Consider the following 115,343-nt stretch of genomic DNA (forward strand, 5'->3'; position numbering starts at 1 on the left):
GCTGGCACACGGAATTCATAACGCACAAGCACAGAATGGCCAGCCGAAACCGTGTTGTCGTAAGCCACCGAATGAATCGTCCACACCTTATGGTTGTCGACGAATGTACCACTGGTGTTCACGGGACGATTCGTGAAGCTGTGCGCCGATTCGTCCAGCGATCCATCTGGCTTGAGATAACCGCTGTGATAAATCACCTTGCCGGTGGAGGCGTCTTTAGCTTCAAACTCCATCCATGATTCAAAAAGATCGCGCACCTCAGGAATGAGTGAGTGGCCAATGTTCTTGTTCTGAACAACGACATAAGCTTCCACCACATCATTCGGTTTCACGTTGAAGCTTTGTTCACCTAACGGCGCCACAAGATTCTTGCTACCGTTGATCTTCACGCCGAACAGGTCGACATTGAGAAAGGTGCCGCGCTTTAAGAATGCGATGGTCTTGTCGATCTGCTCATCAAAACCGTAATACGTTGGCACGGCTGTGTTTCCGGCGGCCCAACGATGCGAAAGCTGCCATGCTTGGCTCCTGGCTCGGGAAGAGCAGCATCGAAACGCTCCATGTGGCAGCCCTGACAAGGAAGATAGTTACCTTTGTAAAAGGTAAGTGGATTCTGCTCTGAAAACTTGGAGTTCTGCCACTCGTCGTACGTAGTGAAGGCACGAATCCATTTGTACTCATTCAACGAGTCAGGCAAATTCGCCTTATGGCACGAAGCACAGAACTCCGACTGCTTCATCAGAGGACGCATCACAGCAGCAGCATGAAGATCCGGGTGTGCCAGAATCTCCTTGTACGGCACCTGCCCCGGTATGCGATTGCCTTGTGCGTCTGTCATGACGGAGGGCACATTCATCACATAACTGCCATTGCCCAACGTGGACTGCACCTTGCCAATGGAGTGGCATGTCATGCAGGTAACGCCGTCCTGATCAAAGCGTCGATCCACCATCGAGTTCTTCGTTAGCGCACCGGAAAGTACTGCAATGGGATTGTGACAGCTATCACAATGTCGCGAAAACTGTATACCTTTCGTATTGATCACGATGTTGACGCTGGTGCGATAGAACGGCGTGCGGAAGGAATTGGAGTGCAGCGACTGACGCCATTCGGCAAAGGCTTCTTTGTGGCAGTACCCACAATACTGCGCTGTGGGAAATGCCCCAGGCTGGATAAAGTCGCCGCCTTCCACCTGCGCATTCCCCGGTAGCGAGATATTGTCCGATATCACACCGAAGTCATAGCTACGGCGAATCATGTCAGCCCACTTCTTCCGCTCTGGATTAAGTTCTGCATGAGCAGGAATCGTTGCAGGAGCATAGACCGGTGCGGTGTACTGCTGTGGTGTCGCGGTGTTTTCCTTCGTGTTCTGTTGTCCCGCAAACGTTTTCCCGATAGGCAGTAAAGCGCACACAAGCAGAGCCGGCATCCCGAATCCAAGAAGGAGGCGGCCTGTGGTTTGCGGATGGAGACGAAGTCTCATAGCCATAGCGTTTGTACTTCCGCCTACTTTTTCAAAACAGTATGCCCTGGCGCTGGAGTATCGTACATTCCGGCAATCACTCCGCGCCCCTGTTCAATGGTGTAAAAGCGATCTGTTGAGGGCAACTTGAGTTTTTCAATACTGCCGTCTGTCCAGTGAATCTCCACACCTTCAATACTGTTCGCGCTACCAAGCCCGAAGTGAACGCGTGGGTCATTATTCGATTCGTAACTTCCGCCGCTTAGCACATCGCCACGTTGCCGAAGACCTCCCACCGCCAGATACACCGTCGTTCCCGTGGCATCTTTTGGTGTCTTCCCTACGCCAATAAGTTGTAGCCCGATCCAGTGATTCGTATTCGCGTCAACATTCCGGAGCAGTGACGGCGCTTGATCCAGGTTGTTAATCACCACATCAATCCGACCATCGTTAAATAGATCGCCAAACGCGGCCCCGCGGCCCGGAATAACTTCAGCAAGCCCCGAACCCATAACCGGCGGCATCATAACGAATTTCGTTCCCTGATTCGTGTTGTGGAACAATAGCGGCCTTTGCTTGAAGGAAGTTCCCCAATCTGAATGGTCAGCCTGCGGATACACGTGGCCATTCACCAGAAAGATGTCCTTCCACCCATCGTTATCGAAATCGATAAACCCAGTGGCCCACGTCAGGAATGGATAGGTCGGCGCCGCAATTCCCATCTCTGGTGTGATCTCAGAAAAGTTCAGATCACCTTCGTTGCGAAACAGCGGCTTGTAATCGTCAGAGAAAGTGCCCGTGTACAGGTCCAGCAATCCGTTGTTGCGATAGTCGCCAATCGCCAGTCCCATGTTGGCTTGATCGCGTCCCTGCTGATTCAACGCGAAGCCGGAGATCAAGCTCACATCTTCAAATGTGCCATCACCTTTATTGCGATAAAGGTAGTTTGGCGAAGAGTCATCCGTAACAAGCAAATCCTGTTTGCCGTCGCCGTCCATGTCCACAAAGCTGGAACTGAAACCGTAATTGCCTTTCTTATCTGCGACTCCCGCTTTTTCACTTACGTCGGTAAATGTGCCATCACCGTTGTTATGAAACAGATGATCAGGCTCACCCCGAAGCCCTTTCGGGCCGCACATGGTGTGTGTTCCGCGGAACGAGCAGTTCAGGTATCCCACTTCCGCAGAGCCCGACAGCGGCAGATGGTTCATATCAAAATGAACGTAGCCGGGCACGAAAAGGTCCAGATGTCCGTCGCCATCGTAGTCACCAAAGGTAGCGCCGGTGGACCAATTGCCGAGTGTCACACCGGCCTTCTCTGCAACATCCGTAAAAGTACCGTCATGGTTGTTGTGATACAACCGGTTCTTGCCGTAATTCGAGACGTAAAGATCGGGCCAGCCATCATTGTCGTAATCTCCCACTGCCGCGCCAAAACCCCAGCGATCATTCGCAACACCAGCTTTTGCCGTCACATCCGTGAAGGTGCCGTCATGATTGTTATGGAACAGCGCCGCATGAGGCGCGCGTGCTTTCCCTTTCTCTGCGTCCCAGGTGGAACCGTTTACGAAGTAGAGATCCAGCCAACCATCGCGGTCATAATCGATCATCGCGACACCAGAACCGGTTGTTTCCAGGATCAGAGATTTCTCTGGAGTGCCCATGGTGTGGTGCCAGCTCGTTAGACCTGCGGCCGACGCATCTTCTTTAAAAACAATGGGACCCGACTTAACGAAACCACTTTCGGTAATCGGCTTGTGATCCTCACCATAGACAGGCGCAGCTGGTGGTCCGCTGGACGATCCTCCCTGTGCGTGGCACTTGGCCACAAGCAATGACGACAACATCAGGCAACACAAAAAGCGCAGTCTCAAAGGAAGACACCCGGCCCTGAAATGCCTGCAGATCAGAAATTGCAATAGCGATGTGCAGACGAGCATAGAACCTATCATGGTCCCGATACGCGCCACAACGGGCAAATAGGTTCAGACTTGTCCGGTTATAGTGGATGCGATATGAACATGCGCGAGATCGCACGACGAGCGGGAGTTTCCAGTGCAACGGTTTCACGCGTCATCAATGGCTCCACAATCGTCCGCGAAGACACCGCTCAACGCGTCCGCAAAGTTTTGGAAGAAGTCCAGTTCATCCCCAACCCCAGCGCCACCACGTTGAAGTACGGACGAAGCAAAACCTACGGTCTCATCGTTCCGGATATGCTGAATCCATTCTTCGCGGAGTTCTTCGGAGCCTTTGAGGATCTGCTGGTTGAGATTGACCACGAAGTACTGCTGACCAGCGCACAAACTCCGGAGAAACTGCTGAAGTCCATCCGCCGGATGCTGATGCGGCAGGTGGACGGCGCGGTACTGATGGCTTCGGAGTTCGATACGAAATCGGTCGAACCATTGCTGCGACGTCGCGTTCCCCTAACCACGGTCGATCGCAGAACGGTTTACGCGGGCTGCAGCGATGTTTCCATTGATTATGAACTCGGTTTCGCTGAGGCTGTGCGTCACCTGATTTCGCTTGGACACACCCGAATTGGCTATATCGGCGGTATGAAGGGGCCGCACACGACGGAAGTTCGTGCGAACGCTTTCAAACTGGCGATTCGTGGTGCGGGAGTGACTCTGCATCCCGAATTAATGCGTCACGGCAACTACCGCGTCTCTGGCGGAGAACGCGAGGTGACAACTTTGATGAACAGCACAGAGCCTCCCACCGCAATTCTTACGGCAAATGATTTGACCGCTCTTGGAGCTGTCCAAGGATTGCACCGGCACGGCCTGTCAGCACCACACGATCTCTCCGTCATCGGTCTGGATGACATTCTTCTCAGCGACGTCTGCCAGCCTCCGTTGTCGACCATTCGTACACCACGTCAACGACTTGCAAAGGTCTGCCTTGAAGCACTTGATTTCTCAAAAGCGAATATCGAAAGCCTGGGCATTCAGCTTTCCGTACCAACAGAACTGATCGTGCGCGAGACAACAGCACCACCACGGCGCAAAGAACGGACCAGCAAATCATCGCGCCGGAAATCATGATCAGCGGCGTTTCCCGGTTCGGCCGAGGCGTCTGGTTTCTTCCGGCATATGGTCTCATTACCATGCTGATCGGCTGGAAATCGCGCAGGCGATTTGCCACAGCAGCCGACTACCTGAACGCTTCGCACGCGTTACCGTTGCCGATCGTCATCATCGCGTATCTCGCATCCAATTGCGGCGCACTTGAGATTGTCGGTCTCAGCGCCATGGCTGCACATTACGGCGCGCTTGCGTTTCACTTCTACCTGATTGGCGCTATTCCCGGCATGATTTTTCTTGCGCTGTGGATGATGCCCGTCTATCTGCACAACGGCATTACCAGCGTTCCCGAATACCTGATGGTGCGTTACGGTCCGCGCATGCGACTGTTGAACGCGTGTGTCACCGCATGCATGATGCTTCTGCTGTCCGGCATCAGCCTGTACGCGATGGCGCAAGTGCTCACTGTCACCGTCGGCATAACGTTTGAGTGGGGCATTCTTTGCTGTGCATCCATCGTGATCGTCTATGTCTTCCTCGGCGGCATCCGCGCCACCATCTACAACGAACTCTTTCAGTTCTTTGTGATCGTTGCGGGCCTGCTGCCATTGGCATTGCGCAGCTTCCACTTTCTGCACTTTCATGAGCCATCCGACGTGTCACAGAATTTGCATCTGTGGCATGGCATGCAAGCCTTTGCGCCGCAGGCACGCATGGACGGTTTCGGTGTGGTTGCCGGCCTTGGTTTCGTTCTTGGTTTTGGATATTGGTGCACAGACTTTGTGATGATGCAGCGCGCTTTTGCCGCACGAACTGAGACCGACGCACGGCAGGTTCCACTATGGGCAGGCTTCGGTAAATTGCTCTTTTCCTTGCTGGTCGTTATTCCGGGGCTTGCAGCGGCGCATGTTCTGCCACAGACTGTAGAGCAATACGACCGCACCCTGCCTCGCATGATGACGGCTTTGTATTCACCGTGGTTACAGGGCTTGGGCTTGACTGCGCTTGCAGCAAGTCTCATGTCTAGCCTGGCCTCGAATGTCTCCGCTTTCGCTGCACTCTGGACGGAAGACATTTATCGCACCACCCTCTGCAGGAACCGCGATGATCGCCACTATCTTCGCATGGGACACTTCGCAGTACTGGCCGCGATGCTGTTGAGTTTGTCTGCGTCCTACCTGAATTTTCTATTCCGCGATCTCATGGAACATATCCAGTTGATCTTCTCTGTGTTCGCGGCACCGTTTTGGGCAGTGTTTCTACTGGGAATGTTGACTCGCAGAACAAGTGAATGCGGAGCCATCTTTGGCTTTCTTCTGGGCTCCAGCTTTTCGTTTGCGCACTCGGTAGCCGTATCGCGTCAATGGCTGCACTACGGAAGCACCATGAACGCCAATTTCCATTCTGCAATGTACGCCTTCACCATCGCTGCAATTGCAGCGTGGCTTCTGAGTCCACGAGAACACGTCGCTGCGGCAGGTCGTCTGCAATGGAGCATCGTCACTGTCTCCCGCACAAATGTTTACTTGACCTTGCTTGCAGTACTGCTGCTCATCGCATGTGTCTGGTTCAACGTCTGGTGGTTTTAACGATCTGAGTTCACCGATACACGCATTCATGATTGGTCTGACCGCCAATCATGAATGCGTATACAATTCTCAAAATTGCGGTGTTCCCATGGCCCTGTCAGTTCTTCGCGCGTCTGCCTTCGTCGTTTCTGTGTTTGCTTTCTTTCCTGCAGCTTCGCGCCACGCCCCAGCGCAGCATATGTCCGTCCATACCTTCTCTGTCTCCGGACGGAATTTTTTAATGGATGACAAGCCTTACCAAATCATCTCCGGCGAGATGCATTATCCGCGCATTCCACGGGAATACTGGCGTGATCGACTACAGAAAGCAAAGGCCATGGGACTGAACACCATCACCACGTATGCCTTCTGGAACCTGCATGAACCACGCCCTGGAGTCTACGACTTCAAGGGACAGAATGACCTTGCAGCATTCATGCGCGACGCACAGGCTGAAGGTCTGAATGTGATCCTGCGGCCTGGGCCGTACGTCTGTGCCGAATGGGAGCTTGGCGGCTATCCTTCCTGGCTGCTGAAAGATCGCACTCTTACCTTGCGCTCCACCAATCCTGCATATCATGCGGCTGTACAGCGCTGGTTCCGGAGGCTGGCCGCAGAGGTGAAACCGTTGCTGTTGAAGAACGGTGGCCCCATCATCGCCGTTCAAGTCGAGAACGAATATGGAGCCTTTGGCGACGACCTGAACTATCTGCATCAGGTGAAGGATGACATGGTACATGCAGGTCTTGGTGACGGCCTGCTCTTCACATCAAACCAAGCCTCAGACTTGGCGAAAGGCTCACTTCCGAATCTTCCGGCTGCCGTCAACTTCGGCTCAGGCAATGCAGAGTCTTCAACAGCCATGCTGGAGAAGTTTCGTCCCAATGGCCCGCGTATGGTGGGCGAATACTGGGCCGGATGGTTCGACAAATGGGGCGAAGAACATCACGAAACAGACGGCCGCAAGGAGGCGCAGGAATTCCAGTGGATGTTGGAGCACGGTTACTCCGTCTCCATGTACATGTTTCACGGAGGCAGTAGTTTTGGATGGATGAATGGTGCCGACTCGCACACCGGCAAGGACTATCATCCAGACACGAGCAGCTACGACTACGACGCTCCACTGGATGAATCCGGTTCACCGCGCTACAAGTACGCGTTGCTGCAGCAAGCCATTGCGACTGCAACGCATACCAAGCCGATGCCTGTACCGAAAGCCTCAGAACGTCGCGTCTTCCCCATTGCAACGATAAAGGAATCGGCATCACTCTGGGCAAATCTACCCAAGCCCGTACATGCTGAAACACCGTTGACTTTCGAAGATTTGGATCAAAACTTCGGCTATGTGCTCTATCGCTCCAAGCTACCTGCACATGCTGGAAACACGCTTATCATTAACGGCCTGCACGACTACGCAATGGTGTACGTGAATCGAAAACAGATCGGTACACTCGATCGCCGGCTGGATCAATCCACACTGACACTGCCTTCCGGCCTTCGTGATGACTCGGTGCTCGACATCTTGGTAGAGAACACTGGTCGCATCAACTACTCCCACGCCATCCTGACGGAACGAACCGGAATCACGGGAACGGTGCTGCTGGGTAGCACGGAAGTAAAGGGATGGGAGATGTTTTCACTCCCCATGCAGGACCTCTCACATTTACAGTTCCGTTCCAGTGCCTGCACTGGCCCCTGTTTCTTCCGCACGTCAATGTCCGTCAACAACGCTGCAGACACATTCCTCGACACACGCGGACTTCACAAAGGACAGCTTTGGCTCGGGACGCACAACCTGGGGCATTTCTGGTCGATTGGCCCGCAATTTACGCTGTACACGCCGGGCCCGTGGCTCCATTCTGGCGCAAACCGCATCACATGGTTCGACCTTGAGGGCGACAGCAAAAACGAGACGCTGACCTCAGTACACGACCCTGTCTACGGTACCGTAACGCACAACCGCGAATCACAATAACTCACGCATCACTGCAAGACCGCCGCGGCACTCCCTATTCGGGCGTGCCGCGCTTTCGTAGCTGGCAAAGCTGCTAACGGGAGCGCAGTGAGGGATATCCAGCCTTTGAGACGACTCAAAATAATCTGCTTGACACTCTATCTTTTGACTGGGTAGTTTCTCTGGCCACGTAGATGTATACGGATTCAGCGGCTCTGAATCACTCTCTTGTATACGAATTCAGAGGCTCTGCATCACTTCTTGTTCCTCTTAACGTTTTGAGGTCAATTTCGCATGAAAGCAAGCAGGGATTACACAGAAACACATTGCAGAAGCAGGCAATGGATGTGGGTCGTTCTTTTGGCATCACTCCTCCTCACGCTTCCCACCCTCCATGCCCAGGTAGATCAGGGCACAATCACCGGAACCGTAACTGACCCATCGGGCGCCGTGGTTCCCAATGCCGCAGTCACGATTACGAACGTGGATACGGGCTTCACCGAATCCGATAAGACCGACGCGGGAGGTATTTATACCTTTTCGCCTCTGAAGATCGGGCGCTACAGCGTGAAGGTGGCTGCCCCCGGCTTCATTACGAAGCAGCAGGACAACATACAGCTGCACGTAGGTGAACGTACCGGCGTGAACATTGGACTTGCCATCGGTTCCGAGGAAACAGTCCAGGTAACCACAGAACCTCCTCTCCTGCAGACCGAAGACGGCTCAACGGGACAGGTAGTGGATGCGCAGACGATCGTGGACACGCCATTGAATGGCCGCAACTACGTCTTCATCGCGCAGCTTGCCGCTGGCATTGCACCGGGCAATGGTTCGCGCGGTTCCGGCAAGGGCGACTTCTCCGCCAACGGCATGCGCTCTGAACAAAACAACTTCCTGCTTGACGGCGTCGATAACAACGTTAACGTGGTGGACTTCTTCAACGGTGCTTCTTACAGCGTGAAGCCGCCACCGGAAGCACTGGCAGAGTTCAAGGTACAAACCGGCTCCTACAGCGCGGAGTACGGCCACTCCGCAGGTGCAGTTGTTAACGTTTCAGTGAAGTCCGGCACCAATCGCATTCATGGTTCGGCATGGGAATACATCCGTAACGACGCGTTTGATATCCACGAGTGGGCGTCGTTCGGCAACCGCGTTGTTCCCAAGTATCGCCAGAACCAGTTCGGCGGAACGATCGGCTTCCCCATCATCAAGGACAAGCTCTTCCTCTTTGGCGATGCAGAAGCAAACCGCATCATCTTTGGCGAGAGCGGAAATTACACCGTTCCCACCGCGCTGATGCGGCAGGGTGATTTCTCTGAACTGCTCAATACAAACCTGACCGGTGCAACGCCTGTACAGCTTGTACAGCCCAACTCTGGCAACATTGCAACTCCGCTTTCATGCAATGGCAGGCTCAACGTACTTTGCCCGGGTCAGATCAACCAGACCGCTCTGAACATCCTCAAGATGTATCCTGCTCCCAACCAGAGCGTGAACGGCCTGATTACCAACAACTACTTCAGCAACCGGAATGCCGTAGATAACACCACGCAATTCGACATCCGTATGGATTACAACGCCTCTCAGAAGGACCAGGCGTTTGTTCGCACAAGCTACTCCAACACACCCGGTACACGTACTCCCGTGTTCGGCAACATACTTGATGGCGGCGGCTTCGGCGACACAGGTACAATCATCAACCTGTCCGAAGCGCTGGCAGCAAGTGAAACGCATATATTTAATCCGAACTTCGTAAATGAAATCCGGTTCGGTTATAACTACGGAAATTTCGGCTTCAATCCCCCGAACACCTTTACGAGCGGCGTTGCAGCCGGCATCGGCCTGGGCGGCATTCCTGGAGGTGCAGGCAACGGTGGCCTGCCAAACGTCGCTGTCACTGGCATCTCAAATTTCGGTTCCCCAACTTGGGCAGCCACAAATGAGTACCAGAACGTCTATCAGATCCTGGACAACGTAACAAAGATCGTTCGAAACCACAGTATGCGTATGGGTGTTAACTTTCAGCGCATCCGCTTCTCTACTCTGCAGCCGATTGAACCTCGCGGCGCTTACAACTTCACCGGCAAATTTACAGCAGCACAAGGCTCACCTACTGTAGGCGGCACTGCATACAGTGGCTCAGGAGTTGCCGACTTCCTCACCGACAACATGGACACAGCGTATGTCACCAATGTTGCCACGACGGACGATGTTCGCTGGATTCGTGCTTTCTACTTCCAGGATGACTGGAAGGTCACGCCAAACTTCACGCTCAACCTGGGACTGCGCTATGAGTATGCGCAACCTTATCTGGAACGCCATGATCACCAGGCAGCCTTCATTGCGAACAGTATTGGAGCCAGTTCTGGTACCGGCACCTATCTCTTACCTAGTTCGCAAGCCGGAACGTACTTAGCGCCCAGCTTCACGAATACGCTGGCTGCCAACCGCATCAGCATTCAATACACCGGCAACCGCTTCCTGGTGCAACCGCAAAAGACGAACTTCGCGCCACGTGTCGGCTTTGCCTACAAGGTTACAGATCGACTCGTGATGCGCTCAGGTTACGGCATCTTCTTTGGTGGCCTTGAAAGCGCGGGATACTACCCAAATCTTGGTCTCAATTATCCATTCGAGTTTGAGTCCGGATACAACTCCACCACCCTTCACGGAGCTTGTACCACGACGAATTGCCAGAACAACGGCATTACGTTGGAGAGAGGCTTCACGGATGCGATCAATGCGGGGCTGCAGAACTCCGTATCGAATCCGACTCTTCGCGGTTCGGATGCACAGGTGAAGACGCCGTACAGTCAGCAGTTCAACCTTGCATTCGAGTACTCAGTGTCACGCACGCTTGCTGCAAGCGTGTCCTATGTAGGATCGAACTCACGTCACTTGATCGTCTTCCCCGACAAGAATGGTCCCGTAGTTCTTCTCGCACCGGGAGTCGACGTAACTCCCTATCGTCCGTTCCCGACGATTGGTGGCACGTCATACAGTTCGTATGCTGGCTCCTCAAACTACAACTCAATCCAGGCAAAACTGGATAAGCGCATGAGCAATGGTCTTAGTTTCCTGGCGAGCTACACCTATGCACACGCACTCGATGACTCACCCACACCGCTAGGCAGCACCGGCGATGCGGGTTATCGCAACCCGAACCTGATCGGAATCGGCTCGGATTACAGCAACTCTCCGATTGATGTTCGTCAACGTTTCACCATCAATGGTTCCTATGCCATTCCGTATGGAGTGGGACGTCAGTACGGCAACCATCCCGGCTTTATGAACCTTGTGTTCGGAGGTTGGACCAACAGCCTGACGTTCATCGCACAGACGGGAAATCCCTTCAGCATGAATAGCAGTGTTACCACGCAAGCCGGTGCAACGACGCATCCGTACCTTATCAGCGATCCGTTTAAGGGAGGCGGATCACCGGACGCAAGCCGTACTGATCTGGCAGGGTTCACCTGCCCCACACAGACGCGGACTCCAAAACACTGGTACAACCCCTGCGCCTTCGTCAACCCTCCGGCCGTTCCTGCGGGCTCGCAAATCGGTGGACTTGCCGCCCTACGCTACCTCGGATCACCGCGTAACTCGGTGTACGGTCCGGGCTACCAGCGCATCAATGGCTCGCTATTCAAGAACTTCACCATCTGGCGTGAAACTTCTCTGCAACTGCGCGCCGACTACTTCAACCTGTTCAACACGCCCGCCTACGGTAATCCCGATGCAAATATTGGAACCGGCGGTGGACAGATTACCTCAGCCCGCAGTCTGGGACAGTTCTATCCTGACTCGCGATTCTGGCAGTTCGCCGCGAAGGTCAACTTCTAAGCGTCTGCTCTACTTACACTGGAATGCAGCCGGGAGACCGGCTGCATTTCCTGCTTAGGAAATAACTCTTCTTGCTCGGAAGGTTCGTGCGTCGCATCCTACTCATCACTTCGATTGCACTCACGCTCACTGGCGTGCAGACTGCTGCGCAGAGTTCCTCTACAAAGAGCAACGTTACTCATCCCGGCGCAACATCATGCGCGGCCAAGGCCATGACGCTGGAAGATGCAGCGAAGGAACGCAAAGCGCTTGCAAGTCTTGATGCCAACGACGTTGCATCTGCGCAGCTGGATCTTATTGCCCTTGCAAAGAAATACCCATGTCGATTCGAGCTTCAAGCGGCCGCAGGCATGGCGCTTGCTGAAGTCGACAACATCAACGATGCCCTTCCGTATCTTCGCCACGCCCACGCACTTCGTCCAACGGATGACGCAATTGCGTTCAATCTCGCACTGGCGGAAGTGAAAACTGGTAATGCAGATGCTGCAATGCCACTGCTTCAAAAGGTCGCATTGCAAAGCCCCAATCGAGCCGATGTGCAGTTAGCCCTGGCTGCGGCATTCATGCTGAGCAAACGCCCTGCGGATGCAGCCGCAGCCTTCCACAAAGCGAGTACGAATCTCACGGCCGCTGGACAAGCTATGCCGCTGGAACTGCGAATGGACTGGGCATTGGCACTCTTGCAAAGCCATCACGCATCTGAGGCGCGCGATGTACTGCGTTCAGCAGATGGCCTGCAACAGTCTGCTACAGCCTTGGCACTGCTTGGCGAAGCAGCCGAAGCAGTCGGCGATTACGAAGAAGCTGCGCGCTCTTTTGAAAGCGCTGCTCGGCTTGATCCGTCTGAACAGATGATCGTCGCCTACGGAAATGAGCTGTTGCAGCATCGCACCTTTGGTCCGGCAATCGAAGTCCTGAAGTACGGCACAGAAAAATACCCCGAGAGCCAACGAATGCATCTGGCACTGGGCGCTGCCTATTTCAACAATGCGATGTATTCTTTGGCCGCCCCAGAGTTCTACACCATGCTGATGCGCTCGCCCAACGATACATTAGCCGCGGACATGCTGGGCCGCAGCTGTGCCGATACAACGGCAGCGTCATTACATGAGTGCACCGCACTGGAAGGATTCGCAAAAGAGCATCCTGAAAACGCTGTCGCCGCAACCTATGCAGCCACAGCCATTCTTCAACGTCCAACAGAAATACGCGACACACAGACAGCGGAGCGTTTACTGCAAAGTGCGCTACATGCTGATCCCAAGCTTGCAGACGCCTGGTATCAAATGGGTGTCCTGCAGCAATCGCGCAATCTGTGGAACGAGAGCGCAACATCACTGGAACATGCCATCACACTACAACCGGATTTTGCCGACGCACACTATCGCCTATCGCGTGCGTATAGCCGCATGGGACGCCGTGACGAAGCAGTGGCACAGGTACAGCTTGAGATGAAGTATCGCCAGGAAAACAAGGACGCAAACAGCCTGAGGATGCAGAAGATTGTCCGCATTCTCACCGTGGATAAACAACCATAGCCGCCGATGGAAAGGATAGTTCTCGATGATTCAGTTCTCTGCCGTGCAACGCTTGACTCTGCGGTTCATAATCGCGGCTACATGTTGCACCATTAACTCGGCGGGCCATGCTCAAACATCGCAGTCGCCGCATATGATGGAGCGCAACGGGCATCATGCACTGTTTGTCGACGGAGCTCCATACCTTGTATTGGGAGCCCAAATTAACAACTCCAGCACATGGAATTCGACGCTACCTAAAGTGTGGCCCGCTCTGCAACGCATGCATGCCAACACCATCGAAGCACCTATCTATTGGGAACAGCTTGAACCACATCCCGGACAGTTCGATTTCTCTTCGGTCGATCAGCTTGTGAAAGGCAGCCGCGAGCACAATCTTCGTCTTGTCGTGCTTTGGTTTGGAACATGGAAGAACGGCAACATGCACTATGTGCCGGAATGGATTAAGACGAATCCGCAGAAGTATCCGCGCGTGCTAAACCGCAATGGCGATCTCATCGACGTGCTTTCCGCGCAGTCTCAGACAAATCTTGATGCCGACAAGAATGCCTTCGAAGCTCTGATGGGCCATCTTGCGGAGATCGATGCGCGCGATCACACTGTCATTCTTGTACAGGTGGAGAATGAGTCTGGCATCATCGGATCTCCACGCGATTTTTCTGCTGCATCCAATCACGCGTTTGCCGGTGCTGTACCAGCAGACCTTACGCGTGCTCTGCATACGAAGTCCGGCAGTTGGAGCGAAGTCTTTGGCGGAGAAGCTGATGAAACTTTCCAGGCCTATCACCAGGCAAAGTACATCAACGAAATCGCAGCGGCAGGCAAAGCAAAGTTCAATATTCCCATGTATTGCAATGTGTGGCTCTCGTATCCCATAGCAGAGCTTCCAGAACGGCAGGTGCGCAATCCGGGTATTCAATATCCATCCGGCGGTCCAACGCAGTGGATGCTTCCATTGTGGAAGGCTCTCGCGCCATCCATTGATGCGATTGGTCCAGATATCTACTCTTCTGATCCGGCGTTCTACAGCAAGGTGTTGGAGACGTACGCAAGACCGGACAACGCTCTGTGGGTTCCAGAGACTGGTAACGGAGACGATTATGCACCATACTTCTTCCTGGCGCTTGGCCACGGCGCCATAGGCTTCTCACCCTTTGGCGTGGACGACACAGGATGGACATTCAAAGAAGGTGAAGGTCCAGTAGCACACACGCGGAATTATGCGCTACTGAATCCTATGGCACGCGAGATTGCTCTACTGAACTTCCAGGGTGCCTTGAAAACTGCGATCGAACTGCCGGGGCAGCCGGAGAAGGAACTCGACTTCGGCAAATGGAAAGCCTCCGTTCGCTTTGGCTTTCCGCAACACGACGGACAGCGTGTTCCCGGTACGGCAAATCATGAAGGACGCGCGCTTGTGACACAGATTGGACCTGACGAATTCCTCGTAACAGGGATCGAGAGCAGCGTCGCCTTTCACACAGAAGGTAAGTTACCCGGCATCCGAATGCAGATTCTTTCCGCGGAAGAAGGTAGCTACGAAAATGGCACATGGAAACCCATGCGCTTGTGGAACGGCGACCAAACGGACCGCGGTTTGAACTTCCATCGCGGTGCTGACGCAGTTGTAAAGATACGGCTCGGAACCTTTTAGGTTGCAGGTACTTCGTGCAAAGTATGAGCTAGCATCAGACGTACTTTGCGCGAAGTGCCTGCGAGATAGTAAGCGGACGATTGGAGATTGTGTTCGGTTTCGTGCCGGCACTGATCAACACTGCACGCGAACTCCCCTCAGCCCACGCCAATGTGGTGAGGCGTCCCGGTGCGGTAATCCGCTTCATCGCAATCCAGTTATAGAACGCATTCATCTCCGCATCCACCAGTGAACCCTCTGGATCAGGCGTCATAGAATCTGGTTCTTCCACCATCTCGTTCAATCCACGGTGCCGTTGGCGCGGGCCATAACGTAACAGCAGTGTAGTGGGTTGCGCGCGACGCGCCAGTTCCCTTCCAGCCCACTGTACAAACGATGTGCTGAAAATCTGTGTTCCCGACCCCTCAGTGAACAGTTCCGTATAGAAGCGTTGTAGAACAGGATCAGGATTGACGCGTGCGCTAATGGAACCTTGCGTTGGCATTTCGGAAAGACGTGTTCGCATCTGCTCCGCGCCAGACTGACCGCTCTGCAAAATCGATTTCATCTTTGCCAACACGTATCTGCGTAGTGGTGCGAGCTGTTCATAGCTCGTGCTCACAACAGGATCAAAGGAAGCGGGGACATCCCATGCAGTACCGCCATCCATGTACCAGTGTGCATAGGATGCAGGCATCCGTTTTGCGCGATCGGATACTTCCGCCATTATCTGTGTTTTCGCGCTGGCCGCGTCAATTCCTTCAAGCCGAATTCCCTGTCGCGCAAGTTTACGCATCAGTGACGGCCGAGAGACATTCGCCCCTTGTCCCAGCACAATCAACAGCAATCTGTCGGTCGTATCCGTCCGTTCTGGAATGGCTTCAAAGAGAGCTTTCGAGGCCGTATGGAAAGCGTTGATCTGTCCAGAGGACCAGAGCGAGGCAGTAAGCTGCTCGACAAACACACCGGGTGATCGGACCCAGTTCGTTCGTTTAAGTTCTTCTGGCAAAGCAATAGCTTGCAGAGGATTCAGTAATGACGCACGACGTTGCGCCTCCATCGACTCAAGCGAAGCGCATTGCCATTCCAGCGTCTCCCGTTCCACAGGAAAGCGAGTATCGAACGCGATGATCTGCACCAGGAACGATGGACACACGCTCATCGGCAATTCACGCAGCAATGCCAGATGCTTAATAGCGAATGCTTGCGCAAGAGCAGGATATGTTGCAAAGCTCGCAGGCTGCAGATCCGCAGGCGTCATCGCAGTTCCTCAATACAGCGTCCCGGTGTGTCCGTACTGAATCCAAGACGGCATCCAACCGTCGGCACCAGGTCAATCGATTCAATCGGACGCTCCACGACAACGTTCTGCCGAATGTGCGGCCCCATCGCCAATAGCCATGTTGTCCGCGCCATATCGCTGCCGGTACGGTGATGCTGAAATCCATTGCCGGATGGATCATCATCCGCATCGCGTCCAAAGTCCGGCATGATGTACACAGTCGTGCGGTCGCGATATTCAGGGTGCGTTTGCACTGCCTGCCACAACTCCGCGCAGAGACGGTCTGCACGGCGAATAGCATCGATGTAAAGCGAATACGCTCCAGAGTGCGCCACATCCATATCATGCAACGTCAGCATCATCAACGATGGCGCCTGCTGGTCCATCAACCGGCGCGTAATGAATAACGAGAGTTCATCGGCACTGTCGAGCGTCTGCGCATGCTTTACAAAATCCGCTACAGAAAGGCGCAGCGTCGACTCCAACGCCTCCAGGTGCAGCTCTCGATCCTGCGATGTCGACAACACCTGGTACTCCGGCATCTCGTAGTTATCCTGCAACAGATGCTGTAAGTCTGCTCCCGGCGATGTGTTTTGCATGGCAGTACTGAGAAGCCGCTTGGGAAGAATTACACCTGCACCGTACTGTGGTCCAAAGCGCGCATTACTGCTACCGCCGATCTTCTGAAAGCCATTGCTCGGTGCAATCACCCACGTATCCGTAACCGGCCGCTTCAATGCGCGGCGATAGTACTCAAACAAAGTGGGGTTCGGCGGCGGCTGCGCAATGAAGTTGTTAAAGCGCTCGTATACGCCGGTGACGATGCTTGCCGTAGCAACATAGTGCCCAAGGATGCCACCGTTGCGTACCTGAGTAAAAAATGTGCCCTGGGGTAGCAGCCTATGCAGAAGGTTAGGAATGTTCTCCTGCCCTTCTTCCGCAAACGTCTCTTCGTCGCGTGCCCCGCCGCCAAAGGTCACAACGATGGTTTTCTGTGATGGCTGTACAGCAGCTGATAGAGGAGCAGCAAAGCCGCTGCATACAGTACTTGCAGAAAGCGAGCCAATGGCACCGCGCAGGAACTCTCTCCGTGAGGCAGCAATTTGTTGCGGCAGGATCGATCGGCGAAACATGGTCGCAGATAGTATGCTCCGTGAACAGTAGCTTTGCGAAGCCTTTCCTCAATGAGTTTCTACAAGGTAATCAACCATCATCTAATTCAACGAAATTCCAGTTGGCGCGCCCCTCCTCATGCCACGAAAACAAAGAGGGCATATTCAAAAAGCGAAATTGAAGTCTTGCATTTGTCTTTTGCAAAGTCTTCAATGGCTGCAACATCGAGGGGTGCGATGAACCGACAACAGCAGCTTGCCGTAACTGCCTTCGCTCTTGGACTTATGGGCCTTGGCGTTCTCGCCCTCATTTATGGAGACTTTGCCCTTGTCTGGCAGCCCGTTCCGAACTCACTTCCAGGCAGGTCTGCTCTTGCTTACGCATCCGGCCTGCTGATGCTCTTTGGCGGCATTGGCCTGCTCTTCCGAGCCACTGCCGTGTGGTCGGCCCGCATCCTCTTCCCATACCTTTTCATCTGGATGCTTCTCAAAGTTCCTGCTCTGGTCGTGGCTCCCAAGATGGAAGCCGTTTGGCTAGGTTTTGGCGAGATCGCCGTTCTTTTCGCAGGAGGTTGGGTTTTATTCGCCACGCTTGCCGAAACAAACTCTTCGCGTCTCTTCACCTTCGTCTCTGGTGAAAGTGGCATCCGCCTCGCAACAATACTCTTCGGTATCTCATTGATCCCGATCGGACTTTCTCACATCATCTATACCAAGCAGACCGTTGATCTCATCCCGTCGTGGCTGCCCTTCAGAACCGGTTTGGCCTACCTCACCGGCGCAGGACAGATTTGTTGTGGTGTGGGTGTCCTCTTCGCGATTGTCCCACGCTTCGCCGCGATGGTTGAGGGCGGAATGGTGAGCCTATTTGCCATTCTCGTTTGGGCTCCCGCTATTCTCGCCTCACCTAAAACCCGGCTCCCATGGACCGCATTTTTTATTACCTGGTTCTTTGCCTCAAGCGCATGGGTTGTGGCCACACAAGCTCGGTTCAAAGATCGCGCTCACAGTAACGGCATAGTCAGGTAGCTCCCCTGCATCGTCACAACCAAGAACAAATCGTAGATGTCCTGGCTTGGCTACAACAACTTCGTTCACATCCAGCTCGGAAGATTTCATGCTTGATCAGCTTTCTTTCTTCCGGGCTCAGCGTGTTGATCGCCTTTTCAGTTGCCGTAGACGCCGCACACATTAGCGACAAAGCACATGAAATTGATCGAAGCGCCATCGTTCCAAATCCCCGTCTCAAAAGCAGTGCAGATTCTACCCACATGGCTGCAATTGAAGAAAGTCGAAAATATCGATATCCGCTATTGCTTTTCTCGATAAAAGGCATGGCATGTTTTTGCGGCCGAACGGAGTCCAATGCGTCGCAGAGTTGCCCGCGGAGCCAATCGTTGCAAGAATTGGTGTGATTTAGTGACGAACTCTAAAACCATTTGAAAAACGGTTCAGCGGTGGTGATGCTTGGCAACCCCACTATGCCACCACCTTAAAGGAACACCTCATGAAACTATTTCGACCTCTTGAAGCCCTGTCGCTCGTTCTGCCGCTCGCCATGTCCGCCGTTGCGCATGCGGGCGAGGTCAAACCGAAAGAGGCACTGAAGCACATCGTCATCATCTTTCAAGAAAACATCTCTTTCGATCACTACTTCGCAACCTATCCCGTTGCTCTGAATCCCGCGGACGAACCGAAGTTCACAGCTCTTCCAAACACGCCGAAGGTCAACGGCCTCAGCGGCGACCTGCTGACGAAGAACCCCAATTTCCTGAATGAAGCCAATGGAGCAGGCAGGGCGAATCCCTTCCGCCTGCGTCGCGATCAAGCCGCTACCGCGGATCAAAGCCACAGCTATCAACCCGAGCAGCTTGCCTTCAATCACGGCAAAATGGACCTCTTCCCCAAATCCGTTGGGCACCCGGACGGTCCACGCGTTCCCGGTGAGCATCAGGGCATCCCCTCCACCACCGGCCTCACTATGGGCTACTTTGACGGCAACACCGTCACCGCCTATTGGAACTATGCACAGCACTTTGCCATGAGTGATAACAGCTTTGGCGTGCAGTTTGGCCCCTCCACCCCCGGCGCCATCAACCTCATCTCCGGCACCACCAACGGCGTCGTCAACGATCAGAACGCAGGTGGCGACATCATCCCCGACGGCGGTGGTGGGTTCACCATGGTCGAGGATCCGCTGCCCTTCGGCGATGCATGCGCCAGCACGAACGATGCACTCGTCCACATGACCGGTCGTAACATCGGCGACATGCTCAATGAGCGCGGTATCTCATGGGGCTTCTTTCAGGGCGGTTTCGATCTTACCGCGGTGAACGCCAACGGCTCCACTGGCTGCCGCCGCAGCAACACCAGCGCAGCCAAACTGCTCAAGCGTGATTATCTGCCGCACCACGAGCCCTTCCAGTACTACAAGTCCACAGCCAACCCGGATCACGTTCGTCCCACCAGCCTCGCCACCATCGGCAAGCAGGAAGACGGCAAGGCCAACCACCAGTACGACTCGCACGACTTCTTCGACGCCATCAAGTCCGGCAACTTCCCCGCCGTCAGCTTCATCAAGGCGCCTGCCTATCAGGATGGTCACGCAGGCTACAGCAGCCCGCTCGATGAACAGAAGTTCGTCGTCAGCGTTATCAATGCTATTCAGCAATTGCCGGAGTGGAAGAACACGGCCATCATCATTGCGTATGACGACTCTGACGGCTGGTATGACCATGTCAAAGGCCCCACGCGTTACGGCTCCGCCACACCGCTGGACAACCTGGATGGCACCGGAAAATGCGGCGATCCCGAAACAGCGCTGCCCGGCGTGAACTCCAACACCAAGCACGCCTACGGACGCTGCGGATACGGGCCACGGCTTCCTCTGCTCGTTATCTCACCATGGGCCAAGGCCAACTTCGTGGACCACACGCTCACCGATCAGGCATCCATCATGCACCTCATCGAAGACACCTTCCTTGACGGTAAGCGCCTCGGTGGCGGCTCGTATGACGCAACCTCCGGCTCGCTGAACAACATGTTCGACTTCCGCAAGAAGAAGCCGCAGAATCATCGCCAGGTATTGCTCAACGAAGATACAGGCGAAGTTACCTCGATCAATAAGTTGAAGTAAGCATTGTGAACTGGACACGCAGACGATTTCTCAACTCCGCCGCGCTCTCAACGGGTGCGCTGGTGTCGTCGCGTGCCCTCACGCAGATGCAGATGAAGCATGAAGTGGTTCACGGCGTTCACACTATCGACGCCACAAAGCTCACGCCCTTCATCGATCCACTACCGCTGCCGATCCTACAAACACCGCAGGGCACGCGCACATCCGCACAGCACAACGCGACAGACGCACCGTACTACAAAGTCTCAGTACATGCGATCACGGACAAGCTCCACCGTGACCTTCCGCCGACACAACTTTGGAGTTACAACGGCACATCGTCTGCGCCTATCCTCTTCGACGTGCGCAGCCATCAAGGCGTACTCATTGACTGGGTCAACAGCCTTCCCGCGCAACACATCCTCAACATCCATACCAAGAGTATGGATATGCATGACCTGCACGATACTCCCGAAACGCGCATCTCCACGCATGTCCACGGCGCGCGCGTTCCATCCATCAGCGACGGCTATCCCGACGACTGGTTCGGCCCCGGCAAACACCGACTTAACTACTATCCCAACGGGCAGGACGCTACCGCGCTCTGGTTTCACGACCACGCCATGGGCAATTCGCGTTTCAACATCTTCGCTGGACTCATGGGCCACTACATCATCCGGGACGAAGTAGAAAACAAACTCAATCTGCCATCCGGTAAATATGAGTTGCCACTGCTCCTCTACGATCGCAGCTTCACCCCACAGGGCCAGCTCTACTATCCCAATCCACCCGACGAAGGCGCATGGGCGCAGGAATATCTCGGCGATGCAATGCTCGTCAACGGAAAGGTCACGCCCTTCCACGAAGTCGAGCCGCGCAAGTATCGCCTGCGCATCGTCAACTCCGCCAACTCGCGCTTCTTCGCCATCACCTTCTCAAACGAACAGAGCTTCCACGTCATCGGCTCAGATCAGGGCCTGCTCGCAGCGCCCGTCGAACGCACACGCGTCGTTATCGCACCGTCAGAACGTACAGACATCGTCGTTGACTTCACCAATGCACGCGGGCAGAACATTCAGATGATGAGCGACCGCATCCCGCTCATGCAGTTCCGCATCAGCAGCGCCAAAGTAGAAGATACCAGCAGCCTCCCAGCAACGCTGCGTCCTGCGCCACGCGTGCCCGAAGGCGATTCCATCCGCACACGCGAGATGACGCTCAACCAGTTCGACAGCGACACCGGCGAAGCCATGGTCATGCTGCTCAATCGCAAGCACTGGGCTGATCCTGTCACTGAAATCGTCAAGCTCGACACCACGGAGGTCTGGTCACTCATCAACCTCACAGAAGACGCGCACCCCATTCATCTACATCTGGTGCGCTTCCAGGTCCTCGACCGCCAAAGCCTAGCCCAATACGAATATCTGGCCAACGATAAAATCCTGCCCACTGGCCCACGCACACTACCAGACCCGCACGAGCTCGGCTGGAAAGACGTGGTGCAGTGCCCGCCCTACAGCATCACCCGGATCATCGTCCCCTTCTACGGCTACACTGGCCGCTACGTCTGGCACTGTCACATCCTCGAACACGAAGCAAACGACATGATGCGGCCCTACCAGGTCATAGCGTAAGTTAGGCGACAGAAAAGTACGCTTAGCGCACCAAACAGTGTTCTTGGTCCTTTAAGACAATGACGGTCGTGAGAACAGAGCGCACTTAGAGCGCAGCGCGCTCTGTCTTTACACTCACATCAAATAACACTTGGCCCCACTGCGTTCCCCACACGCTGCAGTGCGGCTTGCTCCTCTGACCCCGACTCAGTCCACGTCATCAATCGCAAAGCGTTCCACGGCACTGCGCTTTGTACGCACAATAAGTTCTCAAGGTTCATCCCCAGCACTTCCGTGCGCAGCAGTTCCGTCCCTCCTTGCAATGGCAGCATCGTTCGAATCCGAGGCTCCTTCATCTTGACGGGCCATCCCCACGTCGATGGCAACGAGTAGGTCTAGGCTGTGCTGATCTGCACGAGCATGGGCACTCCGCAATGGCCTTGGCAACATGAGCCGCAACCTTCGATTGGTAGCAAGTTGGGTCCGTGCAGGAATCGGGCTTGCCGCCGATATCCGAAGCAGAAGCTTGTTGCGCTTGGGGTCATCGCAACATCCACTCGTATGCATAACAAACTAATTCAGTTACTAGAAGCCTTACCGTAAAACACTGTGTCACACCATGCGACAAACGCAAAAAACACGTATCAAGGCTCGTCACTGTTGCACCGGATAAAAAGGTTTCGAGATATCTCGTGAGCAAGGGTTCAACCGCTACTTTCCGCTCGACAAATCAGCAGCAGGGACACTTGAGCGGACGAAAGCTCCGCATGAGCAACAACGCGTTTTCTTTGGAGGCAGTAATGATTCGCTACAAAATGGCAAAGGCTCCCTTTGGCATAATGCTCGCACTGACGTCCTCAGTGCTCTCACACTCTCTGTCGGCCCAGGCTGTGACCGCGACTCTCGTGGGAACTGTCGTCGATCAGAACGGCGCAAGAGTACCGGGGGCCAAGATTGTTGCTACCGCGGTTGCCACCGGACAGACGCGCAATGTGACCAGCAACGAAAGTGGTAACTACAGTATTCCGGACATCACGCCAGGGTCGTACACGGTCGCCATTGAGGCCACCGGCTTCGTCCGGCAATCCCGCACAGGCGTGGACGTCATTGTGGATACCACCTCCCGAGTCGACTTTCAATTGGCGATTGGCGATGTCTCCCAGGAGATCACCGTAACCACGGCGCCTCCATTGCTTCAGACCGACCGGGGCGATGTGTCAACGAAGCTGGAAGCCGAGAAATTCGAAAATCTGCCGATGGGGAACAACCGGAACTTTCAGGTTCTCTTAAACCTGATCCCGGGCACGACGCCCGCAGTCGTGAACAATTCGGCGTTTTTCAATGCCGCAGGAACCCTACAGACCAACGTCAACGGAACGCCGATTATGGGCAACGTGTACCAGATCGAAGGCGTTGACGACGAACAGCGGACCGGGACCAACCAGATTCTGATTCCACCTGCCGACGCGATTGCGACAGTGGATGTCGCGACAAACAATTACGAAGCCGAACTCGGACGCGCCATAGGGGCTGTGACCAACGTCACGCTGAAATCGGGATCTAACCGTTTTCACGGAAGCGCCTCAGAGTACCTTCAGAACAGCTTCTTCAATGCGAAGAGTTACTTCAACACTACGGGGCCAGTCGCGCATGTCGCTTACAACTACTTCGGTGGGACGATAGGCGGACCGATCATCCGCGACAAGCTCTTCTTTTTCTTCGACTACTTTCGCACGTCCGATCACGAAGCCAATTCGAATACGGTCACAATTCCCTTCAAGAGCGCCTCCACATGCGTGAACGGCTTCATCGACCTGAGCGCAGGACTGGTGGCGCCTGCGACCGGTGGAATGTACGGGAAGGGTCAGATTTTCGATCCTACAACCGGAAATCCATCAACTGGAGCTGGTCGTACACCGTTCGCCAACAACCGGATTCCATGCAACCGGGTGAATCCGGTGGCACTCAATATCCTGAATCTTCTCCCTGCTCCCAATCAAAACCTGAACACCACTGCGGCGCCCACAAACAACTACTTCGCAACGCTTCCTTTTCAAAAGACAGCCGACACATACGACGGAAAGGTCGACTACCAGTTCTCGCCAAAGGATCACTTCTCGTATCGATATGAGCTTCAGCACGATACTGTGTTTCAACAACCTATCTTTGGAGCGGCTGGAGGCGGCGCAGCGAATGGAGCCTTCGCAGGCACCGGCATCCAGAACGCCTACTCGACTGGCCTGAACTACGACCGTGCATTTTCAGCAAATCTTCTGACCGAGGTGCGCGTCGGCGTTGCTCACAACCGCAATGTCGCGAATCCATCGGATTACGGAACGTCAGATGCGACGGCGCTGGGGGTACCCGGAGTAAACATCGCAGGCAATCCATTTACGAGTGGACAGGTCGGAATCGCACTTGGCGGCTTCAGTTCGCCTCTGATTGGTTACTCGGCGTCGATGCCTTGGGTCCGCGGAGAAACGAACATCGACCTCGTAAACCACTGGACACTGATTCGAGGGAATCACACCTTCAAAGCTGGCGCTGATGTCCGGCGTGTGCGCGATGCCCTTCTCCAGGGACAAACGTTCAGCCCGCGCGGAGTTTACAACTTCGGGGAAAATCAGACCTCCACAGTCGGAGCAACCACGAACTTTTCGAACGACCTCGCCTCACTCCTGCTTGATACACCGTCTTCCGCTGGACGTGACCTTTTCACGTACAGTCCGCAATACAGACAATGGTGGATATTCTCTTTTATCGGCGACAAATGGCAGGCGAGCAAGAAGTTGACGCTCGACTATGGCGTCAGGTGGGAGCTGTACCCGCCCGCAACCCCGGCAGTAAATGGTGGACTCTCAAACTACGATCCGGTTCACCATCAACTTGTGATTGCCGGGATTGGTGGTAATCCCTACAACCTTGGATTGCAAAACCGCTTCAACTACTTCGCGCCCAGAACGGGCTTCGCCTATCGTTTCTCTGAAGGAACCGTTTTCCGTGGAGGCTATGGCATCAGCTATACGCCGGTTCCGGACAATAACTTTGCCTATAACTATCCAATCCGAGCAAACAATTCCTATAACACCCCGGGAAATAACTCGACTTATGGAACTGCTGTGCTGGCGGACGGCATAACCGCTGCCACCTTCCAGGCAGGGTTTCCAGCACCGGTAGCGGTACCTGTGCCGTCGAATGGAATTATCCCGGTGACAGCCGGCTCGACTCTTTCGTCCTCCGCGTTTTCGTACATTCCGTCGAACTACCACAACCCTTACATTCATACCTTCAACTTGGCCATTCAACAGGCGCTCCCGCAGAACTTCTCGCTGACGATCGCATTTGTTGGTAATCATGGCTCTCGCATTTCAACGGGTCAGAACATTAACCTGCCCTCCGTGTTCGGCGGCGGCAACGCAAGCCTGCCTGACTACACGGCCGTTGATGTCACCACCGGCGCGCAGTACAAGAGGACGGCCGCGACGACTCAGTATTATCTTGGCAATTCAACCAACTACGAAGCTCTTCAGGCCCAGTTAAACCGACGCCTTACCAAGGGCTTTTCCTCAACGTCGGCATTCACCTGGGGCAAGGGTCTGGGCTATCAAAGCTCGAATGACGGTGGTCTGACGTTCTGGATCCAAAAGCGCAGGAACTACGCTCCGAATGATTTTGATCGCCGGCTCAACTTTGAACAATCCTTCACCTATGAATTACCGATCGGTCCGGGGAAAGCATTTCTCTCTCATGGTGTTATCGGTCGCGCCATCGGCGGTTTCAAAGTCTCCGGCGTTGTCTCGATCGTTTCCGGAACTCCGTTCACTGTGACCGCCAACAATAATCTCAACACGCCTGGAGAAACTCAGACAGCAAATCTGGTTGGACCCTATCGCGTTCTTCATGGCACTGGCGCAAACAATCAATGGTTTGACCCAGCGGCATTCGGACAGCCCACGGGTTGCACGACAATTTGCACGCCTGTGGTCGGGGCCAACGTCGGGAACACGGGTCGCAACGCATACTATGGCCCAGGATATGTACAGAACAATGTCTCCGTATTCAAGACGTATCCGATCGTAGAGGGATCTTCTCTGGAGATTCGCGCTGACGTTCTTCAGTTGAGCAATACTCCGCAGTTCGCGAACCCTTCTGCGAGCATCACGAGTTCCACATTCGGGAAGATCACAAGCGTTATCGGGAGCGGAACCGGAGTCAATGGGACCGGAGGAGGCCGCTCCATGCAACTCGCCGCGATCTTCAGGTTCTGATCACAAAAGATAGACTGCTCACATAGCAAATCAGCCCGTGGTCGATGACTTCGACCACGGGCTGATTTGCATTCATCGTGCCGGAATACGTTCAGATCTGCACGTTTCTTGCGCAGCGGATATCATGAAGGAATAGCGGGGTCACTACAAGGCTAGGATAAAAATCGATCGTCGAGGTGTCGACGTTTCATTACTTCCTTTCCAGGCGTGTCCCGTGGCAAGGATCCAATCCAGGTCAGCTTGAGGCGACGATGTTGTATTCGCCGCGCACCGTGTGGGAGTCGCCCTCAGCCATGGCTGCGCTTCCTCGTAGATCCGAACCTGAAACGAGAATGTTGCTTGACGATGTCGCATTGAGAAGTGCCCGCGAACCACTCGCAGCTTTCGCCTGTGAGATCCATGCTCCGTTCACGTTCTTGAGGTGCAGCATCGGTTCTCCCTTGCTGGCCAGAGTTGATTGCACGCCGTCGCATCGAAGATCCTGCACATCGTCAAACATCAGAGTGGGCCGCCACTCATCTGCGGGTGCGGAAAACGCGACGTCGCGCATGGATAATCCGTGCACATGCCGAACATACAAGCCGCTGGCAGGCAGCCATCCAAACATTCGCGATTGCGGATACGCTGCGGGAACTTCAGGCACCGGATCGGCTACCCATTCCGGCTTTCCAGACATGACAGTCGCGATCCGAATATCCGAAAGCCGAACGTCCTCAACCGGCATACCGGGCAGCCCAGTAATCGAACTGGTAACGGTGGCGTCAGTGGCATGCACCCCTTCGACCAAAACTCCCCGTAGGCCGTTCTGAGGTGTGACATTGTCTGTATGTCGCGTGCCTCGACGGATACAGATAGGCGCGCGAACGCGGCGCATCTGGATGCCGCTGATGACCACGCCATCTACCCAGCCGCCATCAACTGCGCTCAACTGAATGCCGGCAATGACACGGGACGCTAAGGGAACATCGTCGTTATAAATAACGGAGTTGGAGAACGTAATGTTTTCAAACCCACCGAACGTAGTTGTTCCGAATTTGAAACCGTTGCAGCAGCCGGTGAGAATGCAGTTGGTGACGACAATGTTCCTGGATAAACGAGCCGGAGTGCCGTTGAGCGGTTCGCTCTTAAGGCAGATCGCATCGTCTCCCGTTTCAATAATGCAGTCCGAAATCACGAGGTCCTGACATCCGGTGGGATCAATGCCATCGGTATTCGGACCGAAAACCGGGTTCTTGATGACTATGCCGCGAACCTGCACGCGATCACAGTTGAACGGTCGGAGAGTCCATGCAGGAGCGTTGCAGAGAAAAACATCAGAGATGTGGACGTCCGTGCAACTCTCGAACTCCACCATAGGCGATGGATGAGTTGGTGTGTGCGTCCAGTCCAGATGGATCGCATCGCTCCAAAGTTTGTCCTCGGCAACGGGCGGTCGATTGGTACGCACCCAGAACGCAGGGCCGTTGCCGTCGATGGTCCCGGGGCCGGCGAGTCCGACGTTCTTCGCCCCAGAAGCAAAGATAAGATGGTGAGGCTGATAATCAGCCATGTTGCCGCTACCCAGGATCGTGGCACCTGCCTCGAGATATAGGGTCACGTTGGATTTGAGCACGACAGTGCCGCAGAGATACGTCCCCGGGCCCAGATACACAATGCCACCGCCGGCTGAAGTGCAGGCATCAATGGCGCGCTGAAGCGATAGCGTGTCTTTCGTGCGGCCATCGCCGGTAGCACCGAACGTCCGCGGATCGAAGATCGCGGGACGTGTTCCATCAACTCGTGGTGCGTATGTGCTGGCCCGTCCGAGCGTCGAAATTCCGAGGCTCGCCACGGCGGCAATCATTTCTCTGCGATCCATACGAAAGTGTTTCCTTAGAAGCGAGTAGTTGCAATTGGCGGAGACTGCGAGGTGGAGAAATCTTTAATGCTACAGAGTCTCGAGAAAAATATCGCGGTGCGGACCCTTCTCACAGACAAGAGCGGCCGCACCGCGTGGCCAACTGGATCATCCACTACGGTCTAATAACAAAGGTGGATTACCAGCTAATGACGTCCCTTGATATGCCTTTCAAACCACCGCTGAGAATGTGTGACACAGTGTCTTTACCGTAAGGGGAGGGCTAATTCACTCATTTCAATGGAGAAGCACGGCTTCTACGTGAACCCGCGTGCGGCGTATAATTCGGGCGTGTTACCACACCCCATGCATGCTGGAGCCAGCGATCCGCCTCTCACAGATTGGGAGGAAGATGCCATATCTGCTGATGCGATTCAGGCGGAGGTGCGCCGAATCCTCGCGAGCCGTCACTTCCGTACGAGCCGCCGCGGAAAAGAGTTCCTGAAGTATGTCGTAGACGAGACGCTGGACGGAAATGGTCATCTGCTGAAGGAACGCCTGATCGGCACCAATCTGTTCGGCAGGAAGCCTGACTACGGGACCGGCGAAGATCCGGTCGTGCGTGTACAAGCGGGCGACGTCCGTCGACGACTGGAGAGCTACAACTCCGAAGCCGACGCAGATTCCGAAGTCATGATTCGAATCCCCGTTGGGTCATATGCTCCTGAGTTTCTCAGGCGGAAGGTAATTCCTACTCCGAAGACTGAACTGGAAGGCTCGGATCCAGTAACGTCTGCAACCGGTGAACCTTCGGAAGCCAGTTCGGGTAGTTCAGATCACCACTTAGCTGAGATAGACATTGCCCCCGGATCGACGATTCCTACACAACAGGAAGAGGAGGCCAAGGTCGGTCCCGCGTCGGAGGATTGGCGGGCACGCCACACGGGACGAGCAATGTATGCCTGGTTCGCAGTCGCCGTCCTTGCTGTCGCCACCGTCCTGGCGTTTCTTATCACAGCGCATATTCGACAGTCTCCAGAGGGAATGGCTCGAGCTTTTTGGGCACCTGCAGCTTCGCCGAAACCTGTGCTGATATGTCTGCCGCGGCCAATCGTATATAGACCATCCGCGAAGCTGTACGACGAGTATGCCGCAAACCATCCCGGCACCTTCCTTACGCGAGAATCACGTCGCGACCAGGTGTTGCCCCTCACTCCGACGGATCAGATTCGATGGGGCGATATGCAACCCGTACGCAACTCAGGGCCAGGTATCGGTGCCGTAGTTGCGGCAGTGAAGATCGGCAAGTTGCTGTCCGAGCAAGGCATTCGGTTCGAGCTGCGCTTTGGAGAGGAAGCAACATACGCCGATATGCGTGACTCCCCCGTTGTTCTGGTGGGCGGCATCAATACGGAGTGGGCAACACAGCTAACCTCAGGAGCTGCCTTCATCTTTGACGAGTCACTCAGCTCGCCCAGCATCCACGAGACGGCGGGACTGAAGCGGGTCTGGAAGATGGAGAGCAGCAACGGCACGATTACACGCGACTTCGGTGTGATCACGCGGCAGTCATCGGGAAAGACTGGTCAGTTTCTGGTCCAAGTTGCCGGCTTGTCCCACTTCGGCACGCAGGCGGCTAGCGAATTTTTGGCCAACAAGAAAGAATTCTCCGCCGCGCTGCATAGCCGAGCCATGTCTCTACAAGAAAAGAATCTGCAGATTGTTGTCTCCACCGAGATAACAGCAGGCCGGGCTGGTCCGCCGCATGTTGAAGCGGCGAAATCCTGGTGACGTTGCATGCTTCTGAGAAACAACGGGGTAATGACAGGTCTTACCGTAAGACACGGTGTGACACTTGCCAGTGATTCACTCGAGCCCGTATCAGGGATTCGTTGACGCTGAAGACTTACGCTCGGGCGTGTTCAGCTGAGGAACCTTGACGGTTATGTGGGATGTGGCGCTACTTGCGGCCGCTTTTCGAGTATCAGGAGTGGCGGCATGACGGATCCAGGAAGCACTACAGACAAACGGCGCAGAGAGTTCCTGAAGCTTTCGCCCATCGCGATTGCGAGCGCCGCAGCGATTGGGCACAACGCCTCCGCCCAGTCTCAGCGATCGAGCGAAGCAGTGGCATTTAACGTGCGGACCTACGGAGCGGTGGGCGACGGCAAGACCGTCGACACGCCTGCGATCAACAATGCCATCGAAGCCGTCGCAGCCGCAGGCGGCGGCACGCTACATTTCCCTGCTGGCACATACGTGTGCTTCACCATTCATCTGCGCAGCAAGGTGGATCTGTATCTGTCACAAGGCTGCACAATCCTCGCAGCCGACTCACCGAAAATCGGCGACACAACCGGCTACAACGGTGGTGTTTACGACGCTGCCGAGCCTAATGCCTGGGACGCGTTTCAAGACTATGGCCATAGCCACTGGCAGAACTCGCTTCTCGTCGGCATAGGTATTTCGGAATTTTCGATCTCCGGTCCCGGACTCATCCATGGCAAAGGACTCTCACGCGGCAGCGCTCCCGGACAAGTCGTGGCCGGTTATAGCTACTTCGTTGCTGAGCAAGCGGGCGTGGGCAACAAAGCAATCGCACTAAAAAATTGCCGCAACGTCACCCTGCGGGATTTCTCCGTCCTGAAGGGTGGACACTTTGCATTGCTGGCCACGGGCGTCGATAACCTCACGATCGACAATCTTCGCATCGACACCGATCGCGATGGCCTGGATATCGATTGCTGCCGCAATGTGCGGGTTTCCAATTGCACGGTGAACTCTCCGTGGGATGACGCGATCTGTCCGAAGTCGAGCTACGCGCTGGGCTATGCCCGGGCCACAGAGAACGTAACCATCGCAGACTGTTTTGTGACGGGAGCCTACCAACTTGGCAGCGTCATTGCCGGTACATGGAACAAGTTCGCAGAACGTGCGGCGCCGCATAATGGCCGCATCAAGTGCGGCACGGAATCCAATGGCGGTTTCCGTAACATCACCATCGCGAACTGCGTCATTGAGGGCTCGAAGGGCATTGCGCTGGAGAGTGCTGATGGAGCCATCATCGAAGACATTGCTATCTCGAATATCACCATGCGTGACATCGTCGACGCGCCGTTGTTCCTGCGGCTAAGTCGTCGCAACCGCGGACCGAAAGAGATCATGCGCGCGGGAAGTTTTAAGCGCGTTCTCATCTCGAACATAGCTTCCAGTAATGCAAGAGCGTTGACGGCCTCGGTCCTCGCGGGCATCCCGGAGGGCGCGATTAACGATATTAAGATCGCTGACTGCTACCTCCAACATCGCGGGTTGGAACCATCCTCAGATCCCTCTAAGCCTTCACCAGACTGGCGCACAAGGCAGGTGCCGGAACTGGAAGAAGCGTATCCTGACCTGAATCGATTCGGCCAGACATCGTCGCATGGCTTCTTCATCCGTCATTTGAAACAACTGGAGATGTCCCATGTTGAAATCGCACCGCTTCATCCCGATCCGCGGCCTGCTTTCTGGCTGGAAGATGTTCAGCGTGCAGACTTCTTCGCCATTACTGCTCCGCAACAGCCCAACTTCGCACTTCGCAATGTAAGTGACCTCCGCATTCTCTGGTCGCGCGCTGCCAGGGACTTGAGCGTTCAGCATGTCGCGGAGCAAACCATCTAGACTGTGCGACTAACTTGTTGCCGTTGTATCAATGTGTCATCAGCAATCGAAAGATCTGCCAACTAATTACCGAGTGAAAGAGGACTCTTTTGTTTTCATCGCGCCACGCAGCTTCATCAGCCAGATCTCTTTTATTGGCAGGCTTTGTTGCCTTTGGCCTGTTCACAGTTGCTGCATCCGCGCAGAGTGCGAACGGTAAGTGGGTCGGGACGCAGCGCCTTCTTGATAATGGGGAGCCCGTCAGGGTCTATCTGGATCTCCATCAGACCGGGACGGTCCTAAGTGGGACAATCACCACAATCGGTCACGTTTATGAGGTCAAGGGAACGCTGACTGGTTCGCACTTCGAGTTATTCTCTTCGCCGCAGGATAAAAAGCCGCGCGTGAAGGGCGACGTTGCTGGCAACGAATTGCACCTGATTCGAGACGACTTTCCGTTTGTCGCTGTTCCGGCAAAGCCGGGCGACGAGTATCCGCCATATGAACACATCACGCCTCCAGCACTGCACGACGTGCCATCAAATGGCATGGCCAAGACGCCACCCATGGGATGGAATAGCTGGAATCTGTTCCAGTCAAACATCGACGACAAAACCGTGCGCGAGATGGCAGATGCGATGGTCACCAGCGGCATGCGTGATGCAGGATACGTTTACGTGAACATCGATGACACCTGGCAAGGTGTTCGCGACGCGCAAGGGAACCTTCACGCCAATAAGAAGTTCCCCGATATGAAGGCGCTCGCCGAGTATGTCCACTCGAAAGGCCTGAAGTTCGGAATCTACTCGTCACCGGGACCGCGTACGTGCGCGGAATACCCGGGAAGTTATGGTCACGAAGAGCAAGACGCAAAGACCTTCGCGGCATGGGGCGTCGATTACCTGAAGTATGACTGGTGCGGCGCGCGCATGATCTACACCCATGACGATCTGCAGGCTGTCTACCAGAAAATGGGCGATGCCCTGCTTCACAGCGGAAGGCCCATCCTATACAGCCTTTGCGAGTACGGCAGCGGCAATGTGGAGCGTTGGGGTGCCAAGGTAGGCGGCAATCTTTGGCGCACCACTGGCGATATCAGCGATACCTGGACCAGCATGACAGCCAACATTCAGAAGCAGATTCCTACCGCGCCTTATGCGGGTCCGGGTCATTGGAACGATCCCGACATGCTTGAGATTGGCAACGGACACATGAACGACGAAGAGTACAAGACCCACATGAGCCTATGGGCACTCACGGCGGCTCCTCTGCTCGCAGGCAATGACATCCGAAATATGAGCCAGGTAATCAAGGACATTCTTCTGAACCGCGAGGTGCTTGCCGTGGATCAGGATCCGCTGGGTAAGCAGGCGTCCCCGGTGAAACATGGTGATCTTCAAACGTGGGTGAAGCCGCTCGCCGACGGCTCCGTTGCAGTAGGTGTGGTGAACATGGGCGATGCAGCGACGACGGGAACCGTAAACATCAGCGAACTAGGTATCGGCGCGAAGGTCACATCGGCACGAGACCTTTGGCGGCATACTGCCGTGACGTTCCGCGATGGAGCTTACACGGCGAGCATTCCATCACACGGCGTTCTCATGCTTCGCGTGAAGTGATTCTCCTAAGTCGTCAGAACTTTGATAAGTGCACTGCCGCCTCCTTGTAAATGGAAGCGGCAGTGCACGTTTATGCCCTCGTGAATCTTGCAACTGACGCAATGCTTCGGATCGGACGTAGCATCGCCTGATTGCTTACGGTAAGAAACTGTGTCACACCTTACAAGCTCTGGACAAAGCGGCGTATCACGGGCTCGACAGAGAATCCTGTCCTCTCGAAGTTCTGGGGTAAAGGTCACCTGTCACGCCAGAAATCCATGCGATCGACTTCTATTCCCCGCTTAAACAACCCGCGAACGATGTATCTGAAAGGCGAGGTCATGCAAACGCCCGTTCCCCCCATAGAAACCACATCGAAATCACACCCCTTTCGTCTATCGGCCAACGCTTCTCAGCACAGACTAGCGAGAATCATTCGGTCAATCCTTCTCGCAGTCTTGGCCTCTGCCGCCTTGCTTGGGATACAGCAAGCGCATGCAACCGCGACCTATATGCTTGCGTATCCTGCTGCACCTTATGACGGTGCCAGTGGCACCTACACGTTGAAGGCCGATAGCACCACAATCCCGGTTACTGCCTACTATGGCGGTCGCTACAGTTTCGGTCATCTGGCCTTCGAGGGCACCACCACCTTCGTTCTGAGCACAAGGAACGGAGCAGCTATCACTAGTTACAACATCAGCCCGCATGATTTCGGTATCACCGGCAGCGTCAGCGGATCTCATCTCACTTTTTCAGTGACACAAGGCAAGTCCACCTACCTCATCATCAGCGTCAGCACGGCCGCCGGAGCTCTGGAACCGATGGTGATTGCTGGCGATCCGAAGGAGACGGATGCACCGACGATTGGGGGCACCGTCCACGACATTACGGCGGCTCCGTATAACGCGGACAGCACTGGCAACACCCTCTTGAACACCACAATTCAAAACGCAATCAATTCCGTCAGCGCAAGCGGAGGCGGCACGTTGTACTTTCCCGCGGGCGTTTACAAGATTTCAAACAACATCAAGCTGGCCAGCAACATCACCATCTATCTCGCTCCCGGAGCCTTCATTCGCGGCTCTTCCAATCGGGACGACTACACATGGAACACCAGCGGCACATTGAAGAATGGTGAACCACAACAAGGACCGCAGAATTTCGTCATCAATGGTGCCGTAAATAATGTGGCATTCACAGGCAGAGGTGTGATCGATGCTAATTCCACCGTGCTGGTGAAAGCGATTGATGAGGGAGGCCCGATCGACGGGTTCGCAAATTATCGCAAAGGCATCATCGCAAGCAGCGCCGATAGCAATAACAACCGGCCCAATGGCTTAAAGATCATCGGCATCACCGTCAAAGATGCAACCACATGGACGTTCGACATCCAGGACGAACAGAACGTCACGATCCAGAACGTGAAAATGCTGGACGACTTTAAGTGGATTCACAGCGATGGCTACGATATAGTTTCCACCTCCAATGCGACAGTGGACAACTGCCTGGGCGTAACGGGCGACGACACCTTTGATGCGAAGGCCGGCGACAGCAATCCTCTCACCAACATCATCTACAGCAACAATGTGGGCTATAGCTGGGGTGGAACGGGCACGAAAGTTGGTGTCCAGGCGAAGGGCACCGCAAGCAACATTGTCTTCAGCAATATCCAGGTCGTCGCAGGTCAACGCGCGGTCAGCGTCTCTCATGACGAAGGAAGCAGTGCCTACAGCGATATCCACTTCAACGACATCCACATGGAAAATCTGGAAGGATCGGCCAGCACAGGAGAATTCCGTGTCGCGCCGATTGTGATTTGGACATACAGCGGCGGAGACGGTCCAGTTAGCAATGTGAGCCTGTCGCGTGTCACCGTGGATGACAGCAGAGGTTACATGAGCCAGATAAAAGGCAACAGTTCTTCGGGCCCCATCTCCGATGTCACCCTGCAGGATGTGTCCATCGATGGAACGACCATCAAGAGCAGCAACGTTGCGTCGAAAATCACGGTCGGTTCAAATGTCACTGACCTGAAGTATGGCCTTGTGTCAGGTGGCATCTATAGCCTTGTCAGTGTGCACAATAACCTGGCGTTAGACAACGGGAACACGACCACCAACAACACACCAGTGATTCAATGGCCGGTAAATCTTCCCGAGACAGCATCACAGCAATGGAAGGTGACCTCAGTCAGTGGTAGCAACTACACCATTGTGAGTCAGAAGAGCGGAGACGCCTTGGACCAGGCTAATTCGACGATGGCTGGCTTCGGTCTGTTGCAGTACACCCTGAGCGGACAGACTCACCAGCAATGGACTATCTCTGGTTTAGGCGGTGGCCTATACAAAGTCACGAGTGTGAAGAGCGGCTACGCTCTGGACGACGACAACATACCCGCCGGTACCCAGAGCACCAATACACAAGTCACACAGGACATACCGAACGGCAATGACACGCAGCTATGGAAGCTGACGAAACAGTAGCTTCGCCAGTTCGCGCGACACGATATGGCCTCCGATGGAATCGTCGGAGGCCACATCATTTACGGTGAGTTTTTCTAGAAGCCGGAGCGCTGTGCCGGAGCATTTTTTGAGCCAAGATAGCGGCTGGCGAAAAGAATGTAAGTAGGCCAGTTGGGTACTGGCGTATGTCCGCCCGCGTGCTGTCGGAAACCAAGGTCTCCATCGATCAGCGGAGTTTCGATCGGCGGAAGTGTGTCTGTTCCAAGACCACGTTTCCCTAGCAACACATAGACAGGACTGGCCGCGACCTCGGCCATGAACATCCCCTTGGAGTCTGCCCAACCATCTCCGTTGGTTGCTCCGCCGCCGATGAAAAGAGGGCGCGGCGCGGAGAGCGCGATGAGTTCATGGGAATCGACAGGAAGATCATTCCAACCGAGCGGCCCAGCATATTTGAGGAAGTTTCCGGCCATCCAGTGATACTCGCGCGCAGCAGCCAGATTCTCTACAACCTCTCCCCAGTTTCTTCGGTGGAGCTTTGCTCCTCCTTCGCCGGAAGAACTGATGTATCCGATGGCAAAGCGCTGATCGTATGCCATCGTCAGAAGCGCCGCCTTTCCCCAGCGTGAATGCCCGTCAATGCTCACCTGTTTCGCATTCACAGCGAGATCAGTCTGCAGATAATCAAGTGCCCGGCTGGCGCCCCACGCCCATGCCCGAAGCGCTCCCCAGTCGTCCAGCTTGCGCGGCTGGCCTTTGTTACAAAGACCGATAATGCCCGAGGTCAACCCCTCACCATTGTCAGCCTGAATGCTGGTAGGACTGAGTAGTGCGTAGCCCCATCCCTTGGCCAGCACCTGCTCCTGCCATGACGGAGTTGCAGCGGCCGTTGTCTTAGCTGGCGCAGCTCCTGCCTTCGGCGGGTTGATGGAACCGAACTCCATAAAGACCGGCACAGGGCCAGCAACGTGCTCGGGGACCGCTAACTTCATTTCGATATTCACATCGATGAGTGGGTACATCGAATTGTCCACATGCCCGGAGAGGTTCCTGGAGAGCACGGCAATGCCGCCCACTGTAATGTGATCGGTAGACGTAACGGTCCAGGTTACGTGCGGCGTGCTTGCCGGAACGCGACCGTAGATCTCTCGATCGAACAACTCCACAATCTCCGGCCTTCGCTTGGTCCACCAGAGTTTCGCCGTCGTGACCTTCTTGCCATCGGCCATCCTCAACAGATCGGGAAGGTGTGGGTACAGGTTCGCCTTGGATTCATCGTAGTTGGCGGCGTTCGGCGAGGCAGCATTCCCTTCGCGCGGTGCCCGGATCGCCTTGATGCCAAGCAGATCCATCATGCGTTGATGATCCTGCTCCGCAGTGAGATGAACGACGGGAGGGTATGCCGCCTGCTGGCCGGGCGAGAGCACCGGCAGAAAGACGAACGAGAGCACGGCAGCGATCTTGAGATTCGTGACGAACAAACGTGATTGCATGTGATGAGGAACGATACATCGGAACGAAGTCCGATACCACGCATCAGAAGCCGTCAACGCTTAATGACGCTGCCTTTCCATCATCGGTGAGAAGCTGACGTAACGTTCGAGTCACTCTTCAGGTTGATTGCGTAGAGATTGCCACTTGAAACTTCCACATGCATCAGCGGAACACCATCCGGCATGATTCCTGAGAAGTCTGCGAGGGTGATGGTGCCAGCGTTGAAGTTACTCAAGTCGGCAACTTCTTCCAATCGCCCATCGGGAACGCTGATGCGATAAATAGGTTTCTTGTCCACCGCGCGTGCACGAAACACAATCGACTTGCTATCGTTCGACCACACTGGGTGGTCCGCCGGCATGTCTAACAACGTCTTCCACGTGGACGTGGCGGTGTCGTACAACATCAGGGTCTTGCTCTTCTGGGTCAGGGCCGCGATGAATCGGCCATCCGGCGACCACTTGGGACTGTAGAGCCCCTGACTATGTTCCATGGTCGTTACGTGGCGCGTCGCCAGTTCCATAATTCTTATGGGATTCGAAGCGTCCGTATCGCCCATGAGTTCAGGAACGATGCCCATGGTGATGTACTTGCCGTCGGCGGAGTACGATGGGTCACCAAAATTGCGATTCTCCTGTGTGACCTGCATGGGCGTACCGCCATCTGCGGGGATAGTAAAGATTTGCCAAGGCTGTTTTGGGCCGCGCGCCATGAAGGCAATCTGTGTGTCATCGGGTGACCAGCTCTCCATGAAGACTTGCATGGATGGTGGGGTTAATACAACCCTCTCCGCTCCGTCGCTTCGAGCTCTCCATAGACGGCTCGTAGAATCCGTCCATGCAACCCATCGACCATCCCGGGAGTAAGTCACATGGTCTGCCGTAGCAAGAAAACCTTCTACGGGCAGGAAATGCTTCTGTGCAGCATCATAGCGTTCTAAGCGTGAACGTATGTCCTGCCCAACGAAGAAGATTTCTGCTCCAGTGCGACCGGCAACGGGTGCTTTGAAGTTCAATGGGCCATTCGTGATCCGAATGGGGTCGGAGCCGAGCGAGGAACCCATCTTCCACAAATCTGCGGTACCGTCACGCGTTGCTTCAAAGACAAATGCCGTTCCATCTGCCGTCCAGACGCCACAGCACTCGGCTCCAGAGCCATCCCACGACTTAAGGAGGTTGTGTGCGGTACTTTCTCCTTTGGCTAATTGCCACAGTGAGGAGGTGTGATGAACAGCATCGATCATCGTGAAGCGCAACAACTTGCCGTCGCGCGACCACCGTGGCCAGAAGGCCCGTCCGGGTACCGTTGCCAGTAGAGTCGAGCGCCCCGTATCCAGAGACACAACGGAAATGCGATCGCCCGAGGTGTAAAGAACATTTCTACCGTCAGGCATCCATGTTGCCGCTTGGGCGATTACATCGGACACCTTGAAGGCAGATCCTCCATCGATTGGAACGATCCAGAGCGGTTGTTGCGACGCCGCGCCAAGATTGCTGCGTAACAGAAGCTGGGTTCCAGCAGGGGAGATATCTTCCACCTCCGGCACACCGATTTCGCTCGGCAACGGTACGACCTGCCGTGCTCCGGTGGAGAGAGAGATCTGGCTCAGAACGATCCTTCCGTCCTCGTTTGCCGGTGTGAACAAATGCGAGCCGTCCGTTGCCACCGCAGATAAAGTCCCTAACAGTAGAACCTTTGGCGAATAGATTGTCCCATCCTGAGTCACTTGGGCAATTCGTGGGAGCGCTTCGATGTGCCGTCGCCCCACAATGGCCCAGAGCGTTGCGCCAGCGACTAGACCACACAGGAGCATCAGCAGACGGTCTGCGATCTTGTGTGCTGTTGGAGTGCCCGGCCGGGTGAGCGCGCCATTCGTTTGGACGTCTTCTATTGGACCGTCCACGGAAACAGGAACCGCATCGACAGTCGCAGCCATTACTGGCAAAACGGGGTCTTGATCCGGTAAAGCCGCCACTGCTCGAACTGGAGCGATAAAGCGGAAACCACGACGGGACAACGTTTCAATGAAGCGAGGATTGTCGGCGCTGTCTCCTAAAGCTTCTCGCAGCTTCTTAATCGCGTTGGACAGCGCGTGTTCAAAGTCCACGACGACATCCGGTCCCCAAACCTCGATATGAAGTTGCTCCCGGCTAACGACCTCTCCAGGTCGCTTCAACAGGGCGGCCAGAACTTTGAACGGCAGAGCTTGAACTTTGATACGGTGCCCTGCTCTCCAGAGTTCTCCCGCGGCAAGGTCGGCCTCGAACAAGCCAAATGCGAAGCGCAGTTGGGTTCGACTTTCCGGGAGCGTCGGCATGGTGGGTTTCAGCATACAGGGCTTAACCATGAAACCGCCACGGATAACTTATAGCGGCCCGAAATTCGTTCCAAGCAATCGAATGGCTGGATATATGTCCATCCAAATAATTGCAAATGAATAGCTTAACTGGATACCAAAAGGTCTGGCGGAAATTAGGGCTGGAGGATTGCCATTGGTATCTTCTCGCGTCCAGATTCCTCTCGCAGGCGAATAAGCAGCAACGCGTGCAGTCAAAGTCTTTACCCGCAACTGTCACAGACCAATCGACATACTTTCAAGCGTGCGATATAGAGACACGCTCCACCGATTCATTTTTTGGAGAGAAGCCTCAATGAGGATGCCAGTCACTGCAAATTACAAACTAGGTTTTGGAGAAAGGAGGGCGCTAAGATTATGGGCTGCTCGGCCTCTTTGGGGCGCCGCTTGCCTAATCCTTCCTTTATCAATTCTGTCCGGTAGTGCTGCCGCCCAGGGCGTACAGCAATTTGTAGGTCATGTAGTCGACTCGGAGGGTGCGGCCGTTCCTGGGGCTGCTGTACTCATTCACAACGAAGCAACCGGCGTGAATGTTACCGCGAAAACAACGGGGGCTGGCGACTACACCGTTCCCTACCTGAAGCCGGGAGTCTATTCCATCACGGTGAATCTGGCGGGCTTCAAAGAAGTCTCCAAGACACACATCCACCTGGACGTGGACCAAACCTCGAAAATGGATTTTGTGTTGCCTGTTGGCAACGTCAACGAAACGGTCACGGTGAACTCGGATGCTGTCCAGATCGAATTGGCCAAGGCTGATCGTGGCGAGATTATCGAGAACGAACGCATTCAGGAGATGCCGAGCAACGGCCGCCAGGTTCTAAACCTATTTGCGCTTAGCCCGGGAGCAATCCAGGCAAATAATCCGCAATACACCCGCCAGCAGGATAACGTCAGCCAGAACCTTCAGGCGAACGGCGTGACGATCAACGCGGTGGCCCAGAACATTGACGGCGCCACCAATGACAACGCGGGCAACTATATGGGGTACAACCCGCCTCTGGACTCCGTCGGATCATTCAAGGTAGTTACAAACGCCTACGATGCGTCGTACGGCCGTTCAGCCGGCGCAGCAGTCGACATCTCATTGAAGTCGGGCGCGAACAGCTTCCATGGAGACATATATTACTTCGGCAGAAAGCCCTTCCTTGATACGAACCTTTGGAGCACCAATTATTCTCTTGCCACTTACAAACAAAATCCGGTTGGTGCCGCTCCTCTGAATGTGAAGCACAATCGTGACCAGTTCGGAGCCGAACTGGATGGTCCTCTGTCGATCCCCTTCCTCTACAACGGCAAGGATAAGACATTCTTTCTGCTGCAATGGGAACAGTCATACGAGTCGACCCCGGGATCGTCGCCGACCATCAGTTCGATTCCAAATCCGCAGTGGCTTTCTGGAAACTTTCAGGGCGCAACCTATTACGACAACACAGCGCACGCCATCAAGCCATTGATCATCTACGACCCGCTTTCGCCGCTGGTGAGCTTTGTGGACGCCGACGGCAAGACCAAGCTGGGTCATACTCCATTCCCAGGCAACATCATTCCGAAGACATGCACACCGGCTGCGGGTGCCGTGGCCTGCAGTCACATCGACCCCGTCGGCCAGGCGATCGCGCAATATTACTCAGGCATTCCAACGAACTTTAACCCCGGTGTTGGCTACGCTCCCTACCAAAACAACCTGTATCACATTCAGGTGCAGACTTTTGTGACTCGCAACGGCACCGTCAAGCTCGATCAGAACTTCGGTCAGCATGACCGCGCTACCCTGCGGTGGGGCGGCTATGAAGCCTATAACGTGACCGATCCGAATGGTGTTCCAAGCACCAACCCGGGTAATCAGCTCACGTCACAGGTCCAACCCAGCGAGTTACAGTTTGCGTTAGAAGAGATTCACACCTTCTCTCCGAATCTCATCCTCGATAACAAGGTCATCGTATCGACCTACAAGCAGGGACTGTCATTCGGATCACGCGGAAACTTCCTTGGGCCACTCGGCTTCTCTCAGCATCTGATCAACAACTCGGTCACGCCAAATCTGTTCCCCTATATCCAAGCCAGTAGCAACCTTGGTGGCAACTCATTCGTGAACCTCGGCAACCCTCAGCCAGCGCGGAGAAATATTTCTCACGAACTGGGGTACCAGCCCAGCGTGACCTACGTACACGGGCACCATACGTTCCGGGCAGGACTTGACTTGCGTTTGTTGCAGTACACGACGACCGTTCCGGCTAATAACCAGAACAACGCATTCAGCTTCACCAATGGGTGGACCAGCGTCTTCTCCGGGACCACGACGACGCCCATCGTTGGAACCACGTCAGGCATGTCGATCGCGAGCCTCTTGCTTGGCGATCCCAGCTCTGGAAGCACGGCGCAACCGAACGCTCCGTTCTACTCCCAGCACTACGCAGCCCCATGGTTCCAGGATGACTGGAAGGTAACGCCGAAGCTCACCTTGAATTTCGGCATCCGGTACGACCTGCTCGGTGCACGGACCGAACGCCATAATCAGTTGCTCGGTGCCTTCGATACGACTTCATTAAGCCCCATCAATGCGCAGTTGAAAACTACGACAGGTCTTCTCGGTCCCTTGCTCGGCGGAGCTACCTACGCTGGTGTCAATGGGCAACCAAGGGGAGCGTATGGGATGAATCTGCTTAACATCCAACCCCGTTTTGGAGCGGCTTACGCCTTCAGCACCAAGACGTCGTTGCGTGCAGGCTTCGGCGAGTTCTTCGTAAACGACGAGTCTGTGAATGGCAGCACGGGCTTCACATCGGTAACCAACTACACAAATTCACTGGATGGTGGCGCTACGCCTTACGGCCACCTCTCGGATCCCTTCCCGGCATTCGTGAGCCCGACTGGATCGAGCCTGGGACTCGCCACAGGCGCGGGCGGTAGTTTGAGCTTTGTAAACCCCAATCTTGTGATTCCGTCGGTGTGGATCTCCAGCGTCTCCGTGCAGCAGCAACTGTCAAAGCGGGACATGCTGGATATCAGTTACTCCTCCTCGCGCGCGTATAACCTGCCGGGAAGCGATGACATCAACCACGTGTCGTCCTCGTACTACGCGCAGTGCGACGTGGAACGTGGCGCACCTGCCGGTGCCCGCACAAAGTACTGCGATGGTACGACCGCTCCTGCTAAGGTGGCCAGCCCGTTCTATCAGGTGGGGGCTTTCAACGGAACCGGCTACTACACAAGCACCACGATCTCGGCGGGTGCCCTTACCCGGCCGTTCCCGCAATATACATCCATTACAGAGAACAACCTGCCGCTGGTGCACAGTTGGTACAACTCACTGCAGTTAGTGGCTTCACACAATGCATCGCGCGACCTTACCCTGCACTACGCTTTGACCTGGTCCAAGAACATGCAGGCAGGCAATATCATCGACACGGTCAACCGGGTATATGGTCGCAACCTGATGAGCAATGACGTTCCCATCGCCATGAGCTTCTCTGGTGTTTACTACCTTCCATTTGGCAGAGGTAGAACCTTCCTCGGACATACAAACCGCATTGTGGATGCTGCCGTTGGCGGATGGGAGATCGCTCCGTACTACGTCTACACTCAGGGCGTTCCCTTTTCCTGGGGTCCGGGTTCTGGCACCAACAACAACTTCCATGTACTGGGGTCGTTGAAGGTTAATCAACACGATCTTCCAATCGATGCAAATCACAACTACAAACGCCTGCAGGGTGTTACTCCGTGCGTAGGCTACGAAGATCCAGACACTCCGGGCCTGATCAATCCTGGCCCAAGTTACGCTCAAGGCAACTGCTCTGGCTACGCGATTGTTCGCTCTGCATCTGCTTACTCAGTTGCTCAAAACGTTGTCTACACGGGCGTCCGTCTTCCAAACAACCACCAATTTGATGCGAGTGTCTCCAAGCGGTTCGCCTATAACGAACGTGTCAATCTCCAGCTCCGTCTTGACGCATTCAATCTCCTCAACCATCCCAACTGGAGTCAGGTAGGTGGAACCGGGGCCAACAACTACGGCACCGATCCAACGAAGGATTCGTGGGGCACGATCACCAAAGGCCCAACCGGACCAGAGAATTTCTCGCGTGAGCTTCAGCTCTCCGGAAAGATCACCTTCTAATACAAAGCCACTTACTCAACACGTATCTCCCGGCCGCGAAAGCGTCCGGGAGATATACGTGTGAGTGATTAGTTTTCCTATGCCCACACCCTCAGATAGGGTAGGACTGCCGTAGATCGGCACGAACCTGCCCAACACACTCTGTTTGTTGCATTCGTCCGGTAAGCGCGAAAGATGACCCGCAGCAATCACGCCCGAATAGGAAACTGGAGATAAGACGGATGTTCGCCGCCAGTATGGATGACGTGCTCGCCACGATTGGCACCGATGTATTCTTCGATTCCGGGCATCATGGTGCCCATAAGATTTCTTGAGCTGATGACAAAACGTAGTTGCTCGCCGGCGTAGAAAACGAGGCCGATTGGAAGTAGGTCGATCTCAATTTCGACAATTTCGCCCGGCGATAACTTCTCGATGCGGTCAAAGCTGTGAGCGGGCACCTCGTCGGTGGTCAGAGTCTCATCAAGGTGGCGTGCCGATACGCGCAACCGGCCATCCGAGCCTTTGTAGCGAAGGATAGTTGCGCCATGGTCGGTGAGATCGTGGTTCACGGCACTATGATTTGGGACGGTGAACTGCTGGAGAGGAGTTCCGTAGGCGTCCAGCTTCTGCATCAGGACGAACAAATCCATGTCATCCGCATCACGCGCCTCTACCCAAAGCCGAGCCTTTGGATAGCCGACCATCACGGTCTCCCGGTCGAAGCGAGCGAGGAAAGAAATCGCGTTCGGGTTGGACTTCACCGCATAGGAGGCCGCTACCTCATCTAGTGGTTTATCAGTAGTTAGTGTTCGCCCGCGACCATCGAGATAGAACTTTGTCAGAGTAGCGTCGCTCGGTGGGAAGTGGTCCGCCGCCACGTTCACCCTGTCGCCCCCTTGGAAGTCGTGAAGCGAGTAGCGAACGCGCGGCGTAGATTCCCACCCGTTCTCTTCGTTCTTGAGAAAGTGATCAAAGAATCGACGGAGGTCCTCGCGGTTCTTCTCGTCGTAATAATCAGGCCATTCCTGACCGTTATGAATGCGCAGCCACTTTTGATTCGAGGCGATTCTACGCCACGCTCGAAACGTACCAGCCGTGTGCAATGTATTTGAATAGCTGGCCACGACATAGGCTGGCACTTTGATCCGCTCGAATGCGGGGATTTTGTTCTCCCACAGATCGTTCATGAGCGGGTAGCGCTCAACCTCCGCCAGAATGTCTTCCTTCCGGTTCTTACCGAAGAAGCTACCTTCTTGAAGTTGCCGGGCAAACCCGATGTCGGGCATGCCACCACGCATCACCAGATCGCGATAGACATCACTGACACCCTCCCACGGGTTGATCGCGACAAGGTGTGGAGGCTCTTCTGCAGCGGTGAACCATTGCGAAACTGCAAGATAGGACGTCCCACTCATGCCAATCTTTCCGGAGCACCACTCTTGCGCGGCGAGCCACTCAATCAGGTCATAGCAGTCGCGGCCTTCCTGGCGATCCCACAATACGCTGTCGCCTTCGGAGTTGACGACGCCCCGGACATCTGGATTGCAGATGGCGTACCCGCGGGCGCACCAATAGGCAGGGTCGGGGCCCTCAAACTTCTCCAATCCAGAGACAATCTCATTGGACAGACCGACCAGGCCGAAAACCCCCATGACACTCACTGAAGTTCCCTGCCCTTTGCCGTATGGGCTCCACGCAATGATAGTGGGCACCTTTGCGGCATCCACTGGACGAAATACATCTACGTAGATCGTGGTGCCGTCACGCAGTTTGACTGCGACGTCCTTTTCGAAAACGATGTCCACAGGTAATGGGCAGAACGGAGGAGCGGCCCTGAAACCGGCCTCCAGGGTTCGCGTACCTGGACGGAACTCCGTGAACGCTCCCGATCTCGGGCCTGGCAGCGGCCGAGAATCTACGTAGATCTTCTTGTCCTCGCTCATTCAAAGCTCCTTGGTCCGATGCCAGTTTCAGCCTATGCTTTTGGCTTGTATGTGAGCGTAAACGCACTCGTTCTTCGTAGGTTTGGAGATCGTCATCCTGAATGAGCCGTGGTCCTGGCACAAGGCCAGGACCACGGACTCTTCCTTCAGCAACCGCACTGCTCTGGCTATCTGAAGAAGGATCAAGGTTGGAATAGTGGGAGCGATTAGTGAGCAATCAATTTGAACGATTGATTGCTACTGCCGTTGCCAAACCATTGATCCAACTGCGTACCGACTCCGGGCGAGCCACCGGGAACTTCCAGCGCCTGGAGGCTATTAAGACTGTAGAACGAGTAAGTGCCATCCGAATTCTTTATTGGAAGCCATTGATCATTGCCCGGGTTAACCACTTGCGGGGTGTACTGAATGATCAGTGCGCCGCTTTTAGCATTCTGCGCATTGCTTCCGGTTACATTCATTGCTAGGCCGCTGGCGTTATTAATGATCTGGTAATAACCACCGCTGGTCGCTTTGAATGTCCAGTATTGATGTGGACCGCCGGTAGAGGGTTCCTCAACCACAGCCGCCTTTGTTGCATCCGATCCGTCGAGAATGGTGACCGCTAGGCCAGTCTTAGCACTGTCTATCTCCCACGTACCCGAAAGGTCGAGTGCCGGAGGCGGGAGATGGAAACCAATAGCTGCTGCGCTGGCGGTTACATTCGCGTCGTAGCTTGTGGAAGGAGTTTTTTGTGTCCACGTGTTCCAAGTCAGGTTCAGGTTGTTGCGTTCATTCCAAGCCGCGTTGGCGTTGTTCTGCAGCCAGGTTTGATAGGTTGGCCATAAATTGTTATCCGTAGCAAAATGACTCAACCCCCTGGTGAACCAGTATTGCCACTCGTTGTTCTTGGAATTGTTCGTACTGGAGATGATCGGATCCGCGTTTACGATGTGGTTCGTTGCGTTGTATGCCTCGTTGTAATACGTTTGGTTTCCCGTGATGCGATAGAGCGCATTAGCGGCCTCCACGAAGGTTCCACTGTTGTAAACCTCGTTGGAGACTTGAAGGGAGCCATCGCCGTTTTCGCAGCCATTTTCCTGACCGGTGCTCAAGACATAAAGGTGCGTCCTTACCCAGTCGTAAATCTGCTCTGCCTTTGTCAAATAGGAAGAGTCTCCCGTGGCCTGGTATAGATCCACGCCCTCGATAATGAACGGATTATTACTAAGCGCGCACTTCGTTGTACCGTCTTGTTTTTCCAGGATGCCTCCGCCGAGGTTAGTCGTCCAACCTTTGCTCCACGCGGTGTTGAATCCGGCTTCGGCTTGCGTCAGATAATCGGCGTGACCGGTGAGTTTATAACCGCGCATAAACGCAACCGCCATCCACGCCAGATTGTCGTCCCAGCCGTCGGTCTGCCAGTCCGACCATTTCGACTCGAGGTTATCCAGCAGAGCAATAACAAGGGCTCTGTCGGTCGCGTTGCGGGTGTACTCATAGGCATCTTCCGCGACATAGATATCGACCGCCTGAGCCCATTCCCAATCGGGGTTTGTGGCTTGGGTCGTCAAGGTGTCAGCATAGTATGCCTTGCCATCCGATTGCACGAGATAGGCGCTGTTATAAGCATTGAATGCTGCCTGCGCGTTTTGAGCATAGGCCGTCGGCGCCATGGTTAGTCCAGCTAGGACAACCGAGATAGTTGCTAGGCCACCCGATAGCATTTTTTTGATCTGAATCATGAAAGACATCTCCTGTGAAGTGTTACGAGGTCAAGGAACCTGCCGCTCGCTCTCTCGAAACGAACGTTAAGGCGATCAAGATTGGGCGTCCGCATGCGTGACCTAGTTAGTCGGGAGAAGTATCATGCGGTTTGGAACAACAATCTTCGCGTTATGGACATTCCTGAGGTGAAGCACGCGTCGCTTCCCTCGAAACGATGCGGTTGCAAAACCCTGGCCAGACTCAGTGGACAGGCGAACATTGATTCACGTAGGACTTGTCACCGCAAAAATGATGACGAGCCTTGGTAGTCAAAATCACAATTCGCGCACAAGTGTGACACGGTGTCTAACTGTAAGAAATGCGCCATTAAGTCTGTGAGATTAGTGCTTTAGCCATGCGACAAAACATGATCACGGACATCTTCCGCACGGCTTCCGACACCCAACCGGAGGGCGGATGCCAGAGTTAGGCGAAGTTCGCAGGAGCACAGGCAGGACGGCGAGTGGAAATGGACGCAACTTCCGTGACATTCACAAGGAGAACTTGACGGACATCGAGTTCTGGACAATTTCTTGTTGTCTTCGCTAAGTAACTTCTATGAGCGCAATCAAGCTTTGTCTTTACTGTGAACGAGCTGTCCCGCAGTCGTCGCGCTGTCTCAATCCTTTATCACCATCACGATAAGTTAGCTTGAGCGGGTCACCTTCGGACCACTACAAATGAGACGCAACCTTGGCAGCGTGGATGGGAAAGCGCGTCGCAATCATTGACACGTGCAAAGAGCGCGTCCGTTTTTCCGGCGATTTCGCCGACGCGTTCTATAAGGACGATGCAATCCGCCATCTGAAAAGATTCCTGGCTCAAAGATGGTCGTCTCGTTCGACGAACAGGCTGTCAACACATATCAGACAGACCGGCTCAAGGAAGGCACTGCGCCCAAAACGATAAATGAAGAGACTGGGATGCTGCTTCGCATTTTCGGAGAGCCCGGAGATGTGTTACGTGTGCGGCTCAAGAAGCTCAAGAAGCGCAAGAAGAGCAAGAAGCTGAAGCTGATCACCGAAACCTACATCGGAAAGGCATACGAGAATCCTGAGAAAGACAGGATGTTCGTAGCGACAAATGAATCCCGAACGCCGGTGATCTATATGGCACTCATACTTGCTCAGAATGCGGGTTTCGCGACGGTGAGCTCCGAAAAGATTCATCTGCTCCGGATCAATCTTCGGAAGCGCTACATTCAGGTTGGAACGGCGAAGACACGGGCGGGCATGGGACGCATCGTGCCGCTCAACACCGAAACCTATGATGCCCTTCTCAACTACCTGTCCTGGCACGGGAGCGATTGGAGAACCACAGCCGGAGTGGTATCTCTTCCCTTCGGAAGCCCGACACCGCAAGACCACTCGTCCTGTGACATCGTTCAAGACAGCCTGCCGAAACGTGCGCAAGAAAGCGACGGTAAAGGGCCGCTGGCATGAGAACCGCCACACTCTGATTACGGACCTTGCAGAGAGTGGCGCGGGCGATCAAACGATCATGGACATCGCTGGCCATGTCTCACGCGAGATGCTGAAGCACTACAGCCACATTCGTATGGAAGCAAAGCGTCGCGCCGTCGAGGGCATTGTGGAACGCTGCAAAGAACATGCTGAGGCAGACGCAGAGACTCCTTCGATTTGGAACTGCTTCTGGCTTCCGGACTAAGTCAGGAAGGCTCCAGAATTACTCAGCAATGGTCAGGGTTCTGAAGGAGCAAGGGCACAAAAATGGGCACATCGACCTCAAAGGGCCAACATCGTGGAACCATTCGCTCTCGTAAGTTGTTGAGGAGTGATGGCTCCGCAGGTAGGACTCGAACCTACAACCCTTCGGTTAACAGCCGAATGCTCTGCCATTGAGCTACTGCGGATCAGCATGAACGAGGTGCCGGAGGGCGGGCTCCGGCTCAACTCGCATTCCCTTTATAACAAACAAGAGCGCTGAGGTCAAAGGCCCGCCTCCCTTTTCAAGCAGTTCAGGGATACAACACAACAGCAATGTTGTAAGTAGCAAAACTGGACTTACTTTGCAGGTCACATGCGCCAACTGCGGCGCTGGAGAATCCGCCCTGCGCAATGCGTGTGGTCAACTGTGCCGGTAAGCGATTGAGATCCGTGGAGGTAAAGCGCATCACGAAAGCTGGCCGATCTCCCTTATAGCCGGAAGACTGCCTGCAGGTAGCGCGCGCTGCTTCACTGGACGTTACATTCGAGGCTCCAGCAGCCGATATAAGCTGTGCCACCTGCGTCTCCTGCTGGCGATAGGATAGCGGCTGCACATCGCGCGCAAAATCTTCCACGCCCCACATCTGTCGCCCGGAAACCACCACGGAAATACCAATGGAATTCACAGTCGGATCAAGAATGTTGTCACGATGGCGCGGGGAGTTCATCAACGCCGTGTGCATCTCCACAACCGAAGTGCTGGTGGCAACGTTTTCTGCAACACGAGAGAATCGCGATCCAGAGGCAGCCGCTCGTTCAGCCAATCCAGACTCACCCTGAAACTGATGCGAGATCGCCTGTGCAGACCGCATGCGTAAAGCATGCTCCTGCGCCGCATGCGTCAGCGTTGGATTCCATGTAACTGCCGGCAGACCTGCAGCAGTACGTTCTGCGTTGATGGCTTGAAACAAGTACTGTTCTGCAACTGTGTGTTGTGCCGTGGCCATACGGCACAACATCACAAACATCCACAGCAGAACCGTTTTAACCCGCCAATTCACCTCGCACAGCCTCCCACGTACGCCGAATCCCCTCTTCCAGTTCAACGCGGTGTTTCCATCCAAGACTGTGAATCAGTGAAACGTCCATCAGCTTGCGCGGTGTGCCGTCTGGCTTCGTGGGGTCGAAGCGCAACACCCCTTTGAACCCCAAGACACGCGCAACAGTTTCGGCCAGTTCGCGGATTGTCACATCCTCGCCTGTGCCAATGTTGATCAACGGCGGTGTATCTTCACGCAGCAGCTTCGCATATTCATCCGCCGGAAGATTCAGCAGATAAACGCATGCTTCGGCCAGATCATCGGAATACAGCAGTTCGCGCTTCGGAGTACCGCTGCCCCACACTTCCACTGCTTCCGCGCCGTCTTTAATGGCTTGCGCCGTCTTGCGAATCAACGCAGGCAGTACATGCGAATTCTTCAGGTCAAAGTTGTCATTCGGCCCGTAGAGATTCGTCGGCATGGCTGCCAGATACTTCGTGCCAAACTGCCGGTTGTACGACCAGCACATCTCAATGCCCGCAATCTTCGCCAACGCGTAAGGACGGTTCGTCGGCTCCAAAGGCCCCGTCAACAGGCAGGTTTCCGGCATCGGTTGCGGCGCCATCTTGGGGTAAATGCAGCTTGACCCCAGGAACAGCAGGCGATCCACGCCCGTGGCATAGCAGGCTTCAATCACGCTGTTCTGAATCTTCAGATTGTCGTGAATGAAGTCCGCGGGATAGGTGTTGTTGGCAAGAATGCCACCCACCTTCGCCGCCGCCAACACTACAAACTGCGGCTTCGTCTCCTGAAAGAAACGTAGAACTGCCTCAGCATCCTGCAGGTCAAGTTCTGCGCGTGAACGCGTTAAAACGTGTGTGTGGCCTAGCCGTTTCAGTTCGCGCACAATCGCCGAACCCACCAGGCCGCGATGCCCTGCAACAAAGATGGGCGCATCCTTCGGCATGTAGGCCATCCCTAGGTCTCCCGTACGTTGAAGGGCTTGTAGCCGTGTTCCATCACCAACGCATCACGCTTGGCGGCGGAGTAATCAGCTTCAATCATCTCGCGCACCAGCTCATCGAAGCTTATACGCGGTTCCCATCCCAGTTCACGCTTTGCCTTCGACGGATCGCCGAGCAGCGTCTCCACTTCCGTCGGACGGAAGTAGCGAGGATCGACAGCCACAATCGTCTTGCCCGTGGTCTTGTCGACAGCCTTCTCATCCACACCGCTACCAGACCATTCCAGGTCCATCTCCAGCAGTTCTGCACAACGCTTAACGAAATCGCGCACGCTGTATTGGACGCCAGTGGCAATCACAAAATCCTGCGGCTTCTCCTGCTGCAGCATCAGCCACTGCATCTCGATGTAGTCGCGTGCGTGTCCCCAGTCGCGCTTGGCATCCATGTTGCCTAGAAACAGCGTGTCCTGCAGGCCAGCCTTGATACGCGCCATACCGCGTGTAATCTTGCGCGTTACAAATGTCTCACCACGCATCGGCGATTCATGATTGAACAGAATGCCGTTGCACGCATAGATGCCATAAGCTTCGCGATAATTCACCACGATCCAGTAGCCATACATCTTGGCTACTGCGTAGGGCGAACGCGGATAGAACGGCGTCGTTTCTTTCTGCGGAATCTCCTGCACCAGGCCGTACAGTTCGCTGGTGCTGGCCTGATAGAACTTCGTCTTCTTCTCGAGGCCCAGAATGCGAATAGCTTCCAGCAAACGCAGAACACCCAGCGCGTCCGAGTTCGCCGTGTACTCCGGCTCCTCAAACGAAACCGCCACATGCGACTGCGCTGCCAGGTTATAAATCTCGTCCGGCTGAACCTTCTGCACAATGTGGATCAGCGACGACGAGTCCGTCATATCGCCATAGTGCAGGATGAAGTTGCGATGCTGCTGGTGCGGATCTTCGTAAATGTGATCGATACGCGCAGTGTTGAAAAGTGACGTGCGACGCTTTATGCCGTGCACTTCATAGCCCTTCTTCAGCAGAAACTCTGCAAGATAGGCGCCATCCTGTCCGGTTACACCAGTGATAAGAGCTTTCTTCAACGTCATCCCTTAAGGTTGCAGTGGTTTTGGCGGCCTCTACGTGGACCGCTTTTTGTTCAGTCTACTCTGCCGGAACGGGAGGAACCGGTGGCCGCCTGCGACGACGGCGGTCCACCAGTGCAAAGCGGAACGGAGTCTGCGGACGTTCAAACGGAAGTCCACGGTATTCCGCAACAGCGGATTGCAGATCGCGTTCAAACTGTTCCAGAACCTGTTCGCGCCCCAGATTGCGTACAGCATACTCGCGAGCATTCAGCCCCATACGATTCCGCTGTGTCGGATTCTCTGCCAGCATGCGGACAGCATCCACCATCGCATCCACATTTTCTGGTGGAATCACAACGCCGCAAGGCGAGCTACCGTCCACACCGCCTGAGATCACGGTGCCAAGCTGTGTATCCGCGGGAGAGGACGCAATCGTGGCGCGTCCGCTGGACAACATGCCAGTCAGTTTCGATGGCATCACCAGGTCCGCTGCATCCGCGCGCTGTGGAAGCAGATGTACGTCGGCACAGTTCAGCAACTCATTCAACGATTCCAATGGCTGCAGTGGGAGCAACGTTACGTTTGGCAACCCCTGCACCATCTCTTCCAACTGCGCGCGAAATGCCCCTTCACCGCACAGAAGAAAGTGAATCGACGCATCGTCACGCAGTGCTGCAGCAGCCTTCGGCAACAACTCAAGCCCTTGCTTATTGCCCATGTTGCCGCTATAGAGAAACACCGTCTTCCCTTGCAGCCCAAGCTCAGAACGGAACCGATTGGGTGCATCTGGATCCTGTGGCTTCACCAAGTCCACATCTACCCAGTTTGGAAAAAGCACAATGCGTTCCGGTCTTACATCTTTTGTGAGAGACCGCTCCACCATACGCACAGAGATGCTGGACACGCGCTGAAATGCCTTTGAGAATGTCTTCTCCAGCAGCATGGCAAACGTATGGATCGGGCCTTTCTTCGGCAACATACCCAAATCAAATGCCGCGTCCACTTCAAAGTCCTGAACGTGTAACCACGCGGGCGTATGGGCTAACCGCGACGCCAGCAGCGCAAAGGGCGCGCAGAAAAACGTTGGTTCCACTGTCCAGATGATGTCCGGTGCACCCGCACGCGACGCCATCACCTCGCGCATCAGCATGGGAAAAGAACTCAGAGCAAAGGAGAACAAGTGACGCACCCGCTTGAGCCCAGTGACCTTCTCAGGAACATATAACGGACAACGAAATACCAGTGGCTCTCCGTATCCATCGCCAGCGGGTCCGCCACCTTCACGGATATATCCACGTCCGCGATAGTCGTCCGCAATTTTCCATGCAGGATAGTACGGAGGCGCCGTCACCACACGTACTCTGTGCCCGCGTGCAGCAAGCCAGGCAGCCATCTCGCCGGTGTATTTTCCAATGCCCGTCAATTCCGGGGCATAGTTCAGCCCGTAAATCAGGATGTCCAGATGGGGGCTCCTTCGCAGCCTGTCAGATAGAGATATCGCCTCTCATCATAGCGTCCGGGCGCGTCTTTCTTCGTCACAGTCTCGGGAAATTCTTGCCCACAGTCACAGGAAAATTTACGCTAAGCCGTTTTCCATCATGGCATTTCAGCCACCAGATGACCGGAGATGCTCTGCGCACGTACGATAACTTCATGCGTTCTCCCATCGCCCTGACGGCCATCGCGTTGCTGCTTCTCTTCGCGATCGCAGCCCTGTTGGCGCCGTGGGCTGCCCCTTACGATCCAGCCGGATTGCATCTTCAGCAACGCCTTTTATCTCCAGGTCATCACTTCCTGCTGGGCACCGACGAACTGGGGCGCGACATCTTCTCCCGCATTCTTTTCGGCGCGCGCCTCTCTCTTGCAGTCGCCGTCACCGTCGTAAGCCTGTCGCTTCTACTTGGCCTCATCATTGGCTCCATCGCCGGCTACTACGGCGGTTGGCGCGACACCATCTTGAACGTCTACGTGATGAATGCCTTCATGGCCATGCCCGGCATTCTTCTGGCCATTGCCTTCGTCGCCTTCCTGGGTCCAGGACTGCGCAACGTGATTCTCGCCCTCACCCTCTCCGGTTGGGTGAACTACGCGCGACTGGTCCGCGCGCAAGTCATGGCCGCGCGGGAACGAGAGTTTGTAGAAGCAGCGCGCTCCCTTGGCGCAGGCGACCTCCGTATCCTGCTCCGACACATCCTGCCCAATATCGTCCAGCCAGTCATCGTGCAGGCCGCTATTGGTATGGCAGGTGCCGTGCTTGCGGAAGCCACGTTAAGCTTCCTGGGCCTCGGAGTGCCACCGCCAGCCGCAAGCTGGGGTTCCATGCTCAATGACGCCCGAGCGCATCTGTTCGATGCCCCACACATGGTCATTGCCCCGGCTGTCGCCGTAATGCTCTGCGTTCTGGCTTTTTCATTTCTCGGAGACGCTCTGCGCGACTGGGCTGATCCCCGTACGCGTTGACCTCATCACAATTTCCACACCAATTAAGAACGCCCGGATCTCGTAAGAGATCGACGGGCGTCCGCAGACTAACCCTCCCCCAGGGTTGTCCACGAAATCAAAAATAGCACCTGAATCCAGTGAGTGCGTTGCACTAAAGTAACAAAAAAGTAACCTGATATATTTGGTTACATCAAATCGCGGAATATTTTTGTTCCGACGATTTCGGCTTTTATTCCGCTTTCACTGAGAATCTTGCCGACCACGTCTTTCGCAGCTTCCTCATGCCCGGATTCGAGAATCAACAGCACCGATGGGCCTGCACCGGAAAGCGCCACACCCAGTACCCCATGACTGCCCGCAACAGGTAGTAGCAGCGGCAACAGAGGGCATGCTGGAGAGCGATACGGCTGGTGCATCCTGTCTTCCATGGCACGCGCCAGCAGGTCCCCACGCCCTTGTGCAAAGGCAGCAGTCAGCATCGCCACACGCTGCACATTGGCAATCGTATCGGCCTTGGAATAGCTCTCCGGCAGCATGGCACGCGCCTTCTTCGTGGAAAGCGAACTGTCGGGCATTACTACCAGCAATGGCCAATCCACCGGCGGCTGGATGGACAACGCATCCACCTCGCCTTCAGTCGTCATCAGCGAGACGGTAAGCCCACCCAGAACACAGGCCGCCACGTTATCAGGATGCCCCTCACGCAGCGAAGCTTCAGTCAGCACTTTGTGCTTCGACCATCCCAGATTTCCGAAGTGCGAGGCGAGCATGACTCCCGCGACCAAGGCCGCAGCCGAGGAGCCACACCCCATCCCCAGCGGGATCTCATTATGCAGATCCAGATGCAAGGGAACCGCATCGATTCCCTGCCCGTCCAGCACGCTCCGGTAGGTCTCCAGCACCAATGAATCGTCCACATCGCCAGTTTGTGCGGTGTTACGTCCTGTTGATGTGATGAAAAAACGATCTGACTCCCGCGCCTCAATTTCCAGCGCGAAATCCATTGCCAAACCCAGTGCATCGAACCCCGGTCCAAGGTTCGCCGAGGTCGCAGGAAGCCGCAGTTTCAACACATCGGCCATGCCTACAGAGAACCTGCCATCTCAGCTTCCAAAGCGCGCATCACGGACGACTCGTTCGCATCCAGTACCAATGGAGGCCTGCGATACGGTGCTGCTTCCGCTACATCCGTTGCCAGCAGGTCCTTGTGAAAGTCGATGGTGTACTCAGGATCCTTCAGCGTATGTCCGGTAAGTAACAGAACCACGCGCTCACCCGTCTGCACATGGCCTGACTTCAACAGCTTCTTTAAGCCAGCCAGCGTCACTGCCGAAGCCGGTTCGCAGCCAATGCCTTCGGCACCAATCTGCGCCTTGGCAATGGCGATCTCGTTCTCGTCAGCCTGTTCGCACCATCCGCCCGTAGCTTCAATCACGCGAGCAGCCTTACGCCAGCTTGCAGGATTGCCAATGCGAATCGCCGTAGCGCGCGTATCCGCGGTTACAGGATGCAGTTGCTTCTCCGCGTTCGTGAACCACTGAAACAGCGGATTTGCGCCCGCCGCCTGAATCACGCTGATCTTCGGCACGCGGTCAATGAAGCCGAGGTGCTTCAACTCCGTGAATCCCTTGCCCAGAGCCGATCCATTTGCCAGATTGCCGCCCGGAACGATCACATGATCCGGAACCTGCCAATCCAATTGCTCGCAAATCTCAATCGCGGGTGTCTTCTGTCCTTCCAGACGATACGGATTGACCGAGTTCAACAGATAGATCGGATTCTCGCGGACAATCTTCGTCAGCAGCTTCACACATCCATCGAAATCTGTCTTCAACTGCACCGTCAGCGCGCCATAGTCCATGGATTGCGACAACTTGCCCCATGCGATCTTGCCTTCGGGAATGAACACAATCGCGCGCAGTCCAGCGCGAGCCGCATACGCAGCCATCGCAGCGGACGTGTTGCCCGTCGACGCGCACGCCACCCACTTGAAGCCGCGTTCTGCTGCAACAGACAACGCCGTGGTCATGCCCGTGTCCTTAAATGAACCCGTCGGATTCATGCCCTGGTGCTTGGCCAGCAGAAAATCCAGCCCCAACAGCTTGGCCGTACGCGGCAGGTCGTACAGGGGCGTATTGCCCTCGCGCAGTGTTACTGCGTTATTTTCGTCCTGCAGAATAGGCAACAGATCGCGGTAACGCCACACGCCGCTGGCATCAATGGGCAACGTGGAGTCGCGTCGCTCCGCCCACAAATGGCGTAGCGCCTGCGCATTGGGCCGTGGTGAGGCGGCATCGCCACGCGTTTCGCTCCACGGATACTCCACCTCGTAGAGTTCGCCGGTAGCCGGGTCGCGGAAATCGCTGCTAACAGCATCGGGAGCAATCCGCTCGCCACTTCCAATGCATCGAAGCTGATGTGAGACAAATGACATGGATGTATCTAGGGTATCGCACCGTGCATCGACTTCGCCTTTTCGCCGTAGGTATCTTCGCTGCCGTCCTCTGCTGCACCATTTCTTTTCACGCGCAAGACAAGACCGCGCCGAAGGAAGTCATCGTGTCAGCCGCCGCCGATATGGAACCTGTGCTGACAGCTTATACACCGCTGTTTGAAAGCCAGACAGGGCTAAAGCTCAAAATCAGCTATGCCGCATCAGCCGCACTGCTGCAACAGATTCAGAACGGTTCCCCCGCGGACATTTTCTTCTCTGCCGACTTCTTCTTTGCAGAACAGGCCGTGGCTTCCGGCCTGACCATGCAGAAGTCCCCCACTCCCTATGCCAAGGGCATGCTGGGCCTGTGGACGCGCAATGATTCGCGCTTCAAACCGTTTACCATTGACGTCCTCTCGCGCAAAGACCTTGGCTCCGTGGCGGTCGCCAATCCCGACCGGGCACCCTACGGCCGCGCCGCAATCGCTGCGTTGAAACATATGAACGTCTACGCCAACGTAGCCCCGCACATCGTGCAGGCAGACAGCGTTGCGCAGGCCGGGCAGTTTGCTCTCAGCGGCAATGCCGAAGTGGCCTTCATCTCGCGCACCATGGCCGTCTCACCCAAGTACAAGGACTCCGGACGATTCATATTGATCCCACTCGGCCAATACCCCGAAATCATCCAGACCGCCGTCATTCTGAAAAACGGCGCGAATCACGAAGGAGCACACCTGCTGCTGAACTTCATGCTCAGCGACAAGGTGCAATCCGACCTGCAAACGAAAGGTTTGAATAGCGTGAAGTAGCCGTCAGTTCTCTGTCGGCACAGTCACATGGTCAATGACCATCGTCTGAATCGTCACGCGCCGGCGCGTTAGCTTCAGTCCCAGTTCGCCCTCAAAGGTCATGCGCAACACTGACGTTGGATCGGCATGAATATCCGCCGCCTGGTCCACATACGGATGAAAGTCGAGGCTGAAATCGTACTTTCCGGGCAGATGCGTTTCATCCACCATCGGAGCACCCAGCGGATCAGAGACGTACGTCACAAAATCCTGCATCGTCCAATCTTTCGCCACCATGCCCATCGCCGAGTTCTGGTGCCACGCATCACCATCCTGCGCGGCAGGCTTCATCTTCTTCAATCCCTGCGGCCCCACCGTTACAACGTAAGCAGACGTCTCTTTTGTTCCCGGATGAAACTTCAACCCGAACCGCTCTGCCAGCAATGCCTGCAACAGCACGCGCATGCGATCTTCCGTAGCAGATGGGTCGGTCTTCGCAGTGATGTCGTAGTGCTGCTTGTCCATGCCGTCCATCTCTACGATCTGCGCCCGCTGCACGTGGTATGCCCACTTAATGCAGGTAATCAAAGTGACGTCATGCATACGCAGCGTGCCGTGCGAGATTTCCGTCTCACCATCGCGCTCAAACTTCACACTCTGGTTACTGGGCCGAATGGTGGCCACATCAAAGCTCTCCTGCGCCGAAGCACAAGTGCCGAAAAGAAAGAGCGCAATCACCATCAGCCGTGTCATACGCAACTCATACGCAGGGCCGCCCCTTCTGGTTCCATGAGAACGGTACACTCAAACGCGTGGACACCGCCGACCTGCTCCTGACGTTGGAACTGGCAGCCGTAACAACGGCGGTATTGCTGCTTATCGCCATTCCGCTGGCCGGCTGGATCACTTTCGCGCACACCCGTCTGCGCTACCTCGCAGAGGCTATCGTCGCGCTGCCACTGATTCTTCCGCCTACAGTGCTTGGTTTTTATCTCCTCGTAGGTCTGGGCCCAACAACGGCCTTAGGACGCGCAATTACCAGCCTCCTCGGCCACACGCTCGCCTTCTCTTTTAGCGGTCTTGTCGTCGGCTCCATACTGTACAGCCTGCCTTTTGCTGTGCAACCTGTCGTTGCAGGACTACGCGCCATCGACCCTGCATATCTTGAAGCCGCTGCAACACTCGGTGCCTCTCCACAGCGCACCTTCACACGCATCGCACTCCCATTGGCAAAGAGTTCTCTGCTCACCGCTGCAGTCCTCACCTTCACACATACCGTTGGAGAATTTGGTGTAGTCCTGATGCTGGGTGGCAGCATTCCCGGACGCACACGCACCCTATCCATCGCGCTCTACAACCTGGTAGAAAACGGCGACTTCAACACCGCCAATATACTCGCACTGTTGCTGCTCAGCTTCTCCACCTTGGCGTTACTGCTGCTTTACGCATTGCCACTATTCCGGAGGCAGCAACGTGCCTGATACTCCGCGGCTTCAAGTGCAATGCAACGCCCCCATCGGCTCCCTGCGCATTGATGCAGAGTTCACCACAACACATCCGTGGACAGTTCTCTTTGGTCCCTCTGGTTCAGGAAAATCCTCTTTGCTACGCTTCGTCGCAGGCCTATGGCAACCGAAGGAAAGCCGCGTTCTGCTCGATGCAAACGACATCACAGCGACACCTGCATACAAGCGAAAAATCGCACTCGTGGCACAACAACCAGCACTGTTTCCGCACATGACCGTGCGCCAGAACATTGCCTTCGGAGGCGAACGAAACAATACAGAGGCCATGGGACAAGCGCTCGAACTGTTCGCACTCAACGCTCTCGCTGATGCAAATCCCGCAACACTTTCCGGAGGAGAACGTCAGCGAGTTGCCATCGGGCGCGCACTCGCATCGAATCCGCGCCTCCTACTACTCGATGAAGTCTTCACCGGAATGCACCGTGCGCAACGCGACACTCTCATGCAGCAGATTCGTACGCATTGCGCTGCACGTAACATCGCTGTACTAGCCGTAACGCACGACTTGCCTGAAGCACTCGACGCCGATGAAGTTATTCGCATCGAAGCTGGGCTCATCACATCACAAGGAACACCCCATGAGGTTCTTGCAGAAGAACGCAGCGCTTGGCTGCGAAGCGTTATTTCAATGACGGAGAAGCTGTAGCCGCAGAAGAATCTGGGAGAACATAAGGCCGTCCCTGCCTCCATCCAATCTCCACTTTTGACAGATGATAGGTTTTGCCTCCATCGTCATTGCCCTGAAAAAACAGGAACGTGCGATTGCCGACCTGCAACACACCGGGATGTCCTGACTCCGAACTATTCCAGCTTCCCTTCGCTCCATTCGCCAGCAAAGGCTCATCGCTTAAGCGCGTAAAATGAATTCCGTCACGACTGCGCGCCACACCAATCTGTTGCGGTTCGTTGTTCCATCCACCTGCATAAAACATGTAGTAGAAGCCGTCATGCTCCACCACGGATGGCGCTTCCGTGCAGATGTGTTCCCAAGGCAGCTCCGGCGTCAGTGTGGGTGCATCCACGCTCACATCCGTCCAGTCACCACGTGTCAGCTTCGCATGTCTTGGAGCCGAAGCCGCGCCGATGATTTGCTTGTGCATCTGAGGATCGCGCGTCGCGAAATACATCATGATGCGATCTGGCATCACTGTCACTTCCGCATCAATGGCACGCCCTACACTCCACGGCATCTTCGTCGGGTGATAGACGGGATTCGCGGCATCTTTCACAAAATGGACGCCATCCACTGACGTCGCGTGACAGATGCTATCCTTCGCTCCTTGCCCATAGGTCTGGTAGAAGAGGTGGACCACGCCGCCGATAACGCGTGCGCCCGGCGCAGCAATGCCATTCTTCTCGACTGCCTGTGTCAGTGGTAATTCACCTACCTTCACCCAGTGCAGCAAGTCTTTACTTTCAGCAATGCCACGCCCCATCCCTTCACTTCTGCCGCATTCGGCGACTGATCCGGCGCACCTCCAGGGACTGAGTAATACATCAGGAAGTGGCCCTTGAACTCAATGACCGAAGGGTCTTTCGCAAATGGATGGCCGAGACGCGTGCTGTCGGAGTAGTCCATTCGTGATTGCGCATGGATGGAAACGAAACCCAAAAGTAGGACGGCAAGAATCCTGATTCGCATGTGCAGCGAAGTATAGCGACCTGCTCAGTCAAAGTCAGCCAACGCTGACCGGTTCCTGTTCCAACTCAATCCCGAACTTAAGCCGCACCGTCGCGATAATTTCTTCACGCAACGCGATGATGTCTGCAGCCATAGCATCGCCACGATTGATCACGGCCAACGTATGTCGCGACGAGATACCCGCACGCCCCATGGCATATCCACGCACAAAGCCAGCCTGCTCCAGGAGCCACGCCGCTGGCAGTTTGATGAAGCCATCACCCGCAGGCCAGTGCGGCACCGCATCCACGCCAATCCCCGCTGCCTCTGAAACCTTCAGAAGAATCTCTTTCGCCACAATCGGATTACGAAAGAACGATCCCGCTGAACGCGAATTCGGATCACCGGCATCCACCACCATGCCCTTGCCGCGTCGAATCACGCGCACAGCACCCGCAACTTCTGCAAGCGATGGTTGAGGTGTCCCCTCAAAGTGCTTACGAAGATCGGCGTACTTCAAACACGGCACGCCTCCCTCACGCAATCGGAAATCCACCCGCGTCACAATGTAGCGGTTGCGCTCTGACGTATTGAAGCGGCTGGTGCGATACGCAAATCCGCACGCCTCGTTGCTCAAATCGACATACTGACCAGCAACCGTATCGAAGCAACGAACAGAAACTATCGTCTCGCTGACCTCCTGCCCATACGCACCCACATTCTGCACCGGCGTCCCGCCCACAGTCCCGGGGATGCCCGCCAGGCACTCAATGCCCTGCAGCCCCAAATCCACTGTCTGCTGCACAAAATCGTCCCATACGACGCCAGCACCCACGCGCAGCACGTCGCCATCGCGCTCCACTCCCGAGATGGCCATCTGCAGCACCAATCCTGGGAAGCCTTCATCGGAAACCAGCAGATTGCTACCGCCGCCCAGCACAAACAGCGGCAAACCCTCGTTGCGCGCAAAGTCGCTCAGAATTGGAACTTCCCACTCGTTTTGACAGCGATAAAACCGTGCCGCGGGCCCACCAACCCCCAGCGTAGTCAGCGGCGCAAGCGGGATTTCCTTCTGAATATCAATCTGCATCGGCATCCCTTTGAGGCTACCAGCCTGCGAATCTCTGCAGCCCCCACCAGCATCCAGTTAGAATCAATACAGACACGGCCGCGGACCTTCACCCCGCCTTGGCCTGGAGGAAACACACATGTACCCAGAGATTATGGTGATCCCGATGCGCGAAGAACTGACCCGCGCGGGCATTCAGGAAGCGCGCACCGGCGCAGAAGTGGATCAGGCGCTGGCACAGCCCGGAACCACCATGGTTGTTGTGAACAGCATCTGCGGATGCGCCGCAGGCAAGATGCGCCCCGGCGTTCGTATGGCCATGCAGCACGCTAACCTCCCGGATCACAGCATCACCGTATTCGCCGGTCAGGACCGTGAAGCCACGGAAAAGGCGCGCGGCTACTTCGGCGGCCATCCGCCCACATCGCCCGCTATCGCCATCCTGCGCGACGGCCAGTTGGTGTACCTGATGCAGCGTTCCGCCATTGAATCGGCCAACGCACCTGCCATTGCGCAGGAGCTGGCACGCGCATTCGACGTGCACTGCGCCAAGGCCACTGCGTAAGTTCTGCAACAGCAAGTAGTTCGAAAACGGAAGGGCTTTGGCCCTTCCGTTTTTTGTCTCATCTTCCCGCCGCTGCGGACGATAAAGCAAGTGTGAGCCCGCCCCCGCTTCACCCCGTGCCCACACCTGCCGTTCCAGATCGCATTGACCTGCGTTCCTGGCGGCTCGACCAGGTCGTACGCGGACACGTACTTGCCGTACTGCACCGCTGCGATGGAAACAAGCTGCGAGCGGCCGAGGTGCTTGGCATCAGCCGCTCTACGCTTTACCGCATGTTGGACTCATTCTCCGTAATGGTGTCCACCTGAGGTCAAATCAGGGCCGCAGTGTCAGCGCAGAATCCGCTACACTGCGGCTCATGCGCTTTCTTCTTCCCCTTACAGCCGCAGCCCTTTCCGTAACCCTGCCGATGCAGTCCATTGCACAGGCTCCGCGTACCGCCGCCACCGCCAGCGTGGCCGAGCGTTCCCGCGCGTTGAACCGGCTGTTTGATGACTACTGGCAATGGACTCTGAAGCAGTCGCCGGAAACCGCCACATCCGTCGGCGACACCCGTTACAACGACCGCTGGAGCGATTACAGCGCCGCCGTCTTCAACTCCAACCTGCAGCACGAAGCCGAACTCATCGCGCAGCTCGGCGCCATCGACACCACGGGCCTTCCTGAGCAGGAACAGCTATCCGCCACGCTGCTGATGAAACAGTTCGTTGACGATCAGGAAGGTGCACGCTTCAAACCGTGGGAAATGCCCGTAAATCAGTTCGGCGGCCCACAGCTGACCTTCCTGCAAATCATCAACATGATGCCCTTCGCTACTGTGAAGGACTATGACGACTACATTGCCCGCCTGAACGCTATCCCGGCCGTCTTTATGCAGGTGCAGGAATCCATGGACGCGGGCGTGCAGGACAGCCGCACCGTGCCGCAGATGCTGATGGAAAAGGCACAGGCCCAGATCCAGAAGATCGCCGCTGCCAAGCCGGAAGAGAGCCCCTTCGCTGGTCCGCTGGCCAAGATGCCAGCCTCCATCTCTGCCGCAGACCAGAAGCGCATCCGCAAGGAAGCAATGGACGCCATCACGCAGAAGGTGCTGCCCAGCTACGACCGCTTCGGCCGTTACCTGAAGGCACAGTACATCCCCAAGTGCCGCACCACGCTGGGCGCATCAGCATTGCCAGACGGCAAGGCCTATTACGATTTCCAGATCCGCACCCTCACCACCACGAGCCGCACCGCCGACCAGATTCACCAGCTCGGCCTGGATGAGGTGAAGCGCGACGAAACCGAAATGCTCGCGATTGCGAAGAAGTACGGCTTCAATGATCTGAAGAACTTCAATGACCATCTGAAGAACGATCCAAAGCAGCATCCCACTTCTGCCGAGCAGCTACTCGATGCCTACAAGAGGCCGCTTGCGGCCATGCAGGCAAAGCTGCCGGAACTCTTCGGTCGCCTGCCCAAGGCTCCGCTTGAAGTAAAGCCCACACCGGACTTCCGCGCCGCCAATTCCGCCCCTGCCGACTATGAGCAGGGCACGCCCGACGGCAAGCGTCCCGGTGTCTTCAACGCCAACACCTACAACTTTGCCAACCGGACCTTCTTCACCACGGAAGCCATCGCGTATCACGAGGGCATCCCCGGCCATCACCTGCAGATCTCCATCTCACAGGAACTTACCGGCATCCCTGAATTCCGCAAGGAAGGCGGCTACACCGCATACGTAGAAGGATGGGGTCTGTACGCCGAACATCTGGGCAAGGATGCAGGCTTCTATCAGGACCCGCTCAGCGACTACGGCCGTCTGCAGGCTGACATCTGGCGCGCCATCCGCCTCGTCGTCGATACCGGCGTACACAGCAAGGGATGGACTCGTCAGCAGATGGTTGACTATTTCCACGAGCACTCCGCCGTGGACGAGCCATCGGTCCAGGCTGAAGTCGACCGTTACATCGCATGGCCCGCACAAGCGCTCGCCTACAAGAGCGGCCAGCTGAAAATTCTGGAACTGCGCGAACGTGCCAAGCAGAAGCTGGGAGCGAAGTTCGATATCCGTAACTTCCACGACGAAGTCCTCGACTCCGGCGCGCTACCGCTCGACATCCTGGAGAAGCGTGTAGACACATGGATCGCCGCAGGCGGCCCACCACAGCCAAAGTCGTAGCCGTTATCGCAATACTGCACTCCGTCGAGTTCTGACGGAGTGCAGTATTGCCATTAGTTGCGGGGATGAATTTGCACGAGGACAGTCAGCATGAAGCTCGGAATCATTAACAGCGCATTCAATCAGGTAGGCATGGATACAGCCACGGGCCTGGAGCACATTGCGCGCATCGGCTTCGACTGTGTCGACATCTTCACCGAGGCAATGACCATAACGCCGGAAGAAAGGCGTCTGATTGCCGATACATGTCAACGCCGCGACCTTCCGATTGTCTCGCTGCCAGTCGTCGCAACAGGTTTGATCGACTTCAACGATCCCGTGCGCGGTTTCCATCTGGAGCGGTGCAAGAAGTTTCTGCAGCTTGCCTCTGACTTCCAGGCAAGAAATATCGTTCTGGTCTTAGGCGAATACATCTGGCAACGCGAAGTGATCCCCCCGGAAGACCAATGGCGATGGGCAATTGAGACGTGTCGCATATTGGGTGACGATGCTGGGGCGAAAGGATTGGATATAGCGCTGGAACTGGAGCCTTTCCGATTGAGCCTGCTCAACAACGTAAGCGAAATGGCTAGGTTTCTTGCCGAATGCAATCATCCGCACGTTCGCGCCAACATCGACATCAGCCATCTCGTTCTTTCGGACTGTGGCCCGGATTCACTTTCACAATTGCGGGGAAAAGCGGTTCACGTTCACATCAGCGATTGCAATGGCATGGTGCACGGAGATCTGCCTCCGGGACGCGGCGTGGTGAAATTTCATCCCTACCTGCAAGCAATCAAGGAGCAAGCCATCGATGGTGCGGTATCCATCGAACTTGAGTACTCACCCGATCCTGCAAATATTGTTGCGTGGGTGGAAGAAGCGTATCGCGAAACCGATCGCCTGATGCAGTTGTGTGACTTGCGCTCATAGGTAGCGTAAGCCACAGGGTTCCGGCTCACCCGGACTTGATGGAAAAGCTAGCGTCCCAGATGAGAGCCGAACCACGCATATTGCCAGCCGCCGCTGATGGTGCTGAAGTTCGAACCAATCGTTCCACTCACCCCATTGCTATAGGCAATCTTGAAGGAATTTCCCCTCGATAAGGGCAACGATGCGGTCACACCCAGCCGCGAGTTATTCTGGCGCTCCTGCGGCGGGCCGTTGCTGACAGTAACTCGACCACCGCCATACCAGGTTGAGTCCACAGCAAGCCAAAACCCGCGGCGAACGGTATAGCTGACGTGTGCCTGAACGGTCGTAAGAGGAGTCTGAGTCCGAGTAGCGTGCCCGGTATAGAAGCTGTTGTTCGCGGTAAAGAACCAGGCGCCAGCGTACAGATCCAGATCTAGTTTCTTGACGGGCAGAGAGACACCGATCTCAGGCTTGAATGCCCATCGGTTGCTCCCGATATTGATCAGCTTCGTGTTGTCATATTGGCCGGATGGCGCAACAAAGGCCAGACTGGTACCAACAATGACGCCATGGCCTCCGCGCTGCACAAACTCGCGCGGAGTCAACGCCGGACTCCCCTTAAAGGTTGATGGAAAAGCGTCCCCTCACATCTGCCAAACCGGAGCGATGGACACTCTGCAGACCATTGCCCACAACACCGGAAGCGTCACCCCACGCATACGGCAACGCCGCGGTTAAGAGTGCCTGCCTGCCCAAAAGACCGAAGGTGTGCCCCAGACCAAGCGCAAGTGAATACAGGGTCGCCTTTGCATCCTGAATCGGGAGGCTAGGGTCAAAAGCAATGCCACCATTTGACCTCCCAAACCCCACTCCCACAAAGGAAAGGCCAACTGGCGATGCTGAATAAGCTCGCGGTTCCAGATCCTGCGCTTTGGCAGATATTCCTGCGAATAGCAGCAACGCAACAGGCAGAAAATGCACGACGCCACGCGTTCTCGTCACAATTGATCGAAAACATTGCGCGGGCAGGATCATTCCGTTGCCAGTGTATGCGCAAACCTCCGTCCCGTATGGACCCGACTCAAATTTCAAACACTACGTTACAACGTCGCCAACACCCGAGCACTCTTCAACCGCTCTTCCAGATGTCGCTCCAGCGTACTCACAGCAAAACGCCGCAACTGCTGCAACGCACCGCGTGACAACTCGCCTTCCTCAATCAACTGGGGCAAAGGTTCACGAAAGATGCGCGCCGCCGCTGCAATCGCCTCAGCAGGCAACATCACCGAGCCCTGTGGCCGCTTCGCTTCGCTGAACACACCATCCCGCAATGGCGAGTAATACACCGGCTTATTCCGCAGCGATTCCCCGCTCAACGCACAGCGACCAAGGTCAGGCATCCACCCCAGCAAACGCGTAATCCAGAGCGCAAAATATGTTGCAGAAACCGCTGTTGTCCCTCGCCGAAGCATTGGCGCAACCGACGCCGCCAGGCGAAACACGTCATCCTCCGGCGCATGATCCGGCAACGCACCCTCCAGAATCTCCGCCAGGAACGCCAGCCCCGCGGCGCGCGTGTAATCCACCGGCTCCTTCAGCGGCGACCACACAATCTCCAACCGCTCCAACCGCACCACATCCTGCTTTGGCCGTTCCACCCAGGCAGCCTGCACCTGCGTCATGGGCTCCAGCGCCCCGCCAAACCGCCGCCGCGACTTCATGGCATGCCGCGCCACGCCACGCACCACGCCCTGCTCGCGTGTGAAGAACGCAACCATCAGGTCTGCCTCAGCAAACGGCCATGTGCGAAGAACGATCGCCTCGGATTGATGTGCGGTAGGCACTCATTTCATTGTGCCAAATGCAAAGACGCGCAGCCGAAGCTGCGCGTCTTGAAACCATTTGCAATGAAAGCTTAGCGACCGTAGTGGTCAGCAGCCTTCTGTGCGAAGTCCACCCACTTGTCGGGCAGATCGTCCGCTGCGTAAATTGCGCTCACCGGGCAAACCGGAACGCATGCGCCGCAATCGATGCACTCTACCGGATCGATGAAGAGCTGTTCGTTGCCGTCGTAGCCATCCTCGCCCTTCTTGGGGTGAATGCAATCTACCGGGCAGGCATCGGCGCAGGCCGTGTCCTTTGTGCCGATGCAGGGTTCTGCGATGACGTATGCCATGGTGGGTGAATCCTTTCCAAACTACGAAAATGTGGCCCGACACTGTTCCCTCAAACAGGTTTAATGGGCTTCGAAAAGATAATAACAGTTGTGGAAATCGGACTTTTGCGGACGGATATCCGTCTGCGCTACCGTTCCGCCGCTGCAGCCTCATCCCGACGCTTCTTAAACTCTTCTGGCGTAGGAATTGGCGACACATTGCGCCCCGCGAACATGTCCGCAAATAACGTACGCATCTCCTTGCCGATCTTGCCGTTCGTGGCCAACACCTCGTGCGAATCCAGCAGAAACGGCGATCCGTCAAACCGCGTAATCTCGCCGCCTGCTTCTGTCACCAGCAACGAACCCGCCGCGGTATCCCATGGGTTCAAATTGAACTCCCAGAAGCCTTCCAGTCGGCCGCAAGCCACGTACGCCAGATCCACCGCAGCAGCGCCTGCGCGCCGCACGCCATGGGACCGCAACGTGAACTCCTGATAGAAGTGGATGTTCGGGCTCTCATGCCGCTTGCGCGAAGGAAAGCCCGTCGCAATCAGCGACTCCTGCAGCATCGCCGTTGGAGCAACATGAATCTGGCGCCCATTCAGATACGCGCCCTTACCCTTCTCGGCAATAAACAACTCATCGCGCAGCGGCTCGTAGATCACACCGGCCACAATCACGCCGTCAGCATCCACCGGCGTTCCAGCAGGCCGATGCTCCAGCCCCATCGACACGCAGAAGTACGGAAACCCATGCGCAAAATTCGTGGTGCCATCCAGCGGGTCAATGTACCAGCGGTACTCGCTATCCAGCTGCTGCCGCGTTCCCTCTTCGCCAAACACACCATGCTGCGGGAACACAACACGCAGACGCTCGCCAATCAGCTTTTCGCTGGCGCGATCCGCCTCTGTGACAATGTCCACATCGCCTTTGAACTCGGCTGTCACACCACGTTCGTAATAGCTCTTGAGCAATGCTCCGGCTTCGCGGGCAATGGCGGCAGCGGGAACGGCAAACGGAAACTGGCTGGCATCAAGTTCTGGCATCGCCACCAGTCTACGCGTCAGCGAGCGTCTGCGTAGTAGCCGGTCTTGCTACGCACGCTCAACGTCTGCGCGGCGGTTGGATCATTCAGCGTCACGCTGATCCTGCGAAGGCTGGAATCGTTACCCCGTTTCGGCGAGTAATACCCAATCAAGTACTGATTTCGTAGATCATCCGACAAATGCGCAAAGGCTGTCTTCAGGTCTTCCTTCTCTGTCACGTAGAAGTACTTGCCGCCCGTATCCTCAGCCATCTGGATCAGCGCATGCTCTCCAGCAACGTTCCGTCCGGCATCCGAAAGAATCGGCATGATGATGATGGGATAGATCGCAGCACCAGCCCGCTGCGCTTCTGCAACAGCCTTCTGATAGCCAATTTCCTTGCGGATGGAGTTGTCACCACCATCCGTAATCAGCACCAGCACACGCCTGCGCGTGGCATCCGGCTTCGCTTCGGTCAGCCGCTCACTCGCAACATAGATGGCGTCGTACAGCGCCGTATCTTCACCCTTGTTGAGCCGCTTCAGGCCGTCGTCAATTCGTCGCCAGTCATTCGTATACGACACCACTTCCGTCGCGTCATACGCGAACGCGATCAGGTCCATCTCATCTTCCGGTCGAAGCAATGTCTTCGCAAACGTCTTCGCCGCATCACGCTCCGTACGAAACTGCGAAAGCACGGAACCCGACGTATCCACCGCCATCACAATCGACAGCGGCGTACTCGCCTCGCGCTCAAAGATGGCAATCTTCTGCGTGCGCCCATCTTCCTTCACGGTGAAGTCATCCTGCGTCAGCCCGGAGACAGGCGCGCCATGCGCATCGGCTACATTCACCGGCACATTCACCAGCCGCGTCTCCACGCGGATCACCGGCGCAGCATCCTGCGCAAACACAGGCAATCCCAGGAGAAAAAAGACAGGCAGGCAATAGCGAAGACGCTTCACGAAAGAGAAAACTCCAAGGGCAACCATACACCCTGCCTCATTGGACTGAGACGTTGGCGTGCGGGATAGCGGCTACACCCAATGTTGACTCGCAAGACTAATGTTCGCTCGAAGGTTGAAGTGCTCGCTCTTGAACCTTACCTCGGATTTCGAATCGCGACCCAGTCCACGAATATCGGGTAATAACGACTCCGTCAGAACAACAATCACCAATCGCCTTCTTCGGGTCGAAAAGCTCCACTACAAATTGGCCATCCTCCGCATAGGCTTCGTATAAACCCGAGTGAGCCCGACTTCCGGTGTGGCAGTAAGCCAAAAGTTTGGGCTGTCCATGATCCACCTGAAAGACATACACATAGTTAGTAGTTTGAGTACCACCCGTGGAGTACCTCAGATTTACGATGGCTTCTTCCTCACCGTCGCCGGTTACATCGCCATAGTGGACAGACTCCAGTGTGAAGCCCTTGGTTTCAACTTCAGTCGTGACCATATCGCGACCTCCAACGAGATGGATAGGCCGCCGTGGGCTCATCCCGTTCTCTGGTCCAAGCCACTGCATATTTCCATGACCGAGCAGCACTCCGCTTAGGGGATAAGTGTGGTTCTTAAAATCGATCTTCTGTATGGACTGCCCCGACAGAACACCAGGCATGAGCACAAACGGTAAGAAGAACACTAAACGAAGCATTCACGCAGCCTAACACTGATGGCCCGTGACAGTGCGATCAAGTTCCCGGCACAATCTCTGCCGGAAACGGTTCACCATCCACCCAAACCGCACCATCCACAAAGTGCTCTTTCTTCCAGATAGGAACCTGCTTCTTGATGGTGTCAATCAGCCATCGACAAGCCTCAAACGCAGCGCCACGATGCGCGGAAGCAACAGCAATCAGGATGCTCGTCTCACCCACTTCAAGCCGTCCCAGACGATGCACCACCGCCACATCACGGACACCAAACTTCGCAATCGCCTCAGCCGCAAGCTGCTGCATTTGCTTCAAGGCCATCTCTTCATAGGCGGAGTAATCCAGAAACAGCGTCCGCCGCCCACGCGTGTTGTTCCGCACAATGCCATCGAAGACAGTGACAGCGCCGTCCTCGCCCGTCTTCAGCGCATCTGTGATCTTCTTTGCATCAATCACATCATGCGTGAGTTCAATTCGCAGAGGTGCGCCACCACTCACCGGCGGCAACAGCGCCACTTCATCGTGTTCCGATAATTCCTGAGAAGCCGATGCATACTGCTGATTCACCGCCACCGCAATCTTCTCCCACAGCTCGCCCAGTTCAGGCGACAGTACGCGATAGTAGCGCACCAGGTCGCCAACATTCGCGCCGGGAAACTGCTCCAGCACTTCTTCCGGGCCAAAGTGATCACGAAGCACGCCGAAAAACAAAACACGTAACTGCATGTCTCTACGATAAGACGGATCGCATCCTGACGTAGACTGTGCTCACAATGGACTGCTCATCCCTGTTTCTTCGCTGCTCTTTCATCAGCCTGGCGACTCTTTCCATGTACGCGCAACCTACAGGGTCTGTTCACGGTACTGTAGTTTATGGCGACACGGGAAAGCCTGCCAGCAAGGCCAACATCTGGCTGGAACCGGCAAACAGGCAACATGCAGGACCGCAGATCGATCCCATAACCGGCGAATACGAACTCCGCGATTCCGATATACAGCAACAGAGATTTCCCGCAACAATCGCGGAAGATGGCGTATTCAACGCGACGAGCATCCCTGCAGGCGATTACGTAGTTCACGTGTATGCTCCGCCCTATCTGTCTCCGGATGACAGCGTCTATCCCATCTCCAAAACAACTCATGTTGCCACCGGTTCACAGGCCTCTCCCAAAGCTGTCCATGTACAGGTTGTCGCAGGGGAAACCGCGAACATAAGCATCCGTCTTCAGCGAGGAGGCATAATCGAAGGCACGCTACGGCGGACCGACGGAGCGCCAGTCGCTTCTGATCCAACGCCACCCTTTGGAGCGGCCATGAATGCGATGCGTAAGACGGGCGACCGCGAGTATGCCCGCAGCGGCGGATCAGCCCATCCTGATGCCAGGGGGCACTACCGACTGGAAGGCCTCGGCCCCGGAGACTATGTAGTTTTTGCGGGCTTACCGGGTCCCATGGTGTCAACAGCCACCGGAATGATTGGCAGCTCTGGTCTGGCGATTTATGCTCCCGGCACAGCCAGTCCCAGTCAGGCTGCGATTATCCACATCTCCGGCACAGAGACGAAATATGCAGACGTGACCTTGCCTTCTCCGGCGTCACTCCACCGTGTAGAGGGCACGGTAATCCTCGATGATCGGAATGCACTGCGAGGCGTGGTGATACGACTGTATCCCAAAGACGAAGGTGCACTCACCGCTGGCACGCCCATGCGGACTGATGGAGGATTTTCTTTTGAGAATGTTCCGGATGGCGAGTACACAATCACCATCGATTTCCCGCCTAAGGTTGAAGTCGTAAGTGCAGATCCTGCTAACGGCAAGGTTCGTATGCGCATGAAGCCTGCTCTCTACGCTCCACTCCAGCAAAACGTCACACTGGCGGGCCAGGATGTCACCGGAATCCTGCTGCATCCGCTGCTTGTCTCTTCAAAGTCGGATCACCCCTAAGCGTTCTTTGCAGAGCTTTTCTTACCATCTGCTTTCTCTATTGATTTGCGGGCTTTCTTCGCAGCGGACTTCTTCGCAACATGATATTGCGCCAGCAGACGCCGTCCCTCCGCAGCCAGCATGTGCGCCTCATGCAGCGTCTTCGGCAACTTCTCACCCCATGCCTGCGCACTTAGCGCCAACCGCGTTGGCCTTCCCTTCGCATCCTGCATTGGCCCACGTGGATTAGTGAACATGCGAACCAGGAACGAGCCTTTGCGGCGCATCTTCTCCGGCGTATCGGCAGGGCCTCTTACTCCCGGCTTCAGCTTCGCGCCAGACGTTGCCGCATACCAGGCGCGCCCAGCGTCCGTTAGGCCACCTTTAGGATCGCGCCCCTCCTTAGGCATTGATCGCGGTACAGACTTCTTCCTCGCACTTGCTTTCTTTGCAGCTGCTTTCGCCATAGACACTCCGTTCTCAAACATAAGAGCATTTACGACACATTTGGGTTGATTCACAAAAACGCACAAAAGAAAACGCGCGACCATTTCGATCGCGCGTCCTCCGTTGTAGTTGCAATGCAGTTTTACGCTGCCTGGTGCACCAGCTCCTCGCGCACGTCCTTGTCCTTCTTCAGCTCGCTCATGGTGTGCGGCAAAGCGACCGCCAACACATCCTCAATGCGCGAAGCGTAGTGAATCGTGATGCCTTCCGTCTGGTCGTCCGTCAGGTCTTCCTCAACGTTCGGCTTCACATCAACCGGCAGAATCACGTCCTTCACACCAGCACGTTTTGCAGCAAGAAACTTCTCCTTGATGCCGCCCACCGGCAACACATTGCCACTGAGCGTGATCTCGCCCGTCATCGCCAGCAACGGACGCACCGGCATATCGGTAAGCAAGCTAACAATCGCCGTAGCCATCGTCACGCCTGCGCTTGGGCCGTCCTTCGGGATCGCTCCCGCAGGCACATGCAGATGAAGATCAATGTCCTTCAACACATCTTCATCCAGTCCCAGCGTGGTCGCGTTGGACCGCACCCACGTCAGCGCTGCCTGCATGCTCTCCTTCATCACGTCGCCAATCTGGCCCGTGATCTGGAAGCTGCCCTTGCCCTTCATCTTGTTGGCTTCAATGAACAACACATCGCCGCCCACAGGAGTCCATGCAAGCCCAACCGCAACACCAGCACGCTTCGTACGCTCTGCAATTTCCGTATCCACGCGAACCTTGTAACCACCCAGGAACTCGCGAATCACCTCGGGCGTCACGGTCAGCGTCTCCGTCTTGCCTTCCGCAACGCGGCGCGCCTGCTTGCGGCAGACCGTACCAATCAACTGCTCCAACCGACGCACGCCAGCTTCACGCGTGTAATGCCGCGCAATAATGCCCAACGATTCACGCGGGAAGATGATCTTCGGTTCAGCCGTTTGCTTCGGCAATTGTGATTCCGGAACCTCCGGGCTGCTCTCCTCAGTGGAATGCGCCACTGCCGCATCGCCACTCAAAAGATCGCCACGATCATCGGAAACAGCCGCCACCGGCGTACCATTCTCTGCTTCGTGCCCCTTTACTTCAGGCTCGTTGCCGTCGATGCCGTTTTCCTTGATCTGCCGCGGAGCCAGATACCGTTCCGCAATGCTGATCTTCTCCTCCTCGGTATAGCCGGTGAGTTCGATGATCTCCATACGGTCCAGCAGCGGTGCCGGAATCGGATCAAGCTGATTCGCCGTGCAGATAAACAACACCTTGCTCAGATCAAACGGCTGATCCAGGTAGTTATCGCGAAACGTGCCATTCTGCGCGGGGTCCAGTGTCTCCAGCAGCGCGCTCGCCGGATCGCCACGGAAATCGCGGCCCAGCTTGTCGATTTCGTCCAGCATGAACACCGGATCATTCGTCTCCACACGCTTCAGGTTCTGGATGATCTGTCCCGGCATCGCGCCAATGTATGTGCGGCGATGTCCGCGGATCTCCGCTTCGTCGTGCATACCGCCCAGCGAAATACGCGCAAACTTACGTCCCAGCGCGCGCGCAATGCTCTTGCCCAGCGACGTCTTACCCACGCCCGGAGGTCCGACAAAGCACAGGATCGGCCCCTTCATGTCCGGCTTCAAACGCCGCACACTCAGATAGTCCAGAATGCGATCCTTCACCTTCTGCAAACCGTAGTGATCTTCGTCCAGGAATGCAGCAGCCTGCGGAATATCCACCTGCTTACCGCTGGACTTGGCCCACGGCAGCACCGCCAGCCACTCAATGTAGCTGCGCGTCATGCTGTAATCCGGCTGCGCGGGGTTCATCCGCTGAAGACGATTCAGCTCCTTCAGAGCCTCCTTCTTCGTGTCCTCCGGCATGCCCGCGCCTTCAATCTTGGCGCGCAGTTCCTCAATGGCCTTGTTCGTCTCGTCGGTTTCGCCCAGTTCCTTGCTGATGGCCTTCTGCTGCTCGCGCAGGTAGTACTCACGCTGCGACTGCTGCACAGCATCTTGCACCTCGTTCTGGATCTTTGAACGAAGCTGCTGCACCTCAAGCTCCTTCACCAGATGCTTGTTCAGGCGCTCCATGCGAGCTTCCACATCCGTAGTTTCCAGCAATTCCTGCTTGTCCGCCGTGGTCAGGAAAGGCAGTGACGAACCAATAAAGTCCGCCAACCGGCCCGGCTCCTCGATATTCAACGCGATCGTCTGCAGATCATCCGACAGCGTCGGCGATGCCGCCACAATCTGCTGGAACTGCGAAACTACATTGCGCTGCAACGCCTCCAACTCCGGCGTCTTCTCCGCATCGTTGTCCGGAATCAGATCGTAGCTCGCTGTCAGAAACGGCGTGCGCTGCTCAAATTCGCCCAGACGGATGCGCTCCGTGCCTTCTGTGAACACAAAAAGGCTCTGGTTCGGCATCTTCACCACTTTATGGATGGTGGCTAGAGTACCGGTCAGGTGCAGTTCGCTGGCGTCAGGCGTGTCTTGCCGGGCATCACGCTGCGCCACCACCAGGATGGTCTTTTCGTCGCCCAGGGACTGGATGAGCTGGATTGAACTGTCACGCCCCACGGTCAGAGGCAGAACCGCATGCGGGAACAGCACGGTATCGCGAACGGGAAGGACGGGGAGAGCGCGCGCACTGCGCTTGCGGTCCGGGTCCGAAGCCGTCGGCTGGATCACGCTGACAAAATCATTCGACATAGTTGAGTGTCCTTCCATCAGATATTCGCATATCTGATGCATCAAGTCACGACCGGATTCATCCCGGTCTCACAAATCCACAAAAACAACCCGGCCCGCCCTCACAGGGCCGCTTTTGTCGAGATTGTGGGTCTCAACTGCCTATCGGCAAAATTCGCCGTCTTCAGAATGGATGCTGCGGCACAATTCTTCGCCGCTCGGTACCGCATATTTCGCCGCAAATTGCTGGCTGAATCGAGCGCAGCGGAAGTTTACTCCTGCGGAAGCCCCGCTGCCTCGTATCGGCCCAATTCCACGACTTCCCGGCACGATTGGCGCAATCCCGCCACAATCGCATCCGCCGCTTCTGCCGACGGAATCCGCAAGTCCACGAAAAATGTGTACTCCCAGGGGCGTCCCGGCACCGGTCGCGAATCAATCCGGGTCAGGTCTGCTCCTGCCGCCACCAGTTCCTTCAGCGCTTCCAGCAATGAACCCGGCCGATGCGGCAGGTCAAACGCCAGCGACAGCTTGTTCACCAACGCCCCCGCCGGACGCATCGCTTCCGCATCTTCCGCCCGTGTTAGCAGGAAAAAGCGCGTGAAGTTCTTCGGATCGTCCTCCAGGCCGCTGCGCAGAATCGTCGCCCCATATACCTCTGCGGCAAATGGAGCAGCGATCGCTGCTTCATCCGTTATGTGGTCTGCCATCAGATGTTTGATCGCGCCGGCCGTGTCATAAAACGGCACAGCTTCCAACGCCGGATGTTCCATGAAGAACTTGCGGCACTGCGATAGTGCCACCGGGTGCGACAACACACGTTTCACCTGCTGCTCAGCCACGCCCGGAACAGCCATCAAAGCGTGCCGAATGCGAAGCGAGCACTCCGCCACAATCTGCACGCCATAACGCAGCAACAGATCGGAATGGTCCGCCACCGCACCATGCAAACTGTTCTCCACCGGCAATACGGCGGCATCGGCATCGTGAGAACGCGTCAGTTTTTCCAGTACTTCCACGGATAGTGCACACGGTAGTAATTCCACTTCGCCCAGCAGTTGGCGTGTTGCCAGGTGACTGTTCGAACCCGGCTCTCCCTGGATGGCAATCTTCTTCAACTCACTCTTCTCCTGAGCATGTCCGCGCGAAAACAGATATTTGTTTTCGCAAAAGACAACTCGCCAAGTTTACCCGGCAACTATGTTGGTGTGGCTGCAAACGTCGTGTGCTGCATGACGTTGGTACACACTAATTCCCCGCCCCGGCCCGGCTGGCCAGGGCATCTGGAGAGTCGACGATGCTTTGGACAATTACTGTAATTCTGCTTGTGCTGTGGCTGTTGGGCTTAGTCAGCGGCTATACCGTCGGTGGCTGGATCCACATTCTGATCGTGCTCGCAATCATCTCGCTGATCTTCAATCTTCTGGCAGGACGTCGTTCACTTTAGAATCTGCAAAAATCAACGCACCATTTTGAAGCTCATGAAAGGCCATCGCATCCATGCGGTGGCCTTTCCCGTTGCAGGCTGCATCATACCCCTCGTTCGCGTAAGAACGCAGCGTAGCTGCGAAGGAGGGACGACACGATGAACACCGATCAGATCAAGGGCAAGATGCAGAATGCATTCGGCAAGGCAGAAGAAGCAGTGGGCGAAGCGGTAGGCAATCGCAACCTGTCCAATGCGGGCGCAGAAGATCGCGTGAAGGGCGCCGCCAAGGAAACCTGGGGCAATGCCAAGGAAACAGTGCACGAGGTGCACAAAACAGCCAAGACGCAGGCGGACGTAGCTACCGGAGAACCTGTAACGGCACGTGACAAGTTCGCCAGCGGCGTGGAGCGTATCAAGGACTCGGTCAACACCAAGATGGACGAGGTGAAGACACGCGAACAGATCAAGCGTGACGAACTTCGCCGCAGCGCATAGTTGTTTGCACCGAAGCGGCGAGAAGCTAAACTTCTCGCCGCTTCTTTTTATTGCTGCAAATTACTTCGCATATCGAGCAAGTGCGCGCTCCACAACAGGAGCCAGCAACTCATAACCGCGATCATTCGGATGTACTCCATCCACCGTCAGTTCAGCGCGCATCTTCCCATTTGCATCCGCGAGCGGTGTATTGAAATCCAGAACATTCCAGTGTTTTTTCTGCGCCATCGCCAGCAACAAATCATTCAGATGATGGATGTTTTCTACCGTCCGCAGCCCCGTCAGCGGACGCACGCAGTCACACACAGGCGTCATCTGCGCGACAAACACCTTCAATCCATTTGCCTGCGCAAGCTCACCCATCGAGAGAAGGTTGTCGCGAATCTCCTCCGGTGAAAATCCCAGACGCATGTCATTGCTACCGCCTTCCAGCACAACCGCTTGCGGGTGAAGTTCCAACACATCATGCCGCTCGCGCAGTAGAAGCTGTTGTGTGGTTTGTCCGCCAATGCCGCGATTGATCCAACCTGCATAGGGGAACCACTTGCCGTTGTGGCTGCCCCAATAATCAGTGATCGAATCTCCCAGGAACACTACGCGAGCTTTCACGTTCGCATTGGCATCGTGATAGCGACGGCTCTGCGAGAAGTCTGCATCAGCGGAGTTTGCAGGAAGCGCTGTCTGCTCCCATCCGCTAGCAGACAAGACAAACATCATGACCCACACGGCAGAACGCATCGCCTCTCCTGACGGCCGCCATTGCTTCCAAAGGCCAAAGGAAGGTTAAACGATGCACTTCCCCAAAAGCGATGGAATCTATCGGCTTTGCAGATTCCGCACGGCAATATCAGCGGCCACGGAAATAAAGAACACGACAGAGATGATTCCGTTCAGCGTGAAGAAAGCAGCATTCATACGACTGATGTCTTTAGGCGAAACGAGGCTGTGCTCGTACAACAGCAATCCAGCCACCAGTACAACGCCGACAATCGCAATCGGCCCCAGGTGAAACAGCACCACCAGCCAAGCCAGCAATCCCAACATCAGAATGTGCATCAATCGTGCCAGCAGAAATGCCCCCTGCATGCCAAACGCCTGCGGCACACTATTCAATCCATGCGTGCGATCATGCTCAAAATCCTGGCACGCATATAACACATCAAAACCCGCAACCCACAGCAGCACCGCACCGGTCAGCACAATGATGCGTGGATCAAGCGTGCCCCGCACTGCAATCCACGCAGCCGAAGGTGCAATGCCCAGCGCCAGCCCAAGCACCAGGTGCGACCAGCGTGTCAGCCGTTTCATGTAGCTGTACGAAAGCACCACAATAATCGCAATCGGGCTCAGTAGCAACGTCAGATGATTCAACATGGCCGCGGCAAACAGAAAGATCGCCAACGAAACAATGGTGAACATCGCGACAAATCCCTTGGACAACAGCCCCGCGGGAATAGCGCGCGTCTTGGTGCGTGGGTTCAGGCTGTCAATCTCGGCATCGGCCCAGCGGTTAAACGCCATCGCCGCAGTACGCAGTGACACCATGCACACCACAATCCAAAGCAATGTCACCGCATGCGGCCATCCGCCCGCGGCCAGAACCGCACCGGTCAAAGCAAAAGGGAGCGCGAAGATCGAGTGTTCCCACTTGATCATCTCCAGCGTAATGCGCGTGCTGCGCCATGTGTGTGCAAGCGAAACGGCCATACACCTCTTAGTGTATGGCCGCATGCCTGCTGCGATCTACTGTCTAGTTTTCGCTCGACGCCTGATTCGCCACCTGCAGGTTATTTGTGACCTTGAACGCGCCCGGAACACCGTTCGCCCGGATACCCGCAGCATCCTTATCCGACTGACGATCCACCACGCCGGTCAGCGTAATATCGCCGTTCACCACCGTAATGCGAATGGGCTTCGCCGGATCCATCGCATACCGCTGCAGCGACGGGAAGCCGTAGATCGCCCGCGCCGCAGCCAACCGGATACGGTCATCGTTCGGCGAAAGCGGCGCCACTTCAATGTCGTCCACCACGTCCTTCACACCGGGGTAGTGCGACACCAGCGAAATCGCCGAATCCTTATCCGAAGGACCGTACGCAACGCCACCCAACGTCACCACACCACCTTGTACGCTGATGGTGAAGCTGTTGAAGGCCGTCGTGCCATAGCCCACGCGGTCATACGCCAGTTTTTCCGCGAGTTTGTCGCGCAGCTGCACATCCGACAATTCGCTGCTGCCCTGCACCTGGATCAGGTTCTGTACCGCAACAACGCCCTTCTTGTGATGGATCTTGTGTTCCGCATCTTCCTTGGTGGCATACAGATCCACATTGCCGGTCAACGTCACCATGCCATTCTTCACGGTGCTGTGTACATCGCTGAACCGCTTGTTATCCAGCGACTTCTGCACATCTGACTGAATCTGCGTATCCGGCACCTTCGCCTGGGCACGCAGAGCGAGCGTAGGCGTCATCATGGCCGCCAGCGCCAATACCATTCCCGCATTCGTTCTGATCTTCATGTCATCCACCAAAAGCAAGAACCCGGATTCCTCTGCAAAGTTGCTCTAACGATACCGCTTGCGAATCTTGTACACCATCGAGAACACGCCATTTTCGTCGCGTGTCACCACGATGGCTTTGTTATCGCTCAACTGGTACTGCAACTGAATCAACTGCTGCGCCGACGTGTTGATGCTGGTCGCAAACGTCACCGTGATCTGCCGCGTTACCTGCTGCTCAACCGTGATGCGCGCAGAAGAAGCACCAATTGTTCCCACATACGCAGGATCAATCTTCACTTTGCCGCTACCGCCGAACAGCTTGTTCACACGATTGGAAACCGTCGCATTCAACGCGCCGCCCAGCAACGCATTCGTCGTTGGATCCTGCCCCTGCTGTTGCAGTTGCTGCGTATTAATCGCGGCTTCTTCCTGCGTGCGTCCCAACGCCAACAGGTTGAAGATATCCGCCTGAGACAACGGTGGCTCCGACCGGTACGTCAGCTTGAAGTTCTTTGACGTTCCGTGGACACCGATGGTCACGTCGTAGTTCTCCACGCGTGCCGTCGCATCCAGGTCAATCAAAGGATCAATGCGGATCGGATTGTTGAAGTAGATCTGACCACGTTGCAATTGATACTTCGTTCCTGAGAACGTCGCAGAGCCATCGTTGATGGTCACCTTGCCCAACACCGCAGGAACGGCCGCAGTGCCGCGCAAGGACAGGTCCACAGTACCCGCGATACGTGCGTAGCTGTTCTGGAAATCCAACGCGGGCGACGACTGCACGTGAACATTCAGAATGATCTTGTTCAGCAACGAATCTGGATCAGGCGGAGCAGAAACATCACCTGCAGCGCCCGCAACAGAAGCGAAGTCAAACGTTTCTGCAAGACCAAAACGCGTGATGAGGATGTTGCCTGAAAGTGAAGCGCCATCGCCCGATCCCTGCAACCGAAGCGACGCGTTCATCGTTGCAGACACGCCGTAGTAGCGCACACGCACGGCAGTTGCGGTTGCCGTCATGTCTGCAAACAAACCGCCACGGAACTGCACAAACCCCGTCAGCTTAATGCGTCCGCCACCGCTCGTCGCCGTGACGTTGTCCATCACCAACCGATCGTCGGTAAACGTTGCGGTTCCGGTAATGTTCGAAAGGCCATTCGGAATCGTGTCGTAGGCAACGTTCGTATTGCTAAACGTCATCTTGCCGCCGAGATTCGGCTTGGATGTCGTTCCGCTGGCCGTCACATTGAAGCTGATCATGCCAGACGCAATCACTTGTGGCTTCAAACGATGCGCCAAAGCAACATTTAAGCTGCCATTCGCCTGCGCATTGATCGCGCCTCCCTGTGCAGGCAACGGCTTTCCATCAGGAGAAAATAGCTGCACAGAACCAGAAGCATGCACGTCCGTCTCAGGTCCGGTGACATGAAGTTCATCCAGCCGCACCGTTCCGTTAGTCAATGAAGCATGCACCGGAGCCGCGGAGGCAAACGTTAATCCCTGCGTAGTCACTTGCAGCGGATTCACCGTCAGCGTTCCGTTCAGCGATTCAGGTTTCTTCGCCGGTCCGCTCACATTCAGTTCGCCGTTGATCACCGAACTCGCTTCAAACGACGAATCCATCAACTTCAACACTGGCGCTACATCGAGATTGCTGAAGGTGGCATGCGCCTGCATGGGATAGTCACCCACCAACTGCAACTGACCATTCGCATCCAGCTTCGCAGTCAACAGATCGCTGTGCGCCTTCAGGTAGACCATGTTGCCGCTGCTGTTCACGTCAGCAGTCAACTGCCCCAGCGCTTGCTTTTGATACGTCGCGTTTGCCAGTTGCAGATGCGCATTCAATCCCGGTGCTTCCAGCGTTCCATCCGCATCGGCTCGGAAGGTCAACATGCCATCCACTGGCGTACCGGCCTTGCGAATCGCAAGCAGATTCGACAGCCGAACATCATTCGCCTGCAGATGCGCACGAACATGCTTCGACGTCAGGTTGTAGCTGCCGTTGCCGGTCACCTCAGCGCCCTGCGCCTTCACATCCAACGTGGACGCAGAGATCTCCTGCCCACGAACCGCCACCTTCGCCGTTACCGAATCGTAAGGCTGGTCATACGCCACACCATTGCGTAACGACAGTGTTCCATCGCCCACAAGATTGCCGAACGTACCATCCACGTTGGCATTCACGGCAACAACGCCAGTAACAGGCAATGCTCCCTGGCCTGCAATCTCAAGCACGTCGTGAATCTGCGCATCGGCAAGCTGCAGCTTTGCCTGCACCTGCGTCTGATCGTCAAAGTCGTACGACACCACGCGACGCTTCACCACACGATGTGGCTTCACCGAGCCCGACGCATTCAAAACCGCCGTGCCACGATGAATCGTAGAACTCGCAACCGTCACACCAGACGGTGAATACTCCGCATCTGCAACCAGTGAATCGATCGCAACATCACCCGCGCTGCCCAGATGCGCCGTGAGTTCGTTTGCCTGCAGATGTCCCTTGATATCGAGCCCTGCAATCGGCCCGGATGCAACTCCCTGGAAGTGCGCATCACCATGCAACGCCACAGGCAGCGCAGCGCTTCCCTTCTTGCCATTGCTCTCGAAGCCGATGGTGTTCAACACTGAATCGAACTCGGACAGATCGCGAAAATCTGCAATCAGATTCAAACTCGTCAGTGGATCGCCATTCCCCACACCCAACGTTCCCGTCGCCTGAATCGTCGATGCCGGTGTATGTGCCTCCACCTGCTGAATCGCAACAGTTTCGTTGGAACCGTGATACGTGGCCTTCACTACGCCCGTCAGCGGAATGTTCTGCGCGGCGCCGCGACGACGAAGATTCTGTGGCGCCAGCTTTAGATCCGCGCTCACAATCACCGAGCTCGGAAGATCCTTCACCGCTCCGCCCCACTCCACATGCACAGGACCATTCACGGCGGTATCAATGCCCAGGTCCGAGTAATGACGCGGTTCGGTAACCTCATTAATCGTTCGCAGCGAGATGCCCGCCAGCTTCACATCAATGTAAGCGTGCGCACGTTCCACCGGCGTAATTGCGAGTGGCCCCGTTGCAGGCGGCTTGGCATTCGCAATCTTCGCAGTTGCATTTGCAGTCTTCTGACCCGCCACAATCGTGGGAGATTGTGCAGGAGTCTCTGGCGGCACCTCTCCCAGCCAGTTATGGATGCGCATGTCACCGGCAACCGTGCCACCGCCGGGAAGATTCAGCACAATCGCATTGAACAGCAGTTCCGCAGGCGTTACCTTCAGCGACGCGCCACCGTTTACACCGTTCACGATCACATATTCATCGTGATAACCAACAGAGTGAAGCTTCGCATCACCCACCAGAAGGTATCCCTTTTCGCATTCAGGAGAAGGAGGCAACACCTTCGTGTTGGCGGGATTCGTATTCGGATTATGACGTTGCCAGAAGCGCGGCTTCTTCTGCGCTTCCTGCGGTGCAACCGCGCAGGAATGTCCTGCCAGATTCAAATCAACCGTACCCGCCGTCAGTCCCGGAAAACCACTCAATACCGAGATCTGCGGAACCTCTACATTGCCCTTCACCGTGACATTCCAGATAGGATTGTCGAAATTCTCCACACGCGCAGTCGCATCCAGATGCGATGTTTTACCCGTATCAAAGCTCAGTTGCTGAATGCTGATGAGCTTCCGCCCAATCTCCGCTTTTACCTTCAGCCGAGACTGCGCCTCCGGCATTTGATCCATGCGTGTACGAATGTCGCTCACGCCGATATCGATGCCGTAGTGGTCAGTGCGTGAAATGTAATGCACATTCACGCCAAGATCGCGTGCGGCCAAATCAAATGGAATCGCGCGATCGTTCAGCAGTGCAACACCATTCGCCAGTTCCACTTTCGAAGCCTGCAAGTCCAGCAGCGTATCCATCACCGGCTCGTTACTGGTGCTCTTCGTCTTCGGCACAGGCTGATTCGTGCTGCCATCCTTATTCACGATCAGGTGGATCTGCGGCTTATCCACATGCAACAGCGACAGCGTGATGTACTTCATCGCGCCCTTGGAATCCGTCGCATGCGAAAACAGGCTCTTCAACGTAATGCGAACAAGGATGCGATCCGCCGAAAGATACGGTGCTTCACCCGGTCCTTCGAGTCCATGAATTACCAGACCATCCGCTTCTACTGCCAGATGCATCAAGCTGAACTGCACCTTCGCCAGATCCACCTTGCCGCCCGTGGCATCTTCCAGCGTGGCAATCAACTGCGTGCGAACACGGTTCTGAAAGTCATCCGTCGTCGTGTAGAAACCCAATCCCACAACGAGCAGAATCACCAACAGCATCACCGAGCCCGCAATCCACGCAGTGATACGCCACGCGCGCGACTTCTTCGGCGTGGGTACGTTGTCGTTTGGTGGAGGAGTCTGTGCGTCCAGCAATGCCATCAGGGCGCCTCCTGGTTCGGTTGCATCATGCGAACGTGCCCGGAGTCACGCAACGTCTTCAGCCATGCATCCAGCAGCGTGCTTACCTGCTCCTGCAAAAGAATCTCTCCAATACGGTCGCGGATGGAATCCAGTGGCGGTGCAGTTGCCTTTTGCTTTGCATACTGCGGCAGCAGCGTGTTGTTGTAGTAATCCTCAATCTGCTGGTCGCCGATGCGTATTCCGCTGCGGAAGCGTTGCTCAATGAAGTGCACCACCTGCGCTCGCAATTTCATACGAGCGCGCAATTCGTCTTCCGTGAATCCAGCCTTCTGCAGAAAATTCTTCCAACCCGCATCACTGGTGCAATCCGCATGTGCGCAAGCAGGCAGATCTTTGCGCAGATCTGCCTCCTGCTTATTCACTTCGTCATCGGAAATGGCCACCGGCGGGAAACCACCAAGTTGCTGCAGCAGAAGCGTGCGATCAATTAAACGTGTGATCGCTTGTTCACGCTCCGGCTTTGTTTCATCTTCCTCGTACGGATACAGCTTCGAAAAGCGCTCCTCTTCCTCCACATCGCTTTCCAGAATCAGATCGCCATTCACAATGACGGCAATGCGATCAATCACGTCGCCACGCTCGGCTGGCAACTTATGCGCATCGGCGCGAGCCTGCTCTTTAGTCTGCGGCTTACCTTCTTCAACAGACTTCGGCGCAGGCTTTTGAGCCACCAGCGAAGCAGCCGTGAACGCGACTCCGACGGCCAACAGGCAGTTCGCGAGATCGAAACGGAATGGAGAAAAGCGCATCATTAGAAGCTCTGACCGATCGAGAAGAAGAACTGGAAGTGGCTTGACTGCCCCACATGGTGCGTGGGCACGGACTGAGTGTAGTCATCAATGATGGGATAAATCGGCGGATTCAAGTTGTAAGCCGCGTCCAGACGAATCGGACCAATAGGCGTGTTGTAACGCGCACCCAAACCCACCGCATGTGAGAAGTAAGCAAAGTCGCAAGTGCCCACCGTAACAAAGCCCGACACCTGGCGGCAGGTATCGCGGTTCGGCTGATGGAAACGCGCAATCGACGGGAACACATCGCCTACATGCAGAAACGCATTGCCCATATCGTGGAAGAGCACAAACGAAACACTCTCACCCACAAGCGGCAGCACGGGCGCCGGCATACGCAACTCCAGCGTATTGATCAACACTGCCGATCCACCAACCGGATATCCCGTCGTCAAATCGCGCGGACCAGCCTGATTGATACCAAAGCCACGATGCGATGTCGCACCGCCCGCATACAGTCGCTCTGGCAGCGGAACCGAGTTGCACGACGCATTCGTGTTCAGCAAATTACCCTGGCAACCCTCAATGCCCGCATTCGGATTTGTGCCAGAGGTCGTCTCCACACCAAAGCGTGTGTTACGCGCAAACGTATACTTCCGCTTCTTACCCCATGTGTAATACGTGGAATAAGTCACATCCACCTTGTTAAAGTCCGTCTGCGATCCGAAGATGCCGTTCGCCAGGAAATCCGTAAACGACAGATACATGCCCTTCTGTGCATCAAGCTGCAGAGGTGCACGCGTGTCGTGATACCAGGTAAATGCCGGACCACCCACGCGCACCGGCTGCGACAGCAGTGGAATCAGGTTTGCCGTAACCTGCAGGCTGTTCTGATCCACCGACACACGCCGATAGGTGAAGTCATAGATGAACGTGTCGGCCTTCGGAACCTTTTGCGTTAAGCGGAACAGTCCTTGCAGCGTGCTGGCCTTAAACGTGGAGATGTTCTGCACGTTGGAATAACCACCGCTCACCTGCGTGGAGAAATTCGGACGCCCAAGGAACTTGGGCGTATTCCATGTAGCCGTCGCAATCCGCTCAAGCAAGCCATACGTCACGTGGAATGCCAGCGACTGATCCGTACCAAACAGATTGATACGCGCCACATCCGCAGATACACGGAACGACGCGCCTGCCTTGCCTTCCGGCGAACACGTTGTATTGCCGATCGACTGCTGTGCGCGGCAGTTCGGTTGCGGCGTGGAAAGCTGAGCTTCAAAACCCGCGCCATACGTCACATCCCAGCGCTTCGCTTCCGTCAACTGCACCAGCACATTTTTACGATCAGCCAGGCCTTCCGGATTCTGCACTGCAACATTGGCCTCGTTGAATACAGCAAGATCGTAATAACGACGCTGCATCTCCACGATGGCGCTTTCATCCAGCGGATCACCCGGCTTCAGCAGCAACTGGTCATTCACTAACTTCTGCCGCACATGATGCACACCAGAGATCAGCACACGGTCCACGTTCACCTGCTCGCCCTCAGTGACGAGATACGTAATGTCCGTGCGAGTCGCATCATCCTTACGGACGGCCTGACGCACCTCTACCCTGGCCTGATCAAAGCCCTTGGAGAGATATGCCTGCAGGATGTTATCGCGATCATTCGAGACGTTGGCCAACGCAAACGGCTGATTCGTCTCTGCCGTAATCAGCGCCTTCATCTGTTCTGCGCGCGCGTCATCCACACCGGTCAGCGTAATGTTTCCAAACTTCTGCTGCGGACCTTCGTCAATGTGAATGTTCACCGTAATGGTGCCTATCTTCTTGTCTTCGTCGCCCTTCTTCTCATCCGTCGTGATCTTCACTTTTGTGAAGCCGTTCGCCATGTAAAGCGACGTGATGGAATCAATGTCATTCGACAGCAACACGGGTGAGAAGCGCCCAGAGCGAACGTAAGAATCCGCCTTGACCACCTGCATGCGTTCCTTAATATTGTCCGTCTCGAAATACTTGTTGCCGGTAACATTCACGGCAATCACCTTGTATTTCTTGCCAGGATTCGCATGGAACGCAACTGTCTCTGTCAGGTTGCTGGGGGGCGGCAGCGGAGTGCCATCTTCTGCATACGATGGGGTGTCCGACACGCCGCTCACTTCCGGCGTCACCTCGGCATCAAAGTACCCTTGCCGCTGCAGAAATTCGCGAACGTTATGAGCGCCTTCGTTCAGCAGATCGTTATCGACAGCGCTCTCTTCATAGATAGGCAGCAGCTTTTTCTGTCGCGACTTTGATACCTTCGCACCATCAATCGTCACCTTCACCTGCGGTCCCTGGAAAGCGCGGAAGGTGTAATCCAGTTGCTGACGATCAGCCGCATACTGGCTCTTTTCCAGCGCAATTGCAGCTTCCAGCCGATCCTTCTTCTGGTAGTACTTGCGCAAGCGGGTCAGGCCATTGCCCACCGTATCGCGCGTCACTTTGTTCTTCGTCTTGAAGACGAAGAGAGTCTTGTTTTTCTCCTGCAACTTACTACGCTTGCGGAACTCATCAATCGTCAGCCCCGGATCGCCATTCACGGTGACGTTGCCCACCAGCGCCTGCGTACCAAGATTGACCAGGTAGAAGACATCCACCTGCTTGCCATCGGGCAGATGCTCCGTTGCGGAATGAACCATGGGAGCGTAATAGCCATTCTGCGCCAGCGTCTGCCGGATCGCTTCTTCACCAGCGCGCACCTGCGAATTGGTAAATGGCAATCCAGCCTGCAATCCCGAAGCAGATACCAGCAGCGAAGTCACTCGCTCCGAACGCACACCCTGGATATAAACGTGGCCTACAAAGTAGCGCGGCGTGCCCACGTACAGCAGCGTCACACTGCCATCGCTGTTCAGCACACTGCGCACTTCAATGTCGCGATAGAGTCCGGTAAGAAACAGTCTGCGAGTCGCCGTCCGAATTTTGTCGGTAGAAACAATGTCACCCGGCTTCAGCCCCAACTCTTTCTGCGGCAACGGATCGTTCTCGCCAAACTCGACGCCTTCAAACTCAACGGCGCGCAGCTTCTTGCCGCGCAGCGCCCAAATACCTGCAGCGGCGTTATCGGCCGCTTTGCCCGCCTTTGCGTTTTGATCCTGAACAGCATCCTGCGCCGCAGCACCTGCGGTGGTAGCAGCCGTACTGGCACCACTGGTCACATCGCCGGCTGCATTCGTCGTGCCGGGAACCACCTGAACCGTCTTGCCGCCACCGGGAACGGGCTGCGGAGCTCCTGTAACTGGCTGCTGTTGCTGATTACCAGAGGTGGCCGCGCTCGATGGCTGTCCGTTAGGCTCCTGCGCATACATCGTCAGGGCTGCGCCTGACAGGATTACCAAGCCCGCCGAGTACAGTGCCTTCCGTCGCAATGCATCCCCACCTGTCCACAGCTTCACCAGCACCAGCGTTCCTGCTCCCCAGAAAAACTCTCAGCTCTACTGCCATGATGCCTGTTTTCAGGCAGCTACGCTTGGCATGAAGGCATAAACAAATGCTTTACACCCAAAACCCGGGATATGGAGCGGTTGGATGCAGGTTCACTCAATCGGGTTCGCTCCGTGTTGCCTTGGAACTCGTACACTGAAATAGCAAGGAGTTGCTTCAGCGTGACTGCAGTTTCCAGCGAAATATTTTCATCAGACGATCGCTACTCACGCCAGCGTCTCTTCCCTGCCATTGGCGCTGACGGCCAAAGAAAACTTGCCGCATCGCATGTCGTACTCGTAGGCTGCGGCGCCACGGGAGCAGCCTCCGCAGGATTACTTGCCCGAGCTGGTGTCGGCACACTCACCATCATCGACCGCGACTTCGTGGAACCCTCCAACCTGCAACGGCAAATGCTCTTCACAGAAGCCGACGCAGCCGAGGCTCTCCCTAAGGCCGAAGCCGCCCGTCGCCGCATCGCGGACATTAATGCAGAGGTAAACGTCCAGCCTCACATCGCTGACCTGACACCCGCCAACGCCGCCACGTTGCTGGCAGATGCGCACGTCATCCTCGATGCCACAGACAACTTCGAAACGCGCTACCTGATCAACGACTTCGCCGTGCAGAGCGGAACTCCGTGGATCTACGCAGCCGCCATCGGTTCTTACGCTGCGACCATGAACATCGTTCCCACAGGCGATTTCCGCACAGCATGCCTTGCCTGCATCTTTCCAGAGCCTCCGGGAGGCACGGTCGAAACCTGTGACACCGCTGGCATTCTCAATACCGCCGTCAACTTCACGGCATCGTTGCAGGTTACGGAAACGCTCAAGCTCCTCACAGGTCAACCAGCCGCTTTACGCCGCACGCTACTGTCCTTCGACCTGTGGACCGGCGAACGTTCTGAAGTACAGGCAGGCAAGCCGCGCCCCACATGCCAGGTCTGCGGCCAACACAACTTCCGCCACCTCGCAGGCGAAGGCCGCCCACACATCACCCTCTGCGGTCGTAACTCCGTGCAGATTCACGAACATCATCGCCCGGTAGACTTCGTATCGCTCGCAGAACGCCTTGGTCCGCTCGGCAACGTGCGTTTTAACAGCATGATGCTGCGCTTTCAACACGGCGAATACACGCTGAGCGTCTTTGCAGACGGCCGCACCGTCATCCAGGGAACCAGCGAAGTTCCCCGGGCACGAGCCCTCTACGCCCGCTTTATCGGCAGTTAAGTTTGTTCGATATCCGGCAATACTTTCCCTGTTTCGTACAACCTTCAACCCTGAAAAGCTATCCACTATTTTTGCGCATCGGAATCAGTGCAAATCTTGGGCAGTGATGCCGTCCTGTATGGTGGAGTACAGCCTGCAGGTCTTTCTAAGGAACGACGGCTCACCATATCGGTGTGCCAGACCGGGGTTGCAATGGAAGTTCAGGGCTACGGAATGACACAAAACAATACGACCCCGGTTGCCGGGCACTTCAAGCGGAATCCCCCCATCGCTGGTGAGGCAGACGCTCTGGAGCGCGCAAAAAACGGCGACCCGGATGCTTTCTCCAAGTTGTATGCGCTGCATAAGCGGCGCGTGTACACCCTATGCCTGCGTATGCTGGGCAATGTTTCTGAGGCAGAGGATATGACGCAGGAAGCTTTCCTGCACCTCTACCGCAAACTTGGCTCTTTCCGCGGCGAAAGCGCATTCTCCACCTGGCTGCACCGTCTCACGGTGAACCTGGTGCTGATGCACCTTCGCAAGAAGGGTCTTCAACTTGTCTCTCTGGAAGAGACCATCAACCCCTCAGAAGAGGACGCGCCCAAGCGCGACTTCGGCTCGCGTGACCCGCGTCTGTCCGGGTCCGTTGACCGTGTCGCTCTGGAACGCGCTGTGGCCACACTGCCTCCTGGATACCGCCTGGTGTTTGTGCTCCATGACGTTGAGGGATACGAACACAACGAGATTGCCGAGATGCTCGAATGCTCAACCGGCAACAGCAAGTCGCAGCTTCACAAAGCGCGGCTGAAACTGCGGGAAATTCTGCGGCAGAATGAACATGCCGCCTTGGTGCAGGAGTCAAAATAATGCCGGAGCATGATGAAAAGCGCTGGACCTGTGAAGAGTTCGAAAAAGCTCTCCCTGAGCTATTCGAACGCGCAGAAGGCGGCAAGCTGAGTGCCGATCCTCGTTTTGCGGAGATCCTGCGGGACTGTCCGCAGGCCGCCGAACTGGTCCGCGATCTGGAGTACATCGCTGAAACCGCACGAATGCTGCTGGAACCAGAGGGTGAAGGCCCATCTTCTGACCTCTGGGGCAAAATTGAGCGGGAGATCACATCGAAAGACAGCATCCAGTAACCCCTTTCACAAAGGAACAAGAGCGGCGTCCCAACCGGGACGCCGTTTTCTTTACTACAAGCGAATTTCACAAATTCCTTGCCCACCACCTGCCCCGGGTGTATGCTCCTCACCAGAGATGACGCAGTTTACCCAGCCCGCTTCCTTTTGGTACCGCTACTGCTTTACAGGCGCGGCCCCGGCGGATTCTGCGGTCTTGAAATACTGAGAAACACTCAAAGACCAATCTCGATCCTCCTGAGCCGCGACCCAAAAAGGTCGCGGCTTTCGCTTTTCCGGAATACAAACCAGACATAAACCTGAGACCATCATGACAACGCTCGTAGCCGAATCCGCCGTGACCCCAACGCCCGCCACCACCCTGCTTACCGAACGCATCGTCCTCACCGGCTTCATGGGCGCGGGCAAAAGCACCGTAGGCCGCCTCCTTGCCACGCAGCTCGGCTGGAACTTCCTCGACGTCGACACCGAAATCGAGCGACTCTCCGGCGTCACCATCGAGGAAATCTTCGCGACGCACGGCGAAACCGAGTTCCGACGCCGCGAATCCACCGCCATCGCCCGCAGCCTGGGAGCCCGCAACACCGTCATCGCCCTCGGCGGCGGCGCACCGGAAGAGATCACCAACCGCCTTCTGCTGGAGCAGACACCGAACACCACCGTCGTCTTCCTCGATGCCCCCTTCGCAGTCCTCTTCGACCGTTGCGTGCTGCAGGAAGGCGCCGCGGTCCGCCCCAATCTGCAGGACCCCGATGCCGCAGCAGCACGCTTCCAGCGCCGTATCCCGCACTACATCCGTTGCTCGTCGCATCGTATCGTCACGGAGAATCTGTCCATCGAACAGACCGTAGAGGCCATCCGCGCACAGTTACTGTAAACATCAATCAACGCCAGAGGGATACTCTGCATCCCACTGGAAGTAGTGCATTTGTCATCTCGGAGACTCCCCCTGACCGATCAGCTTCAGCCCGCGCCACAACCCGCCGACATCCAGCGGGCCGATGCAGATACCGGCTTTCCCTCCCGCGATTTCCGCGAGACACGCCGCCACATCGTCTTCACCGTCAGCCTGTTGGTGCTACTTGGGCTGTTCTGGAAGATTCGGCACGTACTCGGCATTGTGTACGTCTCCGGTCTACTGGCTGTTGTCTTGAATCCGGTGGTGATGAAAATCGGCCGCCTTCAGATTCGCGGACGCGCCATGCCGAAGCCCCTTGCCGTGGCGACGCTGGTGGTGGGACTTGCGCTGGGCCTGTTTCTTCTCTGCTGGTTCGGACTGCCGCCGGTGCTGAATGACTTCCGCAACTTCCTCTCCGACGCCCCTGGCCGCATGCCGGTGCTGATGGCGCGGTTGCAACGAATCCCCATGGCCGACAAGATCGGCCTGACACATCTCAACGACCGCCTGGCCTCCACCATGGAGACCTTCGCGAGCTACATCTTTACTTCCCTGCCGCTATGGGCCGAGCATCTGCTCGACATCCTCACCACCACCATTCTGTGCGTGTATTTCATCCTCGAAGGCCAGGAAGTCTACGACTACTTCCTCTCCATGGTCGTTCCCAAATCGCGCGTACGGCTGGCCAATACGCTTCTCGTGGCAGAAGAACGCGTCTCCCGCTGGCTCATCGGCCAGTTGCTGCTGATGCTGTTGGTAGCCATCTACAGCGTGGTGGTCTTTCGTATCCTGAACGTCCGTTACTTCCTTTTGCTGGCCGTTCTCATGGGCCTCACCAACATCATTCCTGTCGCGGGAAACCTCGTCACCATCATCCTGGTTGCACTCATCGCCGCGGCGGATTCCTTCACCAAGGCCGGTCTCGTGATCCTGGCCTACGGCATCTATACCCAGATTGAAAATGCCTTCCTGACGCCACGCATCATGAAGTCCAGCGTCGATCTGATGGGTGTCACCGTGCTGATTGCGCTGCTCATCGGCACTGCCATCAGCGGCATTCCGGGAGCGCTCGTCGCCGTGCCCAGCGCGGCTGTGGTCGTCGTCTTCGCCAACGAATATCTCGTCCAGCACGAAGATCCTGATCGCCTCTCCGTGCTCGATTAACGACATCCCCGGCCGCCGCTGCGATATCCTTAAAAGCAGAACCCAAATGGTCACCGCAGCATCCATATCGGCCACACAGAGTGCTCGTCGCAGCACCCTCTTCGCCGACTACATGGAACTGGTGAAGCCGCGCGTCACCCTTATGGTGATGATCACCGCAGCGGCAGGCTTCTACCTTGGCTGTCTGCGTTCCGGCATCAGCCCCTTCAATCTGCAGTTCGTTGAAGCGATGATCGGCATGGCAGTGGTCACCGCCGGTTCCGGCACGCTCAATCAGGTCATCGAACGCCGCACCGACGCCATGATGCCGCGCACCGCCAGCCGTCCCATGGCCGCACAGCGCATCTCGTACACACATGGCCTCATTCTGGGCATGCTCTGCATCGTGTTGGGCTCGGCATTTCTCGCGGTCACGACCAATCTCATCACCAGCATGCTCACGCTGCTCACGGCCATTGGCTACGTCGCCATCTACACGCCGCTGAAGCGCATCAGCATGATCGCCACCTTCGTCGGCGCATTCCCCGGCGCGCTGCCACCGCTCATCGGCTGGACTGCCGCACGCGGATTCATCGAATGGCCCGCCGTCGCACTCTTCGCCATCCTCTTCGTGTGGCAGTTCCCTCACTTTGAGGCCATCGGCTGGCTCTATCGTATCGACTACGCCAAGGCAGGCATTCGTGTCACCGCCGTAGCCAAACCCGGAGGCGTAGCCACCGCAGCGCAGGCGCTCTTCTACGCCGTCGTCATGATCCCGGTAAGCCTGTGGCCTGTTTACCTTGGCACCGCCGGTTGGATCTACGGCGTGATCGCCATCGTGCTGGGCCTGGCCTACCTCTGGTACACGCTGAAGTTCGTTCGCATCACGCGCGATCTGCCACCCGCAGAGTCCCGCAAGATCGCCCGCGATCTGCTCAAGATCAGCGTCATTTACCTTCCGCTTCTGCTGGCCGCCATGATGCTCAACGCGCGGGGCCGCATCTTCTTCTAACGAGGCTCCATGACTGCCAACACTCAGACCATTCCCGAGCAGGAACGCATCAAGACGCCGCCCTCCATCATCGCGGCCATCCTCGGCGTCTCCATCGTGGCAAGCCTGTTCCTCTTCTGGCTGGTCTACTATCACGCACCTGCCGACACCAACCACACGAAGCTGCTCTTCCTGCCGTCACTGAACGCAGTCTTCAACGGCCTCAGCGCCATTGCTCTGGTCATCGGCTTTGTGTACGTGAAGCAGCGCAAAATCAAGCAGCATCGTGCCGCCATGTTTACGGCATTCATCTTCTCCACGCTGTTCCTGGTCAGCTACATCCTGAACCACGCGCTGCATGGCGAATACCGCCTTCCCATCGCACACACCGGCCTGCTGTGGAACACCTACTGGCCCATGCTGCTATCGCACATCGTGCTCAGCGTCGTTGCGCTGCCCATGATCCTGATCACGTTCTTCCTGTCGCTCACGCAGCGCTTCCCGCAGCACCGTAAGCTGGCGCGCTGGACCTTCCCTATCTGGCTTTACGTCTCGGTCACCGGCGTTCTGGTCGCTGTCATTCAGGCGGTCGTTCACGGATGAGTACACCCGCAACCAAAGGCCGCACCCGCCCTGACACCCGCGCTATTCTTCGCGTCTCCACCATCATTGAGAGCGTCGGCATCCTCTGCGCTCTCGGCGTATGGCTCAGCGGCGGCATGACCGTCCACGGCCCCAAAAACAACTTTGGCTGGCTCGTCCTCATCATCGCCCTCGGCTGCATTCCCACTGGCACCTTCTTCCTGCTGCTGGGCATCGCCAAATGGTTCGGCGACCGCAACCGCACTGACTAACAAGCAGTCTGACAACCGGTAATGAGTGAACAAAACGCGGGTGACAGGTTCGCGATCCGAACCTGGGCATCACGCCTCAGCGCGATGATACGAACGGAGTTCGTCATTCTGAGCGAAGCGAAGAATCCCAGCGCAGCTTCGCACAACGATGCACTGGATAATTTCTGGCACATACCCGCGAAGCTCGTACGATTCGAAGAATCGTCATCCTGAGCGAAACGAAGTGAAGCCGAAGGACCTGCATTCGTCCGTGCTCACTACGATTCCACCGGGAATCCACAATCCCCCGGTAAAATCAAACAGTGACCGCAGCACGTAAGAAACCCGCAGCAACGAAGAAACCTACCGCCGAGTATCTGGAATCTCCTGAAGCCATCGCCGTCGTCGATGACATCCTGGGAGCCATCGGCCTGACCCACGGCACCCGCGCCACGCGCCGCAACACATGGACCGAAGGCGCACGCCGCCCCGTGGGCAAAAAGGCTGACCTCGCAAAGAAAGCCGCCGTCACTCCGAAGGAAAACCCGAAGCCAATCTTCGTTGAAAACCTCAAGGCAGCCGAAGCTCTCGCCCACGGCTTCTCAACGCGCACCGGCGGCGTCACCCGCGTCTATCGCCCGCACCTGCCCAAGAATCTCGGTGACCTGAACCTCGGCTTCACCAAGCACGATGAAACAGACAACGTCCGCGAAAACCGTCGCCGCTACCTGAAAAGCATCAAGGCCGACCGCTTCCACAGCTTCGGCATGCTGCACCAGATTCATTCCCCCATCGTCCGCACCATTGCAACATCAACGGAAGCCACAAGCGACTTCTTCGCGCCCGCGCAGCACAAGGCCGACGCCTTACTCACTGACGTCCCCGGCGTCCTGCTTACGGTGCAAATCGCGGACTGCGTTCCCGTCCTCGTCTTCGACCCGAAGCGTCGCGCCATCGGCGCCTTCCACGCAGGCTGGCGAGGCACACTCGCACGCATCGTCGAACGCGGCATCGGCACCATGCGCCGCCAGTACGGTAGCGATCCGGCAGACCTCATCGCCGCCATCGGCCCATCCATCGGCCCCGGCAGCTACTCCGTCAGCGAAGACCTCCGTTACGAATTCTCGTCGCAGTTCGCCTACTCAGACACGCTCTTCAAAGATGTCTACGACCTCGGCCCCATCCGCGAGAAGTATCCGAACCTCTTCCTCACCGCGCGCGCTCCCGGCCACTCGCCGCTCGGCCCCCTGCTTCACCTGAACCTGTGGGAAGCCAATCGCCGCCAACTCCTCGACGCTGGCCTGCAGGAAAAGAACATCAGCGTGCTCGAAGAAGACACAGCAGCCGACACCGGTCGCTTCTTCTCCCACCGCGCAGAAGACGGCTTCACCGGCCGCATGATGGCCTCCATCGGCATGACGAAGTAGCCACGAAAACGGGTGCCCCACATCTCGATTCTGAGATGTGGGATAAGCTTCGCAACGCGAAGCTCAAACGCACGAAGTGCGTCTTCTTTCGGAAGGGCAGGGCTTCAGCCCTGCCGTAAAAGCACCAAAAGGATCGGGGCTTTAGCCCCTGAGGCAATTACAGCTCGAACGTATCGTCGTCCGTATGTTCACGGATCAACCGTTCCGTGAGCACATCCAGATCCTCGCTCGTCTTCGGCAGCACAAACTTCCCGTCCACCCAATCCAGCTTGAAGCTGGTAGACAACGCGGAAATCCAGATCTGTCGCACCGGCGTATTCGGCGTAAAGACGAACTTCGCCTTGGGCGCGTCGAAGATCACGTTCAACACGCCATTGTTCTCTTCCGTCTCATAACCACCCAGGTCTTCACCATCAATCAGGCGCTGCTTGAGCTGTTCGAGAGCCGCATCAGAATCACGTCGAAAGGTCTGTTCATCCACCATGGTGAAAACAGTCTACGACGATTCCTTTCCACAACGAGAAAGCGGAGCCCGAAGGCCCCGCTGACTTGTAACTCGCCGACTACCTGACTCACTCCGTTTAGAACGGGATATCGTCGTCCGTGATGCCTTCATTGGCATAGTCGTTCTGCGGCGTACGCTGATCGAAGCTCGCGGTATTGCCATAGTTGCCGCCACCGCTGCTCTGGCTGTAACCGCCGCTGCTGCGACCGCCACCACCGCCTTCGCCACCACCCAGCAGCGACAGGTCGTTCACGATGATCTCCGTGCGGTACTTCTTCTGATTCGTTTCTTTGTCATCCCACGAACGCGTCTGCAGCTTACCTTCAATGTAAAGCTGCTTACCCTTCTTAACGTAGTCGCGGACGATCTCTGCCGTGCGGCCAAAGCAGACAAGGTTATGCCACTCCGTCTTGTCTACCCAGTTGCCGCTCTGGTCCTTCTGACGGTCGGCAGTGGCCAGCGTAAGTTGCGCAATCACCATGCCGCTGGGAGTCGCCCGGATTTCCGGGTCCTTACCCACATTGCCCAGCAGAATTACTTTGTTCACGCCCTTAGCCATTGCACCGCTCCGATCCCTTTTGCTATCGACCGAGTATAAAGGAAACCCGCATCCCGCCGCTCCCAGTACCATGACATAGGAATGCCTGCGCCTCTCATCACACCGGAATCCCTGCATCAACGCGCCGGACGCATCTGCGTCGCTGTCTCCGGCCCGGCAATGTTTTCGCTTGCCGCCGCAACCCTCCCGGCGTGCCGTTTCCTAGAGTTCCGCCTCGATTCCGTTCCCGATCCCGCATCGCAACTGCCGCAACTACGCCAGTTCCTCTCAGAGCATCCGGAAGTGACAGCCGTCGCCACCTGCCGCCGCCTGCCCTACGGCGGAGGATTCACCGGCACGGCGCAGCAACAAATCGACATTCTCGCAGAAGCCGCAGCGGCAGGCTGCCAGCTCATCGACATCGAAACGGAAACCGCAGAGGAGCTCGGCACCGCCGCACTCGATACGCTCCGCGCCAACGGCGCCGCCGTCATCCTCTCCTGGCACGACTTCCACGGCACACCCGCGCTCGAACCCGAACTCGACCGCATGGCCCCGTTCGCGCCGGACTTCCGCAAGATCGTCCCCACGGCCACCACGCTGACGGAAGCGCTGCAACTCATCGACCTGCTCGAAACCCACGGCACCGATGGCCGACTCATCGCCATGAGCATGGGCTTCCGCGGCACACTCACACGCGTCCTCGGCCCACGTTTCGGTTCGCTCTTCACCTTCGCGTCGCCGGAAGGCAACGCAGGCACCGCACCCGGCCAGGTCAGCCTCTCCACGCTGCAAAACCTCTACCGCGCAGAATCCATCACACCCGAAACCGCGATCTACGCCGTAGCAGGGCTGCCCATCACCGGCTCGCTCTCGCCGCGCATGCACAACACCGCATTCCGCGAATCAAAGCGTGACGCAGTCTACATCCCTCTGGAAACCGACATCCCAGCGGAACTCCTCGCCGTGGTCGACCGCCTCAATATTCGCGGCCTCAGCATCACCATGCCGCTCAAGGAAACCATCCTGCCGCATCTGACAATCAGCGACGCCGCAGTGCAGCAGATGCAAACCTGCAACACCCTCGTGAAGATCGCCGAAGGCTTTGCCGGACACAACACTGACGTCCCCGGCATCGTCGGCCCGCTGCAACGCGCCATTCCTCTCTCAGGCGCAAAAATTCTCATCCTCGGTGCAGGAGGAGCGGCACGCGCCGCCGTCTTCGGCCTCCGTGACGCAGGCGCACACGTCTATCTCCTCAATCGCACCCACACCCGTGCAGAAGCACTCGCAGCCGAGGCCGGCGTCCACGCCATCCGCCGCGAAGACCTCGCCGCACACACCTTCGACGCCATCATCAACAGCACGCCCTACGGCATGCGCAATCAAACGATGGAAGCCCCCATCGCCGCAGAAGAAATGCGCGCCAAGGTCTTCTTCGATCTCGTCTACAACCCCGTCGAAACACCACTGCTGCAACTCGCACGACAAAACGGCCTGCACGTGATTCCCGGCGTAGAAATGTTCGTGGAACAAGGCGTTCGCCAGTTCACGTATTGGACCGGCCAACCCGCGCCACGCGAAGCCATGCAGCAAGCCGTTCTCGAAGCCCTGAGTTAACACACAAGTTTGCAGGAGCCCCATGACCTTTTCGCGTCTGATCTTTCTTGCCGCCGTGATCACCTGCACCGCAGCCGCTCAAACGCCGGAAGGCACACGTCTACCTGTTCCCGGCAAGCCCATCCCTGTTGATGTGTTCGTCGAATCTCCTGCCACGGCTCCGGGTGATCTGCAGATCATCTGCCTCTTCGCTTCCACGCCAGAGAACAAACTCGAGGCCTCGCTTGCTCTTCTGGATACGAAGCTTTCCGGTGCGCTCACCACGGTTCGTACCCCACAGCTCTTTCGCGGCACCCTTGGCGAAACATTGCTGATTACGCCGAATCCAGGCGCCATTGCAGCGAAACGACTGCTCCTCATCGGTCTCGGGGACCGTGATACGTTCACGTCTGCTCGCGAAGAGTTCATCGGGGAAGTTGCGTATGCGGAAAGCGAACGCCTTGGCGTCGCCGCTCCCACCTTTGCACCAACGATTCTTGACGGCGGCAAGACTGGCATCGATACAGGAGCTGTAGGCGCTGCCTTCCTGAGCGGCTTTCTCCGTGGCCGCGCCATCACGCTGGCTCTGCACGCTCCGCCCGTCGTCCAACGCCTTACGTTTCTGGCTGGGACGACTCACGCAATCGATACCCAGCGAGGCATGGCCAGCAAATAACCACCTGATCGGCAAAACCGCTCATCCGCGCAACGCGCCACCACGCGCAGCGTCGAGAACGGTACGAAGTACCTTGCCCCACCGCTTTCCAACAGCTAGAGTCAAACGCGTATGCGTCTTCTCCGTGTGCTCATCGCTCTGCTCGCCGTGGCAGGTACCGTCGTCTCCGTCCTTGCCCTGCGCGTCCACAATATGGACCCCAACGCCGCGCCGCCATGCGCCGTCACAGAGCAGTGGGACTGCGGCACCGTCAACCACTCGCGCTTCGCCGTCTTCCCTGCGCGTGGCTTCGATGAAGACCCCAACAGCAAGGGCCACATTCCCGTCGCCACCATCGGCATCATCGGTTATGTGCTGATCGCCATCCTTGCGCTCCTGGGCCGCGATTTCATCACCTTTGAAGCCGCACAGATCGGCTGCTTCTGCGCACTGATCCTCACCTACCTTGAAAAATTCGTCATTGAGAAGTGGTGCATCTACTGCGTCTGGTCGCAAAGCATTATCGCCGCCATCGTCATCCTCTCGGCGGTGAACTTCTGGATCGCCAATCGCGATAAAGCGCGTACCGGCCTCCACATTCGCGCCATCTAAACGCATCAAAGAAAGAAGCGCGTATGGGCTGGCTCGACATCATTCCGTTATTGCAAAAAGTTGTGCCGTTGCTGGCGCGTAGCGTTCCCATGCTTGAGGTCTTCGTCAACTCTCGCGGTAACACCCGCGAAGAGATGCGCGCCTCCTTCGATCAATTCACCACGCAGGTACGCGGCGACATCACATCGCACAACGCCGAGCTATCGGACGCGCTCGCTGCCAACACCGAACGCCTCGGCCATCTCTCATCCGACGTGGCACGTCTGCGCACCATCACGGAAGAGCAATCCGCACGTATCGCTGCCTCAGAGCAGAAGATCGCCAGCATGGCAGGCTCGCTGCGCGCGCTACTCATCCTCACCGGCGTGCTTCTTCTTATCTGCATCGTTCTTCTCGTGCTGGTCGTTACTCATCACGCATGATCCAGCAACCCATCACCGGCTTCCATCAGGACGAAGAAAGCCACTGGATCGCAGAACTCGCCTGCGGGCACACGCAGCACGTCCGCCACGATCCTCCCTGGCAATCCCGCCCCTGGACGCAGACGGAAGAAGGCCGCCAGTCCATGCTGGGCCACACTCTTCCCTGCAAGCTCTGTGAGCAAGCGGTAAACTAAAAGCATGGGAATCACGCGGCAACAGGCCCTTGACTGCTTCGCTTCAGACGACCTTATCGGCATCGGCATGGAAGCCGACGCAGTGCGCCGCCGCCTGCATCCCGAAGGTGTGGTCAGCTACATCATCGATCGCAACATCAACTACACCAATTTCTGCACGGAATACTGCACTTTCTGCGCGTTCTATCGGCCGCTGAAGGGCAAACTGGCCAGCGAAGGCTACATCCTCGACTTCGAGACCATCTACGACAAGATTCGCGAAACCGAAGAGATGGGCGGCACCGGCGTGCTGATGCAGGGCGGCATTCACCCCGACCTGAAGATTGACTGGTTTGAGAAGCTTTTCACCGGCATCAAGCAGCGCTTCCCCAACATCTGGTTGCACTGCCTCTCCGCCAGCGAAATCCTCGCCATCGCGGAATACAGCGAAATCAGCCTGCGGGACACCATCATGCGTCTGCGCGACGCGGGCCTGCAGTCCATCCCCGGTGGTGGCGCAGAGATTCTGGATGACGATGTGCGCAAGCGCATCGCCCGCCTGAAGTGCCGCACCGAAGATTGGGTCAGCGTTCATCGCACCGCACACTCGCTCGGCATGCGCACCACCGCCACCATGATGTTCGGCGTGGGCGAAACCGTGGAACAGCGCGTGAATCACTTTGAAGTGGTCCGCCAGCTTCAGGAAGAAACCGGCGGCTTCACCGCATTCATCCCGTGGAGCTTCCAGCCGCACAACACCGCACTCGGCGGCCGCGGATGGGACGAAGCCACCAGTGTCGAATACCTGAAGACCCTCGCCATCTCGCGCATGTACCTGGACAACATCCAGAACGTGCAAAGCTCGTGGGTCACGCAGGGCCTGAAGGTACTGCAGATGGGCCTCCGCTTCGGCGGCAACGACGTGGGTTCCGTCATGCTGGAAGAAAATGTGGTTAAGGCGGCAGGCACCGCCAACTGCACCACGGAAGAGGAACTACGCCGCATCATCCGCGGAGCAGGCTTCAAGCCCGTGCAGCGCGACACCCTCTACACCACTTACTTCCTCAACTAAGCAGCGCATCGATCACCCAGGTGTACCAAAAGTGCACTTGGTGGCGATCCAATACGCATACCGAAGACTTACCCCTCCCACCCCAAAAATCCGTGTGTATTACCGCTCCGGAAGCATCCAACATCCAGTAAGCCAAAATGGCGCTCGGAGCGTCCCACAACTTAAACAGAAGAAGCGTGTCTCTGACATACGCACGGCTTTACTTACAGGAGTTCAGTGATCCCTATGAAACGGTCTTTTTATCTTCATGGCCTCTGTGCTGCAGCGGTGGCTCTGTCAGCGATTTCGCTTGCTCCAACCGCCTTGGCTGCAAGCCCATCCACGCCGGACACCCCCAAGCCCCTCGCGGCAGCACCACTCTTCAATCCCAGCGCGGTCAACGTTTCCTCGGACGACTTCCACTACCAGCCTTCGGGCGTCAGCAGCAGCTCGGATGACGCAATTGCCGCAGCCGATCCCGCAGCGTCGTTGAACTTTGACGCCGGCACACAGCCGCCTCCGGGTCGCCGTTCTTATGGCCGTTCGCGCTATCAGGACCGCATGCACAACCCTGACGGCTCTACCAAGATCGCCTTCATGGCAGGCGGCGGCATGACCGTCCCCACCGGCGACACGGCAAAGTACTACACGCCAAGCTGGACCGTTGCCTTCGGTGGCGGCTGGAACTTCAACCGCATGTTCGGCGTCCTCGGCGAGTTCCACTATGACCACATGGGTGTCACCGGCGGAGCTATCAACTACGAGTACAACAACGTTCTGAACTACCTCCAGCAGTACGGCTATGGCCCGAACGACCTCGCCGGTTTCGATGCCAACGCGCACGTACTCTCGCTCACCGTGAATCCGATCATCAACTTCTCGGATCCGCGCAGCAAGATGGGCGCATATGTCACCGGTGGCGGCGGTTGGTATCGCAAGAGCACCAACTTCACCCTCCCCACGGCGCAGACCGGTTGCAATTACTACTACTGCCAGACGTTCTACACCACATACAATCTGGACTCGTACAGCGCCAACGCCTTCGGCTGGAACGTGGGCTTTGGTCTCACCTACAGACTCAGCGAGTTCTCCAGCGAACGCCTCTTTGTAGACGCCCGTTACCACTGGGTACCTATCAAGGATGAAGGCTTCGCACAGGACCCGTTCTTCCCCTTCAACCGTCGCCACACCGGCTACATCCCGGTCACCTTCGGTATCCGCTTCTAATTTCTTCTTCTAACTTCGCAAGCCCCGTCTGAGTCCAACAGACGGGGCTTCGTTTTGAAATCACAAGAGTGTTCCCCGCCAGATTCCCCATCACATCCAACACTCCGCTTTCCACCGCATCCCATCCGTTAGCCTGAAATCAGTTCAATCTTTCTGGAGTTCTGTTGTCGCGTCGCCGTTCTGCTTCCCTCTGCCTTGCCCTTGTCGCCGTCACCAGCTCCCTTCAGGGCTGCAAACACTTTCGCCATCAGGAAGAAAAGCAGAAGAAGGCGCAGGCAGCAGCCGTAGCCAAGGCACAGAAGAAGCCCAGGCCCGAACCGCTTGGTCCTCCCATCAACATCGCAAACGACTACGCCTACCGCATCTTTCAGCGCACCGCCTCCACCGGCATGATCGCAGTCGTAGTCCGCGGCGATGAAACATGGATGGCAGGCTACGGCCACGTCTCCCCCTCAAATCACGACACGCCACAGGCCGACACGCTCTTCCGTCTCTGCTCCATCTCCAAGATCCTCGCGACCGACCTGCTCTCAAAGCTCGTCGCCATGAAGAAAGTTTCGCTCGACGACCCCCTGCAGAAGTACGCCCCGCAGGGCATGACCGTGCCCACCATGACGGTCCGTGGTCCAGCCGATCGCCCGGTCGAACTCATCGACCTCGCCACCCACACCGCAGGCATGCCGCGCGAAATCGCCTATCCTCCGCAGGGCGCAGCGCACTTCACCTTCCCGGACTTCAACTACCGCTGGCAGTGGCTACCCGCCTTCCGGCTCCGTTCACAACCCGGCACCGCAGCGCATTACTCCAACATCGGCTTTGATCTCCTCGGCGACGCCATCGCCTCCGCCAGCGGAATGAGTTATCACCAGTTCTTCCAGCAGCAGACGGCGCAGCCCCTCGGCCTGAAAGACACCACCCTCACGCCCACGCCCGACGAGTGCAGCCGCCTGATGGGAGGCATGCACGAACCCATCGAATGCACCGATACGCAAGCCGCCGCAGGCTCCGGTGGCATGTACTCCACCGCCAACGACATGGCGAAGATGCTGCGCTACTTCCTCGACCTGCCCGGCGTTCCCGTCCACGCGAACGAACTCGCCACCCAGACCGTCATTGACCCCGCCAACCTGCGCAGCATTCAGGGTCTTGGCCACGCGGGTCTGCCCGACGGCCTCGGCCTCGGCTGGATCGAAATCAACAAGGACTACGGCCCCTCGCGCATCGTGCAGAAGACCGGTGGCGGCGCAGGTTTCCAGACCTACATCGCACTCAATCCCGCACGCCACACCGGCATCTTCTTTGCCCGCACTGACGGCCGACGCCCCGCCGGCAACATGTTCCGCGAAGCCAACGACATGCTCCTCGCCATGGTCGGCCTGCCGCCAGTTCCCGAGGACATGAACGACCCCGAGCGCGAACTCACCGCCGAAGAACTCCGCGCCGCCAACGCGAAACTCCGCGGCATCCGTCACGGCAAAGCAACGGCAAAAACAAAGACCGCAAAGCCAGCACACGGTGCAGCAGCAAAGCCCGCCGCAACACCGGCAAAAACAGCCACCACCAAACGAACCGTCACGGCCCGCAGCCGCACGGCTAAACCAAAACCACACACAGTCCGCCGCAAACAGCGATAAATAACTACCCCAAAACTTGGGTGCCCCACGTCTCGCTCCTGAGACGTGGGATCATCGCGCATCCGAAGTACCGTGATCATACGAACGAAGTTCGTCCACGCGCAGCGTCGAGAACAGTACGAAGTACTCGAGAACGGTACGAAGTACACTGAAACTCCATGCACCCCGGTCAGCCCCATCCCGACGCGGAACAGAGCCTGGCCGAAACCTCTGAGCTGAAGCGCAATACGGCCCTGCGCAGTGTTCTCGCGGCCAGCGGCATCACGCTCCTCAAGATCATCACGGGCCTCTCCACCGGCTCACTCGGCATGCTCAGCGAAGCGGCGCACTCCGCCATCGACCTCGTCGCCTCCTGCCTCACACTCTTCAGCCTTCGCCTCTCCGACCGCCCCGCCGACGAGGACCACACCTACGGCCACGGCCGCGTGGAAAGCCTCTCTGCCTTCATCGAGACCGGCTTCATGCTCGCCTCGTCCATCTGGATCATCTACGAGGCAGTCCACCGCATCCTGCGTTACGCGCACGGCCAGAGCCTCGACCTGCAACCCTCCGTCTGGCCCGTCGTCGTGCTTCTACTTTCCATCGCCGTCGACTACACACGCTCCCGCGCTCTCGCCAAAGTCGCACGCGAATCCCACTCCCAGGCACTTGAAGCAGAAGCCCTGCACTTCGGCACCGACATCTGGTCAAGCCTGGCAGTCCTCGTCGGCCTGATCGCCGCTTTCCTCGGCAAACGTCTCGGCATCCCCGCGCTGGAACTCGCCGACCCCATCGCCGCTCTCATCGTCTCGCTCATCATCCTGAAGGTGACGTACACACTCGCGCGCGAAACGGTCGACGCGCTGCTCGACGCCACCACCCCGGAGATGCGCAAGCAACTCGTCGACGCCATTCGCCACGTCGAAGGCGTCGCCTCCGTCAACGATCTCCGCATGCGCCGCGCCGGCACACGTTACTTCGCTGACGTTGCCATCGGCATCCGCCGCAACACAACGCTCCAGCGCTCGCAGCAGATCGTCGCAGCCGCCACCGAAGCCGTGCAACAAACCATGCCCGGCACCGACGTCGTCATCCGCACCATCCCCTACGCAGGCCGCAGCGAAAGTGTCTTCGACCGCGTCCGCGCCGTAGCTCTGCGCAACAACCTCTCCATCCACGACGTCTCCGTGCAGGACGTGGAAGGCGGCCTCGCCGTGGAACTCCACCTCGAACTCCCCGAGCACATGCTGCTCCGCGAGGCACACGATACCGTGACCCGCATTGAGTCGGAGATGAAGCAGGAAGTCCCTGAAATCCGCTCCATCATCACACACATCGAGTCAGAAGAAAGCACCATCGAACCCGCCATCCGTCTGCAGCACGACCGCGATCTGGAAGACGCCGTACGTCGCGCCGCAGCAGGCTTCTCGGAGGTTCTCGATGTCCACAACATCGTCACCACACGCAGCGGCGACCACCTGCAGATGAGCTGCCACTGCACCATGCACGACGACCTTCCCATGAGCATCGTCCACCGCGTTATCACGCAGATGGAAGCCGCCTTCCTCCGCGAACGCCCCGAGGTCGACCGCCTCCTCATTCACCCCGAACCAGCCACAGACAACGACCGCTAGCTCGCGTTTGAGATTGGTGGACCAGGCTTCGCAACGCGAAGCTCATACGAACGAAGTTCGTCCACGCGCAGCGTCGAGAACGGTACGAAGTACTAAGATACCCACAGTGAAGATTCGCATCCGCTATCACGACAACTCAGGCGAACTCTCCGCCGGTGCCGCTCGCTTCTTTCGCATCGGCACCACCGTTCTCGCCATGACGGCGGTCGCGCTGTTCTCCGCGCTCATCACCATGCGCCTCGCCATCCATACCGGCGAAGTAGAAACCCCCAGCCTCACCGGCATGACGTTGGAAGAGGCCGCCAACGCCTCCAACAATCGCAAGCTCAATCTCACCGTGGAGAACCGCTTCTACTCCACCACCGTTCCCGCCGGACGCGTTCTCTCACAATCCCCCGCCGCAGGAGCCACCGTGCGCAAGGGCTGGCACATGCGCATCACGGAAAGCCTCGGCCCCCAGCGCGCTACCATTCCTGACACCGTCGGCATGAACGAGCACGACGCAGGCATGGCCATCCGCCGCGCCTCACTCGACCCCGGAGCGATGGCCCACATCCCATCACCCGGCCCATCGGACGTGGTGCTTGCACAAACCCCACCGGCGAACGCTGAAGGCGTCGACAAGCCGGAAGTCAGCCTCCTGCTCACCGAGCCTTACACCGCACAACCCAAGGCATGGGTCATGCCGAACCTCGTCGGCCTCAGCTACTCTGCTGCCTCTGCAAGAATGCGCGAGATGGAACTACGCGTTTACGCCATCGTGCCGCAGCCCGCACCCGTCGTCACTGATCCGAGTATCCCCGCACCGCCACCAGTCCCTATGGCTCCCGCAGGCTACGTACTCTCGCAAACCCCACTCGCAGGCGCCCGCGTAACCGCAGCCGACATAGCCAAAGTCAAAATGAGCGCCGCAGCCGCCATCTCCGACCCCACAACCCTGATCACACCAGCCCCCGCAAACGCGACTCCACCAACAGCGAAGCCGCGTTAACCGCCGCAACCCCACTCTTTACTTCAAGCCATTCGCAAACGCCTCAATCGTAGTCGGCCCATAGAACTTCTCAGTGCCGGATTGCCAAAGTGAATCCGACCGACTTAGTTCGGGCTTGGCCTTTCAATGCTGTCGACAATCCAATTCATCGACGGCACTTCTTCCTTATCAACCTTCAAACCCAACGCGCGCAGATCGTAGGGTACTGGCGGAGCGGAGTCCTCATCTGCTGGCAAACGTCGCAATACAAACTTGTACCTGCCTTGTAAGCCTGTCCTGTCTTCTACGGGATGCTGCGACGTGAAGGTGAGATAGGTCGCAAGAACAGACATGGAGGTGTTGTAAAAGGTGTAGGTTCGCTCGCCATTCTGGGCCGCAAAAACAAACACGGCTCCGTCTGACAGTGGCTGCGCCGCCCCACCCTCCGGCAAGCTCGAATCCTCCACCAACGCCGAAGACTTAGCCCCAATGCGCAAGGCGTAGCCATCAGTCTTCGTTGGCACACTGTGGATGCGTAGCTTACAGCGCTCTTCCAAAACTTGTCGAAGCATGCGCTGCAACACTGGCGATGTTTGCGCGAAGTTCTGATGCAGGCTGCTCCACGCTGCAACATCCGCTGGCGCCACCTTGGCCCGGAGATCGTAGTTCTCACTCCCGACCCACGAAGGAGTACCCTTCGAGTCGTAAAGATGGTTGAAAAAAGGTGCTGGAAAATAGGCGATTAGAAGCGACGTCTCTAACGGCACCCCCAACATCTCATAGCCATCCGGCGAGAACTTGCCGCCAGGTCCCCTCGCACTTCCACTCGGACGAATCGACACCACATCGAACTTGAGCAACTTGGCATCTTCAGGTCCGTTGTTCGTTTGGGAAACTGCAGATACTCCAATTGAAAAGCAAACCACGACACATACGCAGCGGACAAAGGCAAAAGGTGACACTCTTCTCATCGAGCTTCCACCTACAAAGGAAATGACAGATCGCTTCGCCGGGAAAACATACCATAACCGATCGCACATTACTATGTAGTTTTCTTCACTGCTCCCCTCCTGCCACCAACTCGCCTCCAAACCCCGTATCCTGAAACAAGCGTGAAATCCAGTAACCAACCCGCCATCTCTCCCGCGCGAGACGCCGCCATCCAGATCCTCTATCGCGTCATGTCCAGCGCCGCACACTCCGACGATCTGCTGCATTCCCCGGCCGTCAACCGCCTCTCCGCCGAAGACCGCAACCTCACCACCGCGCTCGTCCTCGGCGTCCTCCGCTGGCAGTTGCAACTCGACGCCGTACTGCGCCCCATGCTCCAGCGCCCCGACGCCGAACTGCACGACGCAGCTCTGCTCGCCCTCCGCCTCGGCATCTTCCAACTGCTGCACATGGACCGCATCCCGCCGCACGCCGCCATCCATGAAAGCGTGGAGATGGCCCGCGCCAACGGAGCGCCCCACGCCGCCGGCATGGTCAACGCCATCCTTCGCCGCGTCCAGCGCGAAAAGGAAACACCCAGGCGCACTCCGCTCGTCGTCCCCCTCACGCCGGAAGAGCAAGCCCACCCCGAGTGGCTGCTCTCCCGCTGGCGCAAGAACTTCGGCAACGCTGTAGCAAGACGCATCGCCGTCTACGATCAGCAGGAGCCCCCCTCCGGCCAGCTTTACACCCCGGAAGAAGGCCTTCCGCAGATCGACGACGGCTCACGCCTCATCGCAGAAATCACCGCCGCCTCCGTCACCAATCCCAGGCGAATCCTCGACTGCTGCGCCGCACCCGGCGGCAAAACCGCAGTGCTGGCCATCCGTCACCCGCAAGCAGAAATCATCGCCTGCGACATCAGCCCAAAGCGTCTGGAAGCCATGCGGAAACGCATGGACCGCTCCGAATCCACAAAACATGTGAAGACGCTTTTAGCCGACATGACCGCCCCGCCATCCACGCTGCAAGCCGGAAGCTTCGATCTCATCCTGTGCGACGCGCCATGCAGCGGCACCGGAACCCTCGCTCGCAACCCGGAGATCCGTCACAGGCTAAGAGAAAGCGATCTGCCCCGTCAGGCTGACCGCCAAAAAGCAATCCTGACACAAGCCCTGCGTCTGCTCGCACCCGGTGGACGCCTCGTCTACTCCACCTGCTCACTGGAGCCAGAAGAAAACCTCGAAGCCGTAAAGGCAGCAACCGCTTCAGGAGCCTACCGCTCCATCGACCTCGCATCGCTGCTGCCAGAGTCCGTTACATCCGCAGCTATCGACGGCACACTCCGAACGCTCCCCGGCACTCAACCTTGCGACGGCTTCTTCGCAGCGCTGCTTGAGAAAGCTGATACAGCTTAAACAGAAACGGGCCGCTGCAAAGAATGCAGCGGCCCATTTCGTAAGTTGCCTTGCGTTACTGGTACGCACCCATAGACGGGGTAGTACCACGTTGATTTCCAATAATGTCGATGGGCGACATCTTGGATGAAGTTCCTGCTGACTTACCAGCCGAACTCGATTGCAGAGCGAAGCTACTGCTTGAAACAAAGCTAGGTGCAGTTGTAACTGGTCGCGAGTCAAACGACGGAGCTGCGCCAGCACCCGACCAGAGGTTATTCGTACCAGTTACTCCCTGGCTCTTCGGCTCAATGTAAGGCTGCGCTGCAGACGGCTGAACGCAGATGTTATTCGTCAGATTAATGCCGGCTCCAGCGTAGACCACACCAAAGCATCCATTCTGATTACCGATCGTGTAAGCGCCTGCATCCACTACAGTGTTGTTATAGATCTGCACCGTACCGCTCGTGGAAGCGGGCGGATCAGAGTTGATAGCAATACCAGCTTCGTTCGCTACGCCATACGGATTTGCCGCAGTCGCAACGTGAGCTACAACGTTGTTATAGATCTCGACCGTTCCCAGTGAAGGATCGACCGACGCCAACTGGATGCCATCGCAGTATCCACCTGTGATGTTGTTGTCATGCACATGCAGGTCATACTGATTGCCGCCTGTCGTAGCGTGGAACATAATGCTGCGGCAGTAGCCCTTGAAGTTCTGACCAATGGTGTTCCAGCCCACATCCGCATGGTTCGCTCCGGATGAGAAGTAGACAGCGTGATAGGTCTTGTCTACGTTTCCGCCGGTGTCGTGAACATTATTCCCCTGGAATGCCCAGGTATCAGCAACGTTTGTGGTTTCTGCAAGAACACATGCCGTTCCACCGAGACCAGAGGGAGGAGCGGGGCACGAAAGGCTGTTGTTGATGATGCGGATGTTACCAGCCTCTGCATCGATAGCAGAGCTTTGCCCAACAATCGTGAGGTTAGCGATGGTGATGTTGCGTCCCCATCCCTTTACACCGTTCGAAATGCTGGTGCTGCCAACACTCACAGTACCGCCTGGGTAGCCAACGATTGAGATCTGACTGGTTGGAGACGAACCACCAATATCCGTTGAGATAGCGGCATTGTATCCACGTCCATCGTCGAAGCTAACATCCGTTCCCGGCTCCAGATAGATCACGGTGTTCTGCGAAGGTGAAGAAGAGTCCCTTGATGTAACCGAGTTGTAAGCTGCACGCCACGTTTTAAATGGAGCTGCGAAGCTACCGTCGTTCGTATCAACACCCTTCGGCGATACGAAGACGATAGTCGTCGGCGTAACTGTGAAGGGCGAGCCATTGGATGCAAGTCCATTCGCAGTCACAACAATATTGCCCGTCTTTGCTGCCGATCCAAGCTGGGCAACAATAACGGTATCGCTCCACGAGCAAAGGCTGCAGTTGGTCACCAGGTAACCACCAAGCGCAACTGTGCTTGATCCTTGCGATGCTCCGAAATGGCTACCGAAGATGCGGACATACACACCATTTCCGTTGTCACCACCGGTGCCCGAACCCACATTAAGATCCGTGTAATTAATGTGCGGTGCGCCAGATGTGGAGCTGCCCGAGGATGGCTGCGATGCAGTAACAGCAACAGATGTAGTTGCGGTCTTGCTTGTGCTTCCATTGCTGGCAACAAGCGAGTACGAAGTCGTCGCTGTTGGGGAAACACTCATCGAGCCCGAAGTAGCGACAGCCGTACCGTTAAGCGTTACTGATGTTGCCGATGTCGTGCTCCAGGTAAGAGTAGAGCTCTGACCTGAAGTGATCGAAGTAGGTGATGCTGTAATAGTTGCCGTCGGACTCGTTGCCGAAGCAACTGCAACAGATGTCGTCGCGGTCTTGCTTGAACTTCCGTTGCTTGCAACAAGCGAATAGGAAGTAGTCGCTGTCGGAGAAACACTCATAGAGCCCGAAGTAGCGACAGCCGTACCATTAAGCGTTACCGATGTCGCCGATGTCGTGCTCCAGGTAAGAGTGGAGCTCTGACCTGAAGTGATCGAAGTGGGTGATGCTGTGATGGTTGCCGAGGGAGTTGTTGCTGCTGCCGCGACTGTTACGGATGTCGTAGCGGTCCTGCTTGAACTTCCGTTGCTTGCAACGAGTGAATACGAAGTAGTGGATGTCGGGGAGACACTCATGGAGCCTGAAGTCGCTACAGTGGTTCCATTAAGCGTTACAGACGTAGCGGATTTCGTGCTCCAGGAAAGAGTTGTTTTTTGACCCGCGGTGATGGATGTAGGTGAAGCGCTAATGCTCGCCGATAAATAGGAACGACGCGACGAATAGCGCTGTGCGAATGTACCGTGAATACCACCCATAAATACAGACACACCGACGCATAAGACTACAAGACGACTTCTTTTAACTATCAACTGAACTACTCCAGGATTGGGTGAATCAATCGTGCTGAAGTAGTTGCATTTCAATGGCCGCAAATGGCCGATTTTTTATGTGCGTAGTATGAGCAACTTGCGCAACCAATAAATCAGGCACTGAAAAAATGTGCCGTGACACCGGTAACTTCTTCCCAAAAACATCGCGCAACACTTTTCTCGACGACAAGTCAACTCATCGAGCCCGCCACGTCGGCCCAAAAACATCAAATTAAAAAGAAATGATTTTCTGAGTTTGCGCATGAGCAAAACTACTCGCGATAAGCCCGATGACATCAACACATTCGTTTCAACGAGGCTCACAAAAGCGGCGTTATTGTTGAGCGAAGCAAAGCGGACACAAGGGCTCCTTTCCCTCAACGCCTTAACATTAAAGCGCTCATACAGCCACGTGTCTTAATCACAATTGGATATATTAGATTGCTGAATTAACTTGAGCCTCGCGGCTTCATTTCCGATAAGCCTACTTACATTTACACAATCGCTCGTTCCGCCCTGTCAAACGTCTACGTCTGCTTCATACTTTGCTCGTCAGTCTTCCGAAGGCTGATTCACTTGATCGATAACCAGAGTTGGAACGGGACCCATTTGAGGGACAAGTTCTAGGCCCAGTTGATCCCTGACAGCATGAAAGATCGTCGGCGCATTATCGAGTTCTGAGGAGGTTGGCTCTTTCTGTGGAGGAAGCTTGGGACGAAATGACAGCTTGAAATCGTATGTCCCTTGAAGACCAGTTTTATCGAGCACCGGCCTCTGATCGTTTTGCAGGCGCTGACTGAGCCAATAACAAAGGTAGTTCAAAGGAACACGGCTACCGATAACTTCGTTATTGGGACCATCGCTGATAGGTATGTTTCGGTCGTTGCCTGCTTCGACACGGGTCATCTTGAGCCCTGACTTTGCGACAGTCAGAAAGAAGACTGGGCCTTCCTTCGTTTCGAAATGCATTTTCAATCCGAAACGGTCCGCCAAAGCGTTCTGAAACATCACGTGAAGATCGTCGATGCTGTGTTCATTTCCTGCCTTGACTCTCACATCGAACTTTTCAGTGGATGTCCACTCCGGCCCTCCAACGATCTGGCGAAGAGGAATTCGGTACATCACGCTGAGCATCACCTTCAGAGTTGCCGTTGCGTTGTACCCAATCCCTCCGGGGAGAGGAACAATGCCTCCAGGGATACCGGGCTTGGAAGGTTTGACGGACACAACGTCATAGACCAGGCGATCGGATTTGCCTTGCCCACCCGCGATATGAAATTGAGATCGCGAGAAGAGACACCAGGAAGATGTACCTCTGCCTCCAAAGCACTCGGATCTCCATCAGCTGAAATGGCCAACCCAGGAAGTCTATCAATGGCCTAGGGGAATACCGGTGACGCCATCCATTCTCGAAAGGTCTTAATCGACAATGTTCGACTGACTGCTTTTAATTCGAGTTTGCCTGAATTCCGGAAGGATAAAAAGTAGCTGTCAAGCCCCTAAGCAGCCCAAATCTAACAAATCAAAAGAAATAGACTTGGCATGTTATTTCTCTGAGCTTATTAAAATAGAAATAGCCGACAAAAACGTGTTCGCTCGCTGCCTCTAAAGCCTTTAGAAAGAGGATTTTGCCTTTAACCCCAATGGGCAGACGATTTTACAGCCACTCGCGCCATAAACCCAATAGAAAGACGATTTTAGAAAAACAGGGGGGAGGGGGTACCCTCCACATCAGGAGCCCAGAATTTCGCCGCTCTTCAACTGAAATCCGCGCAGGAAATCCGCAGCAGGCATCCGTTTCTTGCCCTCAAGCTGCACCTCGTCGAAGACGATAGCCGACCCGGAACCGCAGGCCACTTCCATCTCTCCATCGCGAATCGTCAGTGTACCCGCAGCCGCGACACTTGGCTGCGAGGCAACATGCATTCCATGCACGATCAGCTTCTTCCCGCGTAACAGGGTGAAAGCGCCGGGCCAGGGTTGGAAGCCGCGGAAACGCTGATCGATCTCGCGTGCAGTATGAGTGAAGTCGATGCGCGCATCATCACGCGTCAGAATAGGCGCAAGCGTCGCCAGCGAATCATCCTGCTCTTCTGGCGCAACAGTTCCCGCTTCCAGTCCCGCAAGCGTCTCCACCATCAGCTCCGCACCAATCTGTGCGAGAGACACAAACAGTTCGGGCGAGGTCGTCGTCTCCGTGATGGGAACGGACCGCTTCAACAGCATCGGTCCCGTGTCGAGTCCCGCATTCAGCCGCATCGTAGTTACGCCAGTCTCGGAATCACCCGCCGCAATCGCCCACTGAATGGGCGCAGCACCACGCCAGCGCGGCAACAGCGAACCATGCCCATTAAGGCAGCCATACTTCGGCAGGTCGAGCATCCACTGCGGAATGATGCGACCATATGCGACCACGATAATGGCATGGGGCGCAATGGCCTCCAGCGTGGAGCGAAGCTCCTCGTTGGTCTTGAGCTTCTCCGGCTGCAGCACGGGAATACTGTGCGCCACCGCCGCGACCTTCACCGGTGTGGGATTCACCTCACCACTGCGCCCAACCGGCTTATCCGGCTGCGACAACACCAACGCCACCTGATGCCCGGCGGCGATGAGCGCCTCCAGGGTAGGTACGGCAAAGTGCGGCGTACCGCAGAAGACCAGCTTCATACCCTACCGCCCTACCACTCACCATTCTTGATGAGCTTCCGAATACGCCGCAGAATCAGGTCCTTCTTCAAACGCGAGAGGCGATCGATGAACAGAATGCCGTCGAGATGATCCAACTCATGCTGAAAGGCACGAGACAGCAGTTCTTCACCGTCGATCTCGAACCACTTACCATCCACATCCTGTGCACGCATGCGCACGCGGAAATGGCGGTTCACCTTGTCCCGGATATCCGGCAACGAGAGGCAGCCTTCTTCCTCGGTCTGCTTCCCTTCCTTCTCGATGATCTCCGGGTTGATAAGGACAAGGCGCTCTACCGGGTTCTTGCCCACAGACAGGTCAACCACGTACATGCGCTTGCTGATACCAATCTGCGGCGCAGCCAGGCCAATGCCCT

92 protein-coding genes, 1 tRNA gene and 1 pseudogene (1 of these 94 running past the window's edge) are annotated in these 115,343 nt (G+C 56.3%); 49 read left to right on the forward strand and 45 right to left on the reverse strand.

Going from position 1 to position 115,343, the window contains the following annotated elements:
- The 3 genes and pseudogenes from JAO32_RS07030 to JAO32_RS07040 all read right to left on the reverse strand — a co-directional run.
- Positions 1-479, reverse strand: a pseudogene (locus JAO32_RS07030) (tetratricopeptide repeat protein); the annotation flags it as partial.
- Entirely contained in the window at positions 425-1,429 is a 1,005-nt protein-coding gene (locus JAO32_RS07035) for a multiheme c-type cytochrome (RefSeq protein WP_334238892.1), read from the reverse strand. The pseudogene JAO32_RS07030 and the gene JAO32_RS07035, both read right to left, overlap by 55 nt.
- A gap of 77 nt (positions 1,430-1,506) precedes the next feature.
- Positions 1,507-3,309 (reverse strand): CRTAC1 family protein, encoded by a 1,803-nt coding sequence (locus tag JAO32_RS07040; protein ID WP_334238894.1) that lies wholly within the window; start codon positions 3,307-3,309, stop codon positions 1,507-1,509.
- Between the two features lie 174 nt (positions 3,310-3,483).
- Between JAO32_RS07040 and JAO32_RS07045 the strand changes: the two genes are divergently transcribed.
- From JAO32_RS07045 to JAO32_RS07070, 6 genes are all read left to right on the forward strand, one after another.
- A complete protein-coding gene (locus JAO32_RS07045; protein ID WP_334238896.1) occupies positions 3,484-4,512 on the forward strand; it encodes a LacI family DNA-binding transcriptional regulator in 1,029 nt (342 codons plus the stop codon).
- Positions 4,509-6,080 carry a sodium:solute symporter family transporter gene (locus JAO32_RS07050; protein WP_334238898.1) on the forward strand — a complete coding sequence of 524 codons (1,572 nt, stop codon included), beginning with the start codon at positions 4,509-4,511 and terminating at the stop codon, positions 6,078-6,080. The genes JAO32_RS07045 and JAO32_RS07050 overlap by 4 nt, the downstream gene beginning before the upstream one ends.
- A 220-nt stretch (positions 6,081-6,300) precedes the next feature.
- Positions 6,301-8,034, forward strand: coding sequence for a glycoside hydrolase family 35 protein (locus tag JAO32_RS07055; RefSeq protein ID WP_334238899.1), 1,734 nt, complete (start codon positions 6,301-6,303; stop codon positions 8,032-8,034).
- Between the two features lie 324 nt (positions 8,035-8,358).
- On the forward strand, positions 8,359-11,856 hold the full coding sequence (locus JAO32_RS07060) for a TonB-dependent receptor (RefSeq protein WP_334238901.1): 3,498 nt from the start codon (positions 8,359-8,361) through the stop codon (positions 11,854-11,856).
- An 86-nt stretch (positions 11,857-11,942) separates the two neighbouring features.
- Complete coding sequence (locus JAO32_RS07065) at positions 11,943-13,394, forward strand: tetratricopeptide repeat protein (protein ID WP_334238902.1); 1,452 nt, start codon at positions 11,943-11,945, stop codon at positions 13,392-13,394.
- A 133-nt stretch (positions 13,395-13,527) separates the two neighbouring features.
- Positions 13,528-15,048 carry a GH35 family beta-galactosidase gene (locus JAO32_RS07070; RefSeq protein ID WP_334238903.1) on the forward strand — a complete coding sequence of 507 codons (1,521 nt, stop codon included), beginning with the start codon at positions 13,528-13,530 and terminating at the stop codon, positions 15,046-15,048.
- Between the two features lie 34 nt (positions 15,049-15,082).
- Here JAO32_RS07070 and JAO32_RS07075 read toward each other — a convergent pair whose 3' ends face one another.
- Positions 15,083-16,288 (reverse strand): hypothetical protein, encoded by a 1,206-nt coding sequence (locus JAO32_RS07075; protein WP_334238906.1) that lies wholly within the window; start codon positions 16,286-16,288, stop codon positions 15,083-15,085.
- The gene (locus JAO32_RS07080) at positions 16,285-17,442 is read right to left on the reverse strand and encodes a hypothetical protein (protein WP_334238907.1); all 1,158 of its coding nucleotides are present in this window, start codon (positions 17,440-17,442) and stop codon (positions 16,285-16,287) included. Before JAO32_RS07080 ends, JAO32_RS07075 begins: the two co-directional genes overlap by 4 nt.
- 51 nt (positions 17,443-17,493) lie before the next feature.
- On the opposite strand from JAO32_RS07080, the gene JAO32_RS07085 reads away from it, so the two are divergent.
- The 4 genes from JAO32_RS07085 to JAO32_RS07100 all read left to right on the forward strand — a co-directional run bounded on the left by JAO32_RS07085 (position 17,494) and on the right by JAO32_RS07100 (position 26,417).
- On the forward strand, positions 17,494-18,450 hold the full coding sequence (locus JAO32_RS07085) for a DoxX family protein (protein WP_334238908.1): 957 nt from the start codon (positions 17,494-17,496) through the stop codon (positions 18,448-18,450).
- Positions 18,451-18,928: 478 nt separating this feature from the next.
- On the forward strand, positions 18,929-20,557 hold the full coding sequence (locus JAO32_RS07090) for a phospholipase C (protein ID WP_334238910.1): 1,629 nt from the start codon (positions 18,929-18,931) through the stop codon (positions 20,555-20,557).
- Between the two features lie 5 nt (positions 20,558-20,562).
- Positions 20,563-22,170 (forward strand): multicopper oxidase family protein, encoded by a 1,608-nt coding sequence (locus tag JAO32_RS07095; protein ID WP_334238912.1) that lies wholly within the window; start codon positions 20,563-20,565, stop codon positions 22,168-22,170.
- Positions 22,171-22,949: 779 nt separating this feature from the next.
- Entirely contained in the window at positions 22,950-26,417 is a 3,468-nt protein-coding gene (locus tag JAO32_RS07100; protein WP_334238914.1) for a carboxypeptidase regulatory-like domain-containing protein, read from the forward strand.
- A gap of 235 nt (positions 26,418-26,652) precedes the next feature.
- Here JAO32_RS07100 and JAO32_RS07105 read toward each other — a convergent pair whose 3' ends face one another.
- A complete protein-coding gene (locus JAO32_RS07105; protein ID WP_334238916.1) occupies positions 26,653-28,275 on the reverse strand; it encodes a glycoside hydrolase family 28 protein in 1,623 nt (540 codons plus the stop codon).
- A gap of 345 nt (positions 28,276-28,620) precedes the next feature.
- On the opposite strand from JAO32_RS07105, the gene JAO32_RS07110 reads away from it, so the two are divergent.
- The 4 genes from JAO32_RS07110 (at position 28,621) to JAO32_RS07125 (ending at position 35,977) form a co-directional block, all read left to right on the forward strand.
- Positions 28,621-30,045 carry a hypothetical protein gene (locus JAO32_RS07110; protein WP_334238918.1) on the forward strand — a complete coding sequence of 475 codons (1,425 nt, stop codon included), beginning with the start codon at positions 28,621-28,623 and terminating at the stop codon, positions 30,043-30,045.
- A gap of 207 nt (positions 30,046-30,252) precedes the next feature.
- A complete protein-coding gene (locus JAO32_RS07115) occupies positions 30,253-31,914 on the forward strand; it encodes a rhamnogalacturonidase (protein WP_334238920.1) in 1,662 nt (553 codons plus the stop codon).
- 134 nt (positions 31,915-32,048) lie between these two features.
- The gene (locus JAO32_RS07120) at positions 32,049-33,512 is read left to right on the forward strand and encodes a glycoside hydrolase family 27 protein (protein ID WP_334238922.1); all 1,464 of its coding nucleotides are present in this window, start codon (positions 32,049-32,051) and stop codon (positions 33,510-33,512) included.
- A 491-nt stretch (positions 33,513-34,003) separates the two neighbouring features.
- A complete protein-coding gene (locus tag JAO32_RS07125) occupies positions 34,004-35,977 on the forward strand; it encodes an RICIN domain-containing protein (RefSeq protein WP_334238923.1) in 1,974 nt (657 codons plus the stop codon).
- Positions 35,978-36,051: 74 nt separating this feature from the next.
- Here the strand turns inward: JAO32_RS07125 and JAO32_RS07130 are convergent, their stop codons facing one another.
- Both JAO32_RS07130 and JAO32_RS07135 read right to left on the reverse strand, forming a co-directional pair.
- On the reverse strand, positions 36,052-37,449 hold the full coding sequence (locus JAO32_RS07130) for a glucuronyl esterase domain-containing protein (RefSeq protein ID WP_334238924.1): 1,398 nt from the start codon (positions 37,447-37,449) through the stop codon (positions 36,052-36,054).
- Between the two features lie 80 nt (positions 37,450-37,529).
- Complete coding sequence (locus JAO32_RS07135; protein WP_334238926.1) at positions 37,530-39,767, reverse strand: winged helix-turn-helix domain-containing protein; 2,238 nt, start codon at positions 39,765-39,767, stop codon at positions 37,530-37,532.
- Between the two features lie 340 nt (positions 39,768-40,107).
- Between JAO32_RS07135 and JAO32_RS07140 the strand changes: the two genes are divergently transcribed.
- Positions 40,108-43,926, forward strand: coding sequence for a TonB-dependent receptor (locus JAO32_RS07140; RefSeq protein WP_334238928.1), 3,819 nt, complete (start codon positions 40,108-40,110; stop codon positions 43,924-43,926).
- 188 nt (positions 43,927-44,114) lie between these two features.
- On the opposite strand, the gene JAO32_RS07145 is transcribed toward JAO32_RS07140, so the two are convergent.
- Both JAO32_RS07145 and JAO32_RS07150 read right to left on the reverse strand, forming a co-directional pair.
- Positions 44,115-45,851, reverse strand: a complete 1,737-nt coding sequence (locus JAO32_RS07145) for a CocE/NonD family hydrolase (protein ID WP_334238930.1) — start codon at positions 45,849-45,851, stop codon at positions 44,115-44,117.
- A 206-nt stretch (positions 45,852-46,057) separates the two neighbouring features.
- On the reverse strand, positions 46,058-47,575 hold the full coding sequence (locus JAO32_RS07150; RefSeq protein ID WP_334238933.1) for a glycoside hydrolase family 76 protein: 1,518 nt from the start codon (positions 47,573-47,575) through the stop codon (positions 46,058-46,060).
- Between the two features lie 945 nt (positions 47,576-48,520).
- On the opposite strand from JAO32_RS07150, the gene JAO32_RS07155 reads away from it, so the two are divergent.
- Together JAO32_RS07155 and JAO32_RS07160 are read left to right on the forward strand one after the other, a co-directional pair.
- Positions 48,521-49,039, forward strand: a complete 519-nt coding sequence (locus JAO32_RS07155; RefSeq protein WP_334238935.1) for a hypothetical protein — start codon at positions 48,521-48,523, stop codon at positions 49,037-49,039.
- The gene (locus JAO32_RS07160; RefSeq protein WP_334238937.1) at positions 48,972-49,265 is read left to right on the forward strand and encodes a site-specific integrase; all 294 of its coding nucleotides are present in this window, start codon (positions 48,972-48,974) and stop codon (positions 49,263-49,265) included. The genes JAO32_RS07155 and JAO32_RS07160 overlap by 68 nt, the downstream gene beginning before the upstream one ends.
- 130 nt (positions 49,266-49,395) lie before the next feature.
- Here JAO32_RS07160 and JAO32_RS07165 read toward each other — a convergent pair.
- From JAO32_RS07165 to JAO32_RS07185, 5 genes are all read right to left on the reverse strand, one after another.
- Positions 49,396-49,470, reverse strand: a tRNA-Asn gene (locus JAO32_RS07165).
- Positions 49,471-49,575: 105 nt separating this feature from the next.
- A complete protein-coding gene (locus tag JAO32_RS07170) occupies positions 49,576-50,325 on the reverse strand; it encodes a CAP domain-containing protein (protein WP_334238938.1) in 750 nt (249 codons plus the stop codon).
- Positions 50,309-51,280 (reverse strand): GDP-L-fucose synthase family protein, encoded by a 972-nt coding sequence (locus tag JAO32_RS07175; protein ID WP_443082577.1) that lies wholly within the window; start codon positions 51,278-51,280, stop codon positions 50,309-50,311. The genes JAO32_RS07170 and JAO32_RS07175 overlap by 17 nt, the downstream gene beginning before the upstream one ends.
- A 2-nt stretch (positions 51,281-51,282) precedes the next feature.
- Positions 51,283-52,377 (reverse strand): GDP-mannose 4,6-dehydratase, encoded by a 1,095-nt coding sequence (gene gmd / locus JAO32_RS07180; RefSeq protein ID WP_334238939.1) that lies wholly within the window; start codon positions 52,375-52,377, stop codon positions 51,283-51,285.
- 55 nt (positions 52,378-52,432) lie between these two features.
- A complete protein-coding gene (locus JAO32_RS07185) occupies positions 52,433-53,854 on the reverse strand; it encodes a glycosyltransferase WbuB (protein ID WP_334239113.1) in 1,422 nt (473 codons plus the stop codon).
- Between the two features lie 155 nt (positions 53,855-54,009).
- On the opposite strand from JAO32_RS07185, the gene JAO32_RS07190 reads away from it, so the two are divergent.
- Positions 54,010-54,816, forward strand: a complete 807-nt coding sequence (locus JAO32_RS07190; protein WP_334239115.1) for an ABC transporter permease — start codon at positions 54,010-54,012, stop codon at positions 54,814-54,816.
- A gap of 167 nt (positions 54,817-54,983) precedes the next feature.
- Here JAO32_RS07190 and thrB read toward each other — a convergent pair whose 3' ends face one another.
- Both thrB and thrC read right to left on the reverse strand, forming a co-directional pair.
- On the reverse strand, positions 54,984-55,880 hold the full coding sequence (thrB, locus tag JAO32_RS07195; RefSeq protein WP_334238941.1) for a homoserine kinase: 897 nt from the start codon (positions 55,878-55,880) through the stop codon (positions 54,984-54,986).
- Positions 55,881-55,882: 2 nt separating this feature from the next.
- The gene (thrC, locus tag JAO32_RS07200; protein WP_334238943.1) at positions 55,883-57,232 is read right to left on the reverse strand and encodes a threonine synthase; all 1,350 of its coding nucleotides are present in this window, start codon (positions 57,230-57,232) and stop codon (positions 55,883-55,885) included.
- Positions 57,233-57,255: 23 nt separating this feature from the next.
- Here thrC and modA point away from each other — a divergent pair, with 23 nt between their 5' ends.
- Positions 57,256-58,041 carry a molybdate ABC transporter substrate-binding protein gene (gene modA, locus JAO32_RS07205; protein ID WP_334238945.1) on the forward strand — a complete coding sequence of 262 codons (786 nt, stop codon included), beginning with the start codon at positions 57,256-57,258 and terminating at the stop codon, positions 58,039-58,041.
- 3 nt (positions 58,042-58,044) lie between these two features.
- On the opposite strand, the gene JAO32_RS07210 is transcribed toward modA, so the two are convergent.
- Positions 58,045-58,773: a TIGR03435 family protein gene (locus tag JAO32_RS07210; protein ID WP_334238948.1), complete on the reverse strand. Its 729-nt coding sequence runs from the start codon at positions 58,771-58,773 to the stop codon at positions 58,045-58,047.
- Between JAO32_RS07210 and modB the strand changes: the two genes are divergently transcribed.
- Both modB and JAO32_RS07220 read left to right on the forward strand, forming a co-directional pair.
- On the forward strand, positions 58,767-59,501 hold the full coding sequence (gene modB / locus JAO32_RS07215; RefSeq protein WP_334238951.1) for a molybdate ABC transporter permease subunit: 735 nt from the start codon (positions 58,767-58,769) through the stop codon (positions 59,499-59,501). The two genes, JAO32_RS07210 and modB, sit on opposite strands and share 7 nt — an antisense overlap.
- Positions 59,494-60,192 carry an ATP-binding cassette domain-containing protein gene (locus JAO32_RS07220; protein WP_334238953.1) on the forward strand — a complete coding sequence of 233 codons (699 nt, stop codon included), beginning with the start codon at positions 59,494-59,496 and terminating at the stop codon, positions 60,190-60,192. The genes modB and JAO32_RS07220 overlap by 8 nt, the downstream gene beginning before the upstream one ends.
- Here the strand turns inward: JAO32_RS07220 and JAO32_RS07225 are convergent.
- The 3 genes from JAO32_RS07225 to JAO32_RS07235 all read right to left on the reverse strand — a co-directional run bounded on the left by JAO32_RS07225 (position 60,167) and on the right by JAO32_RS07235 (position 62,263).
- Positions 60,167-60,982 (reverse strand): family 43 glycosylhydrolase, encoded by an 816-nt coding sequence (locus JAO32_RS07225; protein ID WP_334238955.1) that lies wholly within the window; start codon positions 60,980-60,982, stop codon positions 60,167-60,169. The genes JAO32_RS07220 and JAO32_RS07225 overlap by 26 nt on opposite strands.
- Entirely contained in the window at positions 60,937-61,125 is a 189-nt protein-coding gene (locus JAO32_RS07230; protein WP_334238957.1) for a hypothetical protein, read from the reverse strand. The genes JAO32_RS07225 and JAO32_RS07230 overlap by 46 nt, the downstream gene beginning before the upstream one ends.
- Before the next feature lie 97 nt (positions 61,126-61,222).
- Entirely contained in the window at positions 61,223-62,263 is a 1,041-nt protein-coding gene (locus JAO32_RS07235; protein ID WP_334238959.1) for a UDP-N-acetylmuramate dehydrogenase, read from the reverse strand.
- A 112-nt stretch (positions 62,264-62,375) separates the two neighbouring features.
- Between JAO32_RS07235 and JAO32_RS07240 the strand changes: the two genes are divergently transcribed.
- From JAO32_RS07240 to JAO32_RS07255, 4 genes are all read left to right on the forward strand, one after another.
- Entirely contained in the window at positions 62,376-62,801 is a 426-nt protein-coding gene (locus JAO32_RS07240; protein ID WP_334238961.1) for a BrxA/BrxB family bacilliredoxin, read from the forward strand.
- A 92-nt stretch (positions 62,802-62,893) separates the two neighbouring features.
- On the forward strand, positions 62,894-63,109 hold the full coding sequence (locus JAO32_RS07245; RefSeq protein WP_334238963.1) for a helix-turn-helix domain-containing protein: 216 nt from the start codon (positions 62,894-62,896) through the stop codon (positions 63,107-63,109).
- 50 nt (positions 63,110-63,159) lie between these two features.
- A complete protein-coding gene (locus JAO32_RS07250; RefSeq protein ID WP_334238965.1) occupies positions 63,160-64,962 on the forward strand; it encodes a DUF885 domain-containing protein in 1,803 nt (600 codons plus the stop codon).
- 90 nt (positions 64,963-65,052) lie between these two features.
- Positions 65,053-65,874, forward strand: coding sequence for a sugar phosphate isomerase/epimerase family protein (locus JAO32_RS07255; protein ID WP_334238968.1), 822 nt, complete (start codon positions 65,053-65,055; stop codon positions 65,872-65,874).
- 47 nt (positions 65,875-65,921) lie between these two features.
- On the opposite strand, the gene JAO32_RS07260 is transcribed toward JAO32_RS07255, so the two are convergent.
- The 8 genes from JAO32_RS07260 to JAO32_RS07295 form a co-directional block, all read right to left on the reverse strand.
- Positions 65,922-66,461 carry a transporter gene (locus tag JAO32_RS07260; protein WP_334238970.1) on the reverse strand — a complete coding sequence of 180 codons (540 nt, stop codon included), beginning with the start codon at positions 66,459-66,461 and terminating at the stop codon, positions 65,922-65,924.
- 13 nt (positions 66,462-66,474) lie between these two features.
- Positions 66,475-66,837: a hypothetical protein gene (locus tag JAO32_RS07265; protein ID WP_334238972.1), complete on the reverse strand. Its 363-nt coding sequence runs from the start codon at positions 66,835-66,837 to the stop codon at positions 66,475-66,477.
- Positions 66,838-66,956: 119 nt separating this feature from the next.
- A complete protein-coding gene (recO, locus tag JAO32_RS07270) occupies positions 66,957-67,700 on the reverse strand; it encodes a DNA repair protein RecO (RefSeq protein ID WP_334238974.1) in 744 nt (247 codons plus the stop codon).
- Positions 67,701-67,771: 71 nt separating this feature from the next.
- Positions 67,772-68,032 carry a 4Fe-4S dicluster domain-containing protein gene (locus tag JAO32_RS07275; RefSeq protein ID WP_047488873.1) on the reverse strand — a complete coding sequence of 87 codons (261 nt, stop codon included), beginning with the start codon at positions 68,030-68,032 and terminating at the stop codon, positions 67,772-67,774.
- Between the two features lie 128 nt (positions 68,033-68,160).
- Positions 68,161-69,060: an inositol monophosphatase family protein gene (locus JAO32_RS07280; protein ID WP_334238978.1), complete on the reverse strand. Its 900-nt coding sequence runs from the start codon at positions 69,058-69,060 to the stop codon at positions 68,161-68,163.
- 17 nt (positions 69,061-69,077) lie between these two features.
- On the reverse strand, positions 69,078-70,004 hold the full coding sequence (locus tag JAO32_RS07285; RefSeq protein ID WP_334238980.1) for a VWA domain-containing protein: 927 nt from the start codon (positions 70,002-70,004) through the stop codon (positions 69,078-69,080).
- 97 nt (positions 70,005-70,101) lie between these two features.
- Positions 70,102-70,563, reverse strand: coding sequence for a hypothetical protein (locus JAO32_RS07290; protein WP_334238982.1), 462 nt, complete (start codon positions 70,561-70,563; stop codon positions 70,102-70,104).
- Positions 70,564-70,729: 166 nt separating this feature from the next.
- The gene (locus JAO32_RS07295; protein ID WP_334238983.1) at positions 70,730-71,416 is read right to left on the reverse strand and encodes a molybdenum cofactor biosynthesis protein; all 687 of its coding nucleotides are present in this window, start codon (positions 71,414-71,416) and stop codon (positions 70,730-70,732) included.
- A 104-nt stretch (positions 71,417-71,520) separates the two neighbouring features.
- On the opposite strand from JAO32_RS07295, the gene JAO32_RS07300 reads away from it, so the two are divergent.
- A complete protein-coding gene (locus JAO32_RS07300) occupies positions 71,521-72,636 on the forward strand; it encodes a carboxypeptidase-like regulatory domain-containing protein (protein ID WP_334238985.1) in 1,116 nt (371 codons plus the stop codon).
- On the opposite strand, the gene JAO32_RS07305 is transcribed toward JAO32_RS07300, so the two are convergent.
- The 3 genes from JAO32_RS07305 to JAO32_RS07315 form a co-directional block, all read right to left on the reverse strand.
- Entirely contained in the window at positions 72,633-73,082 is a 450-nt protein-coding gene (locus tag JAO32_RS07305; protein WP_334238986.1) for a DUF6321 domain-containing protein, read from the reverse strand. The genes JAO32_RS07300 and JAO32_RS07305 overlap by 4 nt on opposite strands.
- A 122-nt stretch (positions 73,083-73,204) precedes the next feature.
- Positions 73,205-75,805 (reverse strand): endopeptidase La, encoded by a 2,601-nt coding sequence (gene lon / locus JAO32_RS07310; RefSeq protein WP_334238987.1) that lies wholly within the window; start codon positions 75,803-75,805, stop codon positions 73,205-73,207.
- A gap of 251 nt (positions 75,806-76,056) precedes the next feature.
- The gene (locus tag JAO32_RS07315; protein WP_334238989.1) at positions 76,057-76,902 is read right to left on the reverse strand and encodes a prephenate dehydratase; all 846 of its coding nucleotides are present in this window, start codon (positions 76,900-76,902) and stop codon (positions 76,057-76,059) included.
- 179 nt (positions 76,903-77,081) lie between these two features.
- Between JAO32_RS07315 and JAO32_RS07320 the strand changes: the two genes are divergently transcribed.
- A complete protein-coding gene (locus JAO32_RS07320; protein WP_156784997.1) occupies positions 77,082-77,231 on the forward strand; it encodes a lmo0937 family membrane protein in 150 nt (49 codons plus the stop codon).
- Positions 77,232-77,369: 138 nt separating this feature from the next.
- Positions 77,370-77,708: a CsbD family protein gene (locus JAO32_RS07325; RefSeq protein WP_334238994.1), complete on the forward strand. Its 339-nt coding sequence runs from the start codon at positions 77,370-77,372 to the stop codon at positions 77,706-77,708.
- A 60-nt stretch (positions 77,709-77,768) separates the two neighbouring features.
- Here JAO32_RS07325 and JAO32_RS07330 read toward each other — a convergent pair whose 3' ends face one another.
- The 6 genes from JAO32_RS07330 to JAO32_RS07355 all read right to left on the reverse strand — a co-directional run bounded on the left by JAO32_RS07330 (position 77,769) and on the right by JAO32_RS07355 (position 88,858).
- Complete coding sequence (locus JAO32_RS07330) at positions 77,769-78,446, reverse strand: GDSL-type esterase/lipase family protein (RefSeq protein WP_334238995.1); 678 nt, start codon at positions 78,444-78,446, stop codon at positions 77,769-77,771.
- A 78-nt stretch (positions 78,447-78,524) separates the two neighbouring features.
- The gene (locus JAO32_RS07335) at positions 78,525-79,415 is read right to left on the reverse strand and encodes a UbiA-like polyprenyltransferase (protein ID WP_334238998.1); all 891 of its coding nucleotides are present in this window, start codon (positions 79,413-79,415) and stop codon (positions 78,525-78,527) included.
- 43 nt (positions 79,416-79,458) lie between these two features.
- Positions 79,459-80,229 carry a BON domain-containing protein gene (locus tag JAO32_RS07340; RefSeq protein WP_334239000.1) on the reverse strand — a complete coding sequence of 257 codons (771 nt, stop codon included), beginning with the start codon at positions 80,227-80,229 and terminating at the stop codon, positions 79,459-79,461.
- Between the two features lie 45 nt (positions 80,230-80,274).
- Positions 80,275-84,648, reverse strand: a complete 4,374-nt coding sequence (locus JAO32_RS07345) for a translocation/assembly module TamB domain-containing protein (RefSeq protein WP_334239001.1) — start codon at positions 84,646-84,648, stop codon at positions 80,275-80,277.
- Positions 84,648-85,442, reverse strand: coding sequence for a peptidylprolyl isomerase (locus JAO32_RS07350; RefSeq protein WP_334239002.1), 795 nt, complete (start codon positions 85,440-85,442; stop codon positions 84,648-84,650). Before JAO32_RS07350 ends, JAO32_RS07345 begins: the two co-directional genes overlap by 1 nt.
- Positions 85,442-88,858, reverse strand: coding sequence for a POTRA domain-containing protein (locus tag JAO32_RS07355; protein WP_334239004.1), 3,417 nt, complete (start codon positions 88,856-88,858; stop codon positions 85,442-85,444). The genes JAO32_RS07350 and JAO32_RS07355 overlap by 1 nt, the downstream gene beginning before the upstream one ends.
- Positions 88,859-89,068: 210 nt before the next feature.
- Here JAO32_RS07355 and JAO32_RS07360 point away from each other — a divergent pair, with 210 nt between their 5' ends.
- The 9 genes from JAO32_RS07360 (at position 89,069) to pgeF (ending at position 96,531) form a co-directional block, all read left to right on the forward strand.
- Entirely contained in the window at positions 89,069-90,118 is a 1,050-nt protein-coding gene (locus JAO32_RS07360) for a ThiF family adenylyltransferase (protein ID WP_334239006.1), read from the forward strand.
- Between the two features lie 192 nt (positions 90,119-90,310).
- Positions 90,311-90,967, forward strand: coding sequence for an RNA polymerase sigma factor (locus JAO32_RS07365; protein WP_047495254.1), 657 nt, complete (start codon positions 90,311-90,313; stop codon positions 90,965-90,967).
- Positions 90,967-91,239, forward strand: coding sequence for a hypothetical protein (locus JAO32_RS07370; RefSeq protein ID WP_334239007.1), 273 nt, complete (start codon positions 90,967-90,969; stop codon positions 91,237-91,239). The genes JAO32_RS07365 and JAO32_RS07370 overlap by 1 nt, the downstream gene beginning before the upstream one ends.
- A gap of 310 nt (positions 91,240-91,549) precedes the next feature.
- The gene (locus tag JAO32_RS07375) at positions 91,550-92,116 is read left to right on the forward strand and encodes a shikimate kinase (RefSeq protein ID WP_443082578.1); all 567 of its coding nucleotides are present in this window, start codon (positions 91,550-91,552) and stop codon (positions 92,114-92,116) included.
- Positions 92,117-92,167: 51 nt separating this feature from the next.
- Positions 92,168-93,301, forward strand: a complete 1,134-nt coding sequence (locus JAO32_RS07380) for an AI-2E family transporter (RefSeq protein ID WP_334239009.1) — start codon at positions 92,168-92,170, stop codon at positions 93,299-93,301.
- A gap of 46 nt (positions 93,302-93,347) precedes the next feature.
- Positions 93,348-94,292: a heme o synthase gene (cyoE, locus tag JAO32_RS07385; protein WP_334239012.1), complete on the forward strand. Its 945-nt coding sequence runs from the start codon at positions 93,348-93,350 to the stop codon at positions 94,290-94,292.
- Between the two features lie 9 nt (positions 94,293-94,301).
- Positions 94,302-94,874 (forward strand): DUF420 domain-containing protein, encoded by a 573-nt coding sequence (locus JAO32_RS07390; protein WP_334239013.1) that lies wholly within the window; start codon positions 94,302-94,304, stop codon positions 94,872-94,874.
- Positions 94,871-95,125 (forward strand): hypothetical protein, encoded by a 255-nt coding sequence (locus JAO32_RS07395; RefSeq protein WP_334239015.1) that lies wholly within the window; start codon positions 94,871-94,873, stop codon positions 95,123-95,125. The genes JAO32_RS07390 and JAO32_RS07395 overlap by 4 nt, the downstream gene beginning before the upstream one ends.
- Before the next feature lie 302 nt (positions 95,126-95,427).
- Complete coding sequence (gene pgeF / locus JAO32_RS07400; RefSeq protein ID WP_334239016.1) at positions 95,428-96,531, forward strand: peptidoglycan editing factor PgeF; 1,104 nt, start codon at positions 95,428-95,430, stop codon at positions 96,529-96,531.
- A 157-nt stretch (positions 96,532-96,688) separates the two neighbouring features.
- Here the strand turns inward: pgeF and cyaY are convergent, their stop codons facing one another.
- Positions 96,689-97,015, reverse strand: a complete 327-nt coding sequence (gene cyaY / locus JAO32_RS07405; RefSeq protein WP_334239018.1) for an iron donor protein CyaY — start codon at positions 97,013-97,015, stop codon at positions 96,689-96,691.
- 97 nt (positions 97,016-97,112) lie between these two features.
- Positions 97,113-97,595 (reverse strand): single-stranded DNA-binding protein, encoded by a 483-nt coding sequence (locus tag JAO32_RS07410; RefSeq protein WP_334239020.1) that lies wholly within the window; start codon positions 97,593-97,595, stop codon positions 97,113-97,115.
- An 81-nt stretch (positions 97,596-97,676) separates the two neighbouring features.
- On the opposite strand from JAO32_RS07410, the gene aroE reads away from it, so the two are divergent.
- From aroE to JAO32_RS07460, 10 genes are all read left to right on the forward strand, one after another.
- A complete protein-coding gene (aroE, locus tag JAO32_RS07415) occupies positions 97,677-99,194 on the forward strand; it encodes a shikimate dehydrogenase (RefSeq protein WP_334239022.1) in 1,518 nt (505 codons plus the stop codon).
- Positions 99,195-99,216: 22 nt separating this feature from the next.
- Positions 99,217-99,849 carry a M17 family peptidase N-terminal domain-containing protein gene (locus JAO32_RS07420; protein WP_334239024.1) on the forward strand — a complete coding sequence of 211 codons (633 nt, stop codon included), beginning with the start codon at positions 99,217-99,219 and terminating at the stop codon, positions 99,847-99,849.
- 111 nt (positions 99,850-99,960) lie between these two features.
- The gene (locus JAO32_RS07425) at positions 99,961-100,440 is read left to right on the forward strand and encodes a vitamin K epoxide reductase family protein (protein ID WP_334239026.1); all 480 of its coding nucleotides are present in this window, start codon (positions 99,961-99,963) and stop codon (positions 100,438-100,440) included.
- A 23-nt stretch (positions 100,441-100,463) separates the two neighbouring features.
- Positions 100,464-100,862 (forward strand): hypothetical protein, encoded by a 399-nt coding sequence (locus tag JAO32_RS07430; protein WP_334239027.1) that lies wholly within the window; start codon positions 100,464-100,466, stop codon positions 100,860-100,862.
- Positions 100,859-101,056: a DUF3565 domain-containing protein gene (locus tag JAO32_RS07435; RefSeq protein WP_334239029.1), complete on the forward strand. Its 198-nt coding sequence runs from the start codon at positions 100,859-100,861 to the stop codon at positions 101,054-101,056. Before JAO32_RS07430 ends, JAO32_RS07435 begins: the two co-directional genes overlap by 4 nt.
- Positions 101,057-101,060: 4 nt before the next feature.
- Complete coding sequence (gene mqnC / locus JAO32_RS07440; RefSeq protein ID WP_334239031.1) at positions 101,061-102,107, forward strand: cyclic dehypoxanthinyl futalosine synthase; 1,047 nt, start codon at positions 101,061-101,063, stop codon at positions 102,105-102,107.
- Positions 102,108-102,332: 225 nt separating this feature from the next.
- Positions 102,333-103,313 carry a hypothetical protein gene (locus tag JAO32_RS07445; RefSeq protein WP_334239033.1) on the forward strand — a complete coding sequence of 327 codons (981 nt, stop codon included), beginning with the start codon at positions 102,333-102,335 and terminating at the stop codon, positions 103,311-103,313.
- 164 nt (positions 103,314-103,477) lie between these two features.
- The gene (ampH, locus tag JAO32_RS07450) at positions 103,478-104,947 is read left to right on the forward strand and encodes a D-alanyl-D-alanine-carboxypeptidase/endopeptidase AmpH (RefSeq protein ID WP_334239035.1); all 1,470 of its coding nucleotides are present in this window, start codon (positions 103,478-103,480) and stop codon (positions 104,945-104,947) included.
- Positions 104,948-105,105: 158 nt separating this feature from the next.
- Positions 105,106-106,560 carry a cation diffusion facilitator family transporter gene (locus JAO32_RS07455; RefSeq protein WP_334239037.1) on the forward strand — a complete coding sequence of 485 codons (1,455 nt, stop codon included), beginning with the start codon at positions 105,106-105,108 and terminating at the stop codon, positions 106,558-106,560.
- A 106-nt stretch (positions 106,561-106,666) separates the two neighbouring features.
- On the forward strand, positions 106,667-107,551 hold the full coding sequence (locus JAO32_RS07460) for a PASTA domain-containing protein (RefSeq protein ID WP_334239039.1): 885 nt from the start codon (positions 106,667-106,669) through the stop codon (positions 107,549-107,551).
- Positions 107,552-107,655: 104 nt separating this feature from the next.
- On the opposite strand, the gene JAO32_RS07465 is transcribed toward JAO32_RS07460, so the two are convergent.
- Positions 107,656-108,390 (reverse strand): TIGR03435 family protein, encoded by a 735-nt coding sequence (locus JAO32_RS07465; RefSeq protein WP_334239041.1) that lies wholly within the window; start codon positions 108,388-108,390, stop codon positions 107,656-107,658.
- A gap of 252 nt (positions 108,391-108,642) precedes the next feature.
- Here JAO32_RS07465 and JAO32_RS07470 point away from each other — a divergent pair, with 252 nt between their 5' ends.
- A complete protein-coding gene (locus JAO32_RS07470) occupies positions 108,643-109,878 on the forward strand; it encodes an RsmB/NOP family class I SAM-dependent RNA methyltransferase (protein ID WP_334239043.1) in 1,236 nt (411 codons plus the stop codon).
- A 55-nt stretch (positions 109,879-109,933) separates the two neighbouring features.
- Here JAO32_RS07470 and JAO32_RS07475 read toward each other — a convergent pair whose 3' ends face one another.
- Positions 109,934-111,580 carry a hypothetical protein gene (locus JAO32_RS07475; protein WP_334239045.1) on the reverse strand — a complete coding sequence of 549 codons (1,647 nt, stop codon included), beginning with the start codon at positions 111,578-111,580 and terminating at the stop codon, positions 109,934-109,936.
- A gap of 319 nt (positions 111,581-111,899) precedes the next feature.
- Between JAO32_RS07475 and JAO32_RS07480 the strand changes: the two genes are divergently transcribed.
- On the forward strand, positions 111,900-112,127 hold the full coding sequence (locus tag JAO32_RS07480; protein ID WP_334239047.1) for a hypothetical protein: 228 nt from the start codon (positions 111,900-111,902) through the stop codon (positions 112,125-112,127).
- A gap of 704 nt (positions 112,128-112,831) precedes the next feature.
- On the opposite strand, the gene JAO32_RS07485 is transcribed toward JAO32_RS07480, so the two are convergent.
- The 3 genes from JAO32_RS07485 to def all read right to left on the reverse strand — a co-directional run.
- Positions 112,832-113,506: a TIGR03435 family protein gene (locus tag JAO32_RS07485; RefSeq protein WP_334239049.1), complete on the reverse strand. Its 675-nt coding sequence runs from the start codon at positions 113,504-113,506 to the stop codon at positions 112,832-112,834.
- A 504-nt stretch (positions 113,507-114,010) separates the two neighbouring features.
- Positions 114,011-114,946 carry a methionyl-tRNA formyltransferase gene (gene fmt, locus JAO32_RS07490; protein ID WP_334239050.1) on the reverse strand — a complete coding sequence of 312 codons (936 nt, stop codon included), beginning with the start codon at positions 114,944-114,946 and terminating at the stop codon, positions 114,011-114,013.
- An 11-nt stretch (positions 114,947-114,957) separates the two neighbouring features.
- Positions 114,958-115,343: the 3' portion of a peptide deformylase gene (def, locus tag JAO32_RS07495; RefSeq protein WP_334239052.1), read on the reverse strand. 124 nt of this gene lie beyond the right edge of the window; only the last 386 of its 510 coding nucleotides appear in the window; its start codon lies beyond the right edge, outside the window; the stop codon is at positions 114,958-114,960.

Source organism: Terriglobus sp. ADX1 (assembly GCF_036877645.1).
Classification (GTDB): Bacteria; Acidobacteriota; Terriglobia; order Terriglobales; family Acidobacteriaceae; genus Terriglobus.

Excerpts from the sequence above, each read along its gene's own strand:
- JAO32_RS07035 (WP_334238892.1), bottom strand. The coding sequence starts at position 1,429 with ATGCCGGCTCTGCTTGTGTGCGCTTTACTGCCTATCGGGAAAACGTTT.
- JAO32_RS07040 (WP_334238894.1), bottom strand. The coding sequence starts at position 3,309 with ATGTTGTCGTCATTGCTTGTGGCCAAGTGCCACGCACAGGGAGGATCG.
- JAO32_RS07045 (WP_334238896.1), top strand. The coding sequence starts at position 3,484 with ATGCGCGAGATCGCACGACGAGCGGGAGTTTCCAGTGCAACGGTTTCA.
- JAO32_RS07050 (WP_334238898.1), top strand. The coding sequence starts at position 4,509 with ATGATCAGCGGCGTTTCCCGGTTCGGCCGAGGCGTCTGGTTTCTTCCG.
- JAO32_RS07055 (WP_334238899.1), top strand. The coding sequence starts at position 6,301 with ATGGATGACAAGCCTTACCAAATCATCTCCGGCGAGATGCATTATCCG.
- JAO32_RS07060 (WP_334238901.1), top strand. The coding sequence starts at position 8,359 with ATGTGGGTCGTTCTTTTGGCATCACTCCTCCTCACGCTTCCCACCCTC.
- JAO32_RS07070 (WP_334238903.1), top strand. The coding sequence starts at position 13,528 with ATGATGGAGCGCAACGGGCATCATGCACTGTTTGTCGACGGAGCTCCA.
- JAO32_RS07075 (WP_334238906.1), bottom strand. The coding sequence starts at position 16,288 with ATGACGCCTGCGGATCTGCAGCCTGCGAGCTTTGCAACATATCCTGCT.
- JAO32_RS07080 (WP_334238907.1), bottom strand. The coding sequence starts at position 17,442 with ATGTTTCGCCGATCGATCCTGCCGCAACAAATTGCTGCCTCACGGAGA.
- JAO32_RS07085 (WP_334238908.1), top strand. The coding sequence starts at position 17,494 with ATGAGTTTCTACAAGGTAATCAACCATCATCTAATTCAACGAAATTCC.
- JAO32_RS07090 (WP_334238910.1), top strand. The coding sequence starts at position 18,929 with ATGAAACTATTTCGACCTCTTGAAGCCCTGTCGCTCGTTCTGCCGCTC.
- JAO32_RS07100 (WP_334238914.1), top strand. The coding sequence starts at position 22,950 with ATGATTCGCTACAAAATGGCAAAGGCTCCCTTTGGCATAATGCTCGCA.
- JAO32_RS07105 (WP_334238916.1), bottom strand. The coding sequence starts at position 28,275 with ATGGATCGCAGAGAAATGATTGCCGCCGTGGCGAGCCTCGGAATTTCG.
- JAO32_RS07110 (WP_334238918.1), top strand. The coding sequence starts at position 28,621 with ATGCATGCTGGAGCCAGCGATCCGCCTCTCACAGATTGGGAGGAAGAT.
- JAO32_RS07115 (WP_334238920.1), top strand. The coding sequence starts at position 30,253 with ATGACGGATCCAGGAAGCACTACAGACAAACGGCGCAGAGAGTTCCTG.
- JAO32_RS07125 (WP_334238923.1), top strand. The coding sequence starts at position 34,004 with ATGCTTGCGTATCCTGCTGCACCTTATGACGGTGCCAGTGGCACCTAC.
- JAO32_RS07130 (WP_334238924.1), bottom strand. The coding sequence starts at position 37,449 with ATGCAATCACGTTTGTTCGTCACGAATCTCAAGATCGCTGCCGTGCTC.
- JAO32_RS07135 (WP_334238926.1), bottom strand. The coding sequence starts at position 39,767 with ATGCCGACGCTCCCGGAAAGTCGAACCCAACTGCGCTTCGCATTTGGC.
- JAO32_RS07140 (WP_334238928.1), top strand. The coding sequence starts at position 40,108 with ATGCCAGTCACTGCAAATTACAAACTAGGTTTTGGAGAAAGGAGGGCG.
- JAO32_RS07145 (WP_334238930.1), bottom strand. The coding sequence starts at position 45,851 with ATGAGCGAGGACAAGAAGATCTACGTAGATTCTCGGCCGCTGCCAGGC.
- JAO32_RS07150 (WP_334238933.1), bottom strand. The coding sequence starts at position 47,575 with ATGATTCAGATCAAAAAAATGCTATCGGGTGGCCTAGCAACTATCTCG.
- JAO32_RS07155 (WP_334238935.1), top strand. The coding sequence starts at position 48,521 with ATGCTGCTTCGCATTTTCGGAGAGCCCGGAGATGTGTTACGTGTGCGG.
- JAO32_RS07175 (WP_443082577.1), bottom strand. The coding sequence starts at position 51,280 with ATGGCCTACATGCCGAAGGATGCGCCCATCTTTGTTGCAGGGCATCGC.
- gmd (WP_334238939.1), bottom strand. The coding sequence starts at position 52,377 with ATGACGTTGAAGAAAGCTCTTATCACTGGTGTAACCGGACAGGATGGC.
- JAO32_RS07190 (WP_334239115.1), top strand. The coding sequence starts at position 54,010 with ATGCGTTCTCCCATCGCCCTGACGGCCATCGCGTTGCTGCTTCTCTTC.
- thrB (WP_334238941.1), bottom strand. The coding sequence starts at position 55,880 with ATGGCCGATGTGTTGAAACTGCGGCTTCCTGCGACCTCGGCGAACCTT.
- thrC (WP_334238943.1), bottom strand. The coding sequence starts at position 57,232 with ATGTCATTTGTCTCACATCAGCTTCGATGCATTGGAAGTGGCGAGCGG.
- JAO32_RS07210 (WP_334238948.1), bottom strand. The coding sequence starts at position 58,773 with ATGACACGGCTGATGGTGATTGCGCTCTTTCTTTTCGGCACTTGTGCT.
- JAO32_RS07225 (WP_334238955.1), bottom strand. The coding sequence starts at position 60,982 with ATGGGGCGTGGCATTGCTGAAAGTAAAGACTTGCTGCACTGGGTGAAG.
- JAO32_RS07230 (WP_334238957.1), bottom strand. The coding sequence starts at position 61,125 with ATGGACTACTCCGACAGCACGCGTCTCGGCCATCCATTTGCGAAAGAC.
- JAO32_RS07235 (WP_334238959.1), bottom strand. The coding sequence starts at position 62,263 with ATGCCGATGCAGATTGATATTCAGAAGGAAATCCCGCTTGCGCCGCTG.
- JAO32_RS07240 (WP_334238961.1), top strand. The coding sequence starts at position 62,376 with ATGTACCCAGAGATTATGGTGATCCCGATGCGCGAAGAACTGACCCGC.
- JAO32_RS07250 (WP_334238965.1), top strand. The coding sequence starts at position 63,160 with ATGCGCTTTCTTCTTCCCCTTACAGCCGCAGCCCTTTCCGTAACCCTG.
- JAO32_RS07255 (WP_334238968.1), top strand. The coding sequence starts at position 65,053 with ATGAAGCTCGGAATCATTAACAGCGCATTCAATCAGGTAGGCATGGAT.
- JAO32_RS07275 (WP_047488873.1), bottom strand. The coding sequence starts at position 68,032 with ATGGCATACGTCATCGCAGAACCCTGCATCGGCACAAAGGACACGGCC.
- JAO32_RS07280 (WP_334238978.1), bottom strand. The coding sequence starts at position 69,060 with ATGCCAGAACTTGATGCCAGCCAGTTTCCGTTTGCCGTTCCCGCTGCC.
- JAO32_RS07290 (WP_334238982.1), bottom strand. The coding sequence starts at position 70,563 with ATGCAGTGGCTTGGACCAGAGAACGGGATGAGCCCACGGCGGCCTATC.
- JAO32_RS07295 (WP_334238983.1), bottom strand. The coding sequence starts at position 71,416 with ATGCAGTTACGTGTTTTGTTTTTCGGCGTGCTTCGTGATCACTTTGGC.
- JAO32_RS07300 (WP_334238985.1), top strand. The coding sequence starts at position 71,521 with ATGTACGCGCAACCTACAGGGTCTGTTCACGGTACTGTAGTTTATGGC.
- JAO32_RS07305 (WP_334238986.1), bottom strand. The coding sequence starts at position 73,082 with ATGGCGAAAGCAGCTGCAAAGAAAGCAAGTGCGAGGAAGAAGTCTGTA.
- lon (WP_334238987.1), bottom strand. The coding sequence starts at position 75,805 with ATGTCGAATGATTTTGTCAGCGTGATCCAGCCGACGGCTTCGGACCCG.
- JAO32_RS07320 (WP_156784997.1), top strand. The coding sequence starts at position 77,082 with ATGCTTTGGACAATTACTGTAATTCTGCTTGTGCTGTGGCTGTTGGGC.
- JAO32_RS07325 (WP_334238994.1), top strand. The coding sequence starts at position 77,370 with ATGAACACCGATCAGATCAAGGGCAAGATGCAGAATGCATTCGGCAAG.
- JAO32_RS07330 (WP_334238995.1), bottom strand. The coding sequence starts at position 78,446 with ATGCGTTCTGCCGTGTGGGTCATGATGTTTGTCTTGTCTGCTAGCGGA.
- JAO32_RS07335 (WP_334238998.1), bottom strand. The coding sequence starts at position 79,415 with ATGGCCGTTTCGCTTGCACACACATGGCGCAGCACGCGCATTACGCTG.
- JAO32_RS07340 (WP_334239000.1), bottom strand. The coding sequence starts at position 80,229 with ATGAAGATCAGAACGAATGCGGGAATGGTATTGGCGCTGGCGGCCATG.
- JAO32_RS07345 (WP_334239001.1), bottom strand. The coding sequence starts at position 84,648 with ATGGCATTGCTGGACGCACAGACTCCTCCACCAAACGACAACGTACCC.
- JAO32_RS07350 (WP_334239002.1), bottom strand. The coding sequence starts at position 85,442 with ATGATGCGCTTTTCTCCATTCCGTTTCGATCTCGCGAACTGCCTGTTG.
- JAO32_RS07365 (WP_047495254.1), top strand. The coding sequence starts at position 90,311 with ATGGAAGTTCAGGGCTACGGAATGACACAAAACAATACGACCCCGGTT.
- JAO32_RS07370 (WP_334239007.1), top strand. The coding sequence starts at position 90,967 with ATGCCGGAGCATGATGAAAAGCGCTGGACCTGTGAAGAGTTCGAAAAA.
- JAO32_RS07375 (WP_443082578.1), top strand. The coding sequence starts at position 91,550 with ATGACAACGCTCGTAGCCGAATCCGCCGTGACCCCAACGCCCGCCACC.
- cyoE (WP_334239012.1), top strand. The coding sequence starts at position 93,348 with ATGGTCACCGCAGCATCCATATCGGCCACACAGAGTGCTCGTCGCAGC.
- JAO32_RS07390 (WP_334239013.1), top strand. The coding sequence starts at position 94,302 with ATGACTGCCAACACTCAGACCATTCCCGAGCAGGAACGCATCAAGACG.
- JAO32_RS07395 (WP_334239015.1), top strand. The coding sequence starts at position 94,871 with ATGAGTACACCCGCAACCAAAGGCCGCACCCGCCCTGACACCCGCGCT.
- cyaY (WP_334239018.1), bottom strand. The coding sequence starts at position 97,015 with ATGGTGGATGAACAGACCTTTCGACGTGATTCTGATGCGGCTCTCGAA.
- JAO32_RS07410 (WP_334239020.1), bottom strand. The coding sequence starts at position 97,595 with ATGGCTAAGGGCGTGAACAAAGTAATTCTGCTGGGCAATGTGGGTAAG.
- aroE (WP_334239022.1), top strand. The coding sequence starts at position 97,677 with ATGCCTGCGCCTCTCATCACACCGGAATCCCTGCATCAACGCGCCGGA.
- JAO32_RS07420 (WP_334239024.1), top strand. The coding sequence starts at position 99,217 with ATGACCTTTTCGCGTCTGATCTTTCTTGCCGCCGTGATCACCTGCACC.
- JAO32_RS07425 (WP_334239026.1), top strand. The coding sequence starts at position 99,961 with ATGCGTCTTCTCCGTGTGCTCATCGCTCTGCTCGCCGTGGCAGGTACC.
- JAO32_RS07430 (WP_334239027.1), top strand. The coding sequence starts at position 100,464 with ATGGGCTGGCTCGACATCATTCCGTTATTGCAAAAAGTTGTGCCGTTG.
- JAO32_RS07435 (WP_334239029.1), top strand. The coding sequence starts at position 100,859 with ATGATCCAGCAACCCATCACCGGCTTCCATCAGGACGAAGAAAGCCAC.
- mqnC (WP_334239031.1), top strand. The coding sequence starts at position 101,061 with ATGGGAATCACGCGGCAACAGGCCCTTGACTGCTTCGCTTCAGACGAC.
- JAO32_RS07445 (WP_334239033.1), top strand. The coding sequence starts at position 102,333 with ATGAAACGGTCTTTTTATCTTCATGGCCTCTGTGCTGCAGCGGTGGCT.
- JAO32_RS07455 (WP_334239037.1), top strand. The coding sequence starts at position 105,106 with ATGCACCCCGGTCAGCCCCATCCCGACGCGGAACAGAGCCTGGCCGAA.
- JAO32_RS07475 (WP_334239045.1), bottom strand. The coding sequence starts at position 111,580 with ATGAGTGTTTCCCCAACAGCGACGACTTCGTACTCGCTTGTTGCCAGC.
- fmt (WP_334239050.1), bottom strand. The coding sequence starts at position 114,946 with ATGAAGCTGGTCTTCTGCGGTACGCCGCACTTTGCCGTACCTACCCTG.